Origin of the sequence: Anderseniella sp. Alg231-50, assembly GCF_900149695.1 — a bacterium.
GTDB lineage: Bacteria > Pseudomonadota > Alphaproteobacteria > Rhizobiales > Aestuariivirgaceae > Anderseniella.
Map to the genome: position 1 here is coordinate 519,045 of NZ_LT703004.1, position 109,615 is coordinate 628,659.

The 109,615-nt window shown below is 58.6% G+C and carries 128 protein-coding genes and 1 riboswitch (2 of these 129 only partly in view); of the genes, 52 read left to right on the top strand and 76 right to left on the bottom strand.

Features of this window, described 5'->3' with window-relative positions; translation table 11 throughout:
- The 3 genes from DHN55_RS15120 to DHN55_RS15130 all read left to right on the top strand — a co-directional run.
- Positions 1-4,004 carry the 3' portion of a Pls/PosA family non-ribosomal peptide synthetase gene (locus DHN55_RS15120; RefSeq protein WP_108882298.1) on the top strand. 379 nt of this gene lie to the left of the window's left edge, so the window shows 4,004 of its 4,383 coding nt (coding positions 380-4,383); the start codon falls outside the window, past its left edge; it ends in the stop codon at positions 4,002-4,004.
- Complete coding sequence (locus tag DHN55_RS15125; protein ID WP_108882299.1) at positions 3,985-4,650, top strand: 4'-phosphopantetheinyl transferase superfamily protein; 666 nt, start codon at positions 3,985-3,987, stop codon at positions 4,648-4,650. Before DHN55_RS15120 ends, DHN55_RS15125 begins: the two co-directional genes overlap by 20 nt.
- A gap of 248 nt (positions 4,651-4,898) precedes the next feature.
- Entirely contained in the window at positions 4,899-5,969 is a 1,071-nt protein-coding gene (locus DHN55_RS15130; RefSeq protein ID WP_337660366.1) for a dienelactone hydrolase family protein, read from the top strand.
- 10 nt (positions 5,970-5,979) lie between these two features.
- Here DHN55_RS15130 and DHN55_RS15135 read toward each other — a convergent pair whose 3' ends face one another.
- The gene (locus DHN55_RS15135; protein ID WP_108882301.1) at positions 5,980-6,414 is read right to left on the bottom strand and encodes a VOC family protein; all 435 of its coding nucleotides are present in this window, start codon (positions 6,412-6,414) and stop codon (positions 5,980-5,982) included.
- Between the two features lie 259 nt (positions 6,415-6,673).
- On the opposite strand from DHN55_RS15135, the gene DHN55_RS15140 reads away from it, so the two are divergent.
- Positions 6,674-7,834: a tail fiber domain-containing protein gene (locus DHN55_RS15140; RefSeq protein WP_108882302.1), complete on the top strand. Its 1,161-nt coding sequence runs from the start codon at positions 6,674-6,676 to the stop codon at positions 7,832-7,834.
- Positions 7,835-7,978: 144 nt separating this feature from the next.
- Here the strand turns inward: DHN55_RS15140 and DHN55_RS15145 are convergent, their stop codons facing one another.
- The 3 genes from DHN55_RS15145 to DHN55_RS15155 form a co-directional block, all read right to left on the bottom strand.
- Positions 7,979-8,413 (bottom strand): 6,7-dimethyl-8-ribityllumazine synthase, encoded by a 435-nt coding sequence (locus DHN55_RS15145; protein WP_108882303.1) that lies wholly within the window; start codon positions 8,411-8,413, stop codon positions 7,979-7,981.
- Positions 8,414-8,495: 82 nt separating this feature from the next.
- Positions 8,496-8,640, bottom strand: a riboswitch (FMN riboswitch).
- Between the two features lie 114 nt (positions 8,641-8,754).
- The gene (locus DHN55_RS15150; protein ID WP_108882547.1) at positions 8,755-9,219 is read right to left on the bottom strand and encodes an AAC(3)-I family aminoglycoside N-acetyltransferase; all 465 of its coding nucleotides are present in this window, start codon (positions 9,217-9,219) and stop codon (positions 8,755-8,757) included.
- 167 nt (positions 9,220-9,386) lie between these two features.
- Complete coding sequence (locus DHN55_RS15155) at positions 9,387-10,253, bottom strand: LysR substrate-binding domain-containing protein (RefSeq protein ID WP_108882304.1); 867 nt, start codon at positions 10,251-10,253, stop codon at positions 9,387-9,389.
- 76 nt (positions 10,254-10,329) lie between these two features.
- On the opposite strand from DHN55_RS15155, the gene DHN55_RS15160 reads away from it, so the two are divergent.
- Both DHN55_RS15160 and DHN55_RS15165 read left to right on the top strand, forming a co-directional pair.
- Entirely contained in the window at positions 10,330-11,487 is a 1,158-nt protein-coding gene (locus DHN55_RS15160; protein WP_108882305.1) for a YbfB/YjiJ family MFS transporter, read from the top strand.
- A 149-nt stretch (positions 11,488-11,636) separates the two neighbouring features.
- Complete coding sequence (locus DHN55_RS15165) at positions 11,637-12,038, top strand: ACT domain-containing protein (protein WP_108882306.1); 402 nt, start codon at positions 11,637-11,639, stop codon at positions 12,036-12,038.
- Between the two features lie 8 nt (positions 12,039-12,046).
- On the opposite strand, the gene DHN55_RS15170 is transcribed toward DHN55_RS15165, so the two are convergent.
- From DHN55_RS15170 to bhcA, 5 genes are read right to left on the bottom strand one after another with little or no spacing between them, the layout of a single operon-like run.
- Positions 12,047-12,841: an aspartate dehydrogenase gene (locus tag DHN55_RS15170; protein ID WP_108882548.1), complete on the bottom strand. Its 795-nt coding sequence runs from the start codon at positions 12,839-12,841 to the stop codon at positions 12,047-12,049.
- Positions 12,842-12,876: 35 nt separating this feature from the next.
- Positions 12,877-13,842, bottom strand: coding sequence for an iminosuccinate reductase BhcD (gene bhcD / locus DHN55_RS15175; RefSeq protein WP_108882307.1), 966 nt, complete (start codon positions 13,840-13,842; stop codon positions 12,877-12,879).
- A gap of 11 nt (positions 13,843-13,853) precedes the next feature.
- Positions 13,854-15,017: a 3-hydroxy-D-aspartate aldolase BhcC gene (gene bhcC / locus DHN55_RS15180; protein ID WP_108882308.1), complete on the bottom strand. Its 1,164-nt coding sequence runs from the start codon at positions 15,015-15,017 to the stop codon at positions 13,854-13,856.
- Positions 15,018-15,046: 29 nt separating this feature from the next.
- Positions 15,047-16,024, bottom strand: a complete 978-nt coding sequence (gene bhcB, locus DHN55_RS15185) for a beta-hydroxyaspartate dehydratase BhcB (protein ID WP_108882309.1) — start codon at positions 16,022-16,024, stop codon at positions 15,047-15,049.
- Between the two features lie 7 nt (positions 16,025-16,031).
- A complete protein-coding gene (gene bhcA, locus DHN55_RS15190) occupies positions 16,032-17,222 on the bottom strand; it encodes an L-aspartate--glyoxylate aminotransferase BhcA (RefSeq protein WP_108882310.1) in 1,191 nt (396 codons plus the stop codon).
- Between the two features lie 220 nt (positions 17,223-17,442).
- On the opposite strand from bhcA, the gene bhcR reads away from it, so the two are divergent.
- The 3 genes from bhcR (at position 17,443) to DHN55_RS15205 (ending at position 19,794) form a co-directional block, all read left to right on the top strand.
- Positions 17,443-18,273: an HTH-type transcriptional regulator BhcR gene (gene bhcR, locus DHN55_RS15195; protein WP_108882311.1), complete on the top strand. Its 831-nt coding sequence runs from the start codon at positions 17,443-17,445 to the stop codon at positions 18,271-18,273.
- Positions 18,274-18,324: 51 nt separating this feature from the next.
- Positions 18,325-19,197, top strand: coding sequence for an NAD(P)-dependent oxidoreductase (locus DHN55_RS15200; RefSeq protein WP_337660367.1), 873 nt, complete (start codon positions 18,325-18,327; stop codon positions 19,195-19,197).
- 132 nt (positions 19,198-19,329) lie between these two features.
- Positions 19,330-19,794, top strand: a complete 465-nt coding sequence (locus DHN55_RS15205; RefSeq protein ID WP_108882313.1) for a DUF2867 domain-containing protein — start codon at positions 19,330-19,332, stop codon at positions 19,792-19,794.
- A 128-nt stretch (positions 19,795-19,922) separates the two neighbouring features.
- Here the strand turns inward: DHN55_RS15205 and DHN55_RS15210 are convergent, their stop codons facing one another.
- Positions 19,923-20,624 (bottom strand): MOSC domain-containing protein, encoded by a 702-nt coding sequence (locus tag DHN55_RS15210; protein WP_108882314.1) that lies wholly within the window; start codon positions 20,622-20,624, stop codon positions 19,923-19,925.
- Positions 20,625-21,176, bottom strand: a complete 552-nt coding sequence (locus tag DHN55_RS15215; protein ID WP_108882315.1) for a MarR family transcriptional regulator — start codon at positions 21,174-21,176, stop codon at positions 20,625-20,627.
- Positions 21,177-21,270: 94 nt separating this feature from the next.
- Between DHN55_RS15215 and DHN55_RS15220 the strand changes: the two genes are divergently transcribed.
- On the top strand, positions 21,271-22,020 hold the full coding sequence (locus tag DHN55_RS15220; RefSeq protein ID WP_108882316.1) for a hypothetical protein: 750 nt from the start codon (positions 21,271-21,273) through the stop codon (positions 22,018-22,020).
- An 87-nt stretch (positions 22,021-22,107) separates the two neighbouring features.
- Positions 22,108-22,578, top strand: coding sequence for a peroxiredoxin family protein (locus DHN55_RS15225; RefSeq protein ID WP_337660368.1), 471 nt, complete (start codon positions 22,108-22,110; stop codon positions 22,576-22,578).
- A 115-nt stretch (positions 22,579-22,693) separates the two neighbouring features.
- Here the strand turns inward: DHN55_RS15225 and DHN55_RS15230 are convergent, their stop codons facing one another.
- Positions 22,694-23,584, bottom strand: a complete 891-nt coding sequence (locus tag DHN55_RS15230) for an AraC family transcriptional regulator N-terminal domain-containing protein (protein WP_108882318.1) — start codon at positions 23,582-23,584, stop codon at positions 22,694-22,696.
- Positions 23,585-23,896: 312 nt separating this feature from the next.
- Between DHN55_RS15230 and DHN55_RS15235 the strand changes: the two genes are divergently transcribed.
- From DHN55_RS15235 to DHN55_RS15245, 3 genes are all read left to right on the top strand, one after another.
- Positions 23,897-24,358 (top strand): 2Fe-2S iron-sulfur cluster-binding protein, encoded by a 462-nt coding sequence (locus DHN55_RS15235; protein ID WP_108882319.1) that lies wholly within the window; start codon positions 23,897-23,899, stop codon positions 24,356-24,358.
- A gap of 4 nt (positions 24,359-24,362) precedes the next feature.
- Positions 24,363-26,561 (top strand): molybdopterin cofactor-binding domain-containing protein, encoded by a 2,199-nt coding sequence (locus DHN55_RS15240; protein ID WP_108882320.1) that lies wholly within the window; start codon positions 24,363-24,365, stop codon positions 26,559-26,561.
- Positions 26,562-26,732: 171 nt separating this feature from the next.
- The gene (locus DHN55_RS15245) at positions 26,733-27,617 is read left to right on the top strand and encodes an NAD-dependent epimerase/dehydratase family protein (RefSeq protein WP_108882321.1); all 885 of its coding nucleotides are present in this window, start codon (positions 26,733-26,735) and stop codon (positions 27,615-27,617) included.
- 142 nt (positions 27,618-27,759) lie between these two features.
- Here the strand turns inward: DHN55_RS15245 and DHN55_RS15250 are convergent, their stop codons facing one another.
- Both DHN55_RS15250 and DHN55_RS15255 read right to left on the bottom strand, forming a co-directional pair.
- Complete coding sequence (locus DHN55_RS15250) at positions 27,760-28,671, bottom strand: EamA family transporter (RefSeq protein WP_108882322.1); 912 nt, start codon at positions 28,669-28,671, stop codon at positions 27,760-27,762.
- Positions 28,672-28,704: 33 nt separating this feature from the next.
- Positions 28,705-29,037 carry an NIPSNAP family protein gene (locus DHN55_RS15255; RefSeq protein ID WP_108882549.1) on the bottom strand — a complete coding sequence of 111 codons (333 nt, stop codon included), beginning with the start codon at positions 29,035-29,037 and terminating at the stop codon, positions 28,705-28,707.
- A gap of 75 nt (positions 29,038-29,112) precedes the next feature.
- Here DHN55_RS15255 and DHN55_RS15260 point away from each other — a divergent pair, with 75 nt between their 5' ends.
- Together DHN55_RS15260 and DHN55_RS15265 are read left to right on the top strand one after the other, a co-directional pair.
- A complete protein-coding gene (locus tag DHN55_RS15260; RefSeq protein WP_108882323.1) occupies positions 29,113-29,808 on the top strand; it encodes a metalloregulator ArsR/SmtB family transcription factor in 696 nt (231 codons plus the stop codon).
- Positions 29,809-29,926: 118 nt separating this feature from the next.
- Positions 29,927-30,670, top strand: a complete 744-nt coding sequence (locus DHN55_RS15265; RefSeq protein WP_108882324.1) for a TIGR02466 family protein — start codon at positions 29,927-29,929, stop codon at positions 30,668-30,670.
- 42 nt (positions 30,671-30,712) lie between these two features.
- Here DHN55_RS15265 and DHN55_RS15270 read toward each other — a convergent pair whose 3' ends face one another.
- The 3 genes from DHN55_RS15270 to DHN55_RS22405 all read right to left on the bottom strand — a co-directional run bounded on the left by DHN55_RS15270 (position 30,713) and on the right by DHN55_RS22405 (position 32,771).
- Positions 30,713-30,994, bottom strand: coding sequence for a PqqD family peptide modification chaperone (locus DHN55_RS15270; protein WP_108882325.1), 282 nt, complete (start codon positions 30,992-30,994; stop codon positions 30,713-30,715).
- Positions 30,991-31,929 (bottom strand): hypothetical protein, encoded by a 939-nt coding sequence (locus tag DHN55_RS15275; protein ID WP_108882326.1) that lies wholly within the window; start codon positions 31,927-31,929, stop codon positions 30,991-30,993. Before DHN55_RS15275 ends, DHN55_RS15270 begins: the two co-directional genes overlap by 4 nt.
- Positions 31,930-32,033: 104 nt before the next feature.
- A complete protein-coding gene (locus DHN55_RS22405) occupies positions 32,034-32,771 on the bottom strand; it encodes a hypothetical protein (protein WP_337660369.1) in 738 nt (245 codons plus the stop codon).
- A gap of 588 nt (positions 32,772-33,359) precedes the next feature.
- On the opposite strand from DHN55_RS22405, the gene DHN55_RS15290 reads away from it, so the two are divergent.
- Both DHN55_RS15290 and DHN55_RS15295 read left to right on the top strand, forming a co-directional pair.
- Positions 33,360-34,169, top strand: coding sequence for an alpha/beta fold hydrolase (locus DHN55_RS15290; RefSeq protein ID WP_108882329.1), 810 nt, complete (start codon positions 33,360-33,362; stop codon positions 34,167-34,169).
- A 337-nt stretch (positions 34,170-34,506) separates the two neighbouring features.
- Positions 34,507-35,007, top strand: a complete 501-nt coding sequence (locus tag DHN55_RS15295; protein ID WP_108882330.1) for a hypothetical protein — start codon at positions 34,507-34,509, stop codon at positions 35,005-35,007.
- Positions 35,008-35,030: 23 nt separating this feature from the next.
- Here DHN55_RS15295 and DHN55_RS15300 read toward each other — a convergent pair whose 3' ends face one another.
- The 5 genes from DHN55_RS15300 to DHN55_RS15320 form a co-directional block, all read right to left on the bottom strand.
- Positions 35,031-35,429, bottom strand: a complete 399-nt coding sequence (locus DHN55_RS15300; protein WP_108882331.1) for a VOC family protein — start codon at positions 35,427-35,429, stop codon at positions 35,031-35,033.
- Between the two features lie 105 nt (positions 35,430-35,534).
- Entirely contained in the window at positions 35,535-35,894 is a 360-nt protein-coding gene (locus DHN55_RS15305) for a TfoX/Sxy family protein (protein ID WP_108882332.1), read from the bottom strand.
- Between the two features lie 410 nt (positions 35,895-36,304).
- Positions 36,305-37,252, bottom strand: coding sequence for a C45 family peptidase (locus DHN55_RS15310; RefSeq protein WP_337660370.1), 948 nt, complete (start codon positions 37,250-37,252; stop codon positions 36,305-36,307).
- A gap of 170 nt (positions 37,253-37,422) precedes the next feature.
- On the bottom strand, positions 37,423-37,977 hold the full coding sequence (locus DHN55_RS15315; protein ID WP_108882334.1) for a nucleotidyltransferase family protein: 555 nt from the start codon (positions 37,975-37,977) through the stop codon (positions 37,423-37,425).
- A 117-nt stretch (positions 37,978-38,094) separates the two neighbouring features.
- Positions 38,095-38,427, bottom strand: a complete 333-nt coding sequence (locus DHN55_RS15320) for a hypothetical protein (RefSeq protein WP_108882335.1) — start codon at positions 38,425-38,427, stop codon at positions 38,095-38,097.
- 1,211 nt (positions 38,428-39,638) lie between these two features.
- Here DHN55_RS15320 and DHN55_RS15325 point away from each other — a divergent pair.
- Both DHN55_RS15325 and DHN55_RS15330 read left to right on the top strand, forming a co-directional pair.
- A complete protein-coding gene (locus DHN55_RS15325) occupies positions 39,639-40,553 on the top strand; it encodes an SPFH domain-containing protein (protein WP_108882336.1) in 915 nt (304 codons plus the stop codon).
- Positions 40,550-40,930 carry a hypothetical protein gene (locus DHN55_RS15330; protein WP_108882337.1) on the top strand — a complete coding sequence of 127 codons (381 nt, stop codon included), beginning with the start codon at positions 40,550-40,552 and terminating at the stop codon, positions 40,928-40,930. The genes DHN55_RS15325 and DHN55_RS15330 overlap by 4 nt, the downstream gene beginning before the upstream one ends.
- A 75-nt stretch (positions 40,931-41,005) precedes the next feature.
- On the opposite strand, the gene DHN55_RS15335 is transcribed toward DHN55_RS15330, so the two are convergent.
- The 3 genes from DHN55_RS15335 to DHN55_RS15345 form a co-directional block, all read right to left on the bottom strand.
- A complete protein-coding gene (locus tag DHN55_RS15335; protein WP_108882338.1) occupies positions 41,006-41,485 on the bottom strand; it encodes an N-carbamoyl-L-amino acid amidohydrolase in 480 nt (159 codons plus the stop codon).
- Between the two features lie 87 nt (positions 41,486-41,572).
- Positions 41,573-41,977, bottom strand: coding sequence for a hypothetical protein (locus DHN55_RS15340; protein WP_108882339.1), 405 nt, complete (start codon positions 41,975-41,977; stop codon positions 41,573-41,575).
- Positions 41,978-42,032: 55 nt separating this feature from the next.
- Positions 42,033-42,662, bottom strand: coding sequence for a GcrA family cell cycle regulator (locus tag DHN55_RS15345; protein ID WP_108882340.1), 630 nt, complete (start codon positions 42,660-42,662; stop codon positions 42,033-42,035).
- Positions 42,663-42,777: 115 nt separating this feature from the next.
- Between DHN55_RS15345 and DHN55_RS15350 the strand changes: the two genes are divergently transcribed.
- The 4 genes from DHN55_RS15350 (at position 42,778) to DHN55_RS15365 (ending at position 44,904) form a co-directional block, all read left to right on the top strand.
- Positions 42,778-43,470: a S24 family peptidase gene (locus DHN55_RS15350; RefSeq protein WP_108882341.1), complete on the top strand. Its 693-nt coding sequence runs from the start codon at positions 42,778-42,780 to the stop codon at positions 43,468-43,470.
- Positions 43,467-43,997 (top strand): hypothetical protein, encoded by a 531-nt coding sequence (locus tag DHN55_RS15355; protein WP_108882342.1) that lies wholly within the window; start codon positions 43,467-43,469, stop codon positions 43,995-43,997. Before DHN55_RS15350 ends, DHN55_RS15355 begins: the two co-directional genes overlap by 4 nt.
- Positions 43,998-44,383: 386 nt before the next feature.
- Positions 44,384-44,701, top strand: coding sequence for a hypothetical protein (locus DHN55_RS15360; RefSeq protein WP_337660371.1), 318 nt, complete (start codon positions 44,384-44,386; stop codon positions 44,699-44,701).
- A complete protein-coding gene (locus DHN55_RS15365) occupies positions 44,698-44,904 on the top strand; it encodes a hypothetical protein (RefSeq protein WP_108882344.1) in 207 nt (68 codons plus the stop codon). Before DHN55_RS15360 ends, DHN55_RS15365 begins: the two co-directional genes overlap by 4 nt.
- Before the next feature lie 67 nt (positions 44,905-44,971).
- On the opposite strand, the gene DHN55_RS15370 is transcribed toward DHN55_RS15365, so the two are convergent.
- Entirely contained in the window at positions 44,972-45,358 is a 387-nt protein-coding gene (locus tag DHN55_RS15370) for a hypothetical protein (protein WP_108882345.1), read from the bottom strand.
- Positions 45,358-45,612 carry a hypothetical protein gene (locus DHN55_RS15375; protein WP_108882346.1) on the bottom strand — a complete coding sequence of 85 codons (255 nt, stop codon included), beginning with the start codon at positions 45,610-45,612 and terminating at the stop codon, positions 45,358-45,360. The genes DHN55_RS15370 and DHN55_RS15375 overlap by 1 nt, the downstream gene beginning before the upstream one ends.
- Positions 45,613-46,320: 708 nt before the next feature.
- Here DHN55_RS15375 and DHN55_RS15380 point away from each other — a divergent pair.
- Both DHN55_RS15380 and DHN55_RS15385 read left to right on the top strand, forming a co-directional pair.
- On the top strand, positions 46,321-46,827 hold the full coding sequence (locus DHN55_RS15380; protein WP_108882347.1) for an Rrf2 family transcriptional regulator: 507 nt from the start codon (positions 46,321-46,323) through the stop codon (positions 46,825-46,827).
- A gap of 27 nt (positions 46,828-46,854) precedes the next feature.
- A complete protein-coding gene (locus tag DHN55_RS15385; RefSeq protein WP_108882348.1) occupies positions 46,855-47,310 on the top strand; it encodes a carboxymuconolactone decarboxylase family protein in 456 nt (151 codons plus the stop codon).
- A gap of 243 nt (positions 47,311-47,553) precedes the next feature.
- Here DHN55_RS15385 and DHN55_RS15390 read toward each other — a convergent pair whose 3' ends face one another.
- Positions 47,554-48,402, bottom strand: a complete 849-nt coding sequence (locus DHN55_RS15390; protein WP_108882349.1) for a LysR substrate-binding domain-containing protein — start codon at positions 48,400-48,402, stop codon at positions 47,554-47,556.
- Between the two features lie 95 nt (positions 48,403-48,497).
- Between DHN55_RS15390 and DHN55_RS15395 the strand changes: the two genes are divergently transcribed.
- The 4 genes from DHN55_RS15395 (at position 48,498) to DHN55_RS15410 (ending at position 50,068) form a co-directional block, all read left to right on the top strand.
- Positions 48,498-49,067, top strand: coding sequence for a DUF4865 family protein (locus DHN55_RS15395; protein ID WP_108882350.1), 570 nt, complete (start codon positions 48,498-48,500; stop codon positions 49,065-49,067).
- A 19-nt stretch (positions 49,068-49,086) separates the two neighbouring features.
- Complete coding sequence (locus DHN55_RS15400) at positions 49,087-49,467, top strand: tautomerase family protein (protein WP_108882351.1); 381 nt, start codon at positions 49,087-49,089, stop codon at positions 49,465-49,467.
- Between the two features lie 188 nt (positions 49,468-49,655).
- Positions 49,656-49,868: a mercury resistance system transport protein MerF gene (merF, locus tag DHN55_RS15405; protein ID WP_108882352.1), complete on the top strand. Its 213-nt coding sequence runs from the start codon at positions 49,656-49,658 to the stop codon at positions 49,866-49,868.
- Positions 49,838-50,068, top strand: coding sequence for a GDCCVxC domain-containing (seleno)protein (locus tag DHN55_RS15410; protein ID WP_108882353.1), 231 nt, complete (start codon positions 49,838-49,840; stop codon positions 50,066-50,068). Before merF ends, DHN55_RS15410 begins: the two co-directional genes overlap by 31 nt.
- 227 nt (positions 50,069-50,295) lie before the next feature.
- Here DHN55_RS15410 and DHN55_RS15415 read toward each other — a convergent pair whose 3' ends face one another.
- Positions 50,296-50,577 carry a DUF1330 domain-containing protein gene (locus tag DHN55_RS15415; RefSeq protein WP_108882354.1) on the bottom strand — a complete coding sequence of 94 codons (282 nt, stop codon included), beginning with the start codon at positions 50,575-50,577 and terminating at the stop codon, positions 50,296-50,298.
- Between the two features lie 103 nt (positions 50,578-50,680).
- Between DHN55_RS15415 and DHN55_RS15420 the strand changes: the two genes are divergently transcribed.
- The gene (locus DHN55_RS15420; protein ID WP_337660372.1) at positions 50,681-51,562 is read left to right on the top strand and encodes a LysR family transcriptional regulator; all 882 of its coding nucleotides are present in this window, start codon (positions 50,681-50,683) and stop codon (positions 51,560-51,562) included.
- A 262-nt stretch (positions 51,563-51,824) separates the two neighbouring features.
- Here DHN55_RS15420 and DHN55_RS15425 read toward each other — a convergent pair whose 3' ends face one another.
- The 10 genes from DHN55_RS15425 to DHN55_RS15470 all read right to left on the bottom strand — a co-directional run bounded on the left by DHN55_RS15425 (position 51,825) and on the right by DHN55_RS15470 (position 61,692).
- Positions 51,825-52,667 carry an MBL fold metallo-hydrolase gene (locus tag DHN55_RS15425; RefSeq protein WP_108882356.1) on the bottom strand — a complete coding sequence of 281 codons (843 nt, stop codon included), beginning with the start codon at positions 52,665-52,667 and terminating at the stop codon, positions 51,825-51,827.
- A 130-nt stretch (positions 52,668-52,797) separates the two neighbouring features.
- Positions 52,798-53,703 carry a cation diffusion facilitator family transporter gene (locus tag DHN55_RS15430; protein WP_108882357.1) on the bottom strand — a complete coding sequence of 302 codons (906 nt, stop codon included), beginning with the start codon at positions 53,701-53,703 and terminating at the stop codon, positions 52,798-52,800.
- A gap of 59 nt (positions 53,704-53,762) precedes the next feature.
- Positions 53,763-54,731, bottom strand: coding sequence for an ABC transporter permease (locus DHN55_RS15435; RefSeq protein ID WP_337660373.1), 969 nt, complete (start codon positions 54,729-54,731; stop codon positions 53,763-53,765).
- Positions 54,731-55,855, bottom strand: coding sequence for an ABC transporter permease subunit (locus DHN55_RS15440; protein WP_108882359.1), 1,125 nt, complete (start codon positions 55,853-55,855; stop codon positions 54,731-54,733). Before DHN55_RS15440 ends, DHN55_RS15435 begins: the two co-directional genes overlap by 1 nt.
- Complete coding sequence (locus tag DHN55_RS15445; RefSeq protein WP_337660374.1) at positions 55,852-57,402, bottom strand: ABC transporter ATP-binding protein; 1,551 nt, start codon at positions 57,400-57,402, stop codon at positions 55,852-55,854. Before DHN55_RS15445 ends, DHN55_RS15440 begins: the two co-directional genes overlap by 4 nt.
- 22 nt (positions 57,403-57,424) lie before the next feature.
- Entirely contained in the window at positions 57,425-58,426 is a 1,002-nt protein-coding gene (locus tag DHN55_RS15450; RefSeq protein WP_108882360.1) for a BMP family ABC transporter substrate-binding protein, read from the bottom strand.
- A gap of 54 nt (positions 58,427-58,480) precedes the next feature.
- On the bottom strand, positions 58,481-59,323 hold the full coding sequence (locus DHN55_RS15455; RefSeq protein ID WP_108882361.1) for a 2OG-Fe(II) oxygenase family protein: 843 nt from the start codon (positions 59,321-59,323) through the stop codon (positions 58,481-58,483).
- A 15-nt stretch (positions 59,324-59,338) separates the two neighbouring features.
- Positions 59,339-60,259: a nucleoside hydrolase gene (locus DHN55_RS15460; RefSeq protein WP_108882362.1), complete on the bottom strand. Its 921-nt coding sequence runs from the start codon at positions 60,257-60,259 to the stop codon at positions 59,339-59,341.
- A gap of 2 nt (positions 60,260-60,261) precedes the next feature.
- The gene (locus DHN55_RS15465) at positions 60,262-61,140 is read right to left on the bottom strand and encodes a PfkB family carbohydrate kinase (RefSeq protein WP_108882363.1); all 879 of its coding nucleotides are present in this window, start codon (positions 61,138-61,140) and stop codon (positions 60,262-60,264) included.
- Between the two features lie 99 nt (positions 61,141-61,239).
- Positions 61,240-61,692 (bottom strand): GFA family protein, encoded by a 453-nt coding sequence (locus DHN55_RS15470; RefSeq protein WP_108882364.1) that lies wholly within the window; start codon positions 61,690-61,692, stop codon positions 61,240-61,242.
- Positions 61,693-61,892: 200 nt separating this feature from the next.
- Between DHN55_RS15470 and DHN55_RS15475 the strand changes: the two genes are divergently transcribed.
- A complete protein-coding gene (locus DHN55_RS15475; protein WP_337660375.1) occupies positions 61,893-62,354 on the top strand; it encodes a hypothetical protein in 462 nt (153 codons plus the stop codon).
- 38 nt (positions 62,355-62,392) lie between these two features.
- Here DHN55_RS15475 and DHN55_RS15480 read toward each other — a convergent pair whose 3' ends face one another.
- The 16 genes from DHN55_RS15480 to DHN55_RS15550 form a co-directional block, all read right to left on the bottom strand.
- Positions 62,393-63,052, bottom strand: coding sequence for a hypothetical protein (locus DHN55_RS15480; RefSeq protein WP_108882366.1), 660 nt, complete (start codon positions 63,050-63,052; stop codon positions 62,393-62,395).
- A gap of 14 nt (positions 63,053-63,066) precedes the next feature.
- Positions 63,067-63,702 (bottom strand): hypothetical protein, encoded by a 636-nt coding sequence (locus DHN55_RS15485; RefSeq protein WP_108882367.1) that lies wholly within the window; start codon positions 63,700-63,702, stop codon positions 63,067-63,069.
- The gene (locus tag DHN55_RS22410; RefSeq protein ID WP_337660376.1) at positions 63,656-63,898 is read right to left on the bottom strand and encodes a hypothetical protein; all 243 of its coding nucleotides are present in this window, start codon (positions 63,896-63,898) and stop codon (positions 63,656-63,658) included. Before DHN55_RS22410 ends, DHN55_RS15485 begins: the two co-directional genes overlap by 47 nt.
- A 43-nt stretch (positions 63,899-63,941) precedes the next feature.
- Entirely contained in the window at positions 63,942-64,751 is an 810-nt protein-coding gene (locus tag DHN55_RS15490) for a class II aldolase/adducin family protein (RefSeq protein WP_108882368.1), read from the bottom strand.
- Between the two features lie 76 nt (positions 64,752-64,827).
- On the bottom strand, positions 64,828-65,406 hold the full coding sequence (locus tag DHN55_RS15495) for a hypothetical protein (RefSeq protein WP_337660377.1): 579 nt from the start codon (positions 65,404-65,406) through the stop codon (positions 64,828-64,830).
- 229 nt (positions 65,407-65,635) lie between these two features.
- Positions 65,636-66,472 carry an NAD-dependent epimerase/dehydratase family protein gene (locus DHN55_RS15500; RefSeq protein ID WP_108882370.1) on the bottom strand — a complete coding sequence of 279 codons (837 nt, stop codon included), beginning with the start codon at positions 66,470-66,472 and terminating at the stop codon, positions 65,636-65,638.
- Positions 66,473-66,484: 12 nt separating this feature from the next.
- Positions 66,485-67,693, bottom strand: coding sequence for an aminotransferase class I/II-fold pyridoxal phosphate-dependent enzyme (locus DHN55_RS15505; protein ID WP_108882371.1), 1,209 nt, complete (start codon positions 67,691-67,693; stop codon positions 66,485-66,487).
- Positions 67,690-68,463 carry an aldolase/citrate lyase family protein gene (locus DHN55_RS15510; RefSeq protein WP_108882372.1) on the bottom strand — a complete coding sequence of 258 codons (774 nt, stop codon included), beginning with the start codon at positions 68,461-68,463 and terminating at the stop codon, positions 67,690-67,692. The genes DHN55_RS15505 and DHN55_RS15510 overlap by 4 nt, the downstream gene beginning before the upstream one ends.
- The gene (locus tag DHN55_RS15515) at positions 68,463-69,674 is read right to left on the bottom strand and encodes an FAD-dependent oxidoreductase (protein ID WP_108882373.1); all 1,212 of its coding nucleotides are present in this window, start codon (positions 69,672-69,674) and stop codon (positions 68,463-68,465) included. The genes DHN55_RS15510 and DHN55_RS15515 overlap by 1 nt, the downstream gene beginning before the upstream one ends.
- Positions 69,671-71,383, bottom strand: a complete 1,713-nt coding sequence (locus tag DHN55_RS15520) for a hydantoinase B/oxoprolinase family protein (RefSeq protein ID WP_108882374.1) — start codon at positions 71,381-71,383, stop codon at positions 69,671-69,673. Before DHN55_RS15520 ends, DHN55_RS15515 begins: the two co-directional genes overlap by 4 nt.
- Before the next feature lie 4 nt (positions 71,384-71,387).
- Positions 71,388-73,466, bottom strand: coding sequence for a hydantoinase/oxoprolinase family protein (locus DHN55_RS15525; protein ID WP_108882375.1), 2,079 nt, complete (start codon positions 73,464-73,466; stop codon positions 71,388-71,390).
- Between the two features lie 110 nt (positions 73,467-73,576).
- Positions 73,577-74,485 carry a LysR substrate-binding domain-containing protein gene (locus DHN55_RS15530; protein ID WP_108882551.1) on the bottom strand — a complete coding sequence of 303 codons (909 nt, stop codon included), beginning with the start codon at positions 74,483-74,485 and terminating at the stop codon, positions 73,577-73,579.
- Between the two features lie 210 nt (positions 74,486-74,695).
- On the bottom strand, positions 74,696-74,968 hold the full coding sequence (locus DHN55_RS15535; RefSeq protein WP_108882376.1) for a hypothetical protein: 273 nt from the start codon (positions 74,966-74,968) through the stop codon (positions 74,696-74,698).
- A gap of 6 nt (positions 74,969-74,974) precedes the next feature.
- Positions 74,975-75,205, bottom strand: a complete 231-nt coding sequence (locus tag DHN55_RS15540) for a hypothetical protein (RefSeq protein WP_108882377.1) — start codon at positions 75,203-75,205, stop codon at positions 74,975-74,977.
- Positions 75,206-75,389: 184 nt separating this feature from the next.
- Positions 75,390-75,998 (bottom strand): DJ-1/PfpI family protein, encoded by a 609-nt coding sequence (locus tag DHN55_RS15545; protein WP_108882378.1) that lies wholly within the window; start codon positions 75,996-75,998, stop codon positions 75,390-75,392.
- 30 nt (positions 75,999-76,028) lie between these two features.
- Positions 76,029-76,280: a DUF1272 domain-containing protein gene (locus DHN55_RS15550; RefSeq protein WP_108882552.1), complete on the bottom strand. Its 252-nt coding sequence runs from the start codon at positions 76,278-76,280 to the stop codon at positions 76,029-76,031.
- Between the two features lie 78 nt (positions 76,281-76,358).
- Here DHN55_RS15550 and DHN55_RS15555 point away from each other — a divergent pair, with 78 nt between their 5' ends.
- Positions 76,359-77,354, top strand: coding sequence for a DJ-1/PfpI family protein (locus DHN55_RS15555; protein ID WP_108882379.1), 996 nt, complete (start codon positions 76,359-76,361; stop codon positions 77,352-77,354).
- A gap of 20 nt (positions 77,355-77,374) precedes the next feature.
- Here the strand turns inward: DHN55_RS15555 and DHN55_RS15560 are convergent, their stop codons facing one another.
- Positions 77,375-78,484 (bottom strand): alcohol dehydrogenase family protein, encoded by a 1,110-nt coding sequence (locus DHN55_RS15560; protein WP_337660378.1) that lies wholly within the window; start codon positions 78,482-78,484, stop codon positions 77,375-77,377.
- Between the two features lie 757 nt (positions 78,485-79,241).
- Here DHN55_RS15560 and DHN55_RS15565 point away from each other — a divergent pair.
- From DHN55_RS15565 to DHN55_RS15575, 3 genes are all read left to right on the top strand, one after another.
- On the top strand, positions 79,242-79,613 hold the full coding sequence (locus DHN55_RS15565) for a hypothetical protein (protein ID WP_108882380.1): 372 nt from the start codon (positions 79,242-79,244) through the stop codon (positions 79,611-79,613).
- A 171-nt stretch (positions 79,614-79,784) separates the two neighbouring features.
- Positions 79,785-80,843 (top strand): YeeE/YedE family protein, encoded by a 1,059-nt coding sequence (locus tag DHN55_RS15570; protein ID WP_337660379.1) that lies wholly within the window; start codon positions 79,785-79,787, stop codon positions 80,841-80,843.
- A 76-nt stretch (positions 80,844-80,919) separates the two neighbouring features.
- On the top strand, positions 80,920-82,263 hold the full coding sequence (locus DHN55_RS15575; protein WP_108882381.1) for a CoA transferase: 1,344 nt from the start codon (positions 80,920-80,922) through the stop codon (positions 82,261-82,263).
- 33 nt (positions 82,264-82,296) lie between these two features.
- Here DHN55_RS15575 and DHN55_RS15580 read toward each other — a convergent pair whose 3' ends face one another.
- Complete coding sequence (locus tag DHN55_RS15580; protein WP_108882382.1) at positions 82,297-83,436, bottom strand: SRPBCC family protein; 1,140 nt, start codon at positions 83,434-83,436, stop codon at positions 82,297-82,299.
- A gap of 106 nt (positions 83,437-83,542) precedes the next feature.
- Here DHN55_RS15580 and DHN55_RS15590 point away from each other — a divergent pair, with 106 nt between their 5' ends.
- Positions 83,543-84,484, top strand: a complete 942-nt coding sequence (locus DHN55_RS15590; protein ID WP_337660380.1) for a LysR substrate-binding domain-containing protein — start codon at positions 83,543-83,545, stop codon at positions 84,482-84,484.
- Positions 84,485-84,699: 215 nt separating this feature from the next.
- Positions 84,700-85,776 carry a ribosome small subunit-dependent GTPase A gene (rsgA, locus tag DHN55_RS15595; protein WP_108882383.1) on the top strand — a complete coding sequence of 359 codons (1,077 nt, stop codon included), beginning with the start codon at positions 84,700-84,702 and terminating at the stop codon, positions 85,774-85,776.
- Positions 85,777-85,832: 56 nt separating this feature from the next.
- On the opposite strand, the gene DHN55_RS15600 is transcribed toward rsgA, so the two are convergent.
- The 9 genes from DHN55_RS15600 to DHN55_RS15640 form a co-directional block, all read right to left on the bottom strand.
- Positions 85,833-86,321, bottom strand: a complete 489-nt coding sequence (locus DHN55_RS15600; protein WP_108882384.1) for an Atu1372/SO_1960 family protein — start codon at positions 86,319-86,321, stop codon at positions 85,833-85,835.
- A gap of 69 nt (positions 86,322-86,390) precedes the next feature.
- On the bottom strand, positions 86,391-86,579 hold the full coding sequence (locus tag DHN55_RS15605; protein WP_108882385.1) for a hypothetical protein: 189 nt from the start codon (positions 86,577-86,579) through the stop codon (positions 86,391-86,393).
- 449 nt (positions 86,580-87,028) lie between these two features.
- A complete protein-coding gene (locus tag DHN55_RS15610) occupies positions 87,029-87,640 on the bottom strand; it encodes a GNAT family N-acetyltransferase (protein ID WP_337660381.1) in 612 nt (203 codons plus the stop codon).
- Between the two features lie 24 nt (positions 87,641-87,664).
- Positions 87,665-88,918: a cytochrome P450 gene (locus DHN55_RS15615; protein ID WP_108882387.1), complete on the bottom strand. Its 1,254-nt coding sequence runs from the start codon at positions 88,916-88,918 to the stop codon at positions 87,665-87,667.
- 33 nt (positions 88,919-88,951) lie between these two features.
- Positions 88,952-89,191 carry an acyl carrier protein gene (locus DHN55_RS15620; protein WP_337660382.1) on the bottom strand — a complete coding sequence of 80 codons (240 nt, stop codon included), beginning with the start codon at positions 89,189-89,191 and terminating at the stop codon, positions 88,952-88,954.
- An 81-nt stretch (positions 89,192-89,272) separates the two neighbouring features.
- A complete protein-coding gene (locus DHN55_RS15625) occupies positions 89,273-89,884 on the bottom strand; it encodes an outer membrane beta-barrel protein (protein WP_108882389.1) in 612 nt (203 codons plus the stop codon).
- Between the two features lie 188 nt (positions 89,885-90,072).
- Complete coding sequence (locus DHN55_RS15630; RefSeq protein WP_108882556.1) at positions 90,073-91,305, bottom strand: cytochrome P450; 1,233 nt, start codon at positions 91,303-91,305, stop codon at positions 90,073-90,075.
- 151 nt (positions 91,306-91,456) lie between these two features.
- Positions 91,457-92,044, bottom strand: a complete 588-nt coding sequence (locus tag DHN55_RS15635) for a dihydrofolate reductase family protein (RefSeq protein ID WP_108882390.1) — start codon at positions 92,042-92,044, stop codon at positions 91,457-91,459.
- Positions 92,041-92,445 carry a GFA family protein gene (locus DHN55_RS15640; RefSeq protein ID WP_108882391.1) on the bottom strand — a complete coding sequence of 135 codons (405 nt, stop codon included), beginning with the start codon at positions 92,443-92,445 and terminating at the stop codon, positions 92,041-92,043. The genes DHN55_RS15635 and DHN55_RS15640 overlap by 4 nt, the downstream gene beginning before the upstream one ends.
- A gap of 62 nt (positions 92,446-92,507) precedes the next feature.
- Here DHN55_RS15640 and DHN55_RS15645 point away from each other — a divergent pair, with 62 nt between their 5' ends.
- Genes DHN55_RS15645 through DHN55_RS22415 form a run of 4 tightly spaced genes read left to right on the top strand, consistent with a single transcriptional unit; the run spans position 92,508 to position 94,116 of the window.
- On the top strand, positions 92,508-92,858 hold the full coding sequence (locus DHN55_RS15645) for a metalloregulator ArsR/SmtB family transcription factor (RefSeq protein ID WP_108882392.1): 351 nt from the start codon (positions 92,508-92,510) through the stop codon (positions 92,856-92,858).
- 8 nt (positions 92,859-92,866) lie between these two features.
- The gene (locus DHN55_RS15650; protein ID WP_337660383.1) at positions 92,867-93,346 is read left to right on the top strand and encodes an SRPBCC family protein; all 480 of its coding nucleotides are present in this window, start codon (positions 92,867-92,869) and stop codon (positions 93,344-93,346) included.
- A complete protein-coding gene (locus DHN55_RS15655) occupies positions 93,339-93,743 on the top strand; it encodes an MAPEG family protein (RefSeq protein WP_337660384.1) in 405 nt (134 codons plus the stop codon). Before DHN55_RS15650 ends, DHN55_RS15655 begins: the two co-directional genes overlap by 8 nt.
- Before the next feature lie 19 nt (positions 93,744-93,762).
- Positions 93,763-94,116, top strand: a complete 354-nt coding sequence (locus DHN55_RS22415; protein WP_337660385.1) for a nuclear transport factor 2 family protein — start codon at positions 93,763-93,765, stop codon at positions 94,114-94,116.
- 23 nt (positions 94,117-94,139) lie between these two features.
- On the opposite strand, the gene DHN55_RS15665 is transcribed toward DHN55_RS22415, so the two are convergent.
- Positions 94,140-94,493, bottom strand: coding sequence for a DUF1428 family protein (locus DHN55_RS15665; RefSeq protein WP_108882396.1), 354 nt, complete (start codon positions 94,491-94,493; stop codon positions 94,140-94,142).
- A gap of 100 nt (positions 94,494-94,593) precedes the next feature.
- Positions 94,594-95,271: a helix-turn-helix domain-containing protein gene (locus tag DHN55_RS15670; protein ID WP_108882397.1), complete on the bottom strand. Its 678-nt coding sequence runs from the start codon at positions 95,269-95,271 to the stop codon at positions 94,594-94,596.
- 82 nt (positions 95,272-95,353) lie between these two features.
- Between DHN55_RS15670 and DHN55_RS15675 the strand changes: the two genes are divergently transcribed.
- Positions 95,354-96,130 (top strand): class I SAM-dependent methyltransferase, encoded by a 777-nt coding sequence (locus tag DHN55_RS15675; RefSeq protein WP_337660386.1) that lies wholly within the window; start codon positions 95,354-95,356, stop codon positions 96,128-96,130.
- A gap of 26 nt (positions 96,131-96,156) precedes the next feature.
- Here the strand turns inward: DHN55_RS15675 and DHN55_RS15680 are convergent, their stop codons facing one another.
- On the bottom strand, positions 96,157-96,615 hold the full coding sequence (locus DHN55_RS15680) for a PACE efflux transporter (protein WP_108882399.1): 459 nt from the start codon (positions 96,613-96,615) through the stop codon (positions 96,157-96,159).
- 87 nt (positions 96,616-96,702) lie between these two features.
- On the opposite strand from DHN55_RS15680, the gene DHN55_RS15685 reads away from it, so the two are divergent.
- The 4 genes from DHN55_RS15685 to DHN55_RS15700 all read left to right on the top strand — a co-directional run bounded on the left by DHN55_RS15685 (position 96,703) and on the right by DHN55_RS15700 (position 101,379).
- On the top strand, positions 96,703-97,614 hold the full coding sequence (locus tag DHN55_RS15685) for a LysR substrate-binding domain-containing protein (RefSeq protein ID WP_108882400.1): 912 nt from the start codon (positions 96,703-96,705) through the stop codon (positions 97,612-97,614).
- A gap of 112 nt (positions 97,615-97,726) precedes the next feature.
- A complete protein-coding gene (locus tag DHN55_RS15690) occupies positions 97,727-98,515 on the top strand; it encodes an arylmalonate decarboxylase (protein WP_108882401.1) in 789 nt (262 codons plus the stop codon).
- 27 nt (positions 98,516-98,542) lie between these two features.
- Entirely contained in the window at positions 98,543-99,196 is a 654-nt protein-coding gene (locus DHN55_RS15695; RefSeq protein ID WP_108882402.1) for a phosphoribosylanthranilate isomerase, read from the top strand.
- A gap of 116 nt (positions 99,197-99,312) precedes the next feature.
- A complete protein-coding gene (locus DHN55_RS15700; RefSeq protein ID WP_108882403.1) occupies positions 99,313-101,379 on the top strand; it encodes an oxidoreductase in 2,067 nt (688 codons plus the stop codon).
- 70 nt (positions 101,380-101,449) lie between these two features.
- Here the strand turns inward: DHN55_RS15700 and DHN55_RS15705 are convergent, their stop codons facing one another.
- Complete coding sequence (locus DHN55_RS15705) at positions 101,450-102,466, bottom strand: sterol desaturase family protein (RefSeq protein ID WP_108882557.1); 1,017 nt, start codon at positions 102,464-102,466, stop codon at positions 101,450-101,452.
- Positions 102,467-102,593: 127 nt separating this feature from the next.
- Here DHN55_RS15705 and DHN55_RS15710 point away from each other — a divergent pair, with 127 nt between their 5' ends.
- Positions 102,594-103,517, top strand: a complete 924-nt coding sequence (locus DHN55_RS15710) for a LysR substrate-binding domain-containing protein (RefSeq protein WP_108882404.1) — start codon at positions 102,594-102,596, stop codon at positions 103,515-103,517.
- A gap of 124 nt (positions 103,518-103,641) precedes the next feature.
- Complete coding sequence (locus DHN55_RS15715) at positions 103,642-104,289, top strand: spondin domain-containing protein (RefSeq protein WP_337660387.1); 648 nt, start codon at positions 103,642-103,644, stop codon at positions 104,287-104,289.
- A gap of 40 nt (positions 104,290-104,329) precedes the next feature.
- Here the strand turns inward: DHN55_RS15715 and DHN55_RS15720 are convergent, their stop codons facing one another.
- Complete coding sequence (locus tag DHN55_RS15720; protein ID WP_108882406.1) at positions 104,330-105,205, bottom strand: LysR substrate-binding domain-containing protein; 876 nt, start codon at positions 105,203-105,205, stop codon at positions 104,330-104,332.
- A gap of 137 nt (positions 105,206-105,342) precedes the next feature.
- On the opposite strand from DHN55_RS15720, the gene gstA reads away from it, so the two are divergent.
- The 3 genes from gstA to DHN55_RS15740 are packed head-to-tail and all read left to right on the top strand — an operon-like array spanning position 105,343 to position 106,566.
- Entirely contained in the window at positions 105,343-105,951 is a 609-nt protein-coding gene (gene gstA / locus DHN55_RS15730; protein WP_108882408.1) for a glutathione transferase GstA, read from the top strand.
- Positions 105,951-106,340, top strand: coding sequence for a nuclear transport factor 2 family protein (locus DHN55_RS15735; RefSeq protein WP_108882409.1), 390 nt, complete (start codon positions 105,951-105,953; stop codon positions 106,338-106,340). The genes gstA and DHN55_RS15735 overlap by 1 nt, the downstream gene beginning before the upstream one ends.
- 1 nt (position 106,341) lies before the next feature.
- Positions 106,342-106,566, top strand: a complete 225-nt coding sequence (locus DHN55_RS15740; protein WP_108882410.1) for a 2-hydroxymuconate tautomerase family protein — start codon at positions 106,342-106,344, stop codon at positions 106,564-106,566.
- Positions 106,567-106,619: 53 nt separating this feature from the next.
- On the opposite strand, the gene DHN55_RS15745 is transcribed toward DHN55_RS15740, so the two are convergent.
- The 5 genes from DHN55_RS15745 to DHN55_RS15765 all read right to left on the bottom strand — a co-directional run.
- A complete protein-coding gene (locus tag DHN55_RS15745) occupies positions 106,620-107,543 on the bottom strand; it encodes an arginase family protein (protein WP_337660388.1) in 924 nt (307 codons plus the stop codon).
- 91 nt (positions 107,544-107,634) lie between these two features.
- Complete coding sequence (locus DHN55_RS15750; protein ID WP_108882411.1) at positions 107,635-108,246, bottom strand: DNA-3-methyladenine glycosylase I; 612 nt, start codon at positions 108,244-108,246, stop codon at positions 107,635-107,637.
- Positions 108,247-108,276: 30 nt separating this feature from the next.
- Complete coding sequence (locus DHN55_RS15755) at positions 108,277-108,564, bottom strand: hypothetical protein (protein ID WP_108882412.1); 288 nt, start codon at positions 108,562-108,564, stop codon at positions 108,277-108,279.
- A 1-nt stretch (position 108,565) separates the two neighbouring features.
- Positions 108,566-109,162, bottom strand: a complete 597-nt coding sequence (locus DHN55_RS15760; RefSeq protein WP_108882413.1) for a TetR family transcriptional regulator — start codon at positions 109,160-109,162, stop codon at positions 108,566-108,568.
- A 93-nt stretch (positions 109,163-109,255) separates the two neighbouring features.
- On the bottom strand, positions 109,256-109,615 hold the 3' portion of the coding sequence (locus DHN55_RS15765) for a TetR family transcriptional regulator (RefSeq protein WP_108882414.1). The gene runs 219 nt beyond the window's last position; 360 of the gene's 579 nt are visible here — the last part of the coding sequence; the start codon falls outside the window, past its right edge; it ends in the stop codon at positions 109,256-109,258.

The window sequence follows — 109,615 nt, forward strand, 5'->3', positions numbered from 1 at the left end:
TGCTGGCGGTGCAGAAACTGCACGCCGCCTACGTGCCCCTGGACCAGAGTTTTCCCAACGAACGGATCTCCTTCATTCTTGAAGACGCAGGCGTGCGTGCGATCGTGTCTGAGAGTGCATTCAGAGAAAAACTCTCCGACCTGGCCTGCACCAAGGTGTTCATCGACGATGACGCATCACACATGGACATGCACAGCCCGGAGCGTCTCAAATCACCAAAGTCGATGCGTGCGCCGGACCAGCTGAGCTACATCATCTATACCTCCGGCACCACCGGCCAACCCAAGGGCGTGGCCATCGACCATGCCAGCATCTGCAACTTCGTCAGGGTCGCGGCCGATACCTACGGCATCCGCAAGGGCGACCGGGTCTATCAGGGCATGACCATTGCCTTTGACTTTTCGGTCGAGGAACTGTGGGTACCGCTGATGGCCGGTGCAACGCTGGTTCCGGCCAGCCCCGGCACCAACCTCATCGGCGAAGACCTGGCGGAGTATCTCAGGGCCAACTGCGTAACGGTGATGTGCTGTGTGCCGACGCTGCTGGCCACCATCGAGAGCGACCTGCCTGACCTGCGCGTCCTGCTGTTGTCGGGCGAAGCATGCCCGCACAACCTTGTAGCGCGCTGGCACAATGAAAGCCGCAGCATCCTGAATGCCTACGGTCCCACCGAAGCCACGGTTACCGCAACGCTGACCGAACTTTATCCCAACAAGCCGGTGACCATCGGCAAGCCGCTGCCGACCTATTCCATCGTCATTCTGGACGAGACCGGGAGCAAACTGGCTGGCCATGGCGAGACCGGTGAGATCGGCATTGCCGGCATCGGGCTGGCAAGGTGCTATCTGAACCGGGAACAGCTGACGGCGGAGAAATTCATTCCCGACTTTGTCGGCCTGCCGGACAACCCGTCGCAACGGATCTACCGCTCCGGTGACCTTGGCCGCTTCAATGATGACGGCGAGATTGAGTATTTCGGGCGCATCGATACCCAGGTCAAGATCCGGGGTTACAGGATTGAACTGACGGAGATCGAATCCCTGATCCTGAAGAACCCGACAGTTGCCCAGGCAGTTGTAAACCCGTTCGAAATTGCGCCGGGCCAGGTTGAGCTGGTTGCCTATTGCAGCCCCAAATGCGAACAGACAGGTATCGACAGCGAGCAGATCATCGCGTCACTGCGTGAGCAGCTGCCACCATACATGGTACCTGCGTACATCGAACAGCTCGACGTCATCCCGATGTCGAACAGCAACAAGGCGGACAGAAAATTCCTGCCGCCGCCCACCGGGCCACGCTGCCAGGCAGCAGGCTCGAAACAGGCGCCACGCACCGAGACCGAAAGGCTGGTTGCGTCGGCGCTGGCTGAAACCCTGAAGCTGCCGGAAGTCTCAATTGAAGACCACTTCTTTGACGACCTGGGCGCCCACTCCCTGCTGATGGCGCGTTTCTGCTCCGCCATCCGTGACAGGATAGCGGCAGCAAATGTCAGCATGCGTGACGTTTATGCCAATCCCACGGTGGAAAAACTGGCGGAGAAACTGGACGAACAGGAAGTAAAACAAGCCCCGACCCTGGAGGAATTCCGGCAGAGCGGAAAACCCCAGGTAACCCCGTCCCGGCTGCAATACACCTTTTGCGGCGCCCTGCAGCTCGCCACCTACCTGGCATTGGGCGTGGGCCTGATTGCCGCGGTTGTTTCCGGTGTGCAATGGGCCACCGGCGCAATCGACGATGCCGCCGAACTGTACCGCCGGGTATTTCTGTGTGTGCTTGGTTTTGGCGCCGCTTCAGTCTTCATCCCGGTTGTCGCGAAATGGCTTCTGGTCTGGCGCTGGAAGTCCAGCTCCATCCGGATATGGAGCCTGAACTATTTCCGCTTCTGGTTCGTCAAACTGCTGTTTGACCTGTCACCGGCTCATCTGTTTGCCGGAACGCCTCTGTACAATATGTGGCTGCGCCTGCTCGGCGCACGGATTGGACGGCATGCCGTCATCCTGTCGAAAGCTCCGGTGACAACCGACCTGTTCAGCGTCGGTACCGGCAGCATCATCCGTGAAAACACCATGACGCAGGGCTATCGCGCCCTCAACAACGTCATAGAAACCGGGCCGATATCAATTGGCGCTGATGCCTATGTCGGCACCGGCAGCCATCTGGATATTGACACCGTCATCGCAGGTGGTGGTCAGCTTGCACACGCGTCTACCCTGCAGAAAGGCCAGAAGATCGAAACAGGCAAGCGCTGTCATGGTACGCCTGCTGAGGAAACCCTGACCAATTTCAACGCCGTGGAACCCATGCGGTGTTCCAGCCTGCGGCGCTGGAGCTATGCCGGACTGGTCGCGGCAGCCAGCCTGCTGCTGGCTCCGATACCGATCGTGATTATGATCGTTTGTTATTTCATCCTGCACTCGTATTCCGGTGCGCAAGGCCTGAACTATGACAGTCTGCCCAGTGTGGTCCTGGCGCTCGCGCCGACGGGGTTGTGGGTGTCCTTCCTGGTATACTCCGGCATTCTCATGGCGGGATACGTGTTCCTGCGTGTGGTTCCGCCGCTCCTGAACTGTTTCCTGGGTACCAAGCGCACCTACGTACTCTTCGGTTTTCACTATATAGTGCAGCGGCTTGTGCAACTGTCGACAAACTGGGGATACCTGAACCTGTTGTTCGGAGACAGCTCCTGCATCACCAAGTACCTGGAACTTGTCGGTTGGAAGATAGCACCCGGCAAGCAGACCGGATCGAACTTCGGCCTCGACCAGGTGCACGACAACCCTCACCTGTGCCATGTCGGCGCAAACAGCATGGTGTCGGACGGCATCGCCATGTCGAACATGGAAACGTCGGCAACTTCGTTCACGCTGGCAGAGGTAAGAATTGGTGCCGACAACTATCTCGGCAACGCCATCGTCATGCCGTCTGGCAGCAGAACCGGCGACAATGTACTGATCGGCACCAAGACCATGGTACCCATTGACGGGCCGTTGCGCGAAAACACCGGCCTGCTCGGATCGCCTGCCTTTGAAGTCCCGCGCGCAACCAGGCTGGACAGCCAGAATGCCGCAACTGATGATCCGGATGTGCTGCGCCGCAATGTGGCCCGCAAGAACAGGTTCAACATGGTTTCCATCGGCTCCGTGTTCATGGCCCACTGGTTTGTGTCCTTCGTTGCCGTGTTCACGATGTTTGTCGCGATCCAGTACTATGATCGCTACGCGATGGGCGCCATTCTCGCGGGCAGCTTTGTGGTGATCGCATTCACTGTCGCGTACTTCACGTTGCTGGAACGGGCAAGCCTGGGCTTTGACCGCCTGCAGGCACGCACCGTGAACATGTATGACCCCTACTTCCTGTTTCACGAGCGGCACTGGAAATTCTGCGGTCATCCGCTGAACATGCTGTTCCACGGCACCCCGTTCCGCAACCTGATGTCGCGGGCGCTTGGCGTGCGTGTCGGCAAGATGGTATTCGACGACGGCGCCTACCTGTACGACAAGACGCTGCTGCACATCGGAGACTACAGCAACCTGAACAAGGCCTGCATCGTGCAAGCACACTCGCTGGAAGAAGGCCTGTTCAAGTCCGATGCCGTGCGCATCGGCAGCGGATGCACCATCGGTGCGGATGCCTTCGTGCACTACGGTGTCGAAATGGGCGATCGCTCGACCCTGGCACCCAACGCCTTCCTGATGAAGGGCGAAGTGGTGCCGGCCGGGCAGACATGGCAGGGCAATCCGGCCAGCATGGATACGGCACACCGAAGCGCAACTTCAACAGCAGTCGCCAGGCCCGTGAGCAGGCCTGACCTGACCGGCAGGCGCACGGCCCAAAGCGGTCGCAAAGACCGGGCTATGCCATGGAGGCAACCATCGCAAACCTATCCTGCGACAACTGAAACTCCGCAGAACAGTCGCGAACTGATGCAGAGGCGAGCCATTGTCGGAAAAATCATGGCCCCGGTGCAAACGAGCAGGATGTTCAATGACCACGGACATGGATGATACCGGCTGGAGTGTTGCATATGCGCGTCCATGTGATGTGCTGCAACGGCTGGGAACAGATGCCCTTGGCCAGGAAGAACATGCCTGGGCCGCGCGGTTGTCAAGCATGGCGCGCCACCAGCACTTCATCGCAGGTCGTGCCTTGCTGCGGCATCGTCTGTCCGCCGAGACGGAAGACACTGTTCAACCGGCAGACTGGGAGTTTGTGAGCGGGGACTGTGGCAAACCGGCGGTACGGCCAGACATGCCCGACATCCGGTTCAGCATAAGCCATGCAGATGGCCTGGTTGCCGTCGCGACCAGTCTGACTGCCGAGGTCGGAGTTGATCTGGAACGTGTGTCCGGGACCCAGGACACCGACCCTGCCCTGGACCAGTTGACGGCTCGTGAAAAGGCATGGCTGCAGCGGCACGGCGACGACGAAACGTGGCAGGCATTCCTCGAACTGTGGACCGCGAAGGAAGCCGTTTCCAAAGCGGCAGGTCTGGGATGTGGCGTGGACTTTCGGGACATTGAAATTAATGTGCCGGCCCGACGTGCCTCATGTCCGGACAGCCTGTTGAAAGACGGTGACCACATGAAACTTGATTTGCAGACCATCCGGGTTCACGACGCCAGTTACTGCTTGAGCGTTGCGTCAATGTAAATCCCGGCTCACAAGACCGGGAAGCACACGAAAACCGAAGATAACACCATGTTGTGCCTCAATCCGGACAGGCTGTTACCGCGCCATGACAAATGGCGACGGGTGTTCACAAAGTTTTTAGAAGCTGCGTCAAAAATTCAGGCGAATGCCTCTTTCACATTCATGTTGGTCGTCTGTAAGATGCCGAAATGTCACAATAATTCACGGTCGGCAACGTTGTTTTCCGAACATGTGAGGGTTGAATGCGAATGATCCCTGCAACAGGAGCGCTGTCCAGACGCCTGATCGTTTCGGCGGTCGTCCTTGCGGGTTTGTTCGTTGCGCAACCGGTGCGGGCTGAACCGGACATTCAAGACGGTGCCAATAGGTTCGCGAGCGGTATTCTCAATCTGCTGTTTCCCAAGTCACCGCCGGCTGAAACTTATTCCGGCAACACAACAGGTCTCCACAACAGTACGAAAACTTTTGCCAGGCCAGAGGACATGATCCCGTCGGACTGGACCGATCCCGCCGAAATGCGCAGGGCCTGGAACGCCGCAATCGTGCATCTGCCGCACATGCACAACAAGTACAAGAAGTCCTTTGAAACCTCGGCGCCGGAGTTGCTGAAAGGTGAGTTCGGGTTTACGCAAAAACTGCCGGTCGTGATCTATATGCACGGTTGCTCGGGGTTCTGGTCGGGCACGCACATGCGAACGAAGTTTCTGGCGGAAAACGGTTTCGTGGTCGTGGCACCTGCCAGCCTGGCCCGCAAAAAGTATCCGCGATCTTGCCAGGTGGACGGCTACACTGCTGGCATGTATCGGCAAACGCTCAAAATGCGCCAGGCGGATGCCGGATATGCCATTGAGCAGGTCAGGAAACTGCCGTTTGTGGATGCGGACAGGATTGTGTTGATGGGTCTTAGCCAAGGCGGCATCACGGCTGCCACGTTCCAGCCCCAGAACAAGCGGCAAAAAGTACGAGCCCGCATTATTGAAGGCTGGACCTGCCATGACGACTGGCCTGAATACAATGGACTGCGCGCACCCACTTCAGAGCCGGTCCTGGCTCTGGTGGGTTCCAAGGACCCCTGGTTTCAGAGCGTTTCCAGGGGAGACTGCCAGCCGTTCCTGCATCCGGACAATGGCAGCTCATCTGTTGTTTACAAAGATGAACCACTGGCAAGCAGGCACGAGCTACTGGAGTTCACCAGTCCGAAAAAGGCGGTCGTACAATTCCTGCGGCGCCATGTTGATGCCAGAGCCGGCGTGGATGAATCCGGCGACCGGTCAATGGTGACCAGGCACCCGCTTTGGTTGAGGCTCAAGCCCGACTGAGGCAACCCTTTTAGGCTTCCGGTCTCTGAGTCCAGAGTTCAGCAAACACCTCCAGCAAGTTGCCGTCGGGATCGCGGAAGAACAGTGTGCGATGGCCAAAGTCCCGGTTTGTGGGTGGCGACACCAGATCGATACCCTTGTGCATGAGTTCTTCTGCACACTGGTCCACTTCACGCGCTGAAACCTTGAACGCCAGATGCAGCGAGGCGCTGCCATAAGGGGTTGGCACGTCCGCTGCGGTAAGCCCCGGTCGGGACAGCACCAGCGTATTACCGCCGACACTGTATTCAAACCAGTTCGACGAAAGCTGGCGCGACATTGGAAATCTCATAATGTCTTCGTAGAAGTAGCGCATCGCTTCCATATCGCGGACAAAAATGACCGTGTAGTCAATTGCCCGAACAGAGTCGAAGGCCGAACCGATCTGCCGGTCCGACCCATTCATGATCGCTTCCTCATTGAAAAGCCCTCAACATGTTGGCCTTTGCGATTTTAGCCCTATCCGGCTTCGCAAGAAAAAGACACCATGCATAAAACCTAAACACGTCAAAAATCTGAAAAACAGTCATGCGACTTACTGTGGCCGAAATGTCACATATTTGAAAAAACTGCGGTGACTGCGGATTAAATGCTTCCCTTGCGCAATATCTTTTGGTCTTTTGGTTGTATGTGGGGATTGTAATTCAACTTTCAGGGGCTTTGACGTGAGAAAAACTATCCTGGCATCGTCTGTCGCGCTTTTCGCTTTGTCGGCGCCTGCCGCAGCAGCGGACCTTGAGACGGAACGCCAACTGGGCCTGATCGTGTCAGGTGTCGTTGATCAGTGGACCGGCGTGCAGATCATTGACGCTGGACAGGATGATGACACCGTATTCACCAATGGCGGCGAAGGTCGTCTGAGCCTACCGCTGGGCGACAATCTTTCGATCCAGTCCGACGTGAAGTATGAATACAATTCCAACGCGCTTGAAAGCCCAGGTGACAATGATGTCATCGGTCCACGGTACTCCTTCCAAGGCGCGGCACATGTCAGCTGGCGTGATCCTTCCTCCTTCCTGCTCGGCGCATTCGGCGGCGCCGGCGTCACCAGTTTTGGCAGACGTAAATATGATGTGAGGTTCATCGGCGGTGAGGCGCAGGTCTATCTCGACGACATCACCCTGTATGCCCAGGGCGGGTATGTTGACTACGCGAATACGCAGACCACAGGCTTGGTGGCTCTCAGTTCCCCGACCCCTGACGATGGCCTGTTCGCCCGCGGCGTGCTGCGCTGGTTCCTGACACCGGACAGTCGCATTCAGATCGAGGGCACCTATGTGAACCTTGATCTCGTGAGCGCTGCCTTCGGCAGTGCCGGAGAAGCCGAGATATTTTCAGCAGGCGCGCGCTACGACTTTACGGTAGGCGGCCTGCCGGTCATTGGTGACACACCATTTTATGTGGCCTATCGCGGCACGTTCCGCGACAATTGCGCCTTCGGCGATGATCTGGACGATCATACATTCATGGTCGGCACCAGTTATTCGTTCTCCGGCGACATGCTCACCGTGGACCGCCAGGGTGCCACCCTTGATACGCCAAACTTCGACCACGGTTGTGTTGGGGAACTCCCGCAGCAGCCCTCCGACCGCCGCCTCAAAACGGATATCGTGGCGCTGGGCGAAACCGAAGACGGCATCAAACTCTACAGCTGGAAGTACAAGTCCGACCTGGTCACAACCTGGGTTGGCGTGATGGCGCAGGACCTGGAAGTAACCCACCCACAAGCGCTGGTCACCGGAGCAGACGGCTTCTACCGGGTGAACTATTCCGGCCTCGGGGTTCAGATGATGACACTGGAACAGTGGAACGCCAGACACCTCTGATTGAACTTTATTCTCTGCGATACTCAACCCCCGGATGCTGGCATCAGTATCCGGGGTTTTTTGATTGACGTATCGCTCTGAACATCTGCTCGATGCAAACGCGCAGGATGAGGGATGGAGTGGCCATCCTCTCGCCCGGCTCCATCAGGCTGCCAATGCCGCCTTGGTCCTGCCTATTGCCAGTGCGGCCTGCGCAGCCTCGCGGCCCTTCTCGACGAAATGCTTCTGGAAAATCTCATTGTGATGATCGGTTTCCTGATACTGGTGCGGGGTCAGCGAGACCGACAGCACGGGAACCCTGGTGTCCAGGCTGACCCGCATGAGGCCGTTCACGACGGCATCGGCGACAAAGTCATGCCGGTATATACCACCGTCAACGACGAAGGCCGCCGCAGCTATGGCTGCATACTTCTCCGTCACGGCAAGTTCGTATGCCAGCAACGGCATCTCGAAAGCGCCCGGCACGTCGAAGACGTCTACCTGGCCGGCAGGAATGACGGAACAAAACCCTTCCAGCGCCCGGTCAACGATATCGGCATGCCAGTTGGCTTTGATGAATGCGTAAGTGGTATGCGTCACACAAGATCTCCCTTCAAGCAACAAGACACGTCACCAAGGCGATCCTGAACGATACCGGCCATACGAACAGCGGCCGGCAATCGTACTTTCTCTATCATCCGGACTATGACCGTCGGCTCAGGCATCGCACCTGATCTGCTGACCCTTCCAGGCGGAAGGCGCTCGCGGGCTTGCAGAACTCGCTGCTTACCGCCGGTGGGGAGTTTCACCCCGCCCTGAGAACAGGACGTTTCTATAACAGGTTCAGGCATCGGGCAATGACTTGCGTGCGGGGTAGCCATTCACGACGGGATCATCGGAGTTGCCGCATCGCGCCTTCAGGCAAACGACCAGCCACCAGTTCATGTCACCGCAATGTCAAAATGCAGAACGTCCTCGCGGAGACCGAGCTTCGTGTAGAGCTGGATGGCGGGGTCGTCCTCCAGGTCAGCCTGGATAAACATGACATGAGCGCCGCGCTCAGCTGCAATGATCCTGACCTGTTCAATAAGGCCCGTCGCGATGCCTCTTCTGCGATGTGGCTTGGCGACCGCCAGATCGTAAATGTAGATCTCGCTGCGTTGCTGTTCGAGTTTCTCAAGTTCGTAGGCCACCAGCCCGCCGACGACTTCTGCGCCTTGCATTGCAGCCAGCACGATAACCGTCTCATTGCCGAGCAGCTTCTCGAGGTACTGCCGGTCGGGTTGCGCATGAGCGTAGGTCGGCTCGTCCTCGAATGCATGCCCGAATACAACTAGCAGGTCTCGCACCATGTCGCTGTCACCTGATGCAAGCCTGCGAATGGTGAACGGTATCAGCTGTGTCATGGGCACCTTCGAGAACAAATCTTCCGGGCAATCCGGGTAAGCCGTCATTAGGGCTATTTTCAGTCAAGGCAAGTGAGCAGGCCGAACCCTGTTCGTTGATCAGATGAGTCAGATCTAAACGGTAAGTGATTGTTTTTAAGTAATTTTGGCAGCACCTCTGTTTGCGGTCACACCTTGACAGCCAGCAACTCCTGCAGGGTGTTCAGCTTGGGTGAGGTGTAGTTTTTTCGCCAGGCCATCAGCGTCTTGATCCGCGCATACCGACCGGGCAGCATGCGATACTGAAGCGTCTCGTGCACATCGACGATGGACAGCACGGATTTCGGGATCACGGCGAACCCGGTACCGGCGGACACGCATGACAGCATGGCAAGGTAGGACCCGACCGCCAGCGTCGTTCCAGGTGCTATCTGTTCGCCGAGCAGCCAGTCATTGAGGTAACGGCGATAAGCGCAACCTTCTTCAAACGCGACAATCGTCTGTCCGTTCAAGGCGGCGGTGTCTTCTATCGAGGTGAATGATTTCGCCGCGACCAGGCAAAGCTCTTCCGTAAAGACCGGCAACGTCTGAAAGCCCTTGTTGCTGACCGGTTCTGCAATGAAGGCAATATCTATTTCTTCGTTGCTCAGACTGTTGTGGAGAGCACCGGCGGTGGCCGTCGTCAGGCGGATCGAGACATCCGGATGCATGGCATGAAAACGCGAAAGCAGTTTGGGCAGGCGCGCTGCAGCAGTGCTTTCCATGGTGCCTATGCGGAGGGTTCCGCTGAGCGCTTTCGTCTTAACCGCATCGGCGGCTTCACGCGCCAGGGTCAGCATGCGCTCGGCATAAGGCAGCAGGTTGCGGCCGGCATCGGTCAGTGTCATGCGCCTGTTGTCGCGCAGGAACAAGGGTTCGCCCAACTGATCTTCCAACTGCCGGATGCGGGTACTGACACTCGATTGCACCCTGTTCAATTGCGCAGCCGCCTTCGAGACCCCGCCGTGGCGGACAACGGCCTGAAACACTTCCAGCGATGCGATGTCCAGTCTCAAATCGTTCTCATTATCAAAACCAGTTATTCTCTATAAATCATTTTTGCAGATGGCAGGAAGTTCGTAAAGTAGATGAATGCCAGCCAGACAATCACCAGTACTGATCGCGTTTTCCGGGTTTCTTTGCCTTGTGCTTGCCATGGGGATCGGCCGTTTCGCCTACACGCCGGTGCTGCCGGTGATGCTGGGTGACGGCCTGCTGGATGTAGGCACCGCCGGCATAATCGCCTCCGTCCACTTCATCGGATACGCGATGGGCGCATTTGCAGGTGCGTATGGCATCGCGACACCGCGAAAAATCCTGATGGCGTCGTTGGTCATTATTGTCGTCTCAACCGTTGCGATGGGCGTAACCGATAGCCATTATGCCTGGCTTGGCGCGCGCTGGCTGGCCGGTTTCTGCAGCGCTCTTATCCTGATCATCGTCAGCACCTATCACATCAGATCCCTCACCGGGCCTGAGCACAGCAACCTGCAGGGCTGGGTGTTCGCGGGCGTCGGGGCCGGCATCTTGCTTGTCGGCGTGGCTGTGCTGGCCATGATGATCTTGAGAGTTCCGAGCTATATGATGTGGCTGTGGTTCGGTGGCCTGGCGCTGGCAGGATCCATATACCTGTGTGTACAGCGAATTGATTTCGACCGACCGTCGGCAGATGCTGCCGCAGGAGAGGAAATTCGCAAAACACCACTTTCCTGGGCCATTATCCTGCCCTACGCCGCAATGGGCTTCGGATACATCGTTCCTGCCACCTACCTGCCCGTGATGGCGCAGGAGATCTTGCCGTCGCCACTGATATTCGGATTGGGTTGGCCCGTCTTCGGCGCCGCCGCAGCGGTCTCAACGGTTTTGATCGGACAGCTTCAGTCACGCTACTCCAACAGGCAAATCTGGCTGGCCGCACAGGTCGTCATGGCTCTCGGCCTGCTGGCTCCAGCGGTTTCGCAATCGATTGCCGCCATCATCATCGCAGCGCTGTGCGTCGGTGGCACGTTCATGGTCATCACCATGGCCGGCATGAAGGAGGCGCATCGAATTGCCGGGCCGGGAGACGCCCAGCGTCATGTCGCCGTCATGACGTTTGCCTTCGCGACAGGACAGATTGCCGGACCCATTGCTGCCGGCTGGGCGTTTGAAAAACTGGGCGGATTTTCCTATCCGCTGATCCTTGCAGGTATCCTGCTGATCATCAGCCTGGTACCGATGCTTAAGGGCCTTTCCCGGAGGCAACCGTGATCTTCAATATTGCCGATCCGTCAGGACACCACCAGTCAATCAGGTTGAAGAAATTCATAAGCCGTCTGCAATAAGGAATAGTCGAACTGCAGGGTTTGTCGTAACCAGACAGCAATGACTGTTTCACTCAGGAGCCGGAGGAGATTTTCATGAGCGGTGAGACGAACCTGAATGAACTTCTAAAATCGCTTTCGGCACAGCTTGTCGAGGGGGTTTATGTATTCGCCACACTGCCGGACGATTCAATACCGGAAAACATCACTCCGCGTATGGTTTTCCGGGAGGCCGAAGGCATAACCCTCGTGCTTCGCAAGACAGAAGCCGAAGCGTGTGGTCTGGCTTGTGAGTTTCCCTGCCGGATGATTACGCTGGACGTGCATTCGTCACTCGAGGCCGTCGGCTTTATCGCGCATATCGCCAGTGAACTCGCCCGGCATGACATGGGCGTCAATCCCGTGTCAGGCTTTTTCCACGATCACCTGTTTGTGCCTGAGGGACGCGAGCAGGATGCCATGCGGATTCTGGAACGGATTGCCAGTGACAGCACCTAGAAGACACTTCACATCTTGATACGCGCCATCCGGTTGCGGACCGCCGCCACGACGCTCATGGCGGTGAGCGCGGATGATTTCGGATTTCCCGGCAACGGCTTGCCGTCAATCCTGAACTGCAATCTTCCAAATGTGCCTTCGACTTCAATCTCGTGAATGTTCTCGATTATTGTCGGATCGGCCACCAGTTCGACCCGGGTCTCATCCAGGCCCGACCCGGCAAGGGCCACGGTTGCCGCAACATTGGCATTTTTGGGATAGCGTAGCGCGGCCTCGCGCGCGGAGCCGGAAAAATGGCATGCCGGCCCATCAAGGTTGTCCAGATCGATCGCATCTTCTGCCGGCGAACCCTTCCAGCCTTGTGGAGGTTTCCGGCCCCGGTACACGATACGGTCAATATCGCCGACCTTGGCCGCCGCAATAGCATCAATCGCACCAATCGCACCCGACACCAGCTGCAGCCGTGATCCGCCCGCTTGTGCAGCACTGCTCAACCTGTCTGCCAATTCGGGCTGGGCCAGCGCACCGTTAGACGTGCACATCAGGTCAATGCCGCGCTGCAGGACCGCCGGCCCGTACTCAGCGAGCGCGGCGTGTCCGGCGCATTCAATCACCAGATCAGTATCACCGGGAATATCATCCACCGTATTGATCGGCTTCACGCCAGCCCCAAGCGCGTCGACTGCCGCGTTGTCGCGACCTTGGCGGCACAGCACGCAAGCTACGACCACATCAGAGTCTTCCGACAGCTTGGCCGACACATAGGATGCGATCGCACCGAACCCGATAACAACGATATTCATCACCTGCACCCGCTTCCCGATCACCTGGCCGACCATCAGAGCTGGACACGCTGAGCCTTGCCGTTCTCATCTGCAAGCCTCGCGGCAACCGAGGCCACCGCCAGATCCTGAAGCCCGACACCGGTACCGTCAAACAGTGTAATTTCGGTATCGGATGATCTGCCTGCATGAGTGCCGTTTATAACGTCGCCGATGGCCGTGATGTCATCTTCACCGATCAGTCCCTGGGAGATAGCGTGCTGGGTCTCGCCGATCGTCGTCGACTGCGCGATCTCGTCGGTGAACACGGTCGCCGCCGCAACCAGCGCAGGATCCGCCTCCTGCTTGCCTTTGGTGTCGGTGCCCATGCAGGCCAGATGCGTGCCCGGCTTGATCCAGTCTTTCATCATCAGCGGTTCATGGGCCGAGGTAATCGAGATGATCACATCCGCTTCAGCACCAAGCTGCTCGCGCTCGACCGCCTCAAACGGCAGGCCGATTTCTTCTGCCACGGCGCCAAGCCCCGGCAACATCTCGGGATGAAAGTTCCACGCCACGACCTTTTCAAAATCGCGCTGTTCGGCCGCCGCCCTGAGCTGGAACCCGGCCTGATGACCGGCACCGACCATGCCGAGCACCCTGGCGTCCTTGCGTGCCAGGTGGGCAATCGAAACCGAACTGGCGGCTGCGGTGCGTATGGCAGTGAGATAATTGCCACCGACCAGCGCATGTAATTGACCGGTGTCAGGATCGAACAGAAACACTGTCGACTGGTGGTTGGTCAGCCCCTTGTCCAGGTTACCGGGCCAGTATCCGCCGGACTTGAGGCCCAGCACCAGACCGGCCCGGTCAAAGCCGGACTTGAAACCATACAAGGCATCGGCATGGCCAATTGCCTCACGGATGACCGGGAAATTGTAGGCATCGCCGCTGGCCATGGCGGAAAACACACTCTCGACCGCTGCAAAAGCGTCGCCACGCCCCACTACCGCCTGGCAGGTTTCTTCGGAAACAATGAGCATTGATCTGTTCCTCAGTACGCCAGGCCGCGCGCGGTGACCGGCCAGACCGTTTCAACCTTGCCGTTCCTCACGCCAACGTACCAGTCGTGTACATTGCAGGTCGGATCACAGTGTCCGGGAACCAGTTTCAGCTTGTCGTTCACTTTCAGCTTGCCGTCCGGATCCGCTATGACACCGTGTTCGTCAGAGCACTTGACGTACTCCACATCGGTGCGCCCGAAAATGACCGGCAGGCCACTGTCCACCGACTGCGCCTTGAGCCCTGCGTCACAGATCGCCTTGTCGGCCTTGGCGTGGCTCATGACGGATGTCAGGATGAACAGTGCGTTCTCCCACTCTCCCTGGTCGATGCGATTACCGTCCTTGTCCAGGATACGGCCGTAGTCTGCATCCATGAACGCGTAGGAACCGCACTGGAGCTCGTTGTAAACGCCTGAGGCACCCTCGAAATAGTAAGAGCCCGTGCCGCCGCCGCCGACGATATCGCAGTCAAGGCCTTCGGCCTTCAGCGCAGTGACGGCATCAGCGACCATGGCAATGGCGATGTCGATCTTCTGCTTGCGGTCATCATAGTCATCCATGTGCTGCATGGCGCCCTGGTATGCCTGGATGCCGGTGAACTTCAGCCCGTCGGCGGCAGCGATCGCCTTGGCAATCGCCACCACTTCCGGTGTTGTCGTAACACCGCAACGCCCTGCCCCGCAGTCTATCTCGACCAGGCATTCGATCTCGGTGCCGTGCCTCACTGCCGCAGCAGACAGGTCGGCCACATTGTCTATGTCATCGACGCAGCAAATGGTGCGTGCGCCGAGCTTGGGAATGCAGGCCAGCCTGTCGATCTTGGCCGGATCGCGCACCTGGTTTGAGACCAGCACATCCTTGATGCCACCGCGGGCGAAACTCTCCGCTTCGCTGACCTTCTGGCAGCAGACACCGCAGCTGCCGCCCAGCTTTTCCTGCAGCAGCGCCACGTCGACGGATTTGTGCATCTTGCCGTGCACGCGGTGACGCACGCCCATCTCCTTGGCCAAGTTGCCCATCTTGATAACATTCCGCTCCAGCGCATCCAGATCGACGACCAGGCACGGGGTCTGGATGTCCGCTTCGTCCATGCCAACGGCAGCCGGGACGTTGTAGCCGACTTCAAGCCCTTCAATTTTGTTCATCAAGCTCATGACATTTCTCCCTTCTAGGAATTGGCGGTTCAACTTTGATCCTGCAGCCAGGGCAACTTGTTGAGATCGACATTGCCGCCGGTAATGATGACACCGACACGCTTGCCTTCAAACACGTCGCGGTTCTTCAAGATCACCGCCAGCGGCACGGCACACGACGGTTCGATCACAATCTTCATGCGCTGCCAGGTCAGGTACATCGCATCGATGATCTCCTGTTCCGTCGCCAGCAGAATGTCCTCAACGTGGTTCGACACGAAATGCCAGGTCAGCTCCTTCAACGGCACCTTGAGACCATCGGCAACGGTTTGCGGGGCGTCGTCGGCAATAATGTGACCGGCCTTGAACGAGCGATAGGCATCATCGGCATTGAGCGGTTCGGCTGCATAAATCTTTGTGCCCGGTGAAATGTGTGACAGCGTCAGACACGAACCGGAAATCATGCCGCCGCCACCAATCGGCGCCACGACGGCATCAAGCTCTGTAATATCCTCAACCAGTTCTTTCGAACACGTGGCCTGACCGGCGATGACGCGGGGATCGTTGTAGGGGTGGACGAATTCTGCGCCTGACGCAGCAACAACCTCGGCAAAAACCGCCTCGCGCGACGATGTACTGGGCTCGCATTCAACCACGGTTCCACCATAACCGCGTACGGCCGCCTTCTTGGCGTCAGGTGCCGTCCGGGGCATCACAACCGTCACCGGAATACCACGCCTGCCGGCGGCATAACTCAGCGACAGGGCATGGTTGCCCGACGAGTGCGTCGCCACGCCCTTCTTTGCCGTCTCGTCGTCCAGGCCAAACACGGCATTGGACGCGCCGCGCACCTTGAACGCGCCGGCCTTCTGGAAGTTCTCACACTTGAAGAACAGTTGCGCGCCGGTCAGCTCATTGAAATAGCTCGACGTCAGAACCGGCGTGCGGTGGATATAGGGCTCGATCCGGGCATGGGCGGCGATGACGTCTTCATAGCTTGGAATGGTCAGGTGGGACATATCGTTCATGGTATCCTCACGCAGCTTGCAGTTGCGGGCGGCGGGCGGTTGCACGGTAGTAGTTCTGCGCGGCCGCGACACCAGCGCCCGGTTCAATCGGGTAATCCAGGTCTTTCATCGCCATTTCGATTGCAGCGATCCCTGACAATGCCATGACATCGGTCATCGAGCCAAGGTGGCCGATGCGAAACGCCCTGTTGGCCATTTCACCAAGTCCGATACCAAACGACACGCCGTAGACGTCGAACGCATGGTCGGTGAGCACATTGCTGTCAAACCCGTCGGGAACGTAAACCGCACTGACCGTGTCCGAATACAGGTCCGGGCTCTTTGCGCACAAGCGCAAACCCCATGCCCTGACCGCTTCACGCACCCCTTCGGCAATCCGGTAGTGGCGGGCAAAAACATTGTCCAGGCCCTCTTCAAACAGCATGTCGAGGCTCTCGCGAAGCCCATACATGATCTGCAAGGGCGGCGTGTAGGGATAGCCGCCCTTGGCATTGGCACCGGCCATGTCGCGAAAGTCGAAATAGCAGCGTGGGCAGGTGGCCGTCTCACATGCCGCCAGTGCCTTCTGACTGACCCCGACAATGGCCATGCCCGTCGCGAGCATGAAGCCCTTCTGCGAACCGGAGACGGCGAGATCGACACCCCATTCGTCCATGCGGAAATCCATGGATGCCAGCGAGCTGACGCAGTCGACATACAGCATGGCGGGATGATCAGTCTCATCCATCGCCTTGCGGACAGCGCCAATGTCACTGCGTACACCGGTTGCAGTTTCATTGTGGGTAACAAGGACCGCCTTGATCTGGTGATCCTTATCCGCAGCCAGACGCTGGCCGTAAAGGTCGGCGGGGGCGCCGGTGCCCCACTCACATTCGATCACCTCGACATCGAGATTGTGGCGTTGGCACAGGTCTATCCAGCGATGAGAAAACATCCCGAAGCGGGCGACAAGCACCTTGTCCCCGGGAGACAGGGTGTTGGTGATCGCCGCCTCCCAGCCGCCGGTACCGCTGCCGGGAAACGAAATCACCTGGCCTGTCCGGGTTTTGAAAACCTTCTTCAGATCCGCTAGGACCGGCGATAGCAGTTCTACAAAATCAGGCGCGCGATGATCCATCGACTGTATGCTCATGGCATAGCGCAAACGATCCGGTATGTTGGTCGGACCTGGTATGAAGACGGGGTTCTGGCCAGTCATGTCGCTTCCTCCACTTGATCATGATTACACTGACTATACATGGATCCGATATAATTTCAATTTTTCTGGAAAAACATTTCATTTTACGTATAAAAATATAAAATATTGATTTTTAACGATTAATAATTTTTCGAATTCGATTTTTTGATTTTATTTGAAATTTTTTTTCAATCACGTAACCTGAAAGCATCCGATTGTGCAGGCATCAGGAGACGGTAAATTGACTGAACAAACCACCCGGACACGCGGCAGGCCGCGGTCGCTGTCACCAGATACCAATGCGGCAACAGTCCAGGCGCTCGACCGGGGTCTTCAACTGCTCGTCATCGTGGCCAAGGAAAGCAAGACAACGCTGACCGAACTGGCGTTGCGCGTCGGCATGCCGGCCTCGACCGCCCACCGCCTGCTGGTAACCCTGCAAAGGCGGGGATTTGTTGATTTTGATGAATCCACCCAGGAATGGATGATCGGCATCGAGGCATTCCGGATCGGCAGTGCCTTTGTTCAGCGCACCAGCCTGGTTGAAGCCGGGCGCGACGTCATGCGCCGGCTCATGGAGGAAACCGGCGAGACGGCCAATCTGGGCATCGCAGATGACGGCGATGTGGTGTTCATCAGCCAGATCGAGACGCCAAATCCGATCCGGGCATTCTTCAGTGTCGGAACCCGTGGACCGATGCATTGTTCAGGCATAGGCAAGGCGCTGCTGGCCGAAATGCCGCGGAGCAAGGTTGAACAGGTTTTGCAGAAAAAGGGACTTGAGGAGTTCACCTCCAAGACCCTGACGTCACCGGACGCGTTGTTTGCAGACCTTGAAGCCACGCGCGCGCGCGGCTGGTCCTACGACGATGAAGAACGACATTACGGCATGCGGTGCATTGCAGCCCCGATCCACAATTTCCACGGTGAAGCCATAGCCGGTATTTCCATCTCCGGCCCGGCGGCCCGGCTGCCGGACGACGTGATCCGCGAACTCGGCCCGAAGGTCAAAAGAGCCGCAACTGGAGTGACCAAGTTGCTGGGAGGCAGGGGTTCGCCGCCAACTGACTGACAACTCAGCAGTGGCAAGGGAACCGCATCGGAACACAGAGAGGAGATGAACATGAAAATTGGCCTGATTGGCGCCGGTCTCATGGGGCACGGCATGGGCGTAAACATGCTGGCTGCGGGCCATGAGCTTCATGTCGTGGCGCATCGCAATCGTGAGCCGATCGAGGACCTTGTATCCAGAGGCGCGCTTGAAGCCTCCTCACCGGCCGCTATGGTTGCGCTGGTTGATGTCGTGGTGCTGTGCGTCACCGGCACCCCTGCTGCTTGCAAGGTCATTGAGGAAATCACACCGGTACTCAGGCCCGGCATGCTGGTCATCGATACGACAACCAACACGTCCGGCGGCCCCGAAAAAATCAATTCGATCCTGACCAGGCTGGACGTAACCTATGTGGAAGCACCGGTGACAGGTGGAGCGCAGCAGGCGCGCGAGGGTGTGCTCGGCGCCATTGTCGGCTGTGACGGGGAGTTGTCCGACAAGGCACGCGGTGTACTCTCTTGTTTTTGCAGGCAGGTTGAACAGTTCGGGCCGGCCGGCGCCGGCGCGCGCGCCAAGCTGGTCAGCAATTTTCTGGCACTCGGGACTGCGGCACTTGTTATCGAAACTTTCCGGAAGGCGAGAGCGCTCGGTGTCGACTGGCAAAAGCTGTACGAGCTGGCGCAGCACGGTTCGGGTAAATCGGTCGGGCTTGACCGCATTGCGGGCGGAGCGGTTGCGGGAGATTTCAAGGGATACAAATTCTCCATCGACAACAGCGTCAAGGACCTTTCGTATTTCACCGAGCTGGCAGAAAACAACTCATGCAATTCCGACCTGGTTGCGGCGTTACTCGAGGTGTTCTCCAGTGCAGCATCGCACGGCCACGGCAGCCGCATGATAAGCGAACTGCTTGACCCTGCCCTGGGAAGCGAAAGTTCAAGCTGACCCGATCAGCCGGGTAATTGCCCCTCACCCTGAGGTGCTTTGACACAGCGCCGGTGCGTGCAATCGGGAACGCTGCAGCCTATCTTGCAAGAGAGTAACCCGACGCCATGACGACTTGGGAGATGGCCGAACATGTACGCAACCGGCGTGACCGCAACCGAACTGCCCGAACACAGCCTTCTGGGCGAGCGTGTTGCTGCAACCGACTTCCTGGACTGTTACTGCGTGGCATCGGATCTGTCACCGCGCCGGGCTGCCGAAGTGATCACCGACTTTCCCGGATGGGCCCGGTTTCTTCTGCACATCCGCCGGATTGTGACCTCGCCGTTCGGGCTTTCGAATGACGGCCCGGCGGCACCGGACAAGGTCGGGGTGTTTCCGGTGGAAACCGAAACCGGCCGCGAACTGATTGCCGGGTTCAACGACAAGCACCTGGATTTCCGGGTCTCTGTCGTGTCGCAGAACGGCCGTGTGTTTCTGGCGACCTGGGTGCATCCACACAACATTGGCGGCTGGCTCTATCTGAAAACAATCCTGCCGTTCCACATCCTGATCGCGCGGGATGCACTGGCACGGGTCGGGGCTCTGCACTCCTAGGAAAAAATCAGCAACGTGATGGCATCAGATGTGCGCATGCTGGTTCCCTGCTTGATGGCATGAATCAGACCTGGCTCCCAAGCTATTGTTCTGGAAGGATTTTATCCAAAAACTCGCACGCGTTGCAATCATGTTCCCAGCAATCTGGAATCCGTATTCTCCGTAAATCCGGACTGGCTCTTTTTCTCAAAAGCCTGTCTCCAGTTGGCTGAAAGAGCCGGTAACCGTGACAATTCCAGCGCGTCAGCAACGGCGAGATTCGGATCAAACCTGGCTGTGATGAGCCGTTTCAGCATCCACTCCGGATTGCTGCGGTCGAGGAGTTTCATGTCGTCACCCGCAGCAACGACGCCATTTTTCAGAACGCGGTAATACCACCCGGTACAGGCGGTTTTCTGAAACTGCGCCGCCATTGCCCTAATGCCGGTATGCTCATTCAGCTTCCAGCACGGCTGGCGTCCCTGGCAGACCTGCACCCGCGCCGTTCCCAGGCTTAAAATGTCACCCAGGCAAAGATTGTCTTCATGCAGGCCGGTTGTGGAAATGTTCTCGCCGAAACAACCTGGCACGAACTGGTCTCCCTGTTCCGGAAACATCCCGCGCCAGAATTCCATGTGCTCGGATGCATAGTGATGAACGGCTTTCTCAGGTCCGCCATGAACCTTCAGATCTGCCTGCCGGTCATCCACAAAACCATTTTCTTCCAGGCGCAATGCCGCTTCAGCCAATTGCTTGTTGATGGCCGACGGCGCTTTTCCCGGCCAGCGGCTTTCAATCTTTCCGGTGAACAGAGCCAGGATCTTTCCGCGCGGTTCAGAAACACCGGACATCTAGGCAGCCTCCTCGTGCTCATGACAGATCTTTGCACCATCGGCTTTTGTGAGCTGCTCGCCCAGGAGCATGCAGTAGCCGCCTGCCCCCTGCTTCTTGTGGTGACGGCATGACGCACAGATACCGAAGGCACGCTTGCCTCTGGAGGCCAGGGCCTGGCGTACAAGTGCTTCCAGCCCATCAGCCAACCGGCTGACGGCGGCGTCATCCAGGTTCGATGCTGCTTCGTCGACAATGGTCTTCCTGCTCAGAACGGCCATGCCGTCGTCCGTGACCGAATAGGAAATCCAGCGCTTGTCGACCGCCGAACGGATTTCTGAAATCAATCCCTTGCGGGCCAGGGCCTTCAGCGTTTGAGACACGGTGCCCCGGGTTGCGGCCATGAACTCGGCAACCTGCGACGGCGCCCTGGAAAACCGGTTCGCCCTGGCCAGGTAGGACAAGGCGACCCACTGGGTCGGGTTGATGTCGTCACTCCACTCATCAGCAGCACTGAGGCGGGCAATACGATCAATCAGGTCGCGGACGCGGTTTAGGTCATCTTGTGTCATGCCAATATAATAGCGACTCAAAATAATTATTGCAATAATTAGGAGTCGCTATTATTAGTATGCAGCATATCAGCAACCAACAGGAGTTCAGAAAATGAAACTTGCAGCCCTCACAGCACTGGCCCTGACTGCCAGCGTGACTGTCGCCCATGCAGATGCAAGCCACGCCGTTCATCAAAAGGGAGCGGTGCTTTCAAAGGCCGACAGTTCCAAGACCGCCGCCTTCGACATTCTTGCCGCACATGTCCATCGCAACGGGCGCACGGTTACTTTCCACATGACCACGAACGGAAAGGCAGGATCGAAGACGCCGGAACCTGCGGGCAAGCTTGCCGGTGCGCCGGTGCTGTCCTATGTCTGGCCGACATCGCTTGACCCGTCGACAGTGGGGTTTGAAGGCAAGACCGGTATCCTGGCACTTGCCGCAACCAGTCATCCGGACTTCGACGACACACCGCTTTATGATGAAGATGGTGATGGCGATCCTGCCAATGACGGCGGCAAATGGCACAGTCACTGGGTGGTCCTGACTCCGACGGAACAATGCGGCAGGGGTGCGCTGGGCGTTCGCGACATTCCCGATGGTGAAACGCCCGCCATGCCGGCAACCTGGCCGGGCCTGCCGATCTTTATCGACAGCCCCGGGTTCACTCCCCTGTTTGATGGCCCCGAAGTGAAGATCAACGTGGCGTTTGCTGATGCAGATGTTATTGCCGGGGCTTCCTATGACGGTGTCACCTCGGCCCTGAAGGTAAATGCCAATGTGCATGCGCCGCTGCTTTGCGTCGCCGACGTATTCGACATTGCATCAGGTGATCTGAGCCTGCCGGGCAAGGTGGAATAGCCGTTCGACGACAGTTCGGCGGGACACTCTGCAGGCGCCCCGCCGCACCGAGTCCGAAGCCCAGCTGACAAATTGGAGATGAACCCCATGAGGAGTGACCAAAATTTTCAACCCGCACCGCAACTCAACGTGTCGCAATGGTTCAATTGCAAGCAGTCAATAACACTGGAAAGCCTGCGCGGGCGGGTGGTGGTCATCGAAGCTTTTCAGATGCTGTGCCCCGGTTGTGTGTCCCACGGGTTGCCACAGGCAAAGCAGGTTCATGCACTGTTTCCTGAAGACAAGGTGGCCGTGCTGGGACTTCACACTGTGTTTGAACATCACGCGGCGATGACGCCTGTTTCACTTGAAGCGTTCATTCACGAATACCAGCTGCGATTTCCAGTTGGCGTTGATGAAGCAGGAACCAGGGACGTCCCCAAAACCATGTCAGCCTACCAGCTGCGGGGAACTCCCTCTCTAATTGTCATCGACCAGTCCGGCAATCTGAGGGCCTGTCATTTTGGCCACACAACCGACATGCAGATAGGCGCCGAGATCGCCACTTTGCTGTACTGAAAAGGCGGGTTCAACTTGATGAACTGAATCAAAATTACACATCTAAGCATTTGTTTTTAATGTTTTTTTCTACTGCGCATCTTTTCCAGAACTGCTTCAGCCAACCGGCAATGCATCAACCGGATGCCGACAACCTCGTCAAATCCTTGCGCGGCGAGGCGCCAAACTTGCGGGCATACTCACGGCTGAACTGGTTCAGGCTCTCATATCCGATTTCATACGCCACCGCTGATACAGCGTGGTTTCCCTCCGACAGCAGGCGCTTTGCCTCCATCAGGCGAAGGTGCTTTTGATATTGCAGCGGCGTTGTGGCGGTAACAGACTTGAAGTGCTCGTGAAAAGACGATGTGCTCATGCCGGCCAGTTTGGCCAGGTCGGCAACGGTGAGCCCGGACTTGTAGTTCTGGCGTATGTGCGAAACGGCGGTTTGGACCCGGCTTGCGTGACTGTCGCGCCACCTTAGCCTGCGCAACATGGCGCCGTGAGGCGCCGTCAGCAAACGGAAGTGAATTTCCCTGATGATGAGTGGCGCCAGGGCCGCGGCTTCCAGCGGCCGGTCCGCCAGGGCAATGCACCGCCCAAATGCGTCTATGAGCGCATCATCCGATGCGCTGACAGCCAGCGACAGCGCACCCCCTTCTTCCGGTGCAACGGCCCCGATCTCTTCATCGAGGCTGCGGATGAGCCCCAGATCAAGTTCAAGTATCACTGCAAGGTAGGGTTTTTCGGCACTGGCCTCGGTGACACGGGCAACAACCGGCACATCATGACTGACAACCAGCGAGTCGCCTGTGCCATATGTGACCGTCCTGTCACCTATCACGGACTCCTTGCTGCCCTGCAGGATCAAACAGACAACCGGCTGGTACAGCATGGCTTCGAACGTCGTGCAGTTCTCCTGCCGAAAGATCGACAAGCCATCCACGGCCAGCGGTATCGGCTGATCCGACGGCGGGTGTTTCAGTGCGTGGCGTTGCACGTGTTCGGCAACTTCGCGGAGTTTCATGAGCAAGGTCCTTTGATCACGCAAGATATATGTAATTGCGGATCACCAATCATCCCAAAATCCGACGGATCGGAGGAATAGGCAAGTTTTCCGGAGTATGCGGCAAGCGATCAACCCTGCCCGTGCCTAAGTATCGGGTACCAGCTCGCCGGTGTTGGCAGCAGATGTCTCACTTTATGCGGATGATCAACTGCGCTGAGTGAAATTGCCAACGATGCGACCATTACAGACTTTTAAGTCTGGATACCAATCCATCCGTACCCCCACGCCGTTTTCAGTTCAGGCGCTGGGCTAAACAGAGAGGTTCTTCAAATGGCTTTCAATCTCAATATAAACGGTGAGCAGAAGTCTTATGACGTCGACGATGACACGCCGCTGCTCTGGGTCATACGCGACGTGGCAGGCCTTACCGGCACCAAGTTCGGCTGCGGCCTTGCCCAGTGTGGTGCGTGCACCGTGCATGTGGACGGCGTGCCGACCCGCTCCTGCCAGTTGCAGGTGTCGGACGCCGAAGGCTCAGCCATCACCACCATTGAAGGTGTCACCGGCAAGGTTGCCGAAACCGTCCAGAAAGTCTGGGCCGACCTTGATGTTCCACAGTGCGGGTACTGCCAGTCCGGCCAGGTGATGGCCGCTGTCGCCCTGCTCAGCGAAACGCCAAAGCCCACAGACGAAGACATCAATGACGCGCTGTCCGGCAATTTGTGCCGCTGCGCCACCTATCAACGCATTCGCGCCGGCATTCACGAAGCCGCCAAGCGCCTGGAGGCCTGAGCCCATGTTGAACAAAATCATTTCAGATCTGAACCCTGCAAAAATCGAAACCAGCCGCCGCAGTTTTCTGCTTGGCGCATCTGCCGTCGCCGGCGGCCTGATGGTCGGACTGCGGGCCGCACCTGCAAGTGCAACATCCGACACGGCTGCTGCCGCTGCAAACCCGCTGGCCGGTTACATCCACATCGCGCCGGACAATTCGGTGACCATCCTGTCATCGCAGTTCGACATGGGCCAGGGCCCCTATCACGGTCTGGCCACGCTGGTGGTTGAAGAACTTGGCGCCGACTGGTCACAGGTCGACGTGAAAGGTGCAGCCGGCAACACCAAGCTTTACGGCAACATCATGTGGGGCGGCGCGGTACAGGGCACAGGCGGTTCCACGTCCATTGCAACATCGTTCGACCGTTATCGCCAGGCCGGCGCTGCAGCGCGTGAAATGCTGGTTGCCGCCGCTGCTGAAACCTGGGGTGTCGACGCTTCGCAGGTCAGCGTTTCCGGTGGCAGACTGACCGACGCGTCCGGAAACACAGCCACCTTCGGCGACATGGCGGAGAAAGCCGCCGCCATGCCAGTGCCCGAGAAGGCAAAACTCAAGGACGCTGCTGAATGGACCCAGATCGGCAACGAAAAACTGCGCCGGTTCGACAGTGCGGCCAAGGCCAACGGCACGCATGACTTCACCATCGATGTCAAACTCGACGGTATGCTTACCGCCGTTGTGGCCCATCCGCCAAAATTCGGCGCGAAGGTGAAATCGTTCGACGCCGCCGAAGCCCTGAAGGTGCGCGGGGTCACTGACGTGGTGGAAATTCCGCGCGGTGTCGCCGTTGTCGCGGAGCACATGTGGGCAGCCATCAAGGGACGCGAGGCGCTTACGGTCGAATGGGATGAGACCCAGGCTGAAACCCGCGGCAGTGCCGAGATCATCAGCGAATACAAGGCCAAGGCCGGGGAAGCGCAGCAGGCCACCGCACGCACGGAAGGCGATGCGGCGGCGGCCCTGGCATCAGCGCACAAAGTCATCGAGGCGACCTATGAGTTTCCATATCTCGCCCATGCCGCAATGGAGCCTCTCAACGCCGTGGCCCGCAAGAATTCAGACGGCACACTGGAAGTCTGGGGCGGGCACCAGATCCCGGACGTCTATCAGGGCATTTCCGCCAAGATTGCCGGGGTGAAGCCGGAGCAGGTAACCATGCACGTCATGAAAACCGGCGGCGGCTTCGGGCGGCGCGCGGTGGCCGACGGTGATGTGGTTGCAGAAGCCGTCTCGGTTGCCGGCGCCATCAGCTTCAGGGCACCGGTCAAGGTCCAGTGGACCCGCGAGGACGACATGCGCGGCGGGCGTTACCGTCCGGCCTATGTGCATTCGTTCAAGGCCGGTCTCGACAAGGACAACAAGCTGATTGCGTGGCACAACCACATTGTCGGCCAGTCCATTGTCTCCGGCACGCCGTTTGAAGGCCTGATCAAGGATGGCGTGGACGGCACCTCGGTTGAAGGCGCGTCCAACATTCCCTACGGCATTGAAAACATCAATGTCGGCCTGACGACGACCGATGTGAAAGTGCCAGTGTTGTGGTGGCGTGCCGTTGGCTCGACCCATACCGCCTATGCGGTGGAAAGCTTCCTGGACGAGGTGATCGCCGAGGTAGGCGCCGATCCATACACCTACCGGATGGAACTGCTGAAAGATCATCCGCGCCATGCTGCGGTGCTGAAACTGGCTGCCGACAAGGCGAACTGGTCCACGCCGGCGCCTGAAGGCCGCTTCCGCGGGCTGGCGGTTCATGAGAGCTTCAGTTCGGTGGTGGCGCACATCGCCGAGATCTCGATGGACAACGGCACACCGAGGGTACACAAGGTCACGGTCGCCGTTGACTGCGGCATCGCGGTGAACCCGGATACCATCAAGGCGCAGATGGAAGGTGGCACCGGCTTCGGCCTCGGCTCGATTCTGGCCGAGGAACTGACACTGGTGAATGGTGAAGTGGAACAGGGCAATTACGACACCTACACGCCGTTGCGGATCAGCGAGATGCCGGAAGTCGATGTGCATATTGTCCCGTCCGCCAACAAGCCGACCGGTGTCGGTGAGCCCGGCGTGCCGTCGATCGGCCCGGCGGTGGCCAACGCCATTGCCGCAGCAGGCGGGCGCCGGATTCGCGTTCTGCCCATGTCGAAATCGATGGGCACCTGAGCGGCCTCTGAAAAGTTCACCCGCGCATTACAAGGTGCGGTTGATCTGGAGCAATGATCAATGGGCCTTGATACCGGTAGCGGCATCGAGGCCCATTGCATTTGGTTGGTGATGGCGGAACACTGATCTGAACGGGCGATCTATCCGATCAGAGTGTTTTACGGACCTATCATGATGCGGGAAAACCAACGTGTTCTTGTGCTCGGCGGTACGGGCTCAATCGGGGGACCGGTGGCCGACGTATTGCGCCGGCGCGGACATCAGGTCACCTGCCTGGCCCGGTCCGAGAGTTCACAGCAGGCCTTGCGCGCCGCCGGGTTCAACACGATACGCGGGGACATCCGCTCACCCGACGACTGGACCGGACGTGCCGGTGAATTCGATGCCGTGATTAATGCCGCATCCACCTGGTCCGACGACGAGGCACAGGTTGAGCGGCGACTGGTTGCAAAACTGCTGCAGGCGTTCTCCACACCGGATGCAGGCAGGACCGTGATCTACACTGACGGGTGCTGGAGTTACGGCGCCACCGGCGACACCATCGCCACGGAAGACACCCCTTTCGATCCCCTGCCCGAATTCGCTTCCAGTATCGAAACCGCCCGCCAGGTTCGCGACAGCAGGCAGGTTCGCGGCATGATCATCTACCCTGCCATGGTCTACGAGCGCGACGGCGGCGTGCTTGAGCAGATGGCAGACGATGCACGGCACAGGGACAGGGTGCGGATAGTCGGCAGCGCAGACGTCAGATGGCCGCTGGTTCACCGGATGGACCTGGCCGTGCTGTATGCGTTGATGCTGGAGCGCGGCGAAGCCGGTGCCGGTTTCAACGGCGCGGGCATCGTCTCAATGCAGGTCGGCAGGATTGCTAGAACACTGGCGACGCGATTTGGAAAACCGGACGACCTGGAAGTGCTGACTGTAGACGAGGCAGTTAGAGACATTGGGAGCTGGGCGGTCGGGTATGCACTTGATCAGCAAATGAGCAGCGCAAAGGCAGTGCGGGAGCTTGGCTGGGTGCCGGAGCACACCGACATCCTGGCTGAGCTGTCCTGAAAGCCCAAACAGGATGCGGAACGCGATACAAAAAGCGCAATCAGACAGTTAAGTGTTGAAGAATTGAATCAGGCCCGCAAGTCAAATATTTGTTTTTACTATCTTTTATCAGGAAATTGGCTTAGCTGCACGAAACCCGCCTTCACGCTCCCGGCACCTGCTTCAAGCGCTCCGGCAGGTTGATTGCCGCCACACCGACGATGGCCGCGACAAGGCCCAGACCGATCACCGGGGTGATTTGCTCGCCCAGGAACACCATGCCCAGTACAACCCCTACTCCGGCCCTCAGGTAAGCCTGGCTGGCGGTGCCCATGGACCCCAGCGTCTTCAGCAAGCGGAAATAGATCAGCAGGGCGCAAGCCGTGCACAACACGGACAGGACGGAGGCGGCGGCGATGGCTTTCATTGATGGCGCCAGCGTCCAGGGCTGGTCCAGCAGCAGGCTGGCCGGCACCAGTACAACGGCCGCACAGATCATGGTGCCTGCCGCAGTCGCGGTTGCCGAGATATGGGTAAAGCGCTTGCCGTAGATCGCGGCACAGGCATACAGGACCGCACTGGCGATTGCCGCCAGTTGCCCTGCCACCTGCTGGCCGAGGCCGGCCAGTGCATCGACCCCGACGATCATGGTGACGCCAAGCAGGCCGAGGCAGGCACCGAAGAGTTTCAGACCGCTGGTCACTTCATGCCGGGTGATGAAGACCGTGAACAGGAACACGAAGATCGGTGACGTGGAGTTGAGGACACTGGCCAGTCCGCTGTCGACATGTTGCTGGCCCCAGGCGAGAAGCGTCCAGGCGGCAATGGAGTTGAAGAAGGACTGCAACAGCAACATGCGCCACGTCCGGCCATCACGCGGGAGATGGTCCTTGCGCCATGACAGAACGGCAAGCAGGAACAGGGCAGCAATTGTTACCCGTACTGCAATCAGCGTGACCGGCGGAATTTCCGTGACTGCCACCTTGATGAACAGGTAAGACGAACCCCACAGCAGCGCCAGCAGTCCAAGCAGGGCAAGCTCGACAATCAGGACCGGTTTGGCGGATGCGCTCACGAGTTTGCTACCCTTTTCGTTTCTCAGCCGCTCTCACTGCCCTGCCCCGTCACCCGGCTGCGGCGCGGATGCAAGTGTCAGAAAGGTTCTGTCTTCACGCAGCAGAAATTTTTCCCGTTGCGCGAACTCGTAATTCTCCCGGCCCAGCGGGTCGGCCGCCAGCCGCGCGCGGTATTGTTCATAGGCTGCGAGGTTTTCGATATTGTAGACCCCGTAGGCCAGCGTACTGGAGCCTTCGTGCGGTGCATAGTAGCCAATCAGGTCAGCGCCGCAGCGCGGGATGGCCTCACCCCAATTGCGGGCATACTGTTCAAACTGATGTCGTTTGGTCGGGTCGATGTGATAGCGGATAAAGCAGGTCAGCACTTGCGCCTCCATGGTTCGTTGATCATCGAACCGTGACATATTGCATTGCCCGAATGCTTCGACTACCATCGAAGCATGAAGGAAGGCCCCGACATCGCCCTGCTCGGCTCCCTGATTGGTGATCCGGCACGGGCCAACATCCTCACTGCCCTGATGAGCGGCAAGGCGCTGACGGCCAGTGAACTGGCGTCGGAAGCGGGCGTGACGGTGCAGACTGCAAGTTCGCACCTGAAAAAGCTTCAGGACGCGCACCTGTTGCGGCAACGCAAGCAGGGCCGGCACCGCTATTTCACCCTGGCGGATGACGAAGTCGGCAGTGTTCTGGAAGCCATGATGGGACTGGCGGCGGGCCGTGGCCTGGTGCGCACCCGGACCGGCCCGAAGGATGAAGCGCTGCGCAGGGCGCGGGTGTGTTACAACCATCTGGCCGGAGACCTGGGCGTGGCGATCTATGACGGCATGATCAGCCGCGGTTATCTTGCCGAGACCGACGGCGACGTCGACCTGACCGGCGTCGGGAAAGAGTTTGCCGCCAGGTTCGGGGTTGACCTGGAGGTCCTGTCAAAAAGCCGGCGTCCGATGTGCAGATCCTGCCTCGACTGGAGCTCGCGCCGCACCCACCTGGCGGGCTCGCTGGGCACCGCCCTGCTCAACAGGTTTTATGACCTTGGTTGGGCGTCACGGGTGGACGGCTCGCGCGTGGTGAAGTTCAGCGCAAGAGGGGAACGCCTGCTGCTGGCAGAATTCGGTGTCAGTGCCCGGACTGCGTGACACCGTTTCCCATTTTTACCATCGAAATTAAGCATTTTCCGCCAAAACCGGTCCAAATTCAGAAAAATGACCTACAATTCAATGTAGAAGTGAACTAACCCAATTCAGGAGTACTGAAGTGGCTGTCGAAAGCTGGTTCCCACTGGCAATTTACTATGAGGATCTACCTGAAAGCGCGTCGCACAAGGAGACCCTTGTGAAGCATATACATGCTCTGCGTGCGTCTTCCGGTGAACAGCGTACAACTGAAAGTTCAAGCTGGACCGGCGACATACATGGCGTGGATCGCATCCATCATGATCCGGTCTTTGACTGGCTGACAGATCAGGTCGGCGCCCATGTCCTGCGATACCTGACAATACTTGGCCATGACCTCGACAAGATGGATGTTCACATCCAGCGGTCATGGCCTGTCATCGGCCGCAAGGGACAGGTGGTGTCGCCGCACGCCCACAACACAGCCCATGTCAGCTCGGTCTATTATGTGTCCATACCCAGCGACGGAGATCCGGGCGGCACGACTTTTTTCAATGACCATTGCCCCAACGAAATTTCGCATGGCATCAGCACGGGCATGACCGGCTCCTATTTCGAGCGCAACGCTTTCAACTACAACAGCGCGCAGTATTCACCGGTTGAAGGCCGTCTGGTCCTGTTTCCGGCCAAGCTGACCCACTCGGTGGAACCGAACCTGACTGATGAGGACCGAATTTCGGTTTCCTTTGACCTGATCGTCACGTCCAGGGAAGATCAGGTACGCGGATCGCACGAGTTTCTGATGCCGTCGCCGTCGCAATGGAAAAAGGTGCCCATTGCAGATGGTGAGGCGATAAGGAAATCCTTCTCACAGCAGGAAGCTTAATCTGCCATCTTTTGAGCGGGTGGTTAGACGCTGCAGCCGCGATCATGCGGCGTGCATCACCAGGCTGTTCTGGCGCATGTCGTCCAAAAGCCGGGAAACCTGGCGGCGCAGGTCCTTGGGCTTGCGGTCAGGAAACGCAGCGTAGAACATCGCAACGATGTCATAGCTTGTTATCGGCTGTTCCAGCAGCCGCCAGATCCCGCACGCCATCGGGTCGAGCGCGTGGATTTTTCCGAGCGTATCGTCGATCAGGAAAATCTCGCCATCCAGCTCTCTTTGCAGAATCTCCGGGTTGCGACAGTAGCGGGCATTCGTATCAGTCATTGCCCAACCCCTGATTGATCGCCAGGTTGACAGTCGAATACAGCCTCGAGCAGAGAAGCTGCATCGTCAACCTTGTGGTAAGTCATGCAGTGACAGGATGCGCCTTCCACGATCTTGTGCAGATGATCAAACACCGAACTGGCCGGCATACCGGTGCTGTAGTTCTGGCTGATCAGTGAGCGCAGTGCAGCGCCGTTTGTCATATCGTCGAGGCTGGCGGCGCCTGTCTTGTTGGTGCGCTTCAGTTGCACAATCGCCTTGACCGGAGACGACCTGCCAACTTCAGCCATCTGGCCAGCCGCCAGGTCAATATACTGTTGCTCGGCATCACCCAGGATGGAGTGTTTATTCAGAGTTTGGCGCAGTTCAGACGTTATGGCCTGAAGCGGCAACGGCAACCTGATACGCGGAAGCAGACCGAGTGACAACACTTCAGTCGTGACCGGGTCAATTGCCACGACATCGTCACCGAACACCGTGTGACCGTTCGCGGCCAACGCAACCGTCAACAGGCTCTTCCCGGCCCGATGCCCTCCCGGAAACAGGATGACACCATCACCAACCTTTACCGCAGCACAGTGCAATGTGAAATATTGCTGAAATTCGTCACCGAACCAGCCGTTAAACAGAAAGTGGAAATCCCGGACTGCACCGGCATTGCTTTCCGGACAGCCAAAGAGATTTTCGGCGGTCAGATCATTGGCGGGAAGTCTCCAGTCGTACACGTCGCCCATTCTGCTGAACACCATGGCAGGTTTGATCGTCGCAGTTACCGGTTGCTCGACAATGTCCCAGCCACGAAGGATTTTTTGAAGGTCCGAAAACAGATCGCCGCAGCCCGCGACATCCACAATCCAGTGCACACCGTTCCAGCCAATCTTGAGCCGGCGGGTTTCGGCTTGAGCGGCCTGGGTTTTTTCTGGAACTTGCAACATGCGATGCCCTGGACTGAAAATGGCCTGCTGCCAGAGCCGAAGCCCTGGCAGCAGTATTATCGTGTGAGCCAAGCAGGAATTGTGCCAATGGCACTATTACTGCCCTACTGCCCGGTCCAGTCGCGGCAGCGCCGTGGCGAGTTTTCCCAGTTGCCACAAGCGTCACCGGATGCACTTGCCGACGAACCGCCCCTGCGACCCTTGCCGTGGCCCTTGCCTTTGCCGTGGCCCTTGCCTTTGCCGTGGCCCTTGCCTTTGCCACCGCCGTAACCGCCACCTTTGCCGCCTTTTCCGCCCTTGCCGCCGGAACCACGGCCTTTGCCGCCGCCCTTGCCGCCGGAACCACGGCCTTTGCCGCCGCCCTTGCCGCCGGAACCGCGGCCTTTGCCGCCGCCCTTGCCGCCGGAACCGCGGCCCTTGCCGCCGCCCTTACCGCCGGAACCGCGGCCCTTGCCGCCGCCCTTGCCGCCGGAGCCACGGCCTCTGCCGCCACCCTTGCCGCCAGAGCCGCCGCCTTCGCCGCCGCCCTTGCCGCCGGAACCACCCCCTTTGCCGCCGCCTTTACCGCCGCCTTTGCCGCCGCCGGAACCGCCGCCTTCGCCGCCGCCCCTGCCACCGGAACCACCCCCTTTGCCGCCGCCGGAACCGCCGCCTTTACCGCCGCCCTTACCGCCGCCTTTGCCGCCACGTGCGGCATGTCCTTCACTGATCGTCACAATTGAAGGGGCAAGCAGAAGGCCAAGACCCGTCAGGCCCAATTTGGCCAACGCGTCTCTACGGTCCATTTTGCTGTTTTGAGATTCACTAAGCTCGTCTTGCGAGCTTTCTTCGACTTTTTTCAATGCCGTTACTCCTTGTTACTAACTAACAAGGGCGACACATCGGTCCATATCCCACCGCATCTACACAACGGTCGTCCATGCTGCGCAGAAAACTGCTTCCAGAGGGCCCAGGAAACATTACCTTACAGTAGCGAGTCGCTGAGTTATCTGTCAAATTGAATCTAATTCGTGGTTAAATCGAAAGAATTAATTAACCATGTCGGCCTGACGAGCAAATAACCGGTAGATTAAGTAGTGACCAGCTCTGATTATGTAGTCAATCGACACCTGCATACCAATCGCATTGCTTCAACTCTACAGCTCTTGTCCTGGAATCAATCAATCACTTGTTTCGACGATGTGGGACCGTAACTCCATCTGCCTTGTTTCAGACAGTATTCAGCTTTGCGAAAGTGCCGGGATGTTGGGTTTCAGGCATTTCTTGAGCACCACGGTGCGCGGCCAGATGTTGAACAGGTCGAGATGATGCTGGTTCAATAAATTTTTAACAGCGCAGATAATTGAACCGCCATTGACCGCAGCTTACGGTTTACAACATCACGGCATAGTAACCACGTATGAACGACACACTGCAGCGGAGCGTAATCCATGACCTGGCACCTGAACGAGACCTTTGAAACCAGCGCCGGAAAAGTGGCCGCCGGAAATGCCGGTGACGGGCCTGACCTTGTTGTGGCGCACGGCTGGCCATGGTCGTCCTATTCATGGCACCGGGTGATTCCGGAACTCGCGAAGCAGTACAAGGTGCACTGGTATGACATGCCCGGATATGGCCGCTCCGAGATGCGCGCCGACCAGGCCACATCGCTGGATGTGCAGGGCCGGGTGTTTGCGGAAATGCTTGCCCACTGGAACCTTGCCCGCCCGCATGTCATCGCCCATGATTTTGGCGGCGCCACTACCTTGCGGGCGCACCTGCTGCACGCTTGCGAATTTGAAACCTACGTGCTGATGAACGTCGTCGCCATGCGACCGTGGGGATCGGAGTTCTTCGATCATGTAGGTCGTCACGTGGATGCCTTTCTCGGCCTGCCGGCGCACATTCACAAAGCTGTGGTGGAAGCCTACATCAAGGGCGCGCTGATTTCGGACATAGATGCCGACGACTTTGATGCGCTTGTCTCACCGTGGCTGAGCGAGGCCGGGCGCGGCAGTTTCTACCGCCAGTTCGCGCAAGCCGACGAGCGCTATACGGCAGAGGTTGAACCCCTGTTCGGCGATATCCGCTGCCCGGTCAAAATCCTGTGGGGCGAAGATGACCCATGGATACCGCTGGCGCGCGGCAAGGCTCTGCACGGCCTTGTCGGCAAGGGCCCGTTCACGCCCCTGCCCGGCATCGGTCACCTGCCGCAACTGGAAGCACCCGAACTTGTGCTGAAAAATCTGAGCAGAGTCTGACGCGGGGCCGCATTCGTCACTGCGGCTGGCGCACCATGGGAAACAAACTCGGCGCGCCTGATGCCTCGATTATATCGGGTCTGCGGCGAATCCCAAAACCAGCGTGTCGATGAGCCTGCCGATATCCGCTGCGTCCGCCGTCTTGATCATCGTTCTCTTCGCCCATGCCTGTACCACCCACGAAAATGCCTACAGGCATCAAGCGGGAAAACCTAGCGAATAGGCTCCGAACCAACTTGTCTTTAGGCGGAGTAGCTGATTTCATCGGACACTGAAGACATCATACGAACCAGGCCTTTTCCCGTCCGGGAACACAGGCTCTTGCACGGAGAGAACCATGAAGAACACAATTGCAACCTGCCTGGTGCTGGCTCTGTCCTCCCTGCCTGCAGCCGCAGAGGGGTTTTCCTGGACTGGCACTTATGAGGGTCACTTCGTCTGTGACCATGTGAACGGCGGCGCGGCGGGCGGTTTCAGCCGGTCTTTCCTGGCCAACATCCGGCACACCGGCACCAGCCTGGATGTCGAAACATTTGCCGTTATCAGCCCCGAGACGAAGGGCAAGCCGTCGCTTTACCGGGGCAAGGTGCAGGAGATCGCCGGTGGCAAGGTGATGGCCGGATACCTTGAGGCCTGCAAGGGCCGGTTTGACTATAAGGAACTCGTGCGGATTTTTCCTGCCACCAGCGCAGGCCAGTCATTCAGCTTTGCCGCTGACACCATATTCACTACCGAGGCGCTGCCGGGCGCCGAAGGCAGGTTGGTCGTCGAAAGCTGCAAATGGGCACTGAAACGGGTATCGGCGGAAGTGCCTGAGTTTGAGGCATGTCCGGAATAGAGGCCGGAACGTGCTCCCGCGTCCTATCCGGGCCAGATCAGTTCCAGGCGAAGGCCGCCGGGTTCGGCAAACATCATGTGTTTGCGCGGACCGTCGCCCACCGGTTCCGGCATGAACTCGACCTTGACACCCGGCCAGGCTGCGACCCTGTCGGCCAGCTCTGCCAGCCGCGGTTCGCTTTCGACCTCCATTGCCATGTGATGCAAACCGACATTGGCGCGCCGGTCAAAGGCAGTGACCTGTTCCGTCCTGTCCACCTGCCACAGGGTCAGGCGCAGCCTGCCATCGGTGACTGAGTTTCTGGGATAGGAGTCATCCCGGGCAATTTCCTGCCAGCCCAGCACCTCGGTGAAAAACGCCGTTGTCTGATCCAGATCGAAAACCGACAGACCAAGGTGATTGAGCCCTGACGTTTCAACCATGCATGCCTCGTATTGTTCTTATGAATTGAGGTTACGGTTTAGCGTTGATCACGACAGGCGGACAAGATGCAGTCCTGGCGGATAATCAGTACCAGAGGTCAGCTGCTACTTCTTCCTGGTCGCCTTGGCAGGCAGGCTCTGTGCGTGGGCCAGGCTTCTGGCAAACCATCCCCCTAGTGCATCCGGGTCTGCAAGCACTTGTAGCGGCACCGAAACATACTCCTTCATCACGGCACCATATTGCACAACCGGGCCCGCCTCGAAATCGGCAGCAAAGGCCGCCCGGTCTTCTTCGGACAGCCGAATGCACAGCGTGCCTGTCTTGTCCAGGAAGCTGAACATGTTGCCGTTCATCGACGTGTTGGGGCTGGCCTTGCCCTTGACTTTTTCGCCCGCGGTATCGGCAACGAGCTCCCGATACCTCTCCAGTACGTCGGCATAAGCTGTCTGCGAACTTGTCATCATGCCTCCATCATTTTCGCAAAATCATAGCATGATCTACCTGCGCATTATGGTTATGCGATGAAAGTTGCGCCAGGTAATGCGAGCGGTCAAACAGGAATAACCAGGGGCGGCTGTCGCTCCAGACAGGCGTCACCAAGCTTAATGTTTTTGATTAGCCGCTGATGTGAGCCATCACCATGATTTTCATCAACCAACGGGCGGTGTGCGGCAAGGGTGAAATTTCCACTGATTCAATTTGAGCACTTAAGATATTGTTTTGAAACATGTAAATTAACGGTTTTAAGAATATGAATCAGTCATTGCCAGCTGCGCGCCCTGCTTCCTTGCGAATGCCGCCTGTCGACATTTTCGTCCTGTTGAGAGATTTCTTCATGTCAGCCAGCGCATCCCGACAGGGATGCGGATTGCTGTCACGCGGCTTGCCAATACGACCCGCCGCCGGCTGTATGGAAAGCCATTTGCTGGACCGTGATGTCCATTTGCACCGCCGGATTACGGAGATAGCCGATGCAGCCCTGGAGGTCTTTCGGAGGCCTTTGCAGCAAGATGGCCATCCTGTCATAGCGGCTGCAGGATGATGATTGCAGCTCGGTGTCGGCGGGCGCGGTTTTCGCATCCAGTTTCAGATACTCATTGGCCACGATGACCCGGCCGGCCTCGGCCTGACGGATGGCGCTGCGTGTCGGCGTGCGCTCGATGACCAGCATCTCGCCGGGCCCGACACCGGAGACCAGCAGCAGGCAGTTGCCCGGAATCACCGCCTGCGCCAAACGCTCAACAGCATCGCCGAAGCTCCCGGCCTCCTCGAAGGTTTTTCTGATGAGAAACGAAACCGGCAAGGCAATCTGTGCGGCTTCCTCGCTTGAAACCGCATTGAGAGTGATCGCAAACCGGCCCGGAGCCATGCCGGACAAGACGCCCAGATAGCCGGGCCAGCCAATGGAGATAAACTCGCCGGCAGGCGCACCGGTAAACCGGCAGGCCATGGAGGTTTCATTCAGCAACCGGTTCTCCGTCCACCAGTCCAGGTTGCGCGCATGCAACGGACCTTCAGGCGTGTCCACGGCAAAGGCCGTGCAGCCGATCAGCGCGCTGAACACATCGTAGTAGGCATTGCACAACAGCAGCAGATCAGCCGGCACGCCAACGCGCGACGCCACACTTTGCATCTCGCCCCAGTAGTCGGCAGGCAGAATGGGCCGCACCGCCTGTGCCACCGTCTCCGCCAGACTGGCTGACTGCCCCAAATCCTTGCGATAGACGTCAATCAACTGGCGGGCATGATCAAGCTGGGTGTCTGAGAACGCCCAGCGCTCCTGAGGCTGGCGGCTGAGATCTATGATCAACTCTTCAGACATGGCGGGTTTCCATCCGGTTGCGGGATGACCTATCAAACAGAAAAACGAGTTGAACTCACGGCGGTTTGCCGACCGGAATCTTGCAATAACACGACTGGATGCCTGCCGGTAAACAATCGAGATTGCCGAGGGAATGCGTTGGCGCAGACAGCGGTCGCCATCGGAATACATCAGACGTCGATGAACTGCAGCCCTGGCCAGCGTTGCGCCCACTTCTTGGTCGCGATCCTGTTCCGGTAGATTGTCAGCTTGTGAGCAAAGCCTGGACCTGGTCGAACAACCATGCCGACAAGATCGTCAACTCCGTGCGGGGCAATGATCTCCACCTTGCCGGCAACTATCCGGGCGGCAATTGCGGTTGCGGTTTCGGGCCAGCAACTGATTGCCTCTGCAATGTTGCGATATGGCGCATCACCGTTTGCCTCATGCATGCGAGCCTGGTTATGCACAGACCAGGGAATGGCCGGGTGTGCCTCGAAAAGACGCTTCTCGATTGCAAGGTCCTGGTCCGGGCTGATGTCGGCAGGGTTGTGATAGATCACGTCAACGTCGCTTCCCGGCACAGGCTCGACGGGCATGGCGTGCAGGTGATCCCAAACCGCATTGCGGATCAGGCCGGCTCCGATCCAGCAATCCTCAACGTCCAGTGCCGCTACATGGTGCAGCAGCGCCGTGACAGTCCGCTGGCGTTGAAGGAATGCCGTTATGTCCTGACACGTGCGCACGAGGGTTACAGTAATGGCGAGTGAAACCAGTTGATAGTCACCCCGCTCACAAACGTCGAAGGCAGCGCGGAGATGCTCCGGCTGCCTTCTTGTCAGTCACAGATTGCTGTTACCGGCTCAATAGAAGCGGTTGCGGCATCTGTAGTAGCGGTTCCACCAGTAGCGGCGGCCCGTGCGGCGTGCTTTCCGCTTCAGCCAGCGGCACTTGCGCCAGCGGTGGCCGTGGCCCCAGTGTCCGCCACCCCAGCCGCCGCCCCAGCCGCCATGCCAGTGACCGCCGTAGCCGTGCGCCAGGACGATACCTGCAGGTGCAGTGGTGGTAGCAGCCGTGGTGCTTGCCGCGCTAGCGGCAGACATGCCGGCGGCAACGGTTGCATTGGCCGATGGTACGGCGGTGAAAGCGGCAGCTGCTACAATCGCCACTGCCATCAAATTGGTCTTGTTGATCATGGTTTCAGGTTCCGTTTCAGTTGGTGGTCATATTGCCCGACCCGTTGATCAGCACATTGACAAACATCGCCTGAATGTTAACTGAAATTCATGTTCATCCGCGGTTCAGCTTTCCGCCACAATTGGCGCAAGCCTGATGAGCAAACCGCCGAATCATGCTTCCAGGCAGTAAATTTCCTCGTTAATCGCAACCACTCAACCAGTGATTGCGCAAAATCAAGCTGCCCGTACAAGCGGTTGTCTTTGCTGATTTTAATCTGAAATTCTGATAGTATGAATCAATCGTTAACGGTCGCTGCCGGGCTTGGCATTACAACCACCGGCAGCAATCCCGGTCCGTCAAGCGCCGGTCGCATCCAGCCGCCGCCGCGTCCGAACTGTCACTCCTGCGATACCGGTTCATCGACAGGCGATCAGATCATGGAAATTCAACGCGGCGCATATCCACAATTTGTGACGTATGCTGCCGGTTTTACTCCGCATACGCTGTGCAGTGTGGGTAACCATGGAGTTGCCACGACATCATCATCTTTTAGCCCTTGTTCGGCTACGTCCTGTGCAGGACGGCATGTGATGCAAGACTTGCGGTGAGTAGAGTATTCTTCATCCCCAGGAGCAGGTTTTGTGGTGAGTACTTTTTGCAGAGCACATCGCCGTCGTCACATGCCGTCACTCCTGAATGGGCATCTGGTGTACTGTTTCATCCCGCTCACGCAAGCAGCGTGTGGTTGCGCTTCACCGCAACACACTTCGTGCATTTGAACGGAGTTCATCACTGTGCCTGCCTGCAGCCAGGAGACCGTCCGGTCGGTTGGCTTATTGCCACCATTCCCGCGGCAGCTGGAACCGGTATTTTCATCAAATCACAACATACCACAATTCAATTTCAATATACTGATTCATATTTTCATAAACTACATTTGTTATTAATGTGTAAAATACTTTTTTCCATAAAATATGCTTGATTAAAACGGTTTTGTTGAAATTTCTTGTAAACTAAATTTCGCATACCCATATATGTATTAATGCATGGGATTTTCATTTTTAAAAACACTTACCTTTATCCGATCCGTCAGCACTGCGCACCACCTGCCGGTCGTTCTTGATACTGGAGATGACACGACAGGGGGAATTTCCGCGCCCGGCGTAACTCAGGGGAACTGTTTGCCACCAATAAACGCAAGAAAAACAATTTGAGAGAGGAGAAAATCATGAAACTCACTTCAAGATACCTTGGAATAGCAGCCTCTAGCTGCGTACTTGCCGCCATTGCAGGATTTTTCGTCGTTGCGCCGTTTTTCGGCCAGCGGGTGGAAGTACCGCCTGCGCACATTGGCAAGATCCTCACCAAGAACGGCTACGCGCCTGAGAACATTCCGCCGTCACGTTTCCGGCTGGATGCCTGTTTCTGGTATTGCGACCGGCTGGTGCTGATCGAAGCCAGCGACACCGGCGTCAAGGAAACCTTCAAGCTGTTCATGCCGCGCGAGCAACTGAATATGAGCTTTGACGTGCGCTTTACCCTGGCGGTGCGCAATGACGCGCAAGCCCTGGACAGCATTTTCGACCGGGTCACGTCGAAGCGCGGGGTCATCACCATATCGCGCATCTACGATATTTACGGCCAGCCGATCATGCGCGAAATCGTGCGCACGGCGATGGCGAAATACACCATCAACGAGGTTGCCTCGAGCCGCGAGCGGATCAACGCGGAACTCAGGGACGTGGTGACCAAGGCGCTGTCCAGCACACCACTGTCGATCAAACGCTTCTCGCTGGCAGACGTGCAGTTTCCCGAGGTGATAACCAAGCAGAAGGAAATTGCCGCGCAGCGCCGCGTCGAGATCGAAGAACAGGAAGCCAAGAAGCAGATCGCGCTGGTGCAACTACAGACCGAGCTGGAAAAGGCCAAGCTGAACCGCAAGGTGCGCCGTGAAAAGGCCGAGGCCGCGCGCGAGGAAAATGCGATTTATGCAGAATCCGTTTCAGACAAGTACCTGCAGTACAGGCGGCTCGAGGTCCTGGAGAAAATGGCCATCAACCCGAATACGGTGTTCGTGCCGTTTGACGCGCTCGGCACCGTCGGCATGCAACAGCGCATCTTTGCCAAGGAGGTCCGCAAATGAGTTTTCAGTTTCTCAATCTGAGTTTTTCACTGGGCTTCAGCGTGCTGGCACCAATGCTGGTCCTGATCGGTGTCGCCCTGCTGGCGCGTCACTGGCTGTTCAAGTCGCAGGACTTCAGGCCCCGGCACAAGAGCATGGTCAACAGCGCTCTGGTGGCCGTCCTGCTGATCGCCTTTGCCAGCATGTCGATGCGCTCTGCAGCGACCTATGGCCCGCGCAATACGCTCAACACCTGGCAGGAACCGGTTGTGCAGCAGCAAACCACCCTGCCGGAGGTAAAGGACCTGTCACCGCAAGTGACGACCGACGAGCAACGCGTACAGCAGATGCGTGAGCTGGAGACGGAGCCGCGGGTTTCACCGGTTACGGCCGAGTGACAGCAAGCGGGTTGGAATTGCTGGGTCGGAGTGGCGGAACAAACAGCCTGTCCGACCCAGACATCAGTTACAATCTCACGAGACAATCAATCCGCCAACCAAACTTCCCAAAAAAGCCAGCGAAGCTGTTGCCAGGGGAATCCAGTAACGACTTGCAACTTTCTGCTCAAGCGCCCTCTGGTGCAAGTTGACCGTCGTTTCGATCAATGTTCCCAGTTCACCGGAAGAAAGCGGGCGTCTTGAAATTCGCTCCTTTTCCTCTTGTGACATAGCGTCGAATTCTTCGCGGGTGACCTCCCCCATGTGTTTTGTATGAAACAGCTTGCGGAACTGCCTGCGCCAGACGAGGCTTGCCTTGTCACCTGATATTCTGAAAAATTCGGGATGTTCGGCGAAAACCGCCTGCCATTTTCCGGCCTGTCCCGGATCGTTGACAATTTTTTCTGCCCACTTGTCAAAACTGAGTTTGTAGTACGGGTAGTTTCCCAATGCCGTAATAGCCGCGATCACGTCCGCAAGTCGACCGGCCTTGAGGTATGGATTCCTCAGGGTCATCACTCAGCCTCCTTCGTTCTGTGCCATCACCGCAGATCACCACAAAGACGTTGATCATGACAATCAATTACTCCGTTACGTCATCTTTCATCCCTCCCCCAGCAGCCGATCTACCAGTATTGCCGCGATGCGATGGCGCCTTGCCGTTCTGAATGCCTTGGCCTGGGCGCGGCGGATTTTTGCGAGGCTCAGGGCTTCAAACGCGTCCAGTATGCCGTCCATACCGGCAATTTCGGGGTTTTGGGCAAGCACGTCCGATACAGCGCCTATGGTGTCGTCGTGCAGTTCAGACGCGTTGGCACGGCCGGAGTCCACGATGCATCGCAGTGTCAGGCGGACATGGCCGGGGCCGTGCTGACGCAACATGCGCTGCAAGGTGCGCCGGGCGTGGGTGACCTTGTAGGTATGCCCTCTCCTGGCCTTGTGGCAGGGCAGGATTTCCACCCCGCACTCACGGGCCAGTTGGTCGATTTTTCCGCGCGGCCGGGTCATGGTCAACCCCCTCTTGTTGGGCTGTATTCTTCGGGAACCGGGTTCAGGCATGCGCTCACGCCCGCTTCTTGAAGGTAATCGCCGGCCCGCCACAGCATCTTTCGTGATGAGCCGGGCAGTAAGGCGAACCGTGCTGTTGCGTGTCGGCGCAGAATTTGACCGTGCCGTCCGGCTGGTCGACGGGAAAGCGGCAGTGATGGTCTTCAAGGTCAGCCATGGCGAGCTTGCCGGCCTGACCGGCGAAACCCTCAGCAAACATCGGCTTGAACGGGCTCCTGTCGAACACCGCATCGGCGTCAAAGTCCGGCGCCTTGATGGCGAACCTGCCGGGTTTCGGTTTGCGTGGCCTGAGGCCGTGCCGGGTCACCACATTGCCGATGGTGCCGAGGGTGACGCCGAATTCGGCGGCGATCTCGGTATAGGCCCACCTTTCATCCAGCAATTGCACCACGCGGGTTATGGCGGCCTCGTCCCAGGTATTACGCTTCATGACCGGTTCAATGCCGAACCGCCTCCACACCGAGACAATGGCATTGCGGGTCGAGCCCATCATGGCGCCGATCTGCCGCGACGTGTGGCCGGCAGCCGTCAGCCTCCTGACCTGTTCGACCTTTTCCGGCGTCCATTTGGACGGCTTTGCATTTGCCGCGTTTGCCACATTTGCCGGTGGTTTTCCTGCTGTCATTAACTGCCTCTCCTGATGATCGGATACGGCAGGTTAACATAATAGGACTATACCTATAACGCAAGCGGAAAATTCCTATTGGACATTTCTCCTATTACCTGAGAGGCTTATTCCTATGACTGATCCCGTACGCAAACGCATCCGCCAGCTTATCGGCGACAAGAACCTCGATATGAAGAGCCTGTCGCTGGCGCTGGGCAAGAATCACGCCTACCTGCAGCAGTACCTGGAACGCGGCATTCCGAAGGAGCTGAACGAGCGCTCACGCATTCTGCTGGCCGAACAGCTGGGCGTGGACCAGGCAGAGCTTGGCGGACCGCAAGGCACCCGGCCCGGCAAGCCTGCTGCCGGCGCGCAGCAGCAGATACCGGAAATCGACGTGCATGCAGGCGCCGGCGGGGGCGGTTTTACCGCCCTTGAATCACATTCCGCCAATGGCATGACATTCAGCCGCGAAGTGGTACGTGACCACTGGCGCCTGCCCGACTGGCTGCTGTACAGCCTTAACGCCAGGTCCGGCAACCTGGCCGCGTTCCCGGTGCAGGGAGACAGCATGTCGCCAACGCTGCTGGACGGCGACGTGGTGTTCGTGGACACCCGCATCCGCCAGCCGTCACCGCCGGGCCTGTTCGTGCTGGCAGACGAGTTTGGCGGGGTCATCGTGAAACGGCTGGAAGTGTCCAGCGATCCCGGTGACGAGGACATCATGGTTCGCGTGGGGTCTGACAATCCGCACCACATGACCAAGGAGCTGCGCCTGGACGAAATCTCGATTGTCGGGCGATATGTCGGCAGATTCACCAGGTGAGTACCGAATTTTTCAGGCGCAGGGCGGTTTTTGATGACCTCGGTCACCGGGTCGGCGTGGGTCTGTGCGTGCTCATTGCGGCCGCAACCGTGATGATGCTGGCCCTGTCATTTGACCCGCGATATGATCTTGGCTACCAGGCCGCCGGCTTTCTCAGCGCTTTGATTTTTGCAACCACACTGGGACTTGCCAGTTACCTTGCATCGCGCGCGATCGCCAGGCTGGTCCACCGGTTGAAATTCGGCAGCGCCGGAAACCAGCTCGACTGGCAAGGCGGGTTCAACCCACGCAAGATGACCAACAACCTCATCGCCCTGATCAGCGGTGGTGCACTGGCTGCAGCCGGCATGTTGTTCAGGCTGATCACAGGGATGGTATCGGGGTTTCCGCAAGGCGCGGGATACGCCATAGGCCGCATGGTTGCCGCAGGCCTGATTTTCCTGATTGTCGGATACCTGCTCGCACACGCGATCCAGTGGGGTATGCAGAAGTACAAATCATCCCAATCAGCAGATTCCAACCAGTAACCTTGCTGCTGCCCGCCGCGCCAGCCGATCAGGATCGCGTTGCGACCCAGGAGACCTCACAGGGCTGACATCCAGGCGGAATGGCTGCCGAGTTTTGACGAGCAGTCAGCCAAACAGGGCGGTTTCCTGCCTGCGCTTGCAACACGCATTGCGGCAACGGTTCATCACGGCTTCTGCCTGGCAAAAATAAACCCAAAATGCACCCGATGCAGCCGACGTGAAGTGTTGCCCATGCCTGCAAGCAGGAATTTTCCTGTTGTTATAGGTGTTTTCCTATTGACATGATAGGACTATACCTACTATATAACACGCACTCATTTAGAAGTTTCAGCGAGGTCGCCATGGGTCACATTTTCCTGCATGATCTTTCCAGACCGGCGGGTCCGATGTCGGCACCACCAGCACCGCCACCTGTCAAACCGGCCCCTCAAGAGGATCCGATCGAGTGCGAGGCGGTCAGACGTCATGGCTGCGCTTTCTGGCGCGGTGACTGGCACGCCAGTGGCGGTGGTCGGGAGGTCCGTATCACGGCCCGTGAATTCGGTTATGGCGGACCGGGCTATTGTTTCTTCGAAATGCGCTGTGCACGCACCCGTAACCGTACGACGAGGCAGGACTGGTATCTGAACTGGCGGAATTTCACCCCGGCACCCGGCATGCGCCTGATTGCCGACTACCGGCCAAGACAGGAGATCTGTACATGAGCCGCCCAGCACCCCCTGCCCCCGTCCGCGCCGACCTGGTTGCCGACTGCCAGCACATGGCCACGTCCGCCATGGGCATTGCCGCCGACCTTGCCCGTATCGGCGAGCAGGAGTGTGCCGGAACGCCGTGTACCGCAGACGCACTCGCCTATATCAGGCAGCGCATCGAGGCACTGGCCGGATTTGCCGGAGCAAAGTTTTAGGGGAGTTTTACTCCGCTCCCGCCAGCAGCCTTCGGCTGCTGGCGGGAGCGATAAACAAGAACCAAAATCACGGCGCCCGGTCGGGTAACAGGGCGATCGAGCGGGCCAACGGTGAGGTAATGCGCTCGCGCGAGTACCATGGCGCCAGCACATCAGGACCCGTCAGATCGGCGTTGCGGGTCAGGAAGTCTGCCGCGTTGTCATGCGCGGATGCTTGCATGCGTTCGGCAATCAGGCTGACAAACGCCATAGTAATGGTGGCGTTGAACTTCGATGTGTCACCGGCTGCCGCGGCCAGCGTTTTGATACCGCGCGATATGATACCGACTGCCTCCACATAGTCATGCCGCATCAGCGCTTCATAGGCCACGCCGACATGATCTGTGTGAGAAAAGTCCTTCGGGGCCAGTGTGCCGGCTCGCAGCCGCTGCAGCTTGTCGAAATAATCCACCATCAGGCATCTCCTTCGCTGTCACTGGTCCGATGGCTGTCCTCGGCAGTCAGGTCGAGGTCATAGACGCTTTTCAACTGGTTGATCTTGCCGATGGTCTCAGCCGAAAACGGCGCCCTGCCCTCAAAGGCATGCAGGGCCATGGCTTCGATCAGTTCGGCCACCGACATGTCGAGATGCTCGGCCAGGCCCTTCAGAACTTTCAGCAACCGTTTTTCCAGCCGCAGACCAGTTTGGATACGTTCGATTTTCTTCATGAGGCATGTGTATAATTTTGGTACCAAGGTGTCAAGATTGCTTTATGTCACTCGCGCAAGCAGCCTGACGGCTGCGCTCCGCTAGGGCGCACTTCGTGCGACGGCCAGTCGGCCTTGCCTCGGCACGTCCCGTGCCAGGGGTCATTCCGCTCGCGCAAGCAGCCTACGGCTGCGCTCCGCGGGGGCGCACTTCGTGCGGCGGCCGGTCGGCCTTGCCTCGGCACGTCCCGTGCCGGGGGTCATTCCGCTCACGCAAGCAGCCTGACGTCTGCGCTCCGCTGGGGCGCACTTCGTGCGACGGCCAGTCGGCCTTGCCTCGGCACGTCCCGTGCCAGGGGTCATTCCGCTCACGCAAGCAGCCTGACGTCTGCGCTCCGCTGGGGCGCACTTCGTGCGACGGCCAGTCGGCCTTGCCTCGGCACGTCCCGTGCCAGGGGTCATTCCGCTCACGCAAGCAGCCTGACGTCTGCGCTCCGCTGGGGCGCACTTCGGGCGACGGCCGGTCGGCCTTGCCTCGGCACGTCCCGTGCCTCGGAGGAGTTCATCACTACTGTTGTTCGGGGTCGGAGAACGGCGCGAAGCACGTAGTGCTGAGCAAAGCTGTTCGACCACCAATAACCAAGCTGCTGGCGTGAGCGGAATGAACTTTCTTGACTCATAAACAGAATCATAGATAATATTTATCCATGATTATTTCGAGAGGCCCACATGAAACTCGGTGACGGAGTTGAGCAGGCGATCCATTGCGTGACAGTGCTGGCAGCGCTGCCGGAAGACGGCCTACTGTCAGCCGCCTCGCTGGCGGGGTTGCATGGTGTTTCGACGAGCTATCTGCTCAAGCACCTGCAAGTGCTGTCGGGTGCCGGCATTGTCGGCACGGTGCCGGGGCCGCGGGGCGGTTACCGGCTTGCCAGGCAGCCGGGCGATATCAGCCTGCTTGACATCGTGCTGGCCGTTGAGGGGCCGGAGCCTGCGTTTCGCTGCAAGGAAATTCGCCAGAACGGGCCCGACCCGCTGCCGCAAAAGTATTTCGCCGCCCCCTGCCAGATCAACGCCGCCATGCTGCGCGCCGAACGCGCCTATCGCAGCGAACTGCGCGGCGTCACCATCCAGGATCTGATTGACCAGGTGCAAGCAGCAGATGACGGCGCCATTGCCGCGCGCGGCTGTGCGTTTCTTGCCGGCCATCTGCGCCAACCCAAACCCAGTTCGTGAAAATGGAAATTAGTAAAGGAGTATCCCATGCAATCGCGTCTTGATTACCTGAAAGCATCGCCGGACGCCTACCAGGCGGTGCTGGCCCTTGAACTGTTTGTATCCAAGCAGTCAGGCCTTGAACCGCGCCTGATCCACCTGCTCAAACTGCGTGCATCGCAAATCAACGGCTGCGCGTTTTGCGTCGACATGCATGTCAAACATGCTCGCGAAGACGGATTGAGTGAGCAATGGCTCGCCCTGGTGTGCGTATGGCGCGAGGCCAGCGTGTTTGATGCGCGCGAGCGGGCCGTGCTGGGCTGGACCGAGGCGCTGACCAATATCAGCACCTCCGGCGCACCCGATGCGGATTATGAAGAACTGCAAGCACATTTTTCCGAGGAGGAGATCGCCAAGCTGAGTGTCGCGATCGGCACCATCAATGTGTGGAACCGGCTGGCTGTCGGCTTCAGGACCCCGCATGCAGTTGACCAGGCGGCCTGACGGCCGCTGGTTTTTGCTGGTCGAACAGCTTTGCTCGCTGCGCTCGCGCCGTGCTCCGACCCCGAATAACGGCTGTGCTGAACTCCTCCGAGGCACACGGTGCCGAGGCAAGGCCGACCGGCCGTCGCACGAAGTGCGCCCCAGCGGAGCGCAGCCGAAGGCTGCTGGCGTGAGCGGAATAAGGCAAACCATGAAGCGAGGATGAGTTGCTCGACCAAAGAAATGCGGAACAACACACCGCGCTCAATGCCCCCTGAACGCCGCCAGGAACAGATTGATTGCCTCATTGGTACGTCTGTCCCGGCGGCGGACCTTGGCAGTAACCTGTGAATGCGGAAGCGCCGGCAGATCCAGTTTTCCGCCGATATCGACAGTACCGGCAGGCGCCAACCTTGTCGCCAGCACCGTTACACACAGGCCGGCACATGCTGCGGCCCCCACTGCCGCAACGCCTCCGCCGACAAAGGTCTCCCGCCAGTCGATACCGGCGTCATCCAGCGCATGGGTCGCCAGGGTTCTGAGACCACAGGCGGATGACAATGTGGCAATGGACAGGGGTTCGCCCTTGCGATGCAAAAATTGCGGGGCAGCCAGCCAGCTGACGGGTTCCTCGAACAGGACCTTTCCGGTGCGCATGTCATGCTCGCGCCGGAAAACAACCGCATCAAACTGCCCGTCCCCGAATGCCTCCAGCAGGTCGCGCGACGCGGCAATGCTGACTTCAAGGGACAGCGCCGGATCATAACGGGCAATCGTCTGCAGCATCTTCGGCAGTTCCGGGCCTGCAACATGGTCGCTGATGCCGATGGTTACACGCGCCGGCTGTTCCGCGTTTTGCCCGGACAGGGCCTTGTCGTGAGCGTTCAGCAGGTCACGGGCCAGATCAATGAAGGCCTCACCCTTTTCAGACAACTGCACGTGGCGCGGCGTACGATCCAGCAGCCGGTAGCCAAGCCGGTCCTCCAGCTTCTTGATTTTCAGACTGATGGCCGCCTGCGCCGTTTGCAGGCCGTCGGCGGCGCGGGTGAAGCTGGCCAGATCTGCCACCAGCACAAAGGCGCGAACGGCATCAAGGTCGAGGGATTTCTTCATGTCATATGATTTTCGAATGATTGAAATAACGATTCATATGTTGATTGAATAATTGAATACTGTCTAGCCTTGATCCTCCGCAAAGGAGACAGCACATGTTCATCAAGCAATACCGACACCGACTGCCGGCGGACTACGACATGTCGATCATCCGCTCAAGGGTCGCGAAAGGCGGGCCGGTGTTCGACGATCGGCCCCACCTGGCGTTCAAGGCATTTTCCATTGAAGACGCCGGGCTGATGGGGGCGACGGACAACGCCTATTCGTCGCTCTATCTGTGGTTCGAGATCGAGGCTGTCGTGGATTTCCTCTGGTACAAAGGTTTCCAGAACGTGTTCGACACATTCGGCAGGCCGACGGTCGAGACATGGCTCGCCATCGATGCAGCCAGGGGCCCCTCGGAAAACGCCACCATGTTATACCGTGAAGACGGCGACATGCCGCGCGGCCAGTCGCTGGCGAGCTTGCGCGCATCTGAAACCGACCGCAACCGGCAGGCCGCTGCCCGGCCGGGCACGGTTGCCTCAGTCGTCGGCATCGAGTTGGCCACATGGCGCATTGCCCGCTTCACGCTTTGTGAAACCACCAGCACGGATCACGCCGGCCATATGGCCTATCAGGTCGCCCATCTCGCCAAGCCCGGCCTGGACAGGCTGAGCACATGAACTGTCAGGAGACCGCATCATGCCGTTGACAAAAATCTCCGTGCGCCAGGGAAAACCGCCCCGCTACCGCAAAGCCGTCATGGACGGCATTTACAAGGCGATGCGCGATACGTTCGATGTGCCGGAAAACGATCGCTTCATGACCATTACCGAACACGACGAAGCCGGTTTCGACTATGGCGCAGACTACCTGGGCATCCAGCGTAGCGATGACCTGGTGATTATCCAGATCACCGCCAACAACACCCGCACGGTCGAACAAAAAAAGGCGCTCTACGCCGCCATAGCCGACAATCTCGGCACCGATCCCGGCGTGCGCCCGGGCGATGTCTTCATCAACCTTGTCGAGGTTGTGAAGGAGAACTGGTCCTTCGGCAACGGCGTGGCGCAGTATGGGTGATAGTGGTCGAACAGCTTATCCGCCTCCGGCGGGCCGTTCTCCGACCCTGAACTAGTGTAATGATGAGCTCCCCCGAGACACGAAGTGCCAAGCCAAGGCCGACCGGCCGCCGCACGAAGTGCGCCCCAGCGGAGCGCAGCCGACAGGCTGCTGGCGTGAGTGATGTAAAACAATGTAGACTTGCGCCCATGACAAGCAGCAAACTTCTGCAGGTCGGCATTATCGGCAGCGTTATAGCGGCGCTGTGCTGCTTCACGCCGGTTCTGGTCGTGTTGCTGGGCGCGATCGGGCTGTCGGCACTTGTTGGTGTGCTCGACTATGTACTGCTGCCTGCACTCGCCATTTTCGTTGCAATCACGGTGTATGCCCTATGGAAACGCAAGACGGTTCAGCCGAACTGACATCGACCATCACCTGCCCCGAATGCGGGCATGTCGAAACCGAGACCATGCCGACCAATGCCTGCCAGTGGTTTTATGACTGCAAAGGGTGTAGCGCGGTTCTGCGCCCCAAACCGGGCGACTGCTGCGTCTACTGCTCCTACGGCACGATGCCCTGCCCGCCCATCCAGCAGGGCGACAGCTGCTGCGACGGCGGGTGAGTTTGGGGAGAGTCATTTTTTGTGGTCGAACAGCTTTCTTCGATAGTTCGTGCCTTGTTTTATTCCGCTCACGCCAGCAGCCTTACGGCTGCGCTCCGCTGGGGCGCACTTCGTGCGGCGGCCAGTCGGCCTTGCCTCGGCACTTCGTGCCTCGGAGGAGTTTATCACAACGTTTGTTCAGGGTCGGAGAACGGCCCGCCGAAGGCGGATAAGCTGTTCGACCAATATCAAAGCAACACTATCGTCGACCGCCCGCAGCCACGGCGCAGGGCATGGACATCCGCCAGTTCCGGATCATTGATCCAGGCAAGACCGGCCGCGTGATCCGGGAAGGTCAGGATGGCTGCCATGTCGGGCAGCTCTGTATCGCCCTCAATCACCTCAAGCTCGCGCGATGCCTGCAGCACCGCGCCGCCGTGTTTGGTCAGCGCATCGGCTGCCTTTTCGCGGTAGGCCGCAAGGCTTTCAGGGGTTGTGATATGCAGGTTGACGATGGCGTGCGTGGTCATGGGGCAAATCCTTCAGGTTGGTTTGTGGCATCACCCTACGCACGCATTCTCTGTTCGAAAATACGCTATACTTGCGGATATATTGTGCAATAATGCACAGACCATGATTGACTGGAGTGACCTCAGGTTTGTGCTGGAAACCGTTCGCCAGGGCGGCCTGAGCGGAGCTGCGCGGGTACTCGGGGTCAATCACGCCACCGTGTCACGGCGGATCAGTTCAGCGGAAACCGCCGCCGGTGCCTTGTTGTTTGACCGGCTGCCGGGCGGTTACCGGCCAACCGAAGCCGGCCTCGAGGCGGCGCGGGCCGCAGAAGCCATGGAAGAGGCAAATTCGACATTGCGCCTTGCCATCGGCTCACGCGACCAGGCCCTGAAAGGCCCGCTGTCGTTTACCGCACCGCAATTGCTGATAGAGCGCATGCTGGCCCCTCTGCTGCCGGAATTCTGCACACAGCACCCGGACATCGACCTGACTATCCTGGCCGCAAACGAGGCGCTTAACCTGGCCCGGCGCGAGGCGGATGTCGCCATTCGCATTTCCAGATCTCCGGCGCCAACGCTGCATGGTTCGCAGGTGGCGGAGCAGCGCTCGGCAATTTACGTCAGCCATGACTACGCGGCTTCGCTAAAAGCGAACCCGGACAAGCCTCTCGACTGGATCAGGTTTGCCCACTGGACCCGCGTACCCTACGAGGTCAGGACGGCATGGCCGGACATACGCGAGGTGCTGACACTGGATGATATGTCGGCTGCGGTCGGAACCGTGCGCGCCGGGCTCGGGGCGACCAGGATGCCATGCTTTCTCGGTGACCCGGACCCTGAACTGACCCGCCTGCCCGGCCTAGCCACCTTCGATTATCCCGGCATCTGGGTGCTGACCCACCGCGACCTCCGATCAGTGAAAAGGATCGAAGCCTTCATGCGCTTCATGTCCCGCCGCCTTCGCCGGCTGCGACCGGTATTTACCGGAGAGGCTGGAGGTTGACGCAGATCGCCAATCACTGGTGTGCTGGGTTTACTCCGCTCACGCAAGCAGCCTTACGGCTGCGCATATTTGCTGGTCGAACAGCTTTCTTCGCTGCGCTCAGGCCGTTCTCCGACCCTGTACAACCGTTGTGATGAACTGCAATCCGAGGCACGAAGTGCCGAGGCAAGGCCGACCGGCCGCCGCACGCAGTGCGCCCCCGCGGAGCGCAGGCGAAGCCTGCTTGCGTGAGCGAAGCAAAGCCCTGTCCGACCGGCGAAAACTACTTGTCCTGCCCGGTTTCCTTCAGGAAGCGCGCCATGCCGCGGACGTTTAGTTCGCGCCAGTTGTCGTAGCTGAGCCAGTCCTTGTATTCCTCCATCTTCACCGAAGCTGCAAGTTCATCGACCGTGCTGCCGCTCTTGAGACCGGCGAGAACCCGTTCGCGCAGTGTCTCCATGTAGATGCGGGCATCTGCGGCATCAGCCTTGACGCCGACATTGCCGTGAGCCGGCGCAAATATCTCGAAGTCGAGTGTTTCGATCTTCTTGACCTGGTTTATCCAGCCATCGATGTCGGAGCGCGGCATATCGCGGAACGGCAGGCGCTTGGGCGATGCGGCATCAGTGATGAAAGCAACGTTTTCCGGCCTGACGACAACCGCTATCAGGTCCTCACCGTGGCCCTTGCCGAGCCATGTCAACTCGAAGGTCTTGCCGCCGATCTCGAGTGTCTTGGTGTTGTCAAAGCGCTCGTCCACCGCGACGCCGTCAATGGCGTCAGGGGCATTGGCCTGGGCGATGACCTTGGCGCCGGCATCGACAAAAACCTTACCGCCGGAAGCGTGATCAAGATGGCTGTGGCTGTAGATCAGATGGGTGATCGGCTTGTCGGTGATGGTTGACAGATTATCCTTCAGCCAGCTTGCGGCATCGGCGTTGATCGGATCGACAATGACAATGCCGTCATTGGTCACGGTGACCAGCGAGAAATGAAACTTGTTCTGGAAACGATAGACGTCACCGGCAACCTTGGTGATTTCCCGCTTGATGTCCTGGGCACCGGCAACGCCCGCGAACAGGCAGACCGACACCAGCACGGCGACTCGGATAAGAGATTTCAACATGATGGGCTCCTTGTGCGGTTTCCCGGTGCTGCAACTGCAATAATCAGGATGACATGCGGTGTGCACCACGGGCCCCAACCAACCTGACGTTAGCAAGGCGGCCGGAAGACAACAAATGACAAGATCGCGACTAGTCCGGCAGGCCCCGGGCCGCTGCCGCCCTGCTGATCTCAACCGTGGTGTGGTCGATGCCGAAGCCTTCTTTCAGGACGTGCTTGATGGATTGCCGCACCTGGTCAACATCGGCACCGTCACCGATCTCCGCCTCAAGCGTCGCCATGGGGCGTTCCTGGGTGATCGACCAGGCGTGCACGTGATGCACGCGGATGACGCCCGCTACTTCCGCCGTGATGGTTTCGGCGACCTTGCGTCGGTCGAAGCCTTTCGGAGCGCCTTCCAGCAGGATGTGGCCGGCTTCGCGCACCACATGCCATGCCGAGCGCAGGATAATCAGGGCAACCAGTACCGAGAGCAGCGGATCAATGGGCATCCAGCCGGTGAAGATGATCACCAGCGATGCGGCCAGCGCCGCCACCGAACCGAACAGGTCTCCGGCCACATGCAAAGCAGCCGCGCGGACATTGAGGTTGTCGCCCTCCCCGCGTGACAACACCCAGAACGCCAGGATGTTGACCATCAACCCACCAAGAGCGACCCACAACATCAGCCCGCCGATGACCTCGACCGGCTGGTTCAGGCGTTTGTACGCCTCAAGACAAATCCAGCCGGCAATGACGAACAGTGTCAAGCCGTTGACAAAGGCGGCCAATACCGAGAAGCGGTCGAAGCCATAGGTGCGGCCCTCATCGGCCGGGCGCCGGGCCAGGCGAAAGGCGAACCAGGCCAGAACCAGCGCGGCAAAGTCGGTCAGCATGTGACCGGCATCGGCGAGCAGCGCCAGCGATCCGGAAACAACGCCGCCGATCACCTCTGCGATCATGAATCCGCCGGTCAGCAGGGCCGCAATACCGACCGCGCGCTGGTTTTGCGTGCCGTGTACGTGGCCATGGCTGTGGTCATGATCGTGATGCGCCATTGCATGTCACTCCTGATTTGGACAAGCGAGAAGCCGTACTGTTGCACACATGAAGGTGCTTACTTCTGATAAGGCTCGCCGATTGCCGACGGCGGCGATGACCTGCCCACAAAACCGGCCAGCAGCAGTACGGTCATGATATAGGGCAGCGCCAGCATGAGCTGGGTCGGCGCCTCGCCGATCAGCGGTACTTCAACGCCCTGCAACCGGGCGCTGGCGGCTTCAAGAAACCCGAACAACAGGCAGGCGAGAAGCACCGGCACCGGACGCCAATTGCCGAAGATCACCGCAGCAAGTGCAATATAGCCCTTGCCAGCCGACATCTCGCGGACGAACCCTGCGCCCTGCGCGGTTGACAGGTAAGCGCCGGCCAGGCCGCAGAACAGGCCGGTCAGAATGACCGCCCGGTAGCGCAGCCAGGTAACGGAAACCCCTGCGCTGTCCACCGCCTCCGGCACCTCCCCGACGGCCCGCAGGCGCAGACCGAACCTGGTCTTGTACAGCAACAGGGCCGTTACCGGCACCATAACCAAGGCCACATAGACGAGGATGTTGTGATTGCTGATGAGCTCCCGGTAGATCGGACCGATGGCCGGAATGGCGTCAAACGCATCGACGAACCACCATTCGATGGGGCGAAAGCGTTCCGTGTTGCCGAGTGGTGGTGTCTGCCCGCCCTGCCGGAACAAGGCAATCCCGACGGTGACCGTCAGACCGGATGCCAGCATGTTGATGGCCAGGCCGCTGACAACCTGGTTGCCGCGATGGGTGATGCAGGCAAAGCCGTGTATCAGCGCCAGTACCACGCAAGCCGCAATCGCACAGATCGTGCCCAGCCAGACCGAACCGCTCAGGGTTGCAACGGTTGCCGCGACGAACGCGCCCATCAGCAGTTTGCCCTCCAGTGAAATGTCGATGATGCCGGAGCGCTCGGAAAAGATACCCGCCATGGCGCACAGGATGAGCGGCGTTGCCACCCTGAGCGTGGCATCCAGCGTCAACAGGAACTGGAAGGCGAAATCCGACATCACACCTCACCTGCGGCCGGTTTCGCCCGCACCAGAAACCGGGCCAGCAATCTGGCCAGCGGAGCGGAGAACATGTAGGCGAGCGCGCCGGAAAACAGGACGATCATGCCCTGTATCAGGAGCACGATTTCCCGGGTGATCGACTGAAACTCGAAGTCGAGTTCCGCACCGCCCTGATACAGCGCGCCGAACAGCAGGCTGGCGAAGAATATGCCGACCGGATGATTGCGCCCCATCAGGGCGATGGCGATGCCGGCAAAGCCGTATCCGGAGGTGAAGTTCAGAACCACGCGATGCTGCACGCCGAGAATTTCGTTGGTGGCCATCAGCCCGGCGCAGGCACCTGACACGGCCAGGGCAAAGACGATGACCAACGGTACGTTGATGCCGGCATAATGCGCCGCCTTCGGGTTCTGCCCGACAGCGCGGATTTCATAACCGATGCGGGTCTTCCAGATCAGGACCCAGAACCCGAACAGTGCCGCCAGCGCCAGCGGGAAAGACAGGTTGAGCGGTGATGCCGCCACGTTGAAAGATAGAGCATTCAGCATGTCATGCAGCTTCGGCATCTGCCCGGATACGGCGAACTGTGCGGTGTGCGGCGACTGCTGTCCCGGCTGCATAAGTGCGCCTGCCAGCAGCCAGACCATGATCGCGCTGGCGATGAAATTGAACATGATCGTGGTGATGACGATATGGCTGCCGCGATAGGCCTGCAGGTATCCCGGCACCAGCCCCCACACGGCGCCGAACAGGGCAGCGGCAAGGATTGCAAGCGGAATGACCAGCACCAGCGGCGCCATGGGCGCCAGCCATAAAGCCACCAGCCCTGCCCCCAACCCGCCTATATAGGCCTGGCCCTCGCCACCGATATTGAACATCATCGCGTGCGCAGCAACCGCCACGGCAAGGCCGGTGAAGATGAAATTGGTGGTGTAGTAGAGCGTGTAACCCAGGCTGCCGGGATAGACGAAAGCGCCCTTGATCATCACCACGATGGCGACAAACGGGTTTTCGCCCAGCGCCAGCACAATCAGCCCACACACCAGGAGCGCCACGATCAGGTTGATCAGCGGCAGGACAAAAACATCGGCCCATCGGGGCAAGGGTGGTGCCGGTGTCATGGCGTTGCCGCCTCCGCAATACCGGCCATCATGGTACCGAGGCGGTCCCTGCCCGCGTCCGCACTGTCCAGGATGCCCATCTGCCTGCCGCCGTTCATGACCATGATGCGGTCGGACAGCCCAATGATTTCATCAAGCTCGGCCGACACCAGCAGGATGGCACAACCTGCATCGCGCAGGGCCAGCAGCTGCTTGTGGATGAACTCTATGGCGCCGACGTCGACACCGCGGGTCGGCTGGCCGACAATCAGGATTTTTGGATCCGTGTCGGTTTCACGGGCAATGACAAGTTTCTGCTGGTTGCCGCCGGAAAAATTCCGGGCGGCAAGCGCCGGGTTGCCGGGCCTGACGTCATGGTCCGACATGAGCTTGTTGCAATGGCTGGCAATGGCGTCTTCGTCGAGAAAGTATCCCGACCCGTAATCTTCAGACTGGTGGTAGCCCAGAATGGCATTGCCCTTGGCATCGAACGACAGGATCAGGCCGAACTGGTGCCGGTCCTCGGGAATGTGGGCAATCCTCAGATCGCGGATCTGCGCCGGGGTCTTGGGCGCACCCGGGGTGATGGTTTCGCCCAGCAGCGCGACCGATCCGGCCTCGAATTTCCGCATCCCGGCGATGACCTCCAGCAACTCTGTCTGGCCGTTTCCAGACACGCCGGCAATCCCGAAAATTTCACCCGATCGGACATCGAAGCTGATATCGCTCAGCACCTGCCTGCCACGCGACGAGGTGCAGGCAAGACCCGACACCTCCAGCAATACGTCACCGGGATGGGCACTGCCGCGATCGACGCTCAACAGCACATCGCGGCCCACCATCATCCTGGCAAGCTCGGCCGGGCTGGTGTCCTGCGTGCGCCGGTGCCCGACGATCTCACCATGACGCATGACCGACACGGCATCGGTTATCGCCATGATCTCATCGAGCTTGTGGGTGATCAGCAGTACCGTTACCCCGTTGCGCTGCAGGGCTTTCAGAACCTCGAACAGCTTGTCGGCTTCGCCGGGTGTCAGCACGCCGGTGGGTTCATCGAGAATGAGAATGCGGGCACCGCCCTTGATGGCCTTGATGATCTCGATTCTCTGCCTGATGCCGACCGGCAGGTCGGCAATCACCGCGTCGGCGTCGACCTCCATGCCGTAATCGTCGGCAAGCTTCTGCAAGGTGTTCAGGGTTTCGCGCTTGCCGGCGCGCAGCAGCGGCCCGCCCTCGCTGCCCAGCATGACATTTTCCAGCACCGTCATGTTGGACACCAGCATGAAATGCTGGTGCACCATGCCGATACCGAGATTAATCGCATCGGCGCTGGAGCGCAGTGAAACCGGCTGGCCGCCAACATGCATCTCGCCGCTGTCGGCCTGGTAATGGCCGTACAGGACATTCATCAGCGTTGACTTGCCGGCGCCGTTTTCCCCGACAATGCCATGGATGGAACCGGCCTCGACCCGCAGCGACACATCCTGGTTGGCCCTGACCGGGCCAAAGGACTTGCAGATATCGATCAGCTCGATGGCAGCATCCGGACTGGTCTTGTCATGTTGCACTTGCGCGAAGCTGCCTGCGGGATCAATTCGGGCAGGAACTGTCGCTGCGATAGTCGTGCACGGTTATTTTTCCGGCAACAATGTCGGCACTTGCCGCTTCGATCCTGGCCTTCATGTCATCGGAAATCAGCTTGGCGTTGTGTTCATCGAGCGCCCAGCCGACACCTTTCTCGGCAAGCCCCAGTGAGCGCACGCCGGTCTCAAACTTGCCGGACATGGCATCTTTCAAGGTTTCATAGGCGGCAACATCGACGCGCTTCAGCATCGAGGTGAGGACGGAACCCGGCGCCAGATGGTTCTGGTTGGAGTCCACGCCGATTGAAAACTTGCCCGCATCGGCCGCTGCCCGGATGACGCCAATGCCGGTGCCGCCGGCTGCCTGGTAGATCACATCCGCACCGCGGTCGATCTGGCTCTGGGCAAGCTCTGCCCCTTTGCCGGGATTGTTCCAGGCCGCAGGCGTGGTACCGGTCATGTTCTGCAACACTTCCATGTCGGCCTTGACCTTCTTCACACCCTGCACATAACCGCAGGCGAACGCGCGGATCAGCGGTATGTCCATACCGCCGACAAAGCCGACCTTACCTGTCTTGGACGCCAGGGCTGCGGCCATGCCGACCAGGTAGCTGCCTTCATGTTCCTTGAAGGCATACTGGCGCAGGTTCGGCTGGTCGAGCCAGCTCACATCGATGATTGCAAACTTCTTGTCCGGGTGTTCAGCGGCCACCTTGTTGATCGCGTCTGCCTGGGCGAAACCAACGCCCAGGATCACGGTTGCGCCGCGCTTGGCCATACGCTGCATGGCCTGTTCGCGCTGGGTTTCGTTGGTGACTTCAAAGTCCATGACCTTGACGCCGGTTTCTTCTTCAAAGCGCTTGATGCCGTTGTACACGCCCTCATTGAAGGATTTGTCGAACTTGCCGCCCATGTCGTAGACAACGGCAGGCTTGAACTCCTCGGCCCAGGCCGCGCCGGACAGCATGGCGAAGATACCGACAACGATAATTCTCAGAATGTTTTGCATTTTCCCTCACCTGTTTTGGCCATGCAGTTATCTGCACTTTCAGTTACCCGTATTTTATGCCAGCCCGATTTCCTTCAACCTCTGTGCAAGATAGTCGCCCGCTGACAGGCCTTCCGTCAGCTTCACATCCGGGCGTGGATGCACAAACAGCGGCATGGAGTACCGCGACCGGTTGGCACTGTCAGGCGGATTGACCACCTGGTGCCTGGTTGAAGGATAGTATCCGCCCGAGGCCCTGGCCAGCATGTCACCGGCATTCACCGTGATATAACCGGTCTGGCACGGCACATCGTGCCAGTTGCCGTGCTTGTCCTGTGCCTGGAGCCCGGGTTCGCTGCCGGTTACCAGCAGCGTAATCAGGTTGATGTCCTCGTGTGCCGCCGCACGCATTTCGCCGGGCTCCGCATCGTCCTCGACCGGCGGATAATGCAGGACCCGCAACAGGTTCTGGGTGCTTCCATCCACCATACCGGTAAGCGGTTGCGAGAAATCCGCCCTGACATCGTCAGGTGTGCTCTCGTCCAGCCAGCCGAGCAGCAGGCGGCCGATCTCCATCATCCTGGCATGGAAGGCGCGGGTTTCGGCTTCCACGTCGGACGGGACCGGCGAGGTCTCGTAGACATGGTAGAATTCCTTCAGGTCCTTGTGTGCGCTGTCCTTGGCATTTTCCGACTTGAAACCATAATAGCCATGCATGTCGCCGCGCTGCGCGGCGAACTCATGCTTGGCATCGCCGGCGAAAAACTGCTGCCAGGCTTCATACATGCGGGAGATCTCGCCCGGTTCGACGGGGTGGTTTTTCAGGATGGCAAAACCGGTCTCGTGCAGGGAGGTGACAAACCTGGTACCGGCATCCGGGTCACTGCAGTCGATGGCAAGTACGTTGAAGTCGGACATGTATCCCTGTTTCTTTCAAAATCCGCTACTGACAGTCTCCAGGAACAAGTCACGCACCGCATCCACCTCAACGCCGGTGCAAACCGACGTGGCCGGCCGGTCCGAACCTGCCGCGCGAACAGTGCGCCCTGTTTCCTCACCGTCGACGATAACACGTAAGGGCGCGCGTTCAACTGCAAACAGATCAGGCCGGACAATCGACACAACAGCGCTTGGATCATGCATATAGCAGCCATCAAAACCATCGACCTCACGATGAAACTCAAAATAATGCTGTACTGCGTCATTGAGAAAACCGCCAAGAACCGGGGCCGGTTTGGCCAGATGCGCAAAATGCGCCGGCGTGCATTTCACCTGATGCGTCACGTCGAGTCCGACCATGGTGACGTCCCAGCCCGCTGCAAAAACCACGTCGGCGGCATGCGGGTCCTGCCAGATATTGGCCTCCGAAGACGGCGTGACATTGCCGCCTGCGTCAAGGCTGCCGCCCATGACAGTGACAGACTTGACCTTGCCGGCAATGGCCGGATCCAGTTCCAGCGCCCGGGCCAGGTTGGTCAGCGGACCTACCGGGCACAGGACAATCTCGCCGGGGTTTTCCGAAACGCTGCGGCAGATGAATTCCGCCGCGGTTTCATCCACATGCTGTCCGGCGGGCGTGATCGGCGCCACGTCACCAAAGCCTTCGCGCCCGTGCACCTCCCAGGCAACCGGCCTGGCGGGCTGCTGAACGGGCGCGTCTGCCCCGCGTGCAACCGGCACGTCGAGGCGTGCCATTTCCACAAGCGCCTTGGCGTTGCGGGTGGCGATGTCCGTGGTGACATTACCGAAAATGCTGGTCAGTCCGACCAGTTCAATGTCGGGACAAAGGCAGGCAAACAGCACTGCCATAGCATCGTCTATACCGGGATCCGTATCGATTATGACTTTGTGCACGGTCAGGCTTCCTGTTGTTTCAGAAACGTTTCAACGTCTTCGCGGGCCGGAATGGCAACAGCGGCTCCGGGCCGGGTGACCTGCAGAGCACTGGCGGCTGACGCATAGCGCAGCGATTGGCCTATCTCAGCGGCCTGACTATGTCCTGCCAGGAAGCTACCCAGAAAGGTGTCGCCGGCGCCCGTTGTATCCACAGCGTCCACCTGGAATGCCGGGTGATGGTGCCTCTCGCCGTGGCTGTGAAACTCAACGCCCTTGCTGCCCTTGGTGATCAGGATTTCAGGAACGGCAATCTCCGAGACCTCCACTCCCAGAAGCCGGGCAGTTGCTTCCGCTTCAACTTCGTTCACGGCCAGAAGGTCAATCTTGTCTATCAGTTCAGCAGCAGTGTCGGCGACAAACGGCGCGGCACTGTAGGCAACCTTGAAGCCGGCGGCTTTGGACTGATCGACAATGTCTGCCAGCAGGTTGGTTTCGTTCTGGACAAGCACCCAATGATCGCCGCCGTGGCAGGCCTTGAACGCCTTTTCAATCTGTACCGGTTTCAGGTCCTGGTTAGCACCGCCGAAAATGACAATCTGGTTCTCACCGGCGTCATCCACATAAATGACCGCATGCCCTGTCGGGTCTGCAGATTGCGCGATGTGGGATGTATCGATACCGAAGTTTTTTACCTGCTCCATGGTCCAGTGATCATCACCGCCCACCGCACCGACGTGAACAGGCACCTGCCCGGCCCGGGCGATGGCAATCGACTGGTTGATGCCCTTGCCGCCCAGCAGTTTCTGGTACGAAGAGGCAACCAGGGTCTCACCCGGCGCCGGCATCTCCGCCACCCGGTAGACATGGTCGACATTGATGGAACCGAAATTGAAAATCATGGGCGATATATGGGCAGGGCTGGCCTGGCAGGTCAACCGCGTTGAGCCGGCAGGACGACGTGTCGGCTCGTTCAAATTCTCCGAACCATGAGACTGAAATCACCGCTCCGAATATTCGTCCATAAGCGTCTGTAGCTCTTCGGGAGACTCTGGATTTCTAGCAAAACTGTGAACGGCAGGTACACTTGCCCAGGGCATTTTCTCGTCTGTCATCAATTCAATGAACGGCTCAAAAGACGCGGCTTCGCTGAGCACCGAGGTGCGCAGGTTAACCCGCTGGTTGGCTCCGTCAATTCGAGAGAAAACGAAATTCAGGCATGATTTGCAGAAGTAATGCGTTCGCCCGCCTGAGCCGAGGCCGCCTTTGATCAGTTCCCCCGTATAGGAAAAACCGTCACTCGGGAACATCGTGGTCAATGAGTACGCGCTTGCGCTTAGTTTCTGACAGTCGCGACAATGGCATGCCAAAGTCAGAAGCGGTGATGCAGTCACTTTGATCTGCACTGATCCACAAAGGCAGGCCCCGGTCAGGGGAGGCTTGGGAAGCACCATTAGAACTCTTTCTCCTTTTTTGAATTAACTCAACGATAACAGGCGTTTGACGCGGACACCCAAATGACATCCAGGTCCGCATTGTGGTCACTTTTTGAAACTGCAATGAACTTCCATTGTGAGCCCAAATTGACCGATCCCAGGTGTCTTATTAGGCTTTATGTACCCGCGGCACAGAGGACGGAATAAAGGGGGCAATTGTGAACGACCGCGCAAACATCGTGAGTCTGATCGTATCGATGGATACCAGCAAGGATGTCGAGACCATTCGTGAGCAGCTTGTTGTGTACGCAGAACAGGCCTTGCCGACCATGGTTGAGTGCTTTCCCGACCTCAGGACGTGGCGTGGCCGCCAGGCCATAATATACACGGCGATCAAGTTCGCCAGGCACTCAAAAACCGCAAAACAACTTGGCTTCATGGGCCTGAAGGACAAGAGCAAGCGGGTGCGTCAATGCGCTTGCGCTCTTGCGGCCTTCTCGTTGGACCCTGACTTTCTTCCAGAACTGGACACGTTGCTTACAACGTCTGACATGGAATCCGCGGCCGATGCTGAAGCCGCAATCAACGCTATTCGGGGCCAATCCCACCACTTGTTCATGGACCGTCAGAACACCGGGCGAGTCAGATGGAATGTCGCGGGATCAGGCATCGACAGTTGAGCCAAGATAGATCAAGAACGCCTGCCTTGTCCACGCAGTTACTGCCCGCTGAGCACCTGGTTCAGTTCAACAGAAATGTTGGCGTTGTAGGGGTGGGCACTACTGCTCGCGAGCGCGTAGGGTGTCTGCCCGCCGCCATACATGTTTGCCTTTGCATCAAGATTGGCACCGTAACCGATCAGCAGACCGGCCAGGTCCGCGGCATTGAGCGGCATTCGCTGGCGATGGCTTTCCACCCCGTTTGCCCCGAGATAGTGCAGCAGTGTCGCCCGGTGACCGTAGGCTGATTGCTCATTGGCCAATTGCGGGTCCTTATCCAGTCGCTGCCGAAGTTTCTTGATCTCACCGGCCTGCAGCTCATCCAGGGCCTGTTCGAAGTGGTTGGGTGATGCCGAGTTGCCCAAAGCGTCGACTTCGTGCCAGTCCCTGAACCCGTACTCGCGAGCCATTGTCAACAGAGCTTCCTGCAGACTCAATCTCGCATTCATGACATCGCCAAGCGACCGGCCGCTTGCCTCCGGCCACCAGGACATCAGATGCATGCGAACACGCTGGTCGCCTGCTGCGTGTGCCGCCTGCAAGACACCGGCTTGTCTTGCCAGTTGTGCGCGAATAGGCAGCGCCCGGAATGCCTTGTCCTGGAGGTAGGGATGAAGCGCTTCAACCTCTGCGACTTCCGGTGCGACATAGACTTGCATTTGAGTGCTGGAACTCATTGTTGCGGTTGAGCGGACTGTTGGGCCGCCGATGAGTCTGGCGTTTCAGCCGGCCCGGCCTTCAAGCGTGCAATCTCGGCATTCGCGGTGGCGAGTTCAATGCGCGCGGTTTTTGCCGCTGCCCGGGCATCGGAAGTTTGCCGCTTTGCCGTGGCCAGTTGTTTGCGCAATGCTTCTGCCTGTTTGGTCAGCTTTTCGTTTTCGGCACGGGCCTCCCCGGTCTCAAGGGAAGCTGCTGTCAGCATTTTTTGCGTTTCGGCCGGACCGGCATTTGCCTTGGCCAGTTCGGCTTCCAGGTCCGCGATATCCTTGTCAGCGGCTTGCGCTTCGCCGCGATACTTCTCGGCAGAAGTTTTTGCGGCAAGGAGTTCCTTTTTCAGAGTTTTGTTGGCAGCCAACGCAACGGCCAGCTTTCGACCGGCAGCTTTTCGCGCCCGTTCGGATTTCGCAAGCGCTGCCCGTTCGGTCTTTACCTGCCCGGTCTGGCTGGCAGCGGCAGGCCCATCCTTCTCTTTCGACAGGTTCGAACAGCCGGCCAGGGTTATGGCAACGGCGCACAGCACTCCTGCTCCGGTGAAGAAAACGCTACGGTGATTGCGGCGGTGTGCCAGTTTCAGATTGTGATCCGTCATGATCGCTGTATTCCCACATTTCAACCGCCGTCACATGGTGAGCAAATCCTGAATGAATTTGCTTGCTATTTAACGAGTTTGCCCCAACGTCAGTAAAAACGGAGTTCAGAAAGACGGTTAACAATTGATTCACAAATACCACCGGATCAGCCTCCCGCAGCCGTGCAGGAGACCGTCCGTTCATAGTGATTTTCATCAATCAGATTCCGTCCACAGCGAAACGGCGTCGATCCGGGCGATCAGGAAAGCATGTCCGGATTGTCCGCCAGCGCCTCGTGATAATGCGGTTGAAAATGCAGCCAGCCGATGTATTCGCTGCCGACATGTTCTCTGCTGTATCGGGCCTTCTCCGGCGAGACGAGTACAGGCTTGATGCCTGTTGCCTCCAGCACGAGTTGCTGCTGGCAGCATCGTTCGAGAGCCAGGAACCAGAATGCCGCAGCATCAATGCTGTGGCGGCTTGCCGTCAGCAGCCCGTGATTACGATGGATCGCGGCCCGGTATTTTCCAAACGCGGCCGAGACCTTGTTGCCTGCCTCGACTTCAACGGCAACCTTGCCCGCCTCCTCGTCAATCACACAGTGGTCTTCAAAGAACGCCGCCGCGTCCTGGCTGATCGGGTCCAGTTCCCGGCCGGTTGCCGCCCAGGTCGTGCCATAGATCGTGTGAGCGTGGCACATGGCAACAATGTCGGGATGATCCTCGTGGACGGCGGCATGAAGCACGAAGCCGGCCCGGTTTACCGCATAATCGCCTTCCACCACCTGGCCGTCATGATCCACCAGGATAAGGTTCGACAGGCTGACAGCCGAAAACGACACCGCCATGGGGTTGGTCCAGTAGAGATTCTTGCGCTCCGGATCGCGCACCGTCAGGTGTCCTGCAAAGCCGTAGTCGAATTTCTGTTTCGCAAACATGCGGCAGGCACCGACGAGATGTTGCTTGCGATATTGACGATCCTCTTCCGGGCTGGAGAAGGACGGCATTTCCGGAAAGATCAACCCGTCTTGGGTGGGCTCGTAGAGCGATGGTCTGGACTGTATGTTCATGCGCTGTCTGTCCTCCGGATGAAATTCTCGCCTGGTCCGGGTATATGGACAGGCCCGATCCGGCAGGTCAACCGGGTCAGACCGACAGATTTCCCCCGTTCAACACAAGATACGCCAAAAGCCCAATCCCCATCAGCCCCTGAACGACAATGACGGCGTACCAGAAGTTTGGCCTTTGTCTGTGCGGCGAGGGTTCGCTGACAACCGCCATCTGCCCGCCGGACTTTTCCCGGAGCCATTTTACCTGCGACGCCGGCATAACCAGCTTCACATCCGGTGCACTGAGGAATTCAAGTTCATAGGACTTTGAATTCAGGTACCAGAACTGTTGCCAGCCCTTGATCTCGGCATACGGAATGAACAGCGGTTTGTGGAAGAACGAAAACGGCGGGATGACGCTTAGTGCAAGGCCGTGCTCGTGAACGCCAATGGTCAGCAAGCCGTTATAGGATTTCGAGGCGACGCCTTTGCCATACATGACGGCGTGCTGGAAGTAGCGGGTTTCGATGGGACGCCGCCACGGGGCCTGGTAAAACTCGCCGAGATAGCGCCAGCGGTAGGAATCCCTGAAACAGATGAGATAGAGGGCGCCGCCAAACACGGTAAGACCAATCAGCATGAGCCAGGCCTTTTCGATCATTTCCGCTATTGTCATCAATCCACTTTCCGTACCATGCGTCCTGTTCGACCGCTTTTCCTGTCCGTTTCCTCCCGGATGGGTGGATCGAAGGTACGGAAACAACTTTAAGATTTGCTGAGGGATATTGCTTTTGCGGACGATGGCTCCCAGCCAATCGGCACGCGGCTGTCACCGTATAATCCACCGGCTTGGGTTCGGTTACAGCAAACAACACGGCCATTGCTTCACGTGTCGCTTCTCGATTTCAGGTTTTCCTGGTGTCGTCGATGATGTTCATTGTCGCGACGCCGCTATTGCCCAACTCGACTTTCGCGAAAGGACCGCCGTGGCACATGTTGCCGGGGTCCTGGCTGTCCATTGGTTGCGTTTCGGCCAAAATCTCTTCTGCAAATCGTTCCGCATTGTCCTTTGGCCGGTAACCGAGGAAGCTGGCCTTGCTGTTGTCCACCGGCACGCGGTCGTTGTTGGACACACCATAGACGACTGAAAATCCGGTAACTGGTGTTTCGATACTGCGTTGCGTCAGTTGGATCAGGTCGTCGTAGGACAGCCAGGAGCCAAGAGCGCGGGCATTGGTGACCTGCGCACAGGACAAAATCCGCATATGCACGCTCTCAAGGCCGCGCTTGTCCCAGTACATCGAACCCAGGTCCTCCGCAAAGCACTTGGCCAGGCCATAGAAGGTGTCGGGGCGATGGCGGACTTCGGTGTCGATAAAATCAGTTTTCGGATGCATCCCCACGGCATGGATCGAGCTACCGTAGATCACCCGTTTCAGCCCGTTCTGATAGGCCGCTTCCCAGATGTTGTAGGCACCGACAAAGTTCGGTCCCAGCAGCTTTTCAAACGGGCCTTCATCGGCATAGGCCCCCATGTGAACAACCATCTCGGCGCCCTGGAGGACTCGCATCATGTCATCAAGACTTGCCAAATCGCCCTTTGCATAGACCTCGCCCTCATAAAGCGAGCCGATGTCATCAACGATGTCGGTTGAGACGAGTTCGTCGCACATGGCGGACAGCGGCTCGCGCAGGTAAGATCCAAGCCGGCCAGCGGCCCCGGTAAGAACAAGTTTTTTCATCTGATTGGACCTTTATGACAGGGTGAGTTTGGAAACCGCAGCGCTTAAGCGGTTCATTGCACGAGACAATACTTCGGTAGAAGCGGCAGTCGAGATGCGGAAAAACGGGGAAAGCTCATAGGCGCTGCCGGGTACGGCGGCAATACGGGCTTCCTTCAGGATGTAGGCGGTAATCCCGGCGTCATCATGCAGGGTTTCACCTGTTTCGGTGACGGCACCGATCAAGGCGGCACAACCGACGAACGCGTAGAATGCACCGCCTGGCGGGTCGAGCGTCAACCCGTCTATTTCGCCGATACGTGCAACGACCAGATCGCGGCGTTCTTCAAAGGCTGCACGGAACCTGCGCACGTCATCCTGTGGTCCGTTCAGGGCAGCGGCAGCAGCGGCTTGAGCCACTGCGCAGGCGCCGGAACAAATCTGGCTTTGCACCTTGGTCATCGCTGCGATCAAGGGCTGCGGGCCTGCGCCATAGCCGATCCGCCAGCCGGTCATTGCATAGGCCTTGGAGACGCCGTTGACGGTCAGCGTGCGATCCTTGAGGTGCGGGCATGCGGCGGCGAAAGACAGAAATTCTGCGCCATCAAACAGGATATGCTCGTAAATCTCGTCTGACAGGATCAGGACATCCGGGTGCTTTTCCAGCGCGGCTCCCAGCGCACGCAGCTCGTCACCGGAATACACAGTTCCCGCCGGATTGGACGGCAGGTTGAGCATGATCCAGCGCGTTCTTGGCGTAATGGCCCCCTCAAGCGCCTGTGGGGTAAGACGGAACCCGTCGCTTGCAGGACACGGCAGGGTTACCGGTGTACCGCCAAGAATCAGAACGATGTCCTTGTACTGGCCGAAATACGGGGCGCAGAGCAGTACCTCGTCGCCGTCTTCGAGTGTTGCCATCATGGCGTTGAACAGGACCTGCTTGGCCCCGTTGGATACGATGACTTCATCGGCGCTGTATGCCAGCTTGTTCTCGCGTGCGAACTTGGCCATTACTGCCTGCTTCATCGCAACCGTGCCGCCTGTCGGCGGATAGCGGGTTTCGCCGTTCAATGCGGCCTTGTGCGCGGCTTCAATGATATGAGGCGGCGTGTCGAAATCCGGCTCGCCCAACCCAAGGTCGATGACATCCTCACCTGCCGCCTTTGCCGCCTTGGCGGCCTGTGAGACCCAGGCGGACGCGGATGGCTTGACCGGCGCAAGACGGGAGGCGGCAAAGTTCATTTTAGCTGCCCTTTCACAGCGCCCAGCAGCGCATCAGAGGCCTTTGCAAGCAACGATGCATCGGTTCCGCAGGCCACAAACGTGAAACCTTCGTCCAGCAGTTCTGCCGCAAAGACCGGGTCAAGAACCAGCGTCCCGACCGGAATGCCCATGGCGATCAGTTTCCGGGCGGCGGGCCTGATAATCGCCCAGACCTCTGCGTCCATCGGTTTGCCGACCTTGCCGATGTCAGCAGCAATGTCGGCGGGCCCAAAGAAGATGCCGGAGACGCCAGGAACAGCCGCAATCTCTTCGGCGCGCGCCACAGCGGCGGCAGTTTCGAGTTGCAGAACAACCGTTACTTCATCCTCGATACGGGCCACGTAATCCGTCACCCGGCCAAATTTGGTCGCACGGGTCGCACCGGACACGCCACGTATGCCACCGGGTGGATAGCGTGTGGAGGCCACCGCCTTTTCCGCTTCCTGCACTGTTTGAATCATCGGGAACAAAAGCCCCGGCACTCCCAGATCGAGCAGCCGTTTAACAATAACCGGATCGTTCCATTCCGGCCGCACGATTGCGGTCGTGTCGGTCGCTGAAAATGCCTGCAGTTGCCCGAGGACGCTGAAATAATCATTGGGCGAATGCTCCATATCAATCAGCACCCAGTCGTAGCCCGCCGGTGCCGTCACTTCGGCAACAAACGGGCTGGAAAGCGAAATCCACAGGCCAACCTGTTTATTTCCCGCCGCAATTGCGCGGGTGAAACGGTTTTGGGCCAGTTTCATCAGATAATCGCCTTTTCAATGATCGGGCGGTTCTGTTCGATGCGCTCAAAGTTGAACGGCGACATGTCGAGCGATTTGTAGGCCCCATGCACCATGATCTCCGCCGTGCCGCGCCCCATGGCGGGGCTTTGTTGCAGGCCGTGGCCGGAAAAGCCGTTCAGGAAGAAGAAATTTTCGACCTGGGTATGCGGTCCCATGATCGCATTGTGATCGAAGGTATTGTAAGCGTAATGACCACCCCATTCTGACTGCACCCTGATCGCCTCAAACTGCGGGATGCGTGTGGCCAGGACAGGCCAGACGTGATTTTCCCAGATGCTGTGATCCATGTGAAAATCATCGTAATCGACGGCGGGGTCGACATCGGAATGGCCGCCACACTGATAGGTGCCGCCTCCGTTTTCACGCACGTGAACACCCGATGGGTCAATCGTCAGCGGCAGATCGCGGTCCAGCGGCGTTTCCGCCGAGAAAATCCACGAGAACCGCTTGCGAGGCTCAACAGGGACATTGAGGCCGGCCATCTTTGCCGTCTCAATCGCGCGCGGACCAGATGCGTTCAGAACTTGACCACATGCAATCTGCTGGCCTGATTTGAGTGTAATGCTCTCGACCCTTGTGCCGGCAGTGTTTTTGGTCATTGCCACAACTTCGTTATGGACGAATTCCACGCCGCGCTCGCGGGCAGACCTGCGCCACCAGTCAAATACCGCCGTTGCGTCCCAAAACCCCTCATCCACAAGATTGATGGACCCCAGCACAATGTCATCCACGTTATAAAATGGATAGGCTTCCCTGATCTGCTGGGGTGTCATCAATTGCGTTGCCGCACCGGCGGCGACTTGCGTGGCTTGGCTTTCGCGCAGGACGTCGGCGAAATCGTCGTTGTCCGCCAGATACATGTAGCCGAAATTCTTGATTTCCAGATCCGGGACACGGTCATCATTGCCCATATATCGGGGCAGGTTCTTGACGAAGTCCGCTGCAAACTGGGAAATCCGAACATTCAATTCGGTTGAGAACTGCTGACGCATGCAGGAGTTGGTATGCATCGTTGAGGAGTTTTCGTAAGTCGGATCTCTTTCCACGACGAGAACCGTGCCATCGAAATCCGCGTCATCCGACAAAAACCAGGCGGCAGAAGCACCCATAATGGCGCCTCCCACGATAACGATGTCATAGCTGGTTTCCTGCGGTGCCTGTGTTGTCATTTGACTGCTTCTCCCTTGGCTATTGCCGCCTGGACGGCCGCGATATCGGACGCGCCCAGACCATAGTCATTGGCTGCTGTTTCAGCAGAGATATATCCACGCTCAAGATCGCGCTTCACCAATTCGACCGGCCGGTCTTTTGGATCGCCATAGCCGGCACCGCCGGGAAACGCCATCATCACCTTGCGGCCGTGCGGGACGAACTGCTTGCCCTTGCCGTTCATCGGCGTGCCGTCGTCCTGCACAATTGTGGTTGCAGCACCGGGACCACCACCGCGACGCCCGCGCGCGGGATGCTTGACGCGATCAAACATTGCCTGGATGTCGAACTCGTGACCTTCCCGGGCGCCCACCTCCATATATTGTCCAAGGCCGCCGCGCAGCTTGCCGGAGCCGCCTGAATCGGGTCGTAGTTCCTTACGCCATATGATGACTGGGCCGGCGTGTTCTGTCGCTTCAACCGGCATGGTCATCACGCCGGATGGAAACGCAGTGGCATTCAGACCGTCATGTTCGGGACGCGCGCCCGATCCGCCGGAGTTGAACGTCAACACCTCGGACCGCCGCGCGTTTTCCGGCGCAGGCGCGTCGGTTCGCGGGCGTAACGAGACCTGGAAGTTGCACAGACAGCCTGCGCCCTCTGCCGGTACCAGCCCCGGCACGATCTTGTCGAATGCGTCGAAGACGGTATCCGGCACAAAGTGACCTACGATATGTCGTAAAGCGACAGGTGCAGGGTGTATGGCGTTAACAATGGTGTTGATTGGCGCTTTGATCTCAAACGGAGCGAGGGACGCAGCGTTATTGGGTATTTCAGGCGCGATTGCGACCTTGAGCGCGTAGCATGCATAGGCCTTGGCATAGACCAGCGGGCAGTTGATGCCCTTCTTGTCGAGACCCGAAGTGCCGGTGAAGTCAGACACAATCCTGTCTTCATGAACGCTGACCTTGACCTTAAGCGTGATCGGTGTGTCGAATCCATCTATGGTCATCTCGCCTGTCGCTGTCTTGCGCGGAAGCGCTGCGATCCGCTCGATCGTGGCGCGGCGCGAGTTTTCAAGGACGAAGGAGGCAATATCGTTCAAATCGTCGAGCGCGAACTCCTCCATCATGTCGATCAGGCGCCGGTGGCCGATTTCATTGCAGGTTGCCAGCGCATACATGTCACCGATCAGCTGATCGGGTTCGCGCACATTGCCGCGCACGATCCGGACAAGCGTTTCATCGACGCGGCCGCGCTCGGCAAACTTCATGATCGGAATGTAGAGACCTTCTTCATAGACGCTTGCAGCATCAGCGCCAAAACCGCGTCCGCCGATGTCCACGATATGGGCCGTACAGGCGAAGAACCCAACCAGTTTGCCACGGTGGAATGACGGGCTGACCATGGTGATGTCGTGCAGGTGCCCGGTACCTTCCCATGGATCGTTGGTAATGTAGACGTCGCCCTCGAAAATGTTGTCTCGTGCGATGCGGCGGATGAAGTGCGCCACCGCATCTGCCATTGCGTTGACGTGGCCCGGCGTGCCGGTAACGGCTTGCGCCAGCATCCGGCCCTGCACGTCATAAGCGCCCGCTGACAAATCGCCAGCCTCGCGAACCGAAGTCGAAAAGGCCGTGCGCACCAGCGCCTGCGCCTGTTCCTCGACAACTGAGATCAGCCGGTTCCACATGACCTGATAGGCGACGTTGGAATGTCCTTTTGTCATGGTGCTATGCCTTCACAAGGATGTCGATGCAGCCGTCGGGCTGGCGGACCGCAGTGCGGCTGGAGGGGATGATGATGGTCGTCTCGTCTTCGGTGATAACGCCTGGCCCCGGTACAGCAGCACCTTGTGTCATGTCATTACGCAGAACGACGGTGGCATCGACGAAGTCGGCAACAACAGGATCGAACAGTTTCCGGTCACCTTGTGCGGGTGCCTCGCTGGAGCCTGGATCCTCGGACACTCTAGCGACTGTCTCCGGTGGTGTGGTGGCATTCACCGACCAAACCGTGATCTCGATGTTCATTCCTTCAACAGGACGGCCAAACAGCTTCGTGTAGTCCTCAATAAACCGTGCCTCGAACGTGGCGACATCCGGGTTCATCGCCTGGTCTTCTGTCAGGGTGACGGGAATTTCCCAGCCCTGGCCGGAATAGCGCATATAGGCCTTGAATTCGGACAAGATCGGGCTGTCGGCGTCACAACTGCGTACAAACCCGGTAGCTTCGGCCTTCAGGTCAACCAGCAGGGACCTGATCTTCTCCGCATCAAAACCGTCCAGGGTCATATAGACTGACCGGTTCGCCTCAAAGCTGAAGGGCGCACGCAGGAATCCGATGGCGGAGCCGACCCCTGCCCCCGGCGGGACCAGCAGGCGCCCCACGCCGAGTTTCTCGCACAAACGCCCGGCGTGAAGCGGCGCTGCGCCTCCGAAGGCGATCATGGTGTATTCCGACAGGTTCTCACCATTTTCAACCGCATGAACACGGGCGGCGTTTGCCATGTTTTCGTCCACGACCTCGGCCAGGCCGAAGGCAGCAGTCGTTGCATCCATATCCAGCACGTCACCCAGAACAGTGGTGAGCGAATTTGCTGAAGACTGTGAGTCCAGCCTGATCGAGCCGCCGGCAAAATTTTCCGGATCCAGCTTGCCCAGCACAAGGTCTGCATCTGTGACCGCGGGCTTGTCTCCGCCGCGTCCGTAACAGGCTGGCCCCGGTTCCGACCCTGCACTTTCCGGTCCAACGCGGATCTGGCGCAGGCTGTCTACATGGGCGAGTGAGCCACCGCCGGCGCCGATTTCGACCATGTCAATCACGGGAATCGAAATCGGCATGCCGGAGCCTTTCTTGAAGCGGTAGGTGCGCGCGACCTCAAACACACGCGACGTCTTGGGTGTCTGGTTCTTGATCAGGCAAATCTTGGCCGTTGTGCCGCCCATGTCGAATGACAGGACCTTGTCCAGTCCATAGCGTGCCGCGATGTTGGCCGCGAAAACCGCTCCGCCGGCAGGCCCGGACTCCACCAGACGCACCGGGAATTCTGCAGCACTCTCGATGGAAATAATCCCGCCGCCGGAATGCATCAGGAATATGTTGCAGTGCGAACCCTCGTCGCGCAGACGCCCCTCAAGGCGACTCAGGTAGGATTTCATGAGCGGCTTTATGTATGCATTGGCGACTACTGTGTTGAACCGCTCATACTCACGCATCTGCGGAGAGACCTCAGACGACAGCGACACCATCGCGTCAGGCATTTTCTCGGCCAGCACATCACGGACCAGCGTTTCATGCGCATCGTTGAGATAGGAGTGGATCAGGCCAACCGCAACGCTTTCATACCCGGCAGCGGCGATCTGATCGACTACTGGTTCGACGTCTGCACGCGTCAGAGGCATCAGTTCAGTGCCACTCGCATCAATGCGACCCGGCACAGTGTAACGCATCTGACGCGGCAGCAGCGGCTCGGGCAGATTGAGGTTCAGATCATATTGCTCAAACCGCGATTCAGTACGCATCTCTATCACATCGCGAAAGCCTTCAGTTGTGATCAATGCGGTCTTGGCACCGCGCCGCTCAATCAGTGCATTGGTTGCAAGCGTGGTGCCGTGGATGATCTGACCGATCTCGGACGGTGTGATTCCAGCTTTTGTACAGACCTGTTGCATCCCACCGATAATGGCGTTTTCAGGCGCGACATAAGTGGTCAGCACCTTGGTCGAATACGATGAGTTGTCGACCTCTAGAACGACGTCGGTAAACGTCCCGCCAATATCGACACCAAGGCGCACAGATTGCTTTTTCATAGGACCCACCTCAAACCAGCTGGTTCGAATTTGCGGGACGCACTGGATAGCCTCAAATTATTTATCAATATATGAGTGATAAAAAAATTTGATCCTGAATATCTTCGTGTTCAGCTGCTTAAAAACTCGGTCACTGCGTCAGCAGCAAGCTTTGCGGAATGAATCAGGTACAAAGCCGCCTTTTCAGACTGATATCTGGCGGCAAACCGCAACGGCGCAGGCGTCCAGTTCACCTTAACTTCGACAAGCCGCTTGTTGGCGATGTCTCTTTCGACAAGCGCTCTGGGAAGCAGCGTGACCCCCATTCCGTCAGCAGCCATCTGCACGCAGGACGCGAGACTATTGGAGGCGACAAATCTCGTGGTCGGCAGCGAACTCTCGTGTGCATGCTCCACCAGTTCAACGTAGGCCTGTGTGTGGCGAGCATGGGTCAGCACGGAATGCGGAAGTAAATCCGCCACGGTCAGGTCCCCCTTGAGTGCGTCTGCCATCTGCATGCCCGCGACCCAAATGTAAGGAAATTTCCCGAGCTCGATAACACCGCTTGCCACGCTTGCAAACGGCGCGGTCTGGATGGCGAGATCCAATCTGTTTGCACTCAGCTCGCTATCGAGGTTGCGGGACAAGTCCACCGTCAGTTCAACGTTAAGTGCAGGATACGCAGCTTTTATGCGCCGCAGATATGCGTGAAGCCAAGTGCAGGCTACCAACTCGGTCACCCCCAATCGTAATCTGTCAACGACAAGATCTGACCGGTCGGCAATTTCGACGATACGCTCCACATCACGCATTACGGTGCGAGCCGCTTCGAGAATTTCACGTCCCTTGTCGGTGAGCTGAATGGACCCGGCGTCGCGTTGCATCAGAACCACTCCCAACGTCTTTTCAAGTCCGGAAATCCGTGACGAGATGTTGGGTTGAGTTGTATTCAGGTGATGTGCCGCCTTACGAAAACTGCCAAGTTCCGTGACCCAGATCAACGCCTCAAGCTGTTTGATATTGAGCACATTTCCGATCATCTTGCCGCACTCCAACACCAAGTCATTACAAGCGCTGCCATTGAATATGATCGGAGCGTGTACATGCTTTTCAATTATCAGCAAGACCATACAAGATAAAAAGAACTTATCCTACATCCTGTTTGCTTCTCTCAATCGAGAAACGAACTGCCATAAAGAGTCCCATGACAACAACTTCATCCAGGCATCGAGACCTGCGTCGCCCTAAGCCTACTGGCGCGCCGCCGTCACCGTGCTGTCATCAGGATTGACGAACCCGGATGCGCCTGACACCCGGGTCAGGGCTGCAACGGCGTCGATCTGGGCGATCAGGGCTTCGGTTTCGCGATAGATCGGGTTGCGCAGGCCACAGCCGAGGGTGAGTTTTCGCGCCATTTCGCGGCTTTCCCTGAGCGCGTCAAGCAGCCGGGCATAATCGTATTCTTCCGGTACGGGATGATAAAACGGGTTGCGCACATGCGCGGCTGGTTTGTTCCTGGCCATGTCTGATCAGCGTCCCCTGCCCTTTGCCGTCCTGTAATCCCACAACGCACTGACAAGCTGCCTGCCGCCGCAGCCGGAACACACGAAATGAGCGGCAGCCAGCTGGATCGGCAGGTCGCGCGGGATCCTCCTCGGTATCAGAGACGGCGGAATATCCACCGAACGGGTGCACGGCACGCACCTGACTTCAAGGTGCGCATTGCGATCGCAGATATCCTGAACCGTCTCCATATACATGAAATGTTCTTAATATGTTCTCCCGCATCGATTCAACAAAAAACTGATCCGCTCAAGGCGGCTCAAGCGCTTTCCAGCCCTCCAAAGCATTCATAAATATCTGTTTTAAAAAGTTTTATTGTAAATGGAAAATATTTTGACAGTACACGGTATAGTTGAATTACCCTGCCCTGGCGGCAGAGACTCAGGTCAGCCCATAGTGCTCTGCAAACGGATCATGGGCGGCGTCCTCATGCCAGGTATACTCGGCGTAGCGCGCAACCTTTCGGGCTGTGTCCTTGTCATGCAGCCGCTCGATCACAGACAGGCTCATGTCCATGCCGGCAGACACGCCTGACGAGGTGAACAGCCGCCCGTCCTCGACCCAGCGGGCCCTGGCGACCCAGTCCACATCGGGGCCCTGCTCCTTGACCCAGGCGAAGCTCATCTTGTTGGAGGTCGCCTTGCGGCCGTCCAGCAGGCCGGCCTTTGCCAGCAGGGCAGACCCGGTACACACCGACATGATAGTTTCAGCCTGGGCGGCTTTTGCCGTCAACCAGTCCATCATTGCGGGGTTGTCAACCTGGGCCCTGGTTCCCGGCCCGCCGGGGACCAGCAGCATGTCGAAAGATTGTGCTGCGGCAAACGTGTGATCAACACACGCGCGCTGGCCATGGGTGCTGGCCACCTCGCCTTCCTGTTCGGCCACTATGGACAGGCTGAACTCTTCGGGCAGCATGCCGAACATCTCGATGGGACCGAACAGGTCGAGGGTTTCAAAGCCCGGAAATACCAGGGCTGCAATGGATCGCATGGGGAAAATCCTTTTCAGGTAATCAGGAAATTAACCGAGGTCGGCGCATTCGGGATGGTCCTTGGTAAAGCGCTTGGTCGAAGCCGGGTTCTTCACCAGGTGCCTTTGCGGCCTGATGGGGCGGACCACGAGATTGCCGCCGCAGTTCGGGCAGACATTGCCAAAGCGCTGTTCGGCACACTCGGCGCAGAAAGTACATTCGAACGTGCACATGCGCGCATCGGTGGCCGCTGGCGGCAGGTCCTTGTCACAACATTCACAGTTCGGCTTGAGCAACAGCATGTTCAACATCTCCTTTGCAGATCGTGCGGGTTTCGACGGGGCTAGACTAGCAGACTAAGCTTTGGCATAAATGACAATATGACCTCGTTTTCTGCCAAACCCGCTCACAGTGTTGTTTTCATCGTGTTTCCACAGGTGAAACTGCTGGATCTGTCCGGCGCGCTGCAGGTTTTCGAAGACGCAAACAGTGTCTGTGCCGCCAGTTACGAGACAGCCATACTGGCGTTGGAGGCAGGTTCTGTGAAAACTGACACGACCGTGTCGATTTCCGCCAACACCATCGCGCAATGGCCGAACACGGCAATTGATACGCTGATTGTGGCGGGAGGCCCCGGCACACGCGCTGCATCAGCCGACGAGGCCCTCATCACCGAAGTCAGGCGCCTGGCTGCGACCAGCACCCGGGTGGCGTCCATATGTACCGGGGCATACGTGCTGGCAGCCGCCGGGCTGCTGGATCACCGGCGGTGTGTGACCCACTGGGAGTCCTGCTCTCACCTGCAGGACAAATTCCCGCAGGTAAATGTCGATCCTGATCCGATCTATGTGCGCGACGGCAATGTCTGGACCTCGGCAGGCGTTACCGCCGGCATCGACATGGCGCTGGCCATGGTGGCAGACGATCACGGGCGCACAGCCGCGCTGGCACTGGCCCGGTCTCTGGTCGCCTACATGATGCGTCCGGGCGGGCAGTCGCAGTTCAGCCCCGTGCTGGACCAGCAGGCAAGCGATGCCGGCGGGCGCTTCGAGGCCCTGCACACCTGGATCATCGACAATCTCGACCGCGACCTGAAGGTGGAAAAGCTGGCCGAGGAGGCAAACATGAGTGCCCGCAATTTCGCCCGCGTCTATGCGTCAGAAACCGGCTCATCACCGGCCCGGGCAGTGGAACGGTTTCGCGTGGAAGCCGCCCGCAGGCTGCTTGAAGACACCGGCCTGCCGGTCACCGCCATAGCCGACCGCTGCGGCTTCAACGACGACGAACGCCTGCGCCGCGCCATGACGAGAGCGGTCGGCCTGTCTCCCAACGATTACCGCAAACATTTCGGGGCCGGCAGCCAGGCAGCCGGATAGGGGCCGGTGCCGGGACAGACTTATTGCGGCGGTAGCAGGACGAAATTGCCGACATGGGTCTTCTTCAGGAATTCACGCTGGGCCTCCGCGATCCGGTCGAGCGGGAAGGTTTTTGCCAGCAGAGGCCGGATTTCACCGCGTTCGATATAGGACACCAGATTTTCAAACACCGGTTCGTCCCACGCGGTGCAACCGATAAGGGTCAGGTCGTTCAGGTAGAAGGTGCGCATGTCGAGAGAAACCACCGGCCCGCCGATTGCGCCTGACGAGGTATACCTGCCACCCCGCTTCAGCACATCAAGCATCCCGCCGAACGCCGGTCCGGCCACATTGTCGACAACGACGTCGACACTGTGCTCGCCCAGGCGGGCAACGACGTCGTCATTGCGGTCGATGACCTCATCAGCGCCGACAGATCTCACCTGGTCAGCCTTGGCGCTTGCCGCGATACCCGTCACCCTGGCGCCACGGCGCCTGGCCAGTTGAACAACCGCTGAACCGACCCCGCCCGACGCACCGGCTACGAGTACATGCTCGCCTGCGGACACTCCGGCTCGATGCAGCATGTTTTCCGCAGTGCCGTAAGCGCAAGGGATAGTGGCCAGTTCGGCATCGGACCAGTCACAGTCCACCGGGAAAACATCCGACGCCGGCACTTTCACGAACTGCGCAAACGCACCGTCGAAATCCGATCCCATCCAGACATTGTCCATTGTGGCGTAGCCGGACGGGCGCATGCAGGAGCGCACCAGGACCCGGGCGCCGATCATGGTCTCATCGCCACCGTCGGCAACCGCAACCACGCGCCCGCAGCAGTCGGTGCCCTGGATGAACGGAAACGGCGTCGGCGCGTTCCAGCCGCCGTCCTGCTTCGGCGCTGCATCAACCTGTGCAGCCGCCTCTGTGCTGGTGGTCACCGAGGCGGAATACCAGCCAAGCCGGGTGTTGATCTCGGTATTGTTGATGCCCGCAGCCAGCACCTGCAGCAGCACTTCACCCGGCCCCGGTTCAGGCACCGGCACTTCGCGATAGACCAGCTTGTCGTAATCACCATTGCCGGTAGTCACAACCGCCATCATGGTGGACCTGCAACCCGACGTGTCGAAACGGTCCTGCCCGGAAGTGCTCATTCGTGATCCTGCCCATATTGCAACTGCCAGACTCAGCTAGCTTGATAGCTGGCCGATCTGTGAGTTGGCAACTGCTCAAAGATCATTTGCAGGCCGAAGAGCTGCGAGGTGGTTTGTTCAGTGGCGCGGTGTTGTATGCTTTGGCGTACTTGTCAAAGTCAGGAAGCGATTTGCACACAGGTGGCAGCATCACCAGACACGAGCTGTCGTAAAGTGCATTTCGCAAACCTTCAGATGCACACTCGATCCCCGGTATCACTATCTGTGATCGCGATGTGTCGGTTCTTCCAATGAAACGGAAGGCGCCTCTCTGCAAATCCAACTTTGCGTCATTGACGGCGTCCGCCGGGTCGAAAACTTTCCCAAGTATGGATTGCAGATTCGAACACCTGATATAGGGGTACTCGAGATGAATTCTGTCCGTGCCGCCAGGCAGCCTGCATCCCGGATCAACAGTTCTGGAAATTCCCGTTTGAAAAGCCATGTCGTGACGGTCAAAGTACGGCGCTCGAGTGGGCGTCCAAAGCAGAGCCATCAGCACGACCAGCACCAGCGCCGTCGTCAGGCACAGAAACCGGACATTGTTACTCGCGAAACCCAAGAGGAGTTTTCTCCATAAATATCAATATTTTAGATAGGTACGGTGAGAGCCTGATTCAAATCGATGGCGCTGACGGCAGTGACAAAACGCGAAAATTGGTTAATCTGCTGCACGTGCCCGGATCACATCCAACCATTACAAAAAGAAGGGGCGGACATGCCTGATACGCCTGCAAATACCGGTTCCGGTGACTGGCTTGGCCCCGGCAAGAACAACGTGACCCTTGTCTATATCCTGTACCTGGCCGGCTTCGTGCTGGGCGGGTTGTCGACATTGGTTGGCGTGATATTCGCCTATCTCAATCAGGGCAAAGCTGATCAGGTCAGTCAGACCCACTACCGTTACGCCATCCGCACCTTCTGGATCGGATTGCTCTATTCCCTGATCAGCGCCGCGCTGATGATCGTCGGCATAGGTTTCCTGCTGCTCCTGGCAGTTGCCGTGTGGCTGATAATCCGATGCGTCAAGGGCCTGCAGGCCGCATCGGCGGGAAAGCCCATCGCCAATGTCGAAACCTGGCTGTTCTAGCAGGTAACCGACAGGCCTCCGGTCCACCCCACGCTGCCCCCTGTGTTGATCCAGATCAAGGTGATGTCCTGTGCCGGTGCTAGCACTTCATGGCGGGATGACAGATGGCGTATTTCAGATACGCAGGCTCTCCCGAGATGACTGGAATTACCGGCATGACGGGAGACCCCGGTGGACCTGAGCTGGCTGATAGAAAACTTCAGTGACGCCGGAAGTGCCACCATCGGCGGGGGCGCCATAGGTTTCGTGTTTGGTATTGCGGCACAGCGCAGCCGGTTCTGTCTCAGGTCAGCGACTATCGAATTCTGGCGCGGTTCACTCGGGCCCAGGACAGCCGTCTGGCTGCTGGCGTTCGGAGCCGCACTGCTGGGCGTGCAGCTGTTGTTTTCAGCAGACATTCTGGACGCCGCATCGGTGCGCCAGTTGTCGACAACCGGCTCTTTGTCCGGCGCGGTGATCGGTGGGCTGATGTTCGGGTCCGGCATGATCCTGGCAAGAGGTTGTGCCAGCCGTTTGCTGGTATTGTCGGCAACAGGCAATCTGAGAGCCCTGATCACCGGCCTGATCCTGACCGTGGTGGCCCAGGCGTCCCTGCGGGGCGTCCTGTCGCCTGCCCGGCTCGAGCTCGCGTCACTATGGCTGGTCGGGCCGGAAGCCAGAAACCTGATGGACCACGTTCCACACAATAGCGGGCTGGCCGCAGGTCTCGTCATACTGGCGCTGGCGGCGGGCATGGTCCTGCATCACAGGCTTGCAACCTCGCTGATTACAACCAGCCTGACAGTGGGCATTGCAGTCACCGCCGGATGGTGGTTCACCGCGACACTGGCCGGCCAGTCCTTCGACATCGTTCCGGTTCAAAGCGTCAGTTTCACCGGCCCGTCAACCGATACACTGATGGCCGTGGTAAACCAGCCGAACCTGCCGCTGGGTTTTGGGCTGGGCCTGGTGCCGGGTGTATTTGCCGGGTCTTTCGTCGCGTCCTGCCTGTCGGGTGAATTCCACATCCAGACATTCAACGAGCACGCGCCGATGCCGCGCTACATAGCCGGGGCCAGCCTGATGGGATTTGGCAGCATGCTGGCCGGCGGGTGCGCGGTTGGTGCCGGCATGACGGGCGGTGCTGTCCTGGCGCTGACGGCGTGGATTGCGCTTGTGTGCATGTGGCTTGGTGCCGGCGTGACCGACCTGGTTGCCGATCGCAGGCCGGGCCAACTGGCAACCGGTTGACGGATCGCCATCACAGTAACATCCGGCGGGAAAATATCACCGCGACACCGCTGGCCGGCACAGGTATCATGCCGCCATGAATGAGATTTCAGACGCGCTCGATCTCGATGACGACATCGAGGTTGTTGGCGAAGACCACCTGCCTTCAAGCTTTGCCGTCACAGACCTTGCAACTTCCTCCTTGGGCGCCGTCGGGAGCTCAATCTCCGCGCTCATGTGCCAGTCAGGCATTACAGGCCACCGGCCCCGCGTTACCGTCGACCGCAGATTATCGTCGCTCTGGTTTGCACGCTCCATCTATCCCGTAGACTGGGAGATGCCGCCCGCCTGGAACGCCATCGCAGGAGACTACGAAGGCAGGGACGGCTGGATCAAGCTTCACACAAACCTGCTGCATCACCGTTCGGCAGCTGTCGAGGTGCTGGACTGCGCAGTCAACAAACAGGCGGTCACTGAAGCCGTTGCCACATGGTCCGTTGATGAGCTTGAAACAGCGATTGTCGACAATGGTGGCGCAGCCGCTGCGATGCGACCCCGCTCGGCATGGACCAGCCATCTTCAGGGCAAGGCAGTGGCATCAGAACCGCTCATTGCCTGGACCGATATGCACAAGGGCACAATCAGGAGCCGGCCGGCGTCTCCAGGCCGCCCTCTGGAAGGCTTGCGCGTGCTGGATCTAACCAGGGTCCTGGCAGGCCCGGTCGCGACCAGAACGCTGGCGGGTTTCGGCGCCGACGTACTTCGCATTGACCCAGTGGACTGGGACGAGCCAAACGTCGTACCCGACATCACGCTGGGAAAACGATGTTGCCGCCTCAATCTGCGTGACGGGGATGACCGAGCGATTTTCGAGGGCCTGCTTTCCGACGCCGATTTGTTCATTCACGGCTTTCGTTCCGATGCGCTTGAAGTCCTGGGCTACGGAGACGCAGCGCGCCGCCGGATTGCCCCCTCAATGATCGACGTCCGCCTGGACGCTTATGGATGGACCGGACCCTGGTCGCGCCGTCGCGGGTTCGACAGCCTGGTGCAGATGAGCTGTGGCATTGCGCACGCCGGAATGACACATGCCGGCAACGACAAGCCGACACCATTGCCGGTTCAGGCCCTTGATCATGCCACCGGTTACCTCATGGCCGCAGCTGCGATACGGGCAATTGCAATTGCTGAAAGCAGCAACCTTGTCGGATCTGCAAAACTGTCACTCGCCCGCACCGCCGAACTCCTGTTCGCCTATCGGCAGGACGATCCGGCATCGCAGGATTTGCACCCTGTCTCGTCTGATTATTCCGACGCAATCGAGCATACCCCCTGGGGTAAGGCACACAGACTGAAGGCACCGCTTGATGTCGAAGGTGTCCCCATGGCCTGGTCCAGACCTGCCTGTGAACTTGGTTCGGCCCGACCGACCTGGAATTGAATTGCTGAAAATTACCATGGAAGGCCAGGGCAATCATTCAAGCTCGGCCCCAAGCGCTTCCATGACCATGGACTGGAAGTGATGAACGGCATGCTCGCTCAGTTCCGTCTTGCCGTGGTCGACGATGAAACGGCCTTGGTTGTAGCCTCTTGAATTCAGGCCGCGCTGCACGCTTTCGCACAAGCCGATGTCTTCCGGCTGCAGGACATTCTTCTGGTAGTCGGCAGCCTCCTTCAATTGCGGCGTCAGGACGCCACCCGGCGTAAACCAGTCCTGGTACTCAATGGTTCTCGCCGGATCCTTCGGATTCATCTGCAGGACCGACAGGTTGGCTTCGCCCGGGTAAATCCAGATGGTGAAGTTCGGCCAGACAAAGAAGCCCGCATAGCCGAAGTCAACCTCACCCGGCTCGAAGGAATAGGCATTGCTGGTCGTGGTGCGCGGTGCCGCGGCGCACTGGGACGAGTACCGTTTGTGGGTAATCGTGCGGTACGAATTCATGTCGACGAGATCGACGAAATCCTTGTGCGCCGGCGCACAGTGGTAACACTCCAGAAAATTGTCGACCAGGATCTTCCAGTTCGACGCCACATCAAAAGTGTCGCGCTGCGCGAAGGCCAAAGTGTCGACCGACGGCATGTAGTGGCGAATCTCGTCTTCCAGGCCCTTGAACTGCTGGGCAAAGGAAACCGCGTCAGGGTCCAGGTTGACCATGATCATGCCGCAGAAAACCTCCAGCCGGACCTGTTTCAGCGCAAAGTCGCACTTGTTGAACCCGGCGACATTCTCCGAGTTGCGGGCGCTGACGAGGTTACCCTCAAAGTCAAATGCCCAGGCGTGATAGGGGCATGTGATGACGTTCTTCTTGCCGGTTCCGTGCACAAGTTCATGGCCGCGGTGGGCACATACATTGTAGAAAGCGCGCAATTCACCGTCGCGTCCGCGAGCCACGAAAATGTTCTGTTCATGGATGGCGGTGGTAAAGTAGCTGCCCTGCCCGGTAACCTGCGATGCGTGCCCGGCATAGTGCCATGTCCGGTAAAAGATCGCTTCCTTTTCAAGCTCATAGGTTTCCGTACTGGTGTAAAATCGCGCAGGCATGGTGAACGACGCAGCCGGATCTGCCCGGAAGGGAGCGTCGTTTTTTCGCTTTTCAAGTACCGAAGACTGCATGTTCACGCTCCTCGCAAGTGAGTTGACAATTCACGTTACAAAAGTTGCACTAATCCAAAAATACCTGCAAAACATCATTTCTTTGGCATTTGAGAAAGTAACGCTAATGCAAAATGTCAGAAGGAAACTTCCGCACCTTGACCCCCTGATCGCGTTCGAGGCGGCTGCGCGGCTGTCCAGCTTTACGCTGGCGGCCCGGGAACTGAATGTAACCGCCCCGGCGGTGAGCCAGCAGATCAAGGGCCTGGAGACCGGTCTGGGGATTTCGTTGTTCCGGCGCGGTCACCGTTCCGTTCAACTGACGGATCGCGGCAGGCTGTTTCAAAACAGCGTCTCGATTGCCCTGACACACCTGGCCAATGCCGCCGACGAAGCCTGTATCGACGACGGTATTCAGCAACTGCAGATCGTCACCGACACATCCATTGCAAGCATGTGGCTGATGCCAAGACTGCGCCAGTTTGAACAGCACCATCCGGATTGCACCTTCCGGCTAACCACGACCGACGTGCAGACAGACCTGCTCAACGGCGATTTTCAGATCGCTATCCTCCATGGCCAGGGAAACTGGGTCGGCTACGAGTCCCGGCTGCTTTTCGAAGAAGAGGTTTTTCCGGTGTGCAGTCCCGGCCACCTCGACCGGCTTCCGGCAAGGCTGAGGCTTGAAGACATTCCGTCCGCCGATCTTCTCGACCTTGAATACGAACAATGGCACTGGATGAACTGGGCAATCTGGCTGACGGAAATCGGCCTTCCCCTGCCGGACACGCAGCGCAAAATGAAAACGAACAATTACCCGTTCGTCATAGACGCCGCGTGCAATGGTGCCGGACTGGCCCTGGGCTGGAAACATCTGGTGGATGACCATCTTGCCAGCGGTGCGCTGGTGCGGCCGTTTTCCGAAACGGTGAAGACACAAAACGGATATTACATGGTGTGGCCGTTCAACACCGAAATGGCTCCTATAGCCGCTGCCTTCCACGACTGGATCCTGGCAGAATTCGGCACTGAGAATACCGTCCCGCGATCGCACCGGTTCCAACCATAGCTGGAAAAACCTGACCGCCCATGCTACCAACAGACGTCAACATGGAGGTTTTATGTCCCGGTAAGGTGGGGAGGCGAGATGGTCTCCCGATGCAAAACTCAGACAGCAATCAACATTTGCCGATACCGGCAGATGCCCTGTCCGTTTGCCACTTCAGAAGCAGCTGACACCATGCCCGGGCCCGGCCCGCGGCCGGAACATGAAAGTTCGTAGCAATGACACGGGATTACTCACAATTCCTCAAGCCCACCGCGAAAGCCGGCGGCGCACCACGTACACTCTCAACACTGGAAGCCCTTGGCTGGCAGGCGTTTTTCGCCCAGCAGACCAGCGTCGACGAGATGGCCGAAACGCCACCTGCCCGCGTCATCGAGGTGCACCGCAATGGCCTTCATGCGATGGGCGACGAAGTGGATACGGTCATTCCCCCCGGGCCCGATGCCACGGTGGGAGACTGGCTGCTGCTCGACAAAGCCCATCCAGCTTCAAGCCGCGTTCTGGAGCGCAAGAGCCTGATCAAGCGCCGCGCCGCCGGGCACGACCGCCAGACCCAGCTGATCGCTGCCAATATCGACACGGCGTTCATCGTGTCTTCCTGCAATCAGGACTTTAACGTGGCGCGGCTTGAACGCTATATCGCCCTGGCCTTTGAGGCTGATGTGGCACCTGTTATCGTCCTGACCAAGACCGATTTGTGCGAGACACCGGATCAGTATGTGGCACAGGCAAGCGCAATCTCCAGCCTGGTCCCGGTCGTGGTCCTCGATGCCCGCGGCGACGAGCCAAGGTCGAAACTGGCGGACTGGTGCAAGCCGGGCCAGACGCTTGCATTCCTGGGATCATCCGGCGTGGGCAAGTCGACACTGATCAACGCGCTGTCCGGCACCCAGTCCATCGAAACCCAGGCCATCCGCGAAGACGATGCCAAGGGCCGCCACACCACGACAAGCCGCCAGCTTCACATCCTGTCGGATGGCTGCGCGGTTCTGGACACACCCGGCATGCGGGAGCTTCAACTGACCGATGCAGAAACCGGGGTGGCTGATGTCTTTTCCGATCTGCATGCGCTTTCAACACAGTGCCGGTTCAACGACTGTCAGCATGAGACAGAACCGGGATGCGCTGTTCTTGCCGCCATCGAAGCCGGAGATGTCGACAGTGAACGGCTGGCGCGCTGGCAGAAACTTGTTGCCGAAGACCGGCACAATTCAGCCAGCCTTGCCCAGAGAAAGTCCAAGGACAAAGCGCTCGGGAAACTCGTCCGTCAGGTCCAGAAGCTGAAAAAGAAGTGACTAACAGGTGCATTCGCATACTGTCGGTTACAGCCCGCACTGGCGCGGGGTTACAGTCAGCTATCGAAAAGCTGCAACTCGGCCTCGATCTCCATGGCAAAGTTCATCGGTAGACCGGCAACACCGATTGCCGACCGGGCATGGCGCCCGATTTCCGGCCCGAAGACCTCGATGATCAGGTCGCTGAACCCGTTGATCACAACATGCTGCAGGTCATAACCGGGCGCCGAATTGACCATGCCGAAAACGCGCAGCCAGCCTGCGACCCGGGAAAGTTCACCGATCTCGGCTTTCAGGTTTGCCAGTACCGACAACGCGATATCACGTGCCGCAAGCTGCGCATCCTCGGTGGTCAGCTGTTCACCCACCTGGCCATAGGGACCGGCAATCGTGCCGTCCGGCGCCTGTTTCGGGTGACCGGAAATGAACACCCGGTCACCACGCACATTCACGAAGGTAAAGGGCAAATGCAGTGTTGCCGGCAGCTTGATCGGCGCCGGCAATTCAAGCCCGAGTTCGGACAGCCTTTGTTCTGGTGTTGGCATCTTGGACTTTCTTTCTTGCTCGACAGAAGGTTTTCGCACAGTTTAACGCACGCTGCATAACAGGAGAATTCATCTCCACTGCGAGCACGCTTCCTGACGCTTGTCTTTATCCTGAATATAGCGTCCGGAGGTGGGATCATCACACAAATCGATGTGCTTGTTGATTGCGAAAGCCAGATACACAAACGCCGCTGCCAATCCGAACAGCACGAGAAATACCGCGCCCGACGCAAACAAGACTGCTTTCTTCCGTGGCATGTTACATTGACCTTGAAACCCGTGGCATAAAACAGTTCGTCAATCCAATCCAAGGACAGTTCTAATACCTCCTGGACCTGACACCTGGTGGGCATTTGATCCGCAAGCCAAAGCGGTATCGACAATATCCTGCCTATCGTCGAAGTATGTAATTGCCGCAGCCGACGTATCGAGATCCTCGATCACATGTTCGAAAATTATCGGCTCCGGCAAATATCTGGCAATTCGAAAGCGCTCGCCCGTTGTTTTGCAGCACAGTTATCTGCAACCCAACGGTATGAATTTACGGTCTATATTGCCCATCAATAGTCATAGCACGGAGAGTTTAGCATATCCTTGCCGCTTGCCTGCCCTGCACAAGTTGCATCAAAGGCCATCGCCAAGCTAACCGTCCCGGTTGGTGCCCCTTAAAGGCATGGGTCAGGGTGTTCGACGAACAGGCGCTTGCATCAGCCGGTCCATTTGCTCTTCAACTGGCGGAATTGAGCAATATCCATGCGTTCGCCATTGGGCATCAGGTTGTCTTCGCGCAACACGGCTTCAAATTCAAAATTGGAGTTTTTCATTGACCAGAGAGCCTTGTAGTTGGATGCAAGGACCCGGGCCACGAATTTTTCGACCCCGCGTTTTTCGAAGAATTCCTTGACCACCAGGTCGGACAGCTCATTTGACGGCGGCTGACCGCGAAACTGCTTGTCTCCGATCGCAACAGACAACTGCGCAACCCGATGGGAAAGATTAACGTGGACTTGAAAAAAGCCGATGTGACGCTCGTCCGGCTTTGTGAACAGCCCGATTATGTACTTGCGCCGGTTGTCAAACTCTTCAACATAACCCCGAAGACTTTGTTGCGTGATGCCGCCGGCAGGCAGATTGAGGCCTGCAAGGACAACCGGGTCTTCAAACCAGGAAGCCATGGTGCGCCCGACATCAGACGAACGCAAGCTGCGCAGGATACGAGTCTCGGTTTCAAGCCTGACCGGCCTGCCCTGAGGTTTTTGGGCCGAAACGGGAAAGGTCCTGCCGGACGATCCGGGCCGCTTTGGTTGCTGAACCGGCATTCTTCCCATACGCCATCTCCACTTCTACGACGGCTGCAGCTTTGACAGGGTGACGGGCACACCGTCCTCGCATGTCATGCTCAACTGCCAACTAAACCGTACTGCTTCATTTGGTGTGCGAACAAACTGAAAGTTGCGAATCAGACAGGCGAGGGCCACCGAAACTTCCGCCATTGCCATGCGTTGCCCGCCACACTTTCTGGGTCCACTTCCGAACCGCATCAAGTTATCCAGATCACCTGGAGTATTTGTCAGGTCGTGCAATCTGATGCCCTTTCCGTTTGGCTTGACGGATTGACCATGCCCCATCCCCAGCAGCGAGACAATTACATGGTTGTCTTGCCGGATATCATGGTTTGCCAAACAAACATCCTTGTCCGGCGATCTTACCACCATGGGAACCGGAGGATAACAGCACATGACCTCGCGCAGGAATGACGCCAGGCCGCCGTCTTTCAGCAGGGAACGGAAGTCCAGTTTACCATCAATCCAGTATTCATCCAGAACGGTTCGAAGCTCACTCTGCAGCAGCGGGTTATCGGCAAGCAGCAACATTGCCCAGGAAATCGTTGCAGCAGACGTTTCGCTACCCGCGCTCAGGAAAAACAGTACTTCCTGTTCAAGAGTTGCCGAGACTTCCGGTTTGGCGACTGCATCGCTTACCCGTTTGAAGAATTTGCTGTTCTGAGCAGCCTCCGGCAGGTTGGAAAACCTCTTCAGCCATTTCAAACGCAGATTTCCCAGGTCACGAAACTCCTCGGCTCCGTGTTTGCGGGCAAAGCTGCCGGAATAAGGCGTATTGCGCTTGATGTACTGCATGAACCGGGAAACGTCCCGGACCACGTCAGGCCCGAGTACAGAGAGGTCGATGTCAAAAATCAAATCAGACAAGACGCACGCAGTAATTTCTTCGACAACCAGATGGTCGATCCTCGGCGCCTGTTCGTCTTGGGTACCGGCAAGCGTTTCGACGGCAGTACTGGTATGCCTGATGGCGGATTCACAGACACTGTTCATGCTGATGTTGGCCAGAATTGGCTGGGAAGCACGCAACAGCACTTGCCATGGATAACCGTTTTCGGTGAGCCGGGAGTGACCGGAGATCTGGGTCACGTTACTCATGTCCTTGGGAAAATCGTCGAGATTTTCCAGAATGCTTTTGGAAAGTGCGGCAGATTGCACCAAAAAAACACGTTCGTTGCCGAATTCCGTCCAGAAATCTTCGCCCGGCCGGTTCTGGGCGTGCTGAAACAGCAAGCTGCACAATTCACTTGTCATTGAGTCAGCCTATCGCTTTGGACCGCAGGCAAGTCAAGGTTGCGTTTTGCCAGCAATGACCTTTGCGAGGTCGGCAACCGTTTGCAACTGCAGTACATCGTGAGGCTCTACCGGTTGACCGGTAGCTTCTTCCACTTCAAGCATGATTGTTTCAAAAGCCAGGCTGTCGATAGGCTTTATCTCGGCAATTACATCTTCAGCTTCAATATCGTCTGGATTGACGAACAAACATTTCGCCAAAATATTTTTTGCTTCGTCAACGCCTACAGACATATTTACCTCGTCCCGCACCGTATCGAAGCCGCGACCACCTTGGTATCACATGTGAAGTCTAGATGTTGGAAACCATGATTGCTAGAAGTGGAATGCAAATCCACCACGAACTGTCGCAATTTCCCCGTCAGTACCCGGCGGCCCGAACGGGGTATCAAGATCGAAGCCCATATACAAGAACTCCAGTTTCACGCTCATGTTCTCTGTAACGAACTGTTCAACACCAGCGCCAACTGCATACCCCAGTTGCAGATCCACAGACGGGTTATCATCAGTTGGTGAGTAATCAGCCAGAGCCAGGCCGCCTGTCACGAACAGAAGTGTGTTTTCGTGAACAAAACCGATACGTGCACGCAGACTGCCAAAAGCGTCAAGTTCGTACGGGGCATCCTTCTTGCTGATTTCATCAAACGCGCCATTGTAGTCGCCTTCAATACCGGCCAGCCAATACTCGTTGATCATCTGGTTGAATCCGGCATAACCGCCTGCCGTGAACCCTTCACCAGAGTCCGGGCCTGTAAAAAGAAGTATGGTACCGTCCGGGAAGTTGATTTCCGAATTGTAATAGCCGCCCTGTCCGCCGATATAAAAACCGTTCCACATGCTCGGTACATCGGCCATATCCGCATTGGCGGCTCCCGCAAATGCGCCGAGGGTCAACGCTGCCACCGTCGAACGTAGAATAAGTTTCATTGCAATACCCCTAGGCCACACACTATTTATCAGTGCGCATACTAGTTAGGGAAAGCGGTATTTCAAGCACTATGACAATTTCTGTGCCACAAAATTGGAAACTGTGACAAATAAGTCACAGTAACCCGCATCAATACCGCAATTCATGACGCAATGCGCATTTCCAGGAGCTGCCAACTCACGCCGCATCAGGGGCTTCGGGGGTTTCCGCATTGCCCGACCGTTTGCGAATCAAAAGCCATCGGCAGGGTAAGCGGCCCGGTATTGCCGCTGTCCGGCAACCATTTCGGTTCACCGTCATAGACCGGGCTCTTCAGCCGTTGCGCCAGCAGTTTCAGTGCTTCGGTCATGTCGGCCCTGGCAATCTGTGATCCGATACAGTGATGCCTGCCGCCGCCGAATCCGAAATGCGGCTTGCGATTTGCGGTGATGTCGAAACCGGGCGTGAAGTAATCAGGATCGCTCGCCGCCGCGCCTGAGAAAAGGTGAATGGTGGTGCCCCTGGCAATCGGTACACCCTTGAACTCGAAATCCTCTACAGCTTCGCGGGTCACCCATGTGGTGGTCGGGCGCAGGCGCATGACTTCTTCAACCGCGGAACGCGCAAGATCGGGATTGTCACCCAGCAACGCCCACTGATCGGGGTGTTCGATGAACATGGCCATGACCAGCCCGATCTGACTGCGTGTCGTATCAATGCCACCAAAGATCGACAGCACGATCATGTCATACAGCTCCTGGTCACTCAGGGCGTCCTTGTCCTCATTGGCGTTGATCAGGGCGCTGATGAAGTCGTCTCTCGGCTTGCACCGGCGGTCAGCAACTATCCGTTCCGCAATGGCAAAGAACCTGGTGGTCGCCGCATCGACCCGGGCTTCATCGCGGGCGTAGGTCACCCCCAGTGCAAGCCCCATGGTGACGGCAAGATCGGCGAATTCCTGCCACTGCTCGTGTGAAACTCCCACCAGTTCGCAAACCACACGGGTTGCATAGGGTCCGGCAAACCGGTCCATGAATTCACATTTGCCGTCTGCCTCAAAATCACGTATCAACTCGTCTGCAAGTTCCTGAAACCTCGGGATCATTCCGGCCACCAGCCGTGGCGCGAACGCGGGCGCCCCGAGCTTGCGCAGCCTGGCATGGTCGGCGCCTTCCCGGTTCAACATCATGCGCTTCCACCATTGCGCCCACACCCCGCCTGCCTGATTGTGATCCGGCCAGCGGTATGATCCCTGCCGCAACAGCGGGTGATTGATCATCTGCTTCATTTCCTCATAGCGCAGCACAGCCAGACCGTAGGGCGTCCGCGCCCACCAGCTCGCCTCCCGGGCCCGCAGCACCGCTTCAGACCGGATGGAGAAGCCCGGATCGGACGGATCAAGGAACGGCACATGCTCATCGCTATGGTGTGTTGCGGACATCACGCTTGCCTGTTCGGTACACTGGCCGGGCATGCCAAACACATCCGGCCAACTGGGGAAATCCAGACTGCACTACATCGGCAACTGCATCAATCGAACAGGTTTCAATTCCAGGGTCCCCGGATACTGTTCAAGTCTGTTTTCCGCATTTTCAGCGTTGAGTGTCGCGCCGGTAGATGTTCATGACGACACCATTGCGGCAGGCTTCGGACTTCACCAGTTGAAGCTGCCCCTGAAATCCGTCCTGCCGGAACAGGCGCTTGCCCGGTCCGACAAGCGTCGGAAAGATCCACAGCCGAAACTCATCGACAAGGTCTTCTGCGATGAGTGTGTGAACCAGTTCACTGCTGCCATGCACCTGCAGGAGCGGCCCCTGTAGTTTTTTCAATGCAGCAATCTGACCAGCGACATCGCCCGACACAGCATGCGAATTTGCCCAGTTCAGGGTATCCGGTGACGAGGTCGCGACATACTTTGTCGCCGCGTTCATCCTGTCTGCGGCAGGATCGTTCCTGACCTCAGGCCAATGGGCAGCGAACAGGTCGTAGGTCTTGCGCCCGAACAGCATGTCGTAGGGCTCAGCCATTGCCTCGCGGCCAACCTGCGACATCACTTCTTCCCAATACGGGGTTGCCCAGCCGCCGTTTGCGAAACCGCCGGAGCGGTCCTCATCCGGCATCGCCGGGGCCTGCATCACACCGTCCAGGGTGACGAATGTCAGTATTGCCAGTTCTCTCATGGCTGGTTTTCCTCGTTGTTCTCCGGCGCGGGCAGGTCCCATGGCTGCGCTTCTTCTCCAAACAGCACAAACCGGGCTTGAAAGACCGACGGGTCATCCAGCGTGGCAGCGTGAAAGTACAGCCGTTCCGGAAACCGTTCGGTCCGGCTGGTCAGTGGCGATCCGCAGGTTGGGCAGAAGCCGCCATAGGTAGCGGCTCCGGCATCGCTTGAGCCTTTGTATTCCCTGATGTCACCAGTGATCCTGACCGCATCGGCCGGCAGCGCAAAGGCCGACGCATGCCCGGCACCGGTGGCGCGCTGGCACTTCCTGCAATGACAATTGAATGAAAACTCGAACTCGGCTTCCGTCTCGTATCGAACCGCACCACAGGTGCAGCCTCCGGTCAGTTTAGCGGTCACTTTCAGTGTCCTCCTGGAATGACAGACTTGACATATGCTCTCAGCCATTAATATATAGCCATATGGCTATTCAATATCAAGTCCCTCTGGACCGCACGTTTCACGCCCTTGGCGACGGCACCCGCCGTCAGATCATCGCCATGCTTGCAAAGAACGGCACCTGTTCGGCAACTGAACTGTGCGAGCCGTTCGATGTGGCGCAACCCACCATATCAAAGCACCTCAAGGTGCTGGAAAAAGCCGGGCTGGTGAGCCGTGAAATTGACGGGCGCACCCACCGGTTTCGCCTGGAAACAACGCCGATGGATGAAGCCGAAGACTGGATTGAACGGCACAGGACTTTCTGGGAAGGCTCGCTGAAGCGACTGGACGGATATCTTGCAAAGATGGAAGAGCCGGAGAGCGAAGCGTGACCAGCTGCATGCCCACACACTCAATCACCGTCCGCAGGCTGGTACGGGTCGGCAGGACACGTACCTTCAACGCCTTTGCCAGCGCCCACGCCCTGGCGGAGTGGTTCACACCGGATGCGAGCATTTCCCTTGAAGTGATCGACTTTGACTTCGTGCCGCAGGGCACGTTCCGGCTACGCTTTACGATGCCGGATGGCAGCAGACCCGGCGTTGGCGGGCAGTACCTCGTGATCGATCAGCCCGAGCGGATCGTATTCTCATGGATCTGGGAAGCACCGGACATTCATGCCGGTATCCGGACACAGGTTTCCGTCCGCTTTATCCAGCGAGGCGATCAGACTGAAGTCACGATTACCCAGGACCGATTACCGTCACAAGACGCCCGCGAACGCCATGTCCTGGGCTGGCAGGGCACGCTGGCCCGTCTTGGCGACGTTCTTGATGCCGATGTTTCGGCCACGTCAAACCAGCGAGCCCGACATGCCTGATATCGCCTTGCCTGTCACATCGAGCCTCGCCGGAGGCCTGGTCATCCTGCTGGTGCTCCTCAGCGCCATGGTGACCGAGCGCCGCGCCCGGCTCGGCGGCATCCAGTTCGGCGATGCGCAAGATCCGGCATTGCGCGCGCGCATCAGGGCGCATGCCAATCTCGTCGAGATTGCACCAATGGTACTGATTGCACTTGGCCTCATGGAATATGCCGGTGCATCGTCTGCCCTGCTCTGGTGGTGTGCCGGTATCTTCTTCGTCGGCCGTCTGCTGCATGCGGCACGGATGTATATCGGCAATCCGTTTATCGGGCTTTTCTCGATTATCTCACAGCACGTCATCTGCCTGGCGGCGGGTATCTGGCTGCTTGATCATTTCCTTCTTCAAGGCACCTAGAACACCAGGAGACAACCTCATGACGATGGCATTGACAGCACCACGGAAAAAGACCCTTGAGGCATTCTACCAGGGCGCAACAGTCAAGGATGCAGCGCAAATCCGATCCGCCCTGACCGATGATTTCACCTTTGACGGTCCGATCGGCGCGCACGACAATCCGGATGCATTCGTGCAGTCGCTGCTCGAATTCGACGGTGCGGTCACCGGTTCCAGAATGATCGCCGAGGGCGATAATCTGGTGCATCTGTATACCCTCGATATCGGTGTGAAAATCCCGATGTGTGACGTGATCGAATTTCGCGGCGACAAGCTGGCGTCAATGGTGCTGTACACGGACTCAAAACTGTTTGAACCCGGCGACCGTCATTGAAAGCCTGGACCAGGGTTTGAACCCTACTGCTCGAACACAGTTTCAAACCGGCCGAAGAGTATACGCTTGCCGTCAAAAGGCATCTCGGCGTTTTCAGGGTTCATGCGCTCGTCTTCCATGATCCCCTCCCAACCTTTTTCATGGGCCTCCTTCGACGGCCAGACGATCCACGAGAAAACAACCGTTTCATCGGCTTGTTTTTTGACCGCCAAGGGGAACGAGGTCAGCTTGCCGTCCGGTACGTCATCGCCCCAGTTCTCGACCACTTTCACCGCACCATGATCCTTGAAAATCTGTGCGCAATAGCGCGCGTGTTCTATGAACTTCTGCCTATTCGCGGTCGGCACAGCCGCCACAAACCCGTCGACATAAGTCATGGTTGTCTCTCCTTCTGCTCACCATCCAACACTGCCCGGAGCGCAGCTGTATCGAATTACTTTGTTTGCATCATGGGCTCAGGTGAAACCAGTGTTGCGCTCATGCCGTCAGCTCAGCGAAAGCCTTCCTGCCCTTGCCGGTGAACACCACGGCGCGGGTGTCCGGCTGCCTGCGCAGCCACTTCAGTTCCATCATCCGATCCAGCATGGCGGCACCGAGCAGGCCGCCCAGATGGTGCGTGCGTTCGCTCCAGTCAAGGCAGACACGGCACAAGGGTCGCCGCTCCCGCTGCAACAGGTCCAGCCGGATACCGAATTTTTCCGCAAAATCCCGACCGCTCGCTGACAACCGCAACCGTCTTTCGGGCCCGACGACATGATTTGATGCCCTCAGGAAGCCATACAGGCGAACACCATAGTCTCCGGCCAGATGATCATAGCACACACGCGCCGACCGCAACGGCGCTTCCAGCGGCGCAACTACATGGCGCGTATGCCCGGTTCGCGCGGCTACCCGCAACAGAACCTCCAGCGCCTCGCCAACATCGCCATCTTTCAGTGAATAAAAGCGATACCGGCCCTGGCGCGACTGACTTATCAATCCGCCCGCGAGCAGTTTCGACAGATGACAACTGGCAGTCGCAGCCGTTACCCCCGCCTCCCGGGCAAGGTCGCCGGCAGCCCAAGCCTCGCCGCTCAACAACGCCAGCAGCATGTTGGTCCGCGCAGGGTCTCCGATGAGAGCGGCAATGCGGGAGATGTCAGGTCCTACTTTCATATTTTGATGAGTATCAAAACATTATCGCACTTGAAAGCCCTATGTTCGCGCCCGCTTCGACATGTTCAAAGGAATTGGCTTTATGGAACACAAACTGATTTACACGCCCGATGTCATCGCCCGCCTGGAACTCGGGTGGGGTCCGGGGTGGTTGTCGCCCGGAGGCTTGAGCGACGTCTCGCAACTGGTAGCCGGTGTCGCTATTGCGGGCAGGTCGGTGCTCGACATCGGGACCGGCACGGGTGGCCCGGCGCTGGCGCTTGTCAACCGTTTCGGCGCCTGGCGCGTCACCGGAATTGACATCGAACAGTCTGTGCTCGACCGGGCCAAGGTCCTTGCACAAGCCGAACTACTAGAAAAAAGAGTAGATTTCCGCCGTGTCACACCCGGCCCCCTGCCGTTCCCGGATGCTCACTTCGATGTGGTGTTCAGCAAGGACGCTTTTGTCCACATAGCCGACAAAGCCCTGCTGTTTGCGGAAATGTTCCGGGTGCTCAAACCGGGCGGCAGTTGCGTGTTCAGCGACTGGTGTTGCAGCCCACCGCCGTACAGCGAGCAAATGCAGCAGTTCTTCAACAACGGCATGAACTTCACCATGGCGACACTGCAGGAAAACTGCAGCCATCTTGAGCGTGCGGGGTTCAAGGCCATATCTGCCAGAGACCGCAATGCCTGGTTCGCTGTGTTCGCTGCCCAGGAGGTCAAGGCAGCCGCCGGTGCGGACCGGGCACGCCTGGTATCTGGCGTTGGTGCAGAAGCGGCAGACAGCCTGATCGCCGCGGCCAGACGGCGGGCCGTAATCGCCGATCAGGGACACTTGCGCCCGGCGCATTTCCGGGCCGGTAAACCGGATGGTTGATGTCCCCCTGCCGCTTACCCTGTCGGCTATTCAGCCCTCACAGGCACTTGCAGCGGCACGACCGGGAACAGGCGATCATACCCCAGTGTGAACACATAAGTGTAGACCACGACGAAAGAAGTCACGACCAGGTCGGTCAGCAACGCCTCGAGCACGGTCAGGTTCAGCCACCAGACGTAGATGGGCAATGACGTGATCACCAGCGACAGTTCAAACCCGACAGCATGCAGGATACGGCCGAGGGTGGAGCGATCGGACGATATCCGGTTGGCCCTGGCGTCGACGCGATCAAACAACCAGTTATAGACAAGATTTATCAGCATTGCCTTTGTCGACAGGATCACCCCCAGAAGACCGATGTCGGCCCATCCCTTGTCGAAAAAGACCGCGCCTGCCGGGACCAGGAGCAGCAACAGTGTCATTTCGAACACCACTGTGTAGCGCAGACGATCTGCGCCGGTGCGCATGGCTGGTTGTTGTGACATTGGCTGTGCTCCTGAATTTTTTTCTTTATATCTGAATTACGGCTATATAATAGTTAGTTTACATCTAATTTTTAGATAGATCAGTTTATGCCAAATATGGAAAATTTCCGGGCTTTCGTTCTGGCTGCCGAACTTGGGTCGTTTTCTGCCGCCGCGCGGCAGATGGGCAAGGCGCAGTCGGCTGTGTCCACCGCGATTGCGAACCTGGAAATCGATGCGGATGTAAAACTGTTCGACCGCAGCAGCCGCAATCCGGTGCTGACTGAGGCGGGCGAGGCACTGCTGCCGAATGCCAAAGGCATTCTGCTCGGCAACCAGGAATTCCTGGCCAGGGCCACGTCAATGTCACAAGGCGTTGAGGGCCAGCTCTGCGTGGCGATTGAACAGGGCATCAGCATAAAGCCGCTGCTGGACCTGCTGCAGGACTTCGGCACGGCTTTTGCCCACGTATCGCTCGAAATCATTGCCCCTGATCCTACGGACATGGCCGTGTTGCTGAAACAGGGGCGTGCCGAACTTGGCTTGATGATCGAGCAGGAAAGCTATCCCACCGGATTCCAGTTTCGCGGCGTCGGCTATTCCCGGACGGTGCCCGTGGCGACACGTGACCATCCATTGACGCGCCTGGCGCAGGTCAGGCATGCGAACCTGAGAGAATTCCGTGAGCTGGTTCCGCAAAACCGCCCCACGGCGCAGGCAGGCCGCCCGCGCCACAACAAGAGCCCGTCGGTCTGGTATGCGGAAAACCCCATGCTGGCACTCGAACTTGTCGCTCAGGGGTTTGGCTGGGCCGAGTTGCCGTATTCCATCATTGCGGACCGCCTCAGGACAGGAGAGCTGGTACAGCTGAACTATGCCTTTCAGCAAAGCGACATCCTGCAGGGGGTGGACGCCGTGTGGACCGAACAGCGCGCCCTCGGTGTGGCCGGACAGTGGATGCTGAACAGGCTGCTGGAGCTTCCCCAGGACGTGTGGCGCGAAGGTGAGCAGGCGAACTGAAGGTGTGCAGTCGCAGAAAATCAGGCCAGTTGCCGGTCCGGTTTTCGGCTTGAACCTGCAACCGAAATGCCGTGTAGTCCCGACCACATGATCAGGCAGGAGGTGATTGGGCATGTTCGAGACCGGGAGCATGGTGACGTCCGTTCACCGCACGCCTGAACTGGACGAAGGCAAACATCATCGCGCCCGGCTGGGCTTCATCCTGATGTCAACGGACCTGGCGGCTGAGTCTGATTTCTTTGCCATGGCGCCCGAGGGCGTGGCGGTTCACATCACCCGGCTCAAGACGGATGACTACACAACAACCGAAACGCTGGCACGGCATATCGATCACATGGCGGACGCTGCATCGCGTTTGCAACCGGACACCAAACCTGACGTGATCAGTTACAGCTGTACCAGCGGTTCGATCGTCATCGGCGAGGACCGCATTTTCGCTGAAATCCGCAAGGGAGCACCGTGGGCAAAACCGATGTGCCTGGTGACCGGCGTCGTCGACGCGCTGCGCGAAGTGGGGGCAAGGAAACTGGTTGTCGGCACACCGTACCTGGACGAGATCAACACCGCGGAAGCCGAATTCCTGGTCGCCAGGGGATTTGACATTCTTGACATTCAGGGCCTGAACCTGACCACCGGCATCGAGTTCGGCCGCGTGACGCCCGACTACTGGAAAGCCTTTGCCCGGGAAATTGACCGGCCCGACGCGGACGCGATCTTTCTGTCATGCGGCGGCATCCGCTCACTGGAAGTCGCCGACGAGATCGAACAACTGACCGGCAAGCCGGTCATCACCAGCAACCAGGCGCAGTTCTGGAGCTGCCTCCGGCGCGCCGGCATCAAAGACAACATTGCCGGTTTCGGACAGATTTTCGCCCGGCCCGGCGGCCATCTCGCGGCCTGAGCGTGGTTCAGAGAGGTAAATCTTGCCATGCGGATCAGGATCAAGGTGTGCTGCATCGCCTCACGGGAAGAGGCGCAGATCGCAGTTGACGCGGGCGCAGACGCCCTCGGGCTCGTGGCCAAAATGCCGTCCGGCCCCGGGCCGATCAGTGACGAGGAGATCGCGGATATCACCGCCATCGTTCCGCCCCCGGTCGCAACTTTCATGCTGACATCCAGGACAACCGCAGACGCGATATCTCAGCACCTGGACAGAACTCGCCCGACATCAGTGCAGATCGTGTCCCACATCGACGAGACGGAAGCAGCGAGACTGGCCCGCCTGCAACCCCATGTGCGCCGGGTGCAGGTCATTCATGTCGAGGACCGGAGCGCACTCGACCTGATCCCGGTCTATGCGCCTCACATGCATGCGTTTCTGCTGGATTCCGGCAGGCCCGGCGCAGACACGCCGGAACTTGGCGGTACCGGCCGCCGGCACGACTGGTCAATCAGCCGGGCGTTTGTAGAAGCCAGCCCGCTGCCGGTGTTCCTGGCCGGCGGACTGACCGCAGACAATGCCCGGCAGGCGGTCCGCGAAGTCAGGCCCTTCGGTCTGGACCTGTGCACCGGGGTGCGCAGCAATGACCGGCTTGATGAGGCAAAACTGAAAGCCTTCATGACGGCTGCAACCACCGCCTGAATAAAGCGCGGCAAGCCCGCATTCAGCTTGCAAGGCCTTCTGAAATACCGTGAAGTGCGCTTGCCGAGCGCAACGCCTGAATGGCGTCATTGTTTCAAACGGAAGGCCGTTTACGCATGCTGACAACCGAAGGCAGCCTGACACCGGGATCGCGAAGTGATGATCCTCTTCTGCAACCGTTTCAGTTGAAAGGCCTGAAGCTGCGCAACCGCATCATGAGCACAAGCCACGCCGCCGGGCTTGGCGAGAACGGCATGCCGGCGCAACGCTACCAGGACTATCACGTTGAAAAGGCCAGAGGCGGACTGGGGCTGACCATGTTCGGCGGCTCGTCGAACGTTTCGATCGACAGTCCTTCGGTCATGCCGCAGTTGAATATGGGCGTGGATGCCGTCGTGCCCTACCTGCAGCAATTCTCCGAGCGGGTTCACGCGGAAGGTGCCGCCATCATGTGCCAGATCACCCATCTGGGGCGGCGCGGCGAGTTCGACCAGGGCGCCTACCTGCCTACCCCGGCGCCGTCGGTGGTGCGCGAAACCCTGCACCGGTCGATCCCGCGCGAGATGGACGATCATGACATCGCCCGCATCATCGCTGACTTTGCGCGCGCCGCGGAGCGCTGCAAGGAAGGCGGGCTGGACGGTATTGAATGCCTGTCCGGCGCTCATCTCATCGGCCAGTTCCTGTCGCCGGCGCAGAACTTCCGCACCGACGGGTATGGCGGGTCGCTGGAGAACCGGTGCCGCTTCGGGCTTGAAGTGTTCGAAGCCATTCGCAAGGCGGTGGGCGACGATTTCCTGGTCGGTTTCCGGTTCATTGTCGACGAGGGCTACAAGGAAGGGCTCGACCTCGAACAGAGCCTGGAAGTCGCAAAAGTGTTTCAGTCAGCCGGCCATATTGATTTCTTCAATGCCATTTACGGGCGCATGGACACCTTTGCCGCACTGGCTATCGACAATATGCCGGGCATGGCCTCGCCGGATGCGCCCTGGCTCAACAAGGCGGCAGCCTTCAAGGCCGAGATCAGACTGCCGGTGTTTCACGCCGCCAGGATTTCCGATGTCGCCACCGCACGCCATGCCATTACCGAAGGACTGATCGACCTGGTCGGCATGACCCGCGCCCATATTGCCGATCCGTACCTGGTGGCCAAGATCGCCGCCGGCGAGGAAGACAGGATCCGCCCCTGTGTCGGCACCACCCACTGCATGGGCCACATGCGCCCGACATGCGTGCACAATCCGGCCAGCGGCCATGAAGCGGCTCTCAATCAGGTCATCCAACCTGCCGATAAAAAACGCACCGTGGCCATTGTGGGCGCCGGTCCGGCCGGCCTTGAAGCCGCCAGGGTATGCGGTGAACGCGGGCACCGGGTAACGGTCCTGGAGGCAGCCCCGAAGGCCGGCGGGCAGGTCCTCCTGGCGGCAGGCGCATCATGGCGCAAGAACCTGATCGGGATTGTCGACTGGCGGGTGGGCGAACTGGAACAGCTGGGCGTCGATATCCGCTATAATGTCTACGCCGATGAAGACCAGGTCACCGCCCTCAACCCGGACCTGGTCATCATCGCCACCGGCGGTGTCCCGAACTTTGACCGCATTCCCGGTCATGAACTGATTACCAGCAGTTGGGAAATCCTCGACGGTACCGTGAAGCCCGCCGGCGATGTGCTGGTCGTCGACGGTACCGGGCGGCATGTGGCCCTGAGTGCTGCAGATACCTGCCACCGGCAGGGCAGCACCGTTCGCCTGGTCACGATCGACAGCATGCTTGCAGCCGAGCAGACCTATTCGGAGCAGGTTATCTGGAGAAAGTGGGCACGGGAGAACAATCTGCCGATGCACACCGAGGAACTGCTGATTGAAGTGCGCCAGCAAGGCAACCGGCTGGCGGCCACATTCAGGAGCGAACTGACCGGCCAGGAAAGCGAGATTTCTGCCGGCCAGGTGATATTCGACGGCGGCACATACCCTGCAGACGAGCTGTTTCACGGGCTGCGCCAGCGGTCCTCCAACGATGGTGTAACACACTTGGAAAACTGGGCTGCGGGCCGTGGAACCGAACCGGACGGGGTGAAGAACCCGGATGCCGCATTCGAGCTGCACCGCATCGGCGACGCCCTTTCAAGCCGCAATATCCACGCCGCAGTCAACGACGCGCTACGCCTGTGCCAGGCGTGCTGAACACCAAAGCCTGATCGGAAAAATGGGATTGCCGCATCAGGCAAGAAGGATTTTAACGCCACTTTCACCATCACGATGTTTGCGACAGCCGGCGGCGGCGTTCCTTGAATTTGGCGTGGGAGGCATCGGTGCCGTCGTGGAAGGAGCCGAACCACTTGTCCCACGGCACTTCCAGGTTGCCGTAATTGCACTCGAAATAGCGGTGGTGCATCTGGTGATGGAAAGTGCCGAGCGCCAGCCGGCTCTTGTCCTTCACCAAAAGGCCTTCAAACCCGGTATGCGACGTGGCCGCGGTCAGCGCCTGGTGCTGCATGTGGAACAGGATATGGATCGGGTGGGCCGCCACGACCCAGTGGATCAATACCGATGACAGGAAGATCAGGTGCTCGATGGGGTGCATGGAAAACCCGGACCACGGCCCGACATTGGTGTTGCGGTGATGCAGGGCATGGGCAAGCCGGTACAGCGGCGGCCAGTGCAGCCAGCGGTGCACCCAGTAGAAATGAAATGAAATCCACACCGGCGTCAGGAAGAACAGGGCGATAAACCAGACCGGGTTGTCCGCCCACAGGAGAGTGGGCGCATAGCCGTTGGCCATGGCCCAGAACATCAGCACCTCATAAGCCGTCCAGAATGCGACCCCGCTGGTCAGCGACCAGAACATGTTGTCATGCACCTGGTTTTTGAAGGTGAAGGAACTTGTCCCCCTGGACAGCTCGCGCTTGTCGAACTTGCGCCGCCTGTCCTGCTTTTTCCAGGTGTAGAAATACAGGTGCAGCCCGCCAGCAATGGCCACAAGCAGCACGAGATTGCGCACATAGATCTGGGCAATCCAACCCGGTGCCAGGGTTTTAGCCTCTTCCAGGCCCGGCTGGAACCAGCGCCAGGTGACATAGGCCAGCACGACAAGAATGGTGTTTTCGGCAATCGAGAACCAACGGACGGCAACCCAGCGCAGCATCCTCACCGGATCAGGCGGCCACGAGAAGAACGGCGACACCTGGACCGGCACCGGCGGGCGATGGTGCCATTGCCGGGCAAAGGCGCTGTCGCCGGAACCGGGTTCGTTTTCAGTCGTTTGCGTCATGGACTTGCGCTTCCAGCAGACAGTGTTGGCGAACTGTCTCACAGCACCTAAAGTTTGAAAAACAGAACTTTGTGGTTCATAACATCAATATATTTGATGTTTCAGCTTTTCGGGGAGCTTTTGCCGCTTGCGAGTTTCAATCAAGGCACTGAACTATTTCCTGCATGCCGCAGAACACGGTTCGATTGCCAAGGCGGCGGCTGAGCTGAATGTGGTGCCGTCTGCGATCTCCAATGCCATTGACCTGGTGGAAGGCGAGTTCGAACTGCAACTGGTGCAGCGCTATCCGGCCAAGGGCATCAGGCCGACGGCCGCCGGACTTGCCATGATGCGCAGGATCCGCCACCTGGTGGAGGAATACGATACGCTGTTCCTTGAAGGCACCGAACTGCGCACGGCCCTGTCGGGCAGCCTGACGATCGGCTATTACGCGCCGGTGGCCCCGGCCTTCATGCCGGCGATCGTGGCGCCGCTGGTGCGTGAACATCCCGGCATCAAGGTCAACCTGGTGGAGACCGACAATGAACGCGCCCAGGCCGGCCTGCTCGACGGCGAGTTCGACCTGATCCTGTTTGTTGCCGAAAACGTCCGGGCCGGTATCGACTGTCAGCTGCTGATCGATGCCCCGCCCTATGTGCTGGTCCCGCATGATCACGCCCTGCGACATCGCGAGTATGTGACACGTGACGGCCTCGGCAATGAACCGCTGGTGCTGCTCAATTTGCCGATGACCGATGAGTACTATCGCGGCCTTGCCGGTGACGCCTCCCGGCCAGCCAATATCGTCGCGACAGCATCTACGCATGAAATGGTGCGCAGCCTTGTGGGCGCCGGCGTCGGCTGCTCAATCCTGAACATGCGCCCGGCCACCGCAGTCACCTATGCCGGCGATGAGGTTTTCGCCATACCGTTCCGCACTGATGCACAGGCCCTGAAACTGGCGCTCGGTCATTTGGACGGCAGGCCGCGCCGGTTGGTCCAGGCGTTCATGGACGCCACCAGGGACCATTTTGCACTTGCGTCTGCCAATGATCTCATCGTGCCATCGTGATCGTGTTGCAACGAACTGTGTGAACCCGTTACGGATTTTTGCGTAATGATCGGATAGCTTGACGGTGTGCGGCAACCAGCGCCCAGAACCAGGGCCCATAAGGCAACAGCGGGAGATGTTTTCTATGATCCGGATACTTGCAGCACTATTGCTGACCCTGGGCTTCGCCTCATCGGTCATAGCCGAGGAAGCAAAGTATGAACTGCGGATCGACATCAGCTGGAGCAGTGACACCCATCCATATGACTGGCCGGCGGCAGGCGGGCACATGTCGGGGCTGATCGGGGCCACTCACCACGGGCGCTATGTCATGTTTGCTGACGGCAATACCGCCAGCAGCGGCGTCAGGTCCGTTGCGGAACGTGGCCGGCCACGTATTCTGCGCGCCGAACTCGATGAAGCCATCGAGCGCAAGCGGGTAAAAGATGTGTTTCAGGCCGACGGCATTGCCAAGGTGCCCGGAAAGACTTCCGTGACATTCCCGGTCAACGAAACCCATTCAAAAGTGTCGTTTATCACCATGATTGCCCCCAGTCCGGACTGGTTTACCGGTGTTGCGGGTGTTGATCTTCGCAACGACGCGGGCTGGCGCGACGAAGCCGTCTATGTGTTGTGGGCATGGGACGCGGGAACCGACCGGGGGTCGACCTATACGTCAGACAATGAAGCAAACCAGCCTGCCGAATCTATCCGGCTGGTGGCAAGCCCGCACTTTCTCGGCGATACCGGCCTCAAGCAGGTCGGCACCGCCACGTTCACCCGCATCGACTAATGCCAGGCGGCGATCTCGTACGGAACGCCGGCACAGGCTATCACCGCGCCAGCAGTTTCTCCCAGATGCACTGGGCGACGGTTCCGGCCTGGCGGTCGCGGCGGCGGATCTGGAACACTTGCGAGCGCAGCGGCTGGTAGCCCTCCATGTTCAGGGGCACCAGCTCACCGCTTTCCAGTTCCTGTTCAATCATGTGGGTGGGAATGCCGCCCCACCCCATTCCCGCCAGCAGGATTTCCTTCTTGGCGGCGAAGTCGGACACCGTCCAGCGCAAGCCGCCGGGCAGCAGGCCCCTGCTCTGGACAAAGCCGCCGGAACTGCTGTCAGCTACCACAATCTGGGTATAGCTTTGCATCTCGGAGATGGTTTTCATGTGGGCGCTGCGCGCCGGTTCATAGTCGCGGTGGGCCACCGGCATGATGGTTACCTCGGCAAACGGGGTTGCCTCGACCTGCTCGACCGGCACGCCGTCCATGGTGGCGATGATGATATCGGCGTCATGGCGCAGCAACTGCTCGATCGGCCCGCCCATGCTTTCGCGCGCCAGTCGGATATGCGTGGCCGGGTATGCCGCGCGCACCGTACCGACAATATCCAGGACCGGTTTCAGCGGGAACGTGGCAGTGACCGCCAGGAACACTTCGGCCTCCTGCCCCGCACTCAGGTTTTTAGCCATGTTGCCGAGGTGCTGCATCTGCTGCATGACCCGCGTTGCCTGCCGGTAAAACACCTCGCCCTCGGGCGTCAGTTTCGGCCTGTATGCAGCGCGCGACAGCAGCGGAACATCGATCTCGGTCTCCAGCTTTTTCAGCATGTGACTGATAGCGGACTGGGATTTGTGCAGCTTCTCCGCGGCCCCGCGAAAAGTTCCCTCGGTGACAATAGCGTGCAGCACGATCAATTGTTCATAGGTCAAGGCAAGTCTCACAACATCTGAAATATGATCTATTTTTCAGATCGTTATCATGAGAAATCAATATTATCAATTAATCATCAATGCCTTTACCTGTCTCGAAATCCCAACCGGAATGCAACGAGAAAGGTCTTGATCCCATGAAGCTCTACTACAAACCCGGCGCCTGTTCACTGGCCAGCCATGTTGTCCTGCACGAAGCAGGCATAGCCTTCGACATAGAAGAAGTTGATACTCAAGCCGGGCGCACCAAATCCGGCGCCGACTACACCGCGATCAATCCGAAAGGCTATGTCCCGGCTCTCGAACTGGCATCCGGCGAGGTCCTCACCGAAGGTGCGTCCATCCTGCAATACATTGCCGACCAGCACCCGGAAAGCGACCTGGCGCCAAAAGCCGGAACCATCGCGCGAGCACGGCTGCAGGAGCACCTGAACTATACCGCATCCGAACTGCACAAGGCGTTCGGCCCGTTCTTCTCTGGCACCGCCGACGAGGCCGACAAGCAGGCGGCGGGCAAGGCAGTCGCGCGCAAGTTCGACTATCTCAACGATATTCTGAGCGATGGCCGGACCTATCTGCTGGGCGACAGCTTTTCCGTTGCCGACGCCTACCTGTTCGTGGTTGCAAACTGGTCCAACTTCACCGGAATTGATCTGAAAAAATGGCCCGCTGTGGCGGCATTCGTCGAGCGCGTCGCCGCCCGTCCGGCAGCCCAGACTGCCATGAAGGCGGAAGGCTTGCTGTGATGGCGGAGCAACAGGCCTTTGCCGAGGTCACCGACATCATGGCCGGCTATTTCGACGGGCTGTACCACGCCGATACGAAGCGGCTGGCACAGATCTTCCACCCGGATGCGCGCTATGTGAACATGATCGAGGGCGACTATATGAACAAGTCGCTGGGCGAATATTTCGACATGATCGACAAACGCACACCGCCTGCCAGCCGGGGCGAGGTGCGCGATGACCGTATCTTCTCGATCGAGTTCGGCGGCACCCGCATGGCGTTCGTCAGGGCGTCGATGAGCATGATGGAGCGCGAGTATCTCGACTTCCTGACGCTGGGCCGTGACCAGCATGGCTGGCGCATCATGACGAAAGTCTTCACCTACGTCGCAAAACACGAGGAAGCCTGACATGCCCTACGTGAACATCAAGGTGACAAAGGAAGGCGGCCCGGACGGCACCGGCCCGACAGCGGAGCAAAAGGCGGAGTTGATCAAGGGCACGACCGATCTGCTGGCCCGCGTCCTCGGCAAGTCTCCTGCCACCACTTTCGTGGTCATCGACGAAGTGGCCCTGCAGGACTGGGGCATAGGCGGCCTGCCGGTGACGGAGTTCCGCAGGCGGCAACCTGATTGAAACCGACCCCCGGAGGTGGCTCACTAAAGCTGCCTCCGGGATTCATCGCACCGTCAACGCCGGGCGAGACAGCCTATCGCATTGGCGACAATTCGGGCAGCAGTGAAAGCCGCCACGCCGTTGCTGTCACGCTCCGGCACAAACTCTATCATGTCGAAAGCCACCAGGTTGGCCCTGGCGGTGACGGCGGCAACCAGGTCGATTGCCTGGGTGTAGGTGAGCCCGCCGGGCGTCGGTGCCATGACGGCGGGCATGATGCCTGAATCCAGCGCATCGCAATCGAAGGTGATCAGGCAGTTGGCATCTTCTCGCAAGCCTTGCAGCGCCTGGTCGACACCATGTTCATGCAGTGCCCGCGCGGTGATGATTTCCGCCCCCCAGTCGCGCGCAATCTCAACCTCTTCGCGCCGGGCCGATCCCAGCCCCCTGATGCCGACCTGGATGATGCGTTCAACATGCGCCATTTCGGAGGCGCGGCGCATGGTGCTGGAAAAGCCCAGCGGTTCGCCGCGGCGTTCGTCACGCCAGTCGATATGGGCGTCAATCTGAATAATGGTCAACGGGCCTGCTGGCGCCAGCGCCTTGATGAACGGGATCGGCGTTGAATCATCACCACCGAGCATGATCGGCACTGCACCGGATTCCACAATGCTCGCAGTGGCGGCCTCGATCGCCGCCCTGTTGCCGCTGCCATCCTGACTTGAGGTTTTCAGGTTTCCGGCGTCGGCAAGGGTGAACCCGCCATCGCCGAGCAGCGGCCCGTCCAGGTCAAAATCCCAATGGTGCGGCCACGCGTAATCCTCTCCCATGGCGGCACGCAGCGCATCCGGCGCACCGGCATGGACTTGATTGTCGATGTTCGGATAAGGCGTGCCGTGCGGCGCGCCAAACACGACGGCGTCGGCCTGATCGGGGTTTATGCCCGCGTCGGCCCCCATGAACGGAATCGTTGCCGGGTCAAAAATGTCGGTTGTCACTCTTTAGGCCTCGCTGAGCTGGTCCAGTTGCACGTGTTTCCGTGACAGGAACCCTGACAGGGAAGAATACACAGATGCAACTATTGTTTCTTCACCGTGCCGGGCAACTGAAATTTTCTCTCGCTCGTGCCACCCCTGCCCTGATCACACACGCTTCCACATGATCATTGATCAGGCCCATGGCCTGCATGAAGGCGTACACCGTGGTCGGACCGACGAATTTCCAGCCGCGTTTCTTCAAGTCTTTCGACACGGCAACCGACACGTCGGAGGTTGAGGCGGTCTGGGGTTGTCCCAGTTGCGACGCGTCCGGCTCATAGCTCCAGAAGTAGGCGGCCAGCGAGCCGTCACTGGCGACCATCTCCTGTGCGCACCGGGCATTGTTTATCACTGCCTCGATCTTGCCGCGATGACGCACGATGCCTTCGTCCTTGAGCAGGCGCTCGACATCGGTTTTGGTGAAGCGGGCCACCTTGTCGAACTCGAAATTGGCGAACGCGGCGCGAAAATTTTCCCGCTTGGCGAGGATGGTGCGCCAGCTCAGGCCGGACTGGAAACTCTCCAGGCACAGCTTTTCAAACAGCCGCCGGTCATCATCCACCGGAAACCCCCATTCGCGGTCGTGATAGTCTAAAAACTCCGGCGCGCTGCCGGCCCAGCGGCAGCGCGGTTGGCCGTCCGGTCCTTCGAATGTCTCACTCACGTTCAATGTGTCCTTCTATTGGATGAGCACTCAGGCGAGCAGAAAATCCAGCCGCTCGTCAGCCCGGGCCGGGGTGATCTCGTGAATGTGGGCGCTGACGATGTTCTCGGCGACAAACGGGTCCTCGGCCACCCTGGCCTGCAGGTCAGGCAGTGATGTATTATGCGCCAGGATGGCGCCGCCCAGTTGCGGTTGCAGGCTGCCGGCCATCAGGAACACACCGTCACCAAAACCGTGTTTGATCCAGTCCTTGTGGGCGTCCATGAATTCACCGGCACGGGCTTTGTCAGCAGTAAACTTGAGCAGTACGACAAACATTTCAATTCCTCTTCTGTTGATCTGGCCGGGTGCCGTCGATAGTCGATGCCAGCCAGTCACACATGTCACTGACTTCCCCGCGAATGAATTTTTCGTCGCCGAAGGCACTGGCCAGGGTGGCAACACCCTGGCTGCGGGCCAGGAGATGCATGGCCAGCTGGTCCGCCTCCCTTTCGAGCCCGAGAGCCGAGAACTGCGTGCGCAGCCAGGTCCGGAACAGCGAAAACAGCGCGGTAGCGCCTGCCTGCGATGCATGGTTCAGCTTGGCAAGCTCGGTGGTCAGCGTCCCGACCGGACAGCCGAAGCGCTTGATGTCGGCCCGGTTGGCAATCAGGATATGGATAAAGCTGCGAATGCGGTGTTCAGGATTTTCACTTTCCGCTTCCCATTCCGCCAGCATCTGCCGCGTATCAGACATACGCGTGCCGATCACGGCCTCAAGAATGTCGTCCTTGGTCTTGAAGTGATAGTAGAAATTGCCGCGCGAAATCTGCACCGCACCGGCAATGTCGGCAAACGAGGTGTGCTCATAACCCTGGCGGTAGAACAGCCGGTCGGCTGCCGCAACAATGTGATCGCGCGTGGTCATTGCGTTCATGCATCAAGTTCCTGCGTGTAGGACGCACGTCCTAATTCAAATGATAATTAGGGCAACCGTCCTAATCTGTCAAGTACCGTAAATCATGCAGGCTCAGGCCAGCAACCGAAGGGAGGCAACGCTGCGTTTCAGCATGGCGACGGGCGCCTGCGACCTGGCCATGACCCGCGTACCGACATATTGCGTCGTCAGCATATCGGCCATTTGGCGTCGGGCGGCCGCATCAAGGCCGGCGTGAACCGGCGAGGCTTTCAGGGCAACTTCAAACCCCTTTTGCAGTTTGCCGAGCGTGCGGTGAACAGCATCGGCAATATCGGTATCTTCGGACGCCGGCCCGGCAGCGGCCGAGCAGGCGAGGCACCCGCGGCGGTCGCCCTTCCTGACGTCAGCGATGACATTGCCGAACAACGCCATGATCCGGTCCCAGCCGTCAGCGATATCAGGCCCTGACAA

Coding starts and splice junctions, on each gene's coding strand:
- DHN55_RS15125 (WP_108882299.1), top strand. CDS start 3,985: ATGACCACGGACATGGATGATACCGGCTGGAGTGTTGCATATGCGCGT.
- DHN55_RS15130 (WP_337660366.1), top strand. CDS start 4,899: ATGATCCCTGCAACAGGAGCGCTGTCCAGACGCCTGATCGTTTCGGCG.
- DHN55_RS15135 (WP_108882301.1), bottom strand. CDS start 6,414: ATGAATGGGTCGGACCGGCAGATCGGTTCGGCCTTCGACTCTGTTCGG.
- DHN55_RS15150 (WP_108882547.1), bottom strand. CDS start 9,219: ATGACACAGCTGATACCGTTCACCATTCGCAGGCTTGCATCAGGTGAC.
- DHN55_RS15160 (WP_108882305.1), top strand. CDS start 10,330: ATGCCAGCCAGACAATCACCAGTACTGATCGCGTTTTCCGGGTTTCTT.
- DHN55_RS15165 (WP_108882306.1), top strand. CDS start 11,637: ATGAGCGGTGAGACGAACCTGAATGAACTTCTAAAATCGCTTTCGGCA.
- DHN55_RS15170 (WP_108882548.1), bottom strand. CDS start 12,841: ATGAATATCGTTGTTATCGGGTTCGGTGCGATCGCATCCTATGTGTCG.
- bhcD (WP_108882307.1), bottom strand. CDS start 13,842: ATGCTCATTGTTTCCGAAGAAACCTGCCAGGCGGTAGTGGGGCGTGGC.
- bhcC (WP_108882308.1), bottom strand. CDS start 15,017: ATGAGCTTGATGAACAAAATTGAAGGGCTTGAAGTCGGCTACAACGTC.
- bhcB (WP_108882309.1), bottom strand. CDS start 16,024: ATGAACGATATGTCCCACCTGACCATTCCAAGCTATGAAGACGTCATC.
- bhcA (WP_108882310.1), bottom strand. CDS start 17,222: ATGACTGGCCAGAACCCCGTCTTCATACCAGGTCCGACCAACATACCG.
- DHN55_RS15200 (WP_337660367.1), top strand. CDS start 18,325: ATGAAAATTGGCCTGATTGGCGCCGGTCTCATGGGGCACGGCATGGGC.
- DHN55_RS15205 (WP_108882313.1), top strand. CDS start 19,330: ATGTACGCAACCGGCGTGACCGCAACCGAACTGCCCGAACACAGCCTT.
- DHN55_RS15210 (WP_108882314.1), bottom strand. CDS start 20,624: ATGTCCGGTGTTTCTGAACCGCGCGGAAAGATCCTGGCTCTGTTCACC.
- DHN55_RS15215 (WP_108882315.1), bottom strand. CDS start 21,176: ATGACACAAGATGACCTAAACCGCGTCCGCGACCTGATTGATCGTATT.
- DHN55_RS15220 (WP_108882316.1), top strand. CDS start 21,271: ATGAAACTTGCAGCCCTCACAGCACTGGCCCTGACTGCCAGCGTGACT.
- DHN55_RS15225 (WP_337660368.1), top strand. CDS start 22,108: ATGAGGAGTGACCAAAATTTTCAACCCGCACCGCAACTCAACGTGTCG.
- DHN55_RS15230 (WP_108882318.1), bottom strand. CDS start 23,584: ATGAAACTCCGCGAAGTTGCCGAACACGTGCAACGCCACGCACTGAAA.
- DHN55_RS15235 (WP_108882319.1), top strand. CDS start 23,897: ATGGCTTTCAATCTCAATATAAACGGTGAGCAGAAGTCTTATGACGTC.
- DHN55_RS15240 (WP_108882320.1), top strand. CDS start 24,363: ATGTTGAACAAAATCATTTCAGATCTGAACCCTGCAAAAATCGAAACC.
- DHN55_RS15245 (WP_108882321.1), top strand. CDS start 26,733: ATGATGCGGGAAAACCAACGTGTTCTTGTGCTCGGCGGTACGGGCTCA.
- DHN55_RS15260 (WP_108882323.1), top strand. CDS start 29,113: ATGAAGGAAGGCCCCGACATCGCCCTGCTCGGCTCCCTGATTGGTGAT.
- DHN55_RS15270 (WP_108882325.1), bottom strand. CDS start 30,994: ATGACTGATACGAATGCCCGCTACTGTCGCAACCCGGAGATTCTGCAA.
- DHN55_RS15275 (WP_108882326.1), bottom strand. CDS start 31,929: ATGTTGCAAGTTCCAGAAAAAACCCAGGCCGCTCAAGCCGAAACCCGC.
- DHN55_RS15290 (WP_108882329.1), top strand. CDS start 33,360: ATGACCTGGCACCTGAACGAGACCTTTGAAACCAGCGCCGGAAAAGTG.
- DHN55_RS15295 (WP_108882330.1), top strand. CDS start 34,507: ATGAAGAACACAATTGCAACCTGCCTGGTGCTGGCTCTGTCCTCCCTG.
- DHN55_RS15300 (WP_108882331.1), bottom strand. CDS start 35,429: ATGGTTGAAACGTCAGGGCTCAATCACCTTGGTCTGTCGGTTTTCGAT.
- DHN55_RS15305 (WP_108882332.1), bottom strand. CDS start 35,894: ATGATGACAAGTTCGCAGACAGCTTATGCCGACGTACTGGAGAGGTAT.
- DHN55_RS15310 (WP_337660370.1), bottom strand. CDS start 37,252: ATGTCTGAAGAGTTGATCATAGATCTCAGCCGCCAGCCTCAGGAGCGC.
- DHN55_RS15320 (WP_108882335.1), bottom strand. CDS start 38,427: ATGATCAACAAGACCAATTTGATGGCAGTGGCGATTGTAGCAGCTGCC.
- DHN55_RS15325 (WP_108882336.1), top strand. CDS start 39,639: ATGAAACTCACTTCAAGATACCTTGGAATAGCAGCCTCTAGCTGCGTA.
- DHN55_RS15330 (WP_108882337.1), top strand. CDS start 40,550: ATGAGTTTTCAGTTTCTCAATCTGAGTTTTTCACTGGGCTTCAGCGTG.
- DHN55_RS15335 (WP_108882338.1), bottom strand. CDS start 41,485: ATGACCCTGAGGAATCCATACCTCAAGGCCGGTCGACTTGCGGACGTG.
- DHN55_RS15340 (WP_108882339.1), bottom strand. CDS start 41,977: ATGACCCGGCCGCGCGGAAAAATCGACCAACTGGCCCGTGAGTGCGGG.
- DHN55_RS15345 (WP_108882340.1), bottom strand. CDS start 42,662: ATGACAGCAGGAAAACCACCGGCAAATGTGGCAAACGCGGCAAATGCA.
- DHN55_RS15350 (WP_108882341.1), top strand. CDS start 42,778: ATGACTGATCCCGTACGCAAACGCATCCGCCAGCTTATCGGCGACAAG.
- DHN55_RS15360 (WP_337660371.1), top strand. CDS start 44,384: ATGTCGGCACCACCAGCACCGCCACCTGTCAAACCGGCCCCTCAAGAG.
- DHN55_RS15365 (WP_108882344.1), top strand. CDS start 44,698: ATGAGCCGCCCAGCACCCCCTGCCCCCGTCCGCGCCGACCTGGTTGCC.
- DHN55_RS15370 (WP_108882345.1), bottom strand. CDS start 45,358: ATGGTGGATTATTTCGACAAGCTGCAGCGGCTGCGAGCCGGCACACTG.
- DHN55_RS15375 (WP_108882346.1), bottom strand. CDS start 45,612: ATGAAGAAAATCGAACGTATCCAAACTGGTCTGCGGCTGGAAAAACGG.
- DHN55_RS15380 (WP_108882347.1), top strand. CDS start 46,321: ATGAAACTCGGTGACGGAGTTGAGCAGGCGATCCATTGCGTGACAGTG.
- DHN55_RS15385 (WP_108882348.1), top strand. CDS start 46,855: ATGCAATCGCGTCTTGATTACCTGAAAGCATCGCCGGACGCCTACCAG.
- DHN55_RS15390 (WP_108882349.1), bottom strand. CDS start 48,402: ATGAAGAAATCCCTCGACCTTGATGCCGTTCGCGCCTTTGTGCTGGTG.
- DHN55_RS15395 (WP_108882350.1), top strand. CDS start 48,498: ATGTTCATCAAGCAATACCGACACCGACTGCCGGCGGACTACGACATG.
- DHN55_RS15400 (WP_108882351.1), top strand. CDS start 49,087: ATGCCGTTGACAAAAATCTCCGTGCGCCAGGGAAAACCGCCCCGCTAC.
- merF (WP_108882352.1), top strand. CDS start 49,656: ATGACAAGCAGCAAACTTCTGCAGGTCGGCATTATCGGCAGCGTTATA.
- DHN55_RS15410 (WP_108882353.1), top strand. CDS start 49,838: ATGGAAACGCAAGACGGTTCAGCCGAACTGACATCGACCATCACCTGC.
- DHN55_RS15415 (WP_108882354.1), bottom strand. CDS start 50,577: ATGACCACGCACGCCATCGTCAACCTGCATATCACAACCCCTGAAAGC.
- DHN55_RS15420 (WP_337660372.1), top strand. CDS start 50,681: ATGATTGACTGGAGTGACCTCAGGTTTGTGCTGGAAACCGTTCGCCAG.
- DHN55_RS15425 (WP_108882356.1), bottom strand. CDS start 52,667: ATGTTGAAATCTCTTATCCGAGTCGCCGTGCTGGTGTCGGTCTGCCTG.
- DHN55_RS15430 (WP_108882357.1), bottom strand. CDS start 53,703: ATGGCGCATCACGATCATGACCACAGCCATGGCCACGTACACGGCACG.
- DHN55_RS15435 (WP_337660373.1), bottom strand. CDS start 54,731: ATGTCGGATTTCGCCTTCCAGTTCCTGTTGACGCTGGATGCCACGCTC.
- DHN55_RS15440 (WP_108882359.1), bottom strand. CDS start 55,855: ATGACACCGGCACCACCCTTGCCCCGATGGGCCGATGTTTTTGTCCTG.
- DHN55_RS15450 (WP_108882360.1), bottom strand. CDS start 58,426: ATGCAAAACATTCTGAGAATTATCGTTGTCGGTATCTTCGCCATGCTG.
- DHN55_RS15455 (WP_108882361.1), bottom strand. CDS start 59,323: ATGTCCGACTTCAACGTACTTGCCATCGACTGCAGTGACCCGGATGCC.
- DHN55_RS15465 (WP_108882363.1), bottom strand. CDS start 61,140: ATGATTTTCAATTTCGGTTCCATCAATGTCGACCATGTCTACCGGGTG.
- DHN55_RS15470 (WP_108882364.1), bottom strand. CDS start 61,692: ATGGTGCTTCCCAAGCCTCCCCTGACCGGGGCCTGCCTTTGTGGATCA.
- DHN55_RS15480 (WP_108882366.1), bottom strand. CDS start 63,052: ATGCAAGTCTATGTCGCACCGGAAGTCGCAGAGGTTGAAGCGCTTCAT.
- DHN55_RS15485 (WP_108882367.1), bottom strand. CDS start 63,702: ATGACGGATCACAATCTGAAACTGGCACACCGCCGCAATCACCGTAGC.
- DHN55_RS22410 (WP_337660376.1), bottom strand. CDS start 63,898: ATGAAAATCACTATGAACGGACGGTCTCCTGCACGGCTGCGGGAGGCT.
- DHN55_RS15490 (WP_108882368.1), bottom strand. CDS start 64,751: ATGAACATACAGTCCAGACCATCGCTCTACGAGCCCACCCAAGACGGG.
- DHN55_RS15495 (WP_337660377.1), bottom strand. CDS start 65,406: ATGACAATAGCGGAAATGATCGAAAAGGCCTGGCTCATGCTGATTGGT.
- DHN55_RS15500 (WP_108882370.1), bottom strand. CDS start 66,472: ATGAAAAAACTTGTTCTTACCGGGGCCGCTGGCCGGCTTGGATCTTAC.
- DHN55_RS15505 (WP_108882371.1), bottom strand. CDS start 67,693: ATGAACTTTGCCGCCTCCCGTCTTGCGCCGGTCAAGCCATCCGCGTCC.
- DHN55_RS15510 (WP_108882372.1), bottom strand. CDS start 68,463: ATGAAACTGGCCCAAAACCGTTTCACCCGCGCAATTGCGGCGGGAAAT.
- DHN55_RS15515 (WP_108882373.1), bottom strand. CDS start 69,674: ATGACAACACAGGCACCGCAGGAAACCAGCTATGACATCGTTATCGTG.
- DHN55_RS15520 (WP_108882374.1), bottom strand. CDS start 71,383: ATGACAAAAGGACATTCCAACGTCGCCTATCAGGTCATGTGGAACCGG.
- DHN55_RS15525 (WP_108882375.1), bottom strand. CDS start 73,466: ATGAAAAAGCAATCTGTGCGCCTTGGTGTCGATATTGGCGGGACGTTT.
- DHN55_RS15530 (WP_108882551.1), bottom strand. CDS start 74,485: ATGATCGGAAATGTGCTCAATATCAAACAGCTTGAGGCGTTGATCTGG.
- DHN55_RS15535 (WP_108882376.1), bottom strand. CDS start 74,968: ATGGCCAGGAACAAACCAGCCGCGCATGTGCGCAACCCGTTTTATCAT.
- DHN55_RS15540 (WP_108882377.1), bottom strand. CDS start 75,205: ATGTATATGGAGACGGTTCAGGATATCTGCGATCGCAATGCGCACCTT.
- DHN55_RS15545 (WP_108882378.1), bottom strand. CDS start 75,998: ATGCGATCCATTGCAGCCCTGGTATTTCCGGGCTTTGAAACCCTCGAC.
- DHN55_RS15550 (WP_108882552.1), bottom strand. CDS start 76,280: ATGCTGTTGCTCAAGCCGAACTGTGAATGTTGTGACAAGGACCTGCCG.
- DHN55_RS15555 (WP_108882379.1), top strand. CDS start 76,359: ATGACCTCGTTTTCTGCCAAACCCGCTCACAGTGTTGTTTTCATCGTG.
- DHN55_RS15560 (WP_337660378.1), bottom strand. CDS start 78,484: ATGAGCACTTCCGGGCAGGACCGTTTCGACACGTCGGGTTGCAGGTCC.
- DHN55_RS15565 (WP_108882380.1), top strand. CDS start 79,242: ATGCCTGATACGCCTGCAAATACCGGTTCCGGTGACTGGCTTGGCCCC.
- DHN55_RS15575 (WP_108882381.1), top strand. CDS start 80,920: ATGAATGAGATTTCAGACGCGCTCGATCTCGATGACGACATCGAGGTT.
- DHN55_RS15580 (WP_108882382.1), bottom strand. CDS start 83,436: ATGCAGTCTTCGGTACTTGAAAAGCGAAAAAACGACGCTCCCTTCCGG.
- DHN55_RS15590 (WP_337660380.1), top strand. CDS start 83,543: ATGCAAAATGTCAGAAGGAAACTTCCGCACCTTGACCCCCTGATCGCG.
- rsgA (WP_108882383.1), top strand. CDS start 84,700: ATGACACGGGATTACTCACAATTCCTCAAGCCCACCGCGAAAGCCGGC.
- DHN55_RS15600 (WP_108882384.1), bottom strand. CDS start 86,321: ATGCCAACACCAGAACAAAGGCTGTCCGAACTCGGGCTTGAATTGCCG.
- DHN55_RS15605 (WP_108882385.1), bottom strand. CDS start 86,579: ATGCCACGGAAGAAAGCAGTCTTGTTTGCGTCGGGCGCGGTATTTCTC.
- DHN55_RS15610 (WP_337660381.1), bottom strand. CDS start 87,640: ATGCCGGTTCAGCAACCAAAGCGGCCCGGATCGTCCGGCAGGACCTTT.
- DHN55_RS15615 (WP_108882387.1), bottom strand. CDS start 88,918: ATGACAAGTGAATTGTGCAGCTTGCTGTTTCAGCACGCCCAGAACCGG.
- DHN55_RS15620 (WP_337660382.1), bottom strand. CDS start 89,191: ATGTCTGTAGGCGTTGACGAAGCAAAAAATATTTTGGCGAAATGTTTG.
- DHN55_RS15625 (WP_108882389.1), bottom strand. CDS start 89,884: ATGAAACTTATTCTACGTTCGACGGTGGCAGCGTTGACCCTCGGCGCA.
- DHN55_RS15630 (WP_108882556.1), bottom strand. CDS start 91,305: ATGTCCGCAACACACCATAGCGATGAGCATGTGCCGTTCCTTGATCCG.
- DHN55_RS15635 (WP_108882390.1), bottom strand. CDS start 92,044: ATGAGAGAACTGGCAATACTGACATTCGTCACCCTGGACGGTGTGATG.
- DHN55_RS15645 (WP_108882392.1), top strand. CDS start 92,508: ATGGCTATTCAATATCAAGTCCCTCTGGACCGCACGTTTCACGCCCTT.
- DHN55_RS15650 (WP_337660383.1), top strand. CDS start 92,867: ATGCCCACACACTCAATCACCGTCCGCAGGCTGGTACGGGTCGGCAGG.
- DHN55_RS15655 (WP_337660384.1), top strand. CDS start 93,339: ATGCCTGATATCGCCTTGCCTGTCACATCGAGCCTCGCCGGAGGCCTG.
- DHN55_RS22415 (WP_337660385.1), top strand. CDS start 93,763: ATGACGATGGCATTGACAGCACCACGGAAAAAGACCCTTGAGGCATTC.
- DHN55_RS15665 (WP_108882396.1), bottom strand. CDS start 94,493: ATGACTTATGTCGACGGGTTTGTGGCGGCTGTGCCGACCGCGAATAGG.
- DHN55_RS15670 (WP_108882397.1), bottom strand. CDS start 95,271: ATGAAAGTAGGACCTGACATCTCCCGCATTGCCGCTCTCATCGGAGAC.
- DHN55_RS15675 (WP_337660386.1), top strand. CDS start 95,354: ATGGAACACAAACTGATTTACACGCCCGATGTCATCGCCCGCCTGGAA.
- DHN55_RS15680 (WP_108882399.1), bottom strand. CDS start 96,615: ATGTCACAACAACCAGCCATGCGCACCGGCGCAGATCGTCTGCGCTAC.
- DHN55_RS15685 (WP_108882400.1), top strand. CDS start 96,703: ATGCCAAATATGGAAAATTTCCGGGCTTTCGTTCTGGCTGCCGAACTT.
- DHN55_RS15690 (WP_108882401.1), top strand. CDS start 97,727: ATGTTCGAGACCGGGAGCATGGTGACGTCCGTTCACCGCACGCCTGAA.
- DHN55_RS15695 (WP_108882402.1), top strand. CDS start 98,543: ATGCGGATCAGGATCAAGGTGTGCTGCATCGCCTCACGGGAAGAGGCG.
- DHN55_RS15700 (WP_108882403.1), top strand. CDS start 99,313: ATGCTGACAACCGAAGGCAGCCTGACACCGGGATCGCGAAGTGATGAT.
- DHN55_RS15705 (WP_108882557.1), bottom strand. CDS start 102,466: ATGACGCAAACGACTGAAAACGAACCCGGTTCCGGCGACAGCGCCTTT.
- DHN55_RS15715 (WP_337660387.1), top strand. CDS start 103,642: ATGATCCGGATACTTGCAGCACTATTGCTGACCCTGGGCTTCGCCTCA.
- gstA (WP_108882408.1), top strand. CDS start 105,343: ATGAAGCTCTACTACAAACCCGGCGCCTGTTCACTGGCCAGCCATGTT.
- DHN55_RS15735 (WP_108882409.1), top strand. CDS start 105,951: ATGGCGGAGCAACAGGCCTTTGCCGAGGTCACCGACATCATGGCCGGC.
- DHN55_RS15740 (WP_108882410.1), top strand. CDS start 106,342: ATGCCCTACGTGAACATCAAGGTGACAAAGGAAGGCGGCCCGGACGGC.
- DHN55_RS15755 (WP_108882412.1), bottom strand. CDS start 108,564: ATGTTTGTCGTACTGCTCAAGTTTACTGCTGACAAAGCCCGTGCCGGT.
- DHN55_RS15760 (WP_108882413.1), bottom strand. CDS start 109,162: ATGAACGCAATGACCACGCGCGATCACATTGTTGCGGCAGCCGACCGG.